Origin of the sequence: Curtobacterium sp. MMLR14_002, assembly GCF_001864975.1 — a bacterium.
Classification (GTDB): domain Bacteria; phylum Actinomycetota; class Actinomycetes; order Actinomycetales; family Microbacteriaceae; genus Curtobacterium; species Curtobacterium flaccumfaciens.
Genome location: NZ_MJGT01000094.1, coordinates 112,673 through 195,107, shown reverse-complemented (window position 1 = coordinate 195,107; position 82,435 = coordinate 112,673). Strand labels below are relative to the sequence as shown.

Below are 82,435 nucleotides of genomic sequence, written 5' to 3'. Positions count from 1 at the left end.
GCCTCCCGTCCGTCGTCAGTCGCGTTTGCGGACGCGAGACGCCGGCGTCAGCGCGAGACGCCTCCGAATCCGGCGGCGTCTCGCTGACTCGGCGGCGTCCTTCGAGGACGCCGGCGTCTCAGACCTCGGCGGCGAAGGACGCGGCCCGGACCTGCAGGTCCTCGATGCGCCGGAGGCGCGCGGCCTCGACGTCGTAGCCCTCGTAGGCGGGCGGCGGGAGCTTCCGGACGTTCCGCGAGCACTGGAAGTCCTGGCAGACAAGGGTGCCGACGGTGTTGCCGTTCCGTCCGGCCGGCCCGGACCGTTTCGCGCTGTAGAACGCGACGTCGTTCGGCAGCTTGACGTCCTGGCACCACGAGCACTGGGCACGGGAGCGGGGCGAGGCCTCGGCCTGCCGGAACAGGATGCCGATCAGGTCGCCGTCCAGGGTCGGCACGACGGCGTACGCACGCCGACCGATCTTCGGGTCGCGCCAGCCGAGGTAGTCGAGCGCGTCCCAGTCGAGCGTCTCGAAGTCGGCGGGCAGCGTGAGGTCGGACACCTCCTTGCGCGAGGCGTTGACGAAGGACGTGCGGAGGGTCTTCTCCACGATGGGGAGCATGGGTGATCGCTTTCGTACGGGCCCGGGGCGTGCGGACGCACACCGCACCGGGCGGAGGAGGTCAGGGTTCGACGAGGTCGGCCGCACCCGAGGGCACGACCGAGGGCCTCACGCCCTGATGCCGGCGATACGGGCGCCGACCACCTCCTGGAAGCTCACCCGACCAGCCTACGACCGGGTGTCAACCCCGGCCCGGTCCGCCCGCGGTCGGTTCGGCGTCGCCGTGACCAGGACGACCGAGCCCTCGTACGTCGGGCGGATCCGCAACGAGCCGTGCCGCCGGTCCCACTCCCCCGACTCCAGCGCGGTCCGGAGCGCGGCCACCGACCGCCGGACGGTGAACTCGTCGACCAGTCCCCATGCCGGGTCCGCCTGGCGCACGCCGGGGTCGAGCAGTCGCTCGGGGCGGGCGTAGTACGCCTCGGCGAACCCGTCGACGCACGTGAACGGGATCGGCAACGGGGTGGTCGTCACGGTGTCGTCGCCCAGTGCGTCGGCGATCCGCGGCAGTGCGGGGTGGCGACGGGCGTCGGCCGCCAGCACCTCGGGCGCGTACTCGGTGAGCCAGGAGCGCTCGATGCGGTCGGGGTCGAACGTCAGCACCACGATGGGGCCCCGGGTCACCCGACGCACCTCGGCGAGCCCGCGCTCGAGGTCGTCCCACTCGTGCAGCGAGAAGCTCGTCATCGCGGCGTCGAAGGTGTCGTCGGCGAAGGGCAGGTCTCCGGCGGGCTCCACGGCGGTCACGTCGCGATTGGTCGGCGCGTACGAACCGGCACCGGCACCAGCGCCGATGTCGAGCACGGTCCGGGCGTTTCCGAGTGCCTTCGCGACCGCACGGGCGAACGCGGGTTCGGGCCGGCGGTGCTGCCGGTGGTCCGCGTCCCCTGCTGAGCCGTCCGTGGTCCTCGTCACGTCCCCACCCTACGAACCCGCGCTGCTATGTTCGACGGATGCTCGCAGACAGTGGTCTCGGATTCGTCGTCGTCCTCTACGCCCTGTTCGTGCTGGCGCTCGCCGTGCTGGCCGTCGCCCTCATCGTGCTCGTGTTCGCCGCGATCCGTGTGCTGCGGTTGTCGGCGATGGAGCGTCAGCTGCGCATCGAGCGGATGCGCTCGCCGGAGCTGTTCGGCGGCGACGTGCCGCCCCAGGCGTGACGGTCCGACCGCGAGGCTGACGCTCCCGGCGGTCCGGGGGCCGGGTCAGTCGACCGACTCGGACTCGGACTCCGACTCGCGCAGGGCCGCGTACTGCTCTGCCCGCTCCGTCGCGGCCCAGCTGCCGAGCAGCGCGAGCGACCGCTCGGACTCGCTGCCCGGTTCGGCCGAGTACGAGAACAGCGTCAGTCCGGGGTCGGCGACCAGGTCGAGCGCCTCGTAGGACAGCCGCAGCTCCCCCACGATCGGGTGGTCGATGCGCTTCTTGCCGGTGCGCTGCATCCGGACGTCGTGGGCGGCCCACCAGCCGCGGAACTCCTCGCTCCGGGTGGAGAGCTCACCGACGAGCGTGATGAGCCCCGGCTCGCAGGGGTTCGACACCGCGGCGGTCCGGAGCACGGCCACGGCGTCCTTCGCGGTCTGCGCCCAGTCGGGGAAGAAGTCGCGGGCGGCCGGGTCGAGGAAGGTGAAGCGTGCGGTGTTCACCGGGCGTCCGGGGCCGGCGAAGAGTGGTGCGTAGAGCGCACGGCCGAGCTCGTTCGTCGCGACGACGTCCCCGCGCTCGTTCCGCACCCAGGCCGGTGCGCCGGTGATGGCGTCGAGCAGCCGCTGCACGCCGGGGCGCACGCGGGTCGGCACGTTCCGGTGCATGACCTTCGCGCCGGAGTTCGCCAGGCGCGTGAGGTCCCACAGGTGCGCACGCTCGTCCTCGTCGAGCTGCAGGGCGCTCGCCAGGCCCTCGAGCACGCTGTCCGAGACGCCCTTGAGCGAGCCGCGCTCGAGTCGCGTGTAGTAGTCGACGCTGACGCCGGCGAGCATGGCGACCTCGTGCCGACGCAGCCCGGGCACCCGTCGGACCCCTCCGCCGAACGACGGCATGCCGACCTGCTCGGGGGTGAGCCGCGCCCGCCTGGAGGACAGGAAGTCGCGAATCTCGTTGCGCACGTCGATACCCATGGGGAGAGCGTACGTGCCCGGGCCGTGCGTCCGGCAGGCACGGGCGGTACCCGTCAGCCGGTCAGGGCGCGGCGGGGCCGCCGGCCGTCGCTGACTGGTCACGACACGTCGCGTGCCGTGCGCCGTCCCGTCGCAACCTGTCGGCTGGTGGCGCCGCAGGCGACGGCCTGTGACCGCTCGTCGGTGTCTGGCGGGGTGTTGCGACCGCCCGGAGCAGACGGGAGGCGCGGGGCGGCCCCGCCACGCGCCTCCCGCTCGCCGTCTGGTCGCGTTCTGTTGCGTGACCGGCCGTGCCCGACCGCTCGCGACACGTCGCGTGCCGCCCGCCGGGTGGTCGCGACCTGTCGGCTGGTGGCGCCGTAGACGACGGCCTGTGACCGCTCGCCGGCGTCCCGCGGGGTGTTGCGACCGCCTGCGCCAGGGGCTTCCCCCCGCTCTGTCCCGCGGTCAGGGCGCGGCGTCGGGTCCGATGCGCACCCGCGCGACGCGGTGACCGTCCATGGCGGTCACCTCGAGGCGGTGGCCTCCGGCCAGGACCACGTCACCGACCTCGGGCACGCGGTCCAGCTGCACCTGCACGAGCCCACCCACGGTCTCGTAGTCGCCGTCCGGCAGGACGGGACCGCCGTCCGCAGCCAGGTCCTCGAGCACCGTGGCACCGTCGACGCCGTCGTGCGCCAGCACCGACTCGTCGTGCTCGGTGGAGTCCCACTCGTCGCGGATGCGGCCGACGAGGTCCTCGAGTAGCGCCTCGAGCGTGACCATGCCCGCGCTGCCGCCGTACTCGTCGACCACCAGGGCGATCTGGTGGCCGTCGGTGCGCATGTCCGCGATCGCACTCGACAGCGACTTCGTCTCGGGCAGGGCGAGCACCGGCCGGACGAGCGTGGCGACCGGTGCCGAAGGATCGACCGGACGCAGCAGGTCACGGAGGTGCACGAAGCCCCGGACCTCGTCGCGCCCGCCGGAGGTCACGAGGTACCGGGTGTGCCCGGCCGCGATGGCCTGGTCGGTGGCCTCGGCGACGGAGAGACCGGCATCCAGCGTCGAGACGTCGTACCAGGGGCGCATCGACTCGCGCAGGATGCGGTCACCGGCGTCCAGGGCGCTGCGGGCGATCCGGCGTCCCTGCTCGTCGACGCCGGTGTGCTCGTCGACCAGGCCGCGGAGCTCCTCGGTGCTCATCGACTCGCTGCGGGCGTCCGGGTCGCCGCCGAGCAGTCGCACGACGGTGTCGGTGGACTTCGAGAGCAGCCAGATCACCGGCCGCATCAGCACCGCGAAGCGCTCCAGGGTCGGTGCGACGGCCATCGAGAAGCCCTCGGCACGCTGCAGGGCGAGGCGCTTCGGCACGAGCTCGCCGAACACGAGCGACAGGTACGCGATGACGAGGGTCATCAGCACCAGCGCGACGGCTTCGGCCGTGCCCTGCTCGAGGCCGAGCCCCTGGAACAGCGGCGCGACGTCGGGTGCGATCGAGGACGCCCCGTACGCGGCGGAGAAGAACCCGGCGACGGTCACGCCGATCTGCACGGCGGACAGGAACCGGTTGGGGTCACGGCCGAGCTCGGCGACCCGCATCCCGCGGGGGCCGCGGCGTTCGAGCTGCTGCAGCTGGGATTCGCGGAGGGAGACGAGTGCGATCTCGGCGGCCGCGAAGACCCCGCCGACGAGCACGAAGAGGATGACGAGCCCGAAGGCGATCCAGGTGTCGGCACCCATCAGCGGGCAGCCGCCTCGGATCGACGACGGGCGGGCGGTCTGTGGGGATCGTCCATGCCTGTGAGTCTGCACAGGCCGACTGGGACATCACCGTGCTGCGGCTCGACAGCGGCTGTGGATCCGGCCTCGCGACGGGGAGCGGCCGGTGCGGGGAGCGGTCGCTACAGCGTGAGCGAGCGACCGATGCGGGCTTCGAGCCACGCCTTCGGGTCGATCGGCGTGACGCCGTCCATCAGGACCTCGAGGTGCAGGTGGGCACCGGTCGAGACGCCGGACGACCCGACGAGCCCGATGAACTGCCCGGCCGCGACGGTGTCGCCGACCTTGAGCGGCGAGGAGCCGGGGATCATGTGGCCGTAGAGCGTGGACACCTGACGCCCGTCGACCACGTGGTCGATGATGACCGCGTTGCCGTACGAGAAGTAGGTGCCCGAGACCCGGACCTTGCCCGCGGCGACGGCGCCGATCGGCGTGCCCATGCCCGGGGTGAAGTCGAGGCCCTGGTGCAGCGACGAGCACGCGCCGCACGGTGCCGAGCGGTACCCGAAGCCGGAGCTCATCTGCACCGGGCCGGGGAACGGCGAGCGGACCGCGCCGCCGAACGACACGGCGCCACCCGCGGTCGCCGCGGTGTCGGCGGAACCAGCCGTCTTCGTGGTGACGGTCGAGCCGCCGCCGACGGTGAACCCGTCACGGTCGAACCCGGCGGCCGTGACCGCCTGGGTCACGGCGTAGTCCTGGGTGCGCACGATCGGTGCGATGGTCGAGGTGGCCATCGAGGTGCCGGCGCTCGCGTGGGCGGGCATCGCCGAGGCGGCGAACATCGCGATGGCGGCCGCGGCGCTGGTGAGGGTGATCCGTCCGGCGCGGGCCGACCGGGAGGCCCGGGGTGCGCTGGCGACGCGGGTCACCCTGGGTGCGGGGCGACGGACGACCCGCTGGATGCGGTCGTCGACGTGCTCGGTGGTGGCGCGTGCGGCTGCGGAGCGGCGGCCGGCCGGCTCGGCCGAGGACGCGGTCGCGGTCGCGAGGACGACGGCCTGCACGGGCTTGGCGACCTTCGCAGCCTTCGACGCCTTGGCCGGTTTCGCGGCCTTCGCCGGCTTGGCGACCTTCGCGGCCTTGGCCGGCTTCTCGGGCTTGGCGGCCTTCGCGACCGGCGCCGTCTTGCTGCGACGCTGCGGTCCGCGGGCTGCTGCACGCTCGGCCTCGAGGGCGGCGCGACGGGACAGGTGCACCACCGGGGTCTCCGGGTGCTGGTCGAGTTCGGGTGCAGTCGTCATGGCCGCCCACCATTCTGCACGACTCTGTCGCTTTGTACAGGCCCTTTCGTGATCTTTTCGTTACCGAGTGCGCTGGGAGCCCCCTGATCACCACGGGCGGAAACGGCCCCCGGGCCCTCCGCATCGGTACGGTCAGGGGAAAGCGACGGAAGGACCCGCACCATGGCCCGATCGCCGCGTGAGCGGTACGGAACGGTCGACCTGGCGTCGGCCGACGTCGTGCTGGCCGGTACCCAGGAACTCCTGCCCGTGCTCCGAGCCGCGGCCGTGCGCGCCGGGATCGACGCCGCGCGGATGCGGGTCATCGGGGTCGACGACCTGCCGGACCCCGAGGAGACGTGGGACGCGGCGTTGGCCGTCATCGCGATCCGTCGACCCGGTGACGACCCCGCGTTCCACCGGGCGCAGGCGGCCGCCGAGCTCATCGCGCCGATGCTCGCGCCGCACGCCGTCCGCATCGTCGTCACGGTGTCCGGGGTGACCCGCCTGGCGCCGAAGCTCGAGCGCACCCTGACATCCGAGGTCCTGCACCAGATCGATGCCGCGTCGGCGTCGTCCGGGTTCCGCCGGCCCTTCCGGCCGCTGCGCATGCGGCTCGGGCTCGCCGGGCTCCGTGCCGCCGGTGTCCGGGTGTTCCGCGTCTCGATCGGCGACTGAGCGGACGCCGAGCAGGTCACCGGGTCGGCGCGCCCCGTAGTTCGAGGGCGATCTGCTCGGCGTCCAGGTTCTGCAGCATCGACTCGAGCACCTCGGCGTCGAACGTGCCGTCGTCGCGGGCGTCGAGGATCGCGGAGCGCTGCGCCTGGAGGACCGCGAGGCGTCGCGCCTTCTCGCGCCCCATCCAGGCGCGGAGCTCGGCTGGGTCCGCCGCCTCGAGTTCTCCGCGCGAGGCCGGGGGCTGTTCACCGGTGCGCGGTACCTGTTCGGCCGCGCTGCGCATGAGCTCGAGCAGACGCTGTCGTTCCTCGGTGTCCTTTGCAGCGGTGTCCGATGTGGGGGCGGCGATGCGTCGGAGCAGGGGACCGATCGTGCCGCCCTGGACCACCAGGGACAGCAGTGCGACCGCGAAGGCGACGAACACCAAGAGCGATCGCTGCGGGGTGCCCTCCGGCAGGGTCTGCGCAGCTGCGACGGTCACGGCCCCGCGCATCCCCGCCCAGACCACGGCGGTGCCCTCGCGCCAGCCCAGCGGCGCCTTCGTGTAGTACGCGATGTCCGCCAGGGTGCGGCGGACCCGGGTCGTGAACCGGTCGAGCTCTCGTTCCGAGGGCGCGCGGTTGCCCGGTCGGTGCTCGCGGATCACCTCGCTCATCGCGTCGCGGTCACCGGCGTGCATCTCGGCGAAGCGCCCCTGCATCCGCTCGCCGCGCTTGGCGCTCGCCGACAGCGCGAGCAGCAGCGGGACGACGTACGCGGCCCGCACGAGCACGGTGAGCACGAGGGCCCCGACGGCGATGAGGAGTGCCGGTCCGACGCCCGTGTGCTCGTCCTGCACGTCGCCGAGGATGGTCGCGAGTTCGAGTCCCATCGTGAGGAACACCGCGCCCTCGAGCACGAGTTCGATGGTCTGCCAGTTCTGGGCGTCCGACAGCCGGTGCCCCGGAGGGAGCTTTCGCGGCCCGACGATGCCGGTGAACAGGCCCGCGACGACGGCGGCCACGAGTCCGGACCCGCCGAAGTGCTCGGTGGGGACCGCCGCGACGAACGGCACCGCGAAGGACAGCGCGGTGTTCACCGCGGCACTCGGCACGCGCGCGCGGACGAAGACGTTCAGCCAGCCGACGAACCACCCGACGACGACGGCGATGGCCACGGCGCCCGCGAAGTCGCCGAGGGCGCCCCAGAACGAGAACGAGGCGGCCGCTGCGACGATGGCGGTGCGCAGGAGCACGAGCGCGGTGGCGTCGTTGAGCAGCGATTCACCGTCGAGGATCGAGATCGCCCGGCGTGACACCGAGGTCTGCTTGACGATCGAGGTGGCGACCGCGTCGGTCGGGCTGACGATCGCGCCGAGGGCGATGCCCCACCAGAAACCAAGGCCCGGGATCACCCAGGCGAAGAACAGCCCGAGCACCAGGCTCGACGCGACGACGAGCAGGACCGACAGGCCGCTGATCGCGCCGAACTCGCGCCGGAAGTTCATCGACGGCATCGACACCGCCGACGAGTACAACAGCGGCGGCAGGACCCCGGCGAGGATCCACTCCGGTTCGATCTCCGCGTGGGGGATGAACGGCATCAGGCTCGCGACGATCCCGACGACGACGAGCACGAGCGGTGCCGCGATCCCGATGCGGGGGCCGAGCACGGCGGCGCCCGCGATGGCGATCAGGGCGATGACACCCACGACGAGGAGTTCGGTCACGGGTCCAGGGTGTCACCACCGGCCGGATCAGGCTCCGTCGGGTCCGGGGCCCTGCGCGGCGCTCGCCTGCACCGACGGGTGCGGAGGAGCGGCGTGCGTGACGACGGAGACACTGCCGACGGCGAGCACGAGTGCCAGCGCTCCGGCGGTGCAGGCCGTCCCGATCCGCCGCAACCGCGACCGGCTGCCACGCTGACGCGGTGCGAACCGCTTGGCACTCGGTCGGGGTTCGGGGCCGACGAGCCAGGGACCGGAGCCGTCGGGGTCGTACGAGAACGGGCCGGAGCCGTCCGGCGCGTAGCGGTAGGGACCGCTGCCGTCCGAGGCGTAGGCGGACCGCAGGTCCTCCGCGGTCCAGCCGAAGTCGTCCGGGGTCTGCCGTGTGGTGGTCATGCGCGCTCTCCCTCGCTCTGGTGCTGCGGAAGACCAGTCCACGCACCGTTCCTATGTGTCGACAGTGCGCCTCCAGGGTGTCGGCCGAGCATCTGCCGCGCGGAAGCGGGGGCCATGTATCTTGATGTCGAGACATCCTGAGCCACGAGTACCGTGGACGTACCGACGGTCGAACAAGGGAGTACCCGCCAGCATGGCCAAGATCATCTACACCCTCACGGACGAGGCGCCGTTCCTCGCCACCCACTCCTTCCTCCCGGTCATCCAGGCCTTCGCCGGCACCGCGGGTGTCGACGTCGAGACCCGCGACATCTCGCTCGCCGGCCGGATCATCGCCCAGTTCCCGGAGCGGCTCACCGACGAGCAGCGCCTGGACGACGCCCTCGCCGAGCTCGGCGACCTGGCGAAGACCCCCGAGGCGAACATCATCAAGCTGCCGAACATCTCGGCGTCGATCCCCCAGCTCAAGGTCGCGATCAAGGAACTGCAGGCGCAGGGCTACGACCTGCCCGACTACCCGGACGAGGCCACGACCGACGAGCAGCGCGACGTCCGCGCCCGCTACGGCCGCGTCCAGGGCAGCGCCGTCAACCCGGTGCTGCGCGAGGGCAACTCCGACCGCCGCGCACCCCTGTCCGTCAAGAACTACGCCCGCAAGCACCCGCACCGCATGGGCGCCTGGTCGCGTGACTCGAAGACGAACGTCACCACCATGGGCGTCGACGACTTCCGGTCGAACGAGAAGTCCTGGATCGCCCCCGCCGACGACGTCCTGACGATCACCTTCGTGGCCGAGGACGGCAGCGAGCAGGTCCTCAAGCAGTCGATCCCCGTCCTGCAGGGCGAGGTCGTGGACGGCACCGTGCTGCACGTGGCCGCTCTCGAGTCGTTCCTGCGCAAGCAGATCGAGCGCGCCGCCGCCGAGGACGTCCTGTTCTCCGTGCACCTTAAGGCCACGATGATGAAGATCTCCGACCCGATCATCTTCGGCCACGTCATCAAGGCGTTCTTCCCGTCGGTGTTCGAGCGCTACGGCGACGACCTCGCCGCCGCGGGCCTGACCCCGAACGACGGCCTCGGTTCGATCCTCGCCGGCCTCGCTGCGCTGCCGAACGGCGCCGAGATCGAGCGTGCCTTCAAGCAGGGCATCGCCGACGGCCCCGAGCTCGCCATGGTCGACTCGGACAAGGGCATCACGAACCTGCACGTGCCGAGCGACGTCATCGTCGACGCGTCGATGCCGGCGATGATCCGCACCTCGGGGCACATGTGGGGCCCGGACGGCGACGAGCACGACACCCTCGCCGTCATCCCCGACTCGAGCTACGCCGGCATCTACCAGGCCGTGCTCGACGACTGCCGCGCCCACGGCGCCTTCGACCCGTCGACGATGGGCTCCGTGCCCAACGTCGGCCTGATGGCGCAGAAGGCCGAGGAGTACGGCTCGCACGACAAGACGTTCGAGCTCCCCGGCGCCGGTGTGGTCCGCGTCACGACCGCCTCGGGCGACGTCGTCATCGAGCACGACGTCGAGCCCGGTGACATCTGGCGCGCCTGCCAGACCAAGGACGTCGCCATCCGCGACTGGGTGAAGCTCGCCGTCACCCGCGCGCGTGCCTCCGCGACGCCGGCCGTGTTCTGGCTCGACGAGACCCGCGCGCACGACGCGAACCTCATCGGGCTCGTTCGCAAGTACCTCGGCGAGCACGACACCGAGGGCCTGCAGATCGAGATCCTCGCGCCCGAGGACGCCATGCGCTTCTCGCTCGAGCGCATCCGCCGCGGCGAGGACACGATCTCGGTCACCGGCAACGTCCTGCGCGACTACCTGACCGACCTGTTCCCGATCATGGAGCTCGGCACCTCGGCGAAGATGCTCTCCGTCGTCCCGCTGCTGGGCGGTGGCGGCCTGTTCGAGACCGGTGCCGGTGGTTCCGCGCCGAAGCACGTGCAGCAGCTCGTGCAGCAGAACTACCTGCGCTGGGACAGCCTGGGCGAGTTCCTCGCACTGGCGGTCAGCCTCGAGCACCTCGCCGGTGTGACGGGCAACGAGCGGGCGAAGATCCTGGGCGAGACCCTCGACCGTGCCACCGGGACGTTCCTGGAGCAGGACAAGTCCCCGGGTCGGAAGCTCGGCTCGATCGACAACCGCGGCAGCCACTTCTACCTGGCGAAGTACTGGGCCGAGGAACTCGCGGCGCAGACCCAGGACACCGAGCTCGCGGCGTCGTTCGCGGACCTCGCGGCGAAGCTCGGTGAGCAGGAGCACACCATCGTCGACGAGCTCGTCTCGGTGCAGGGTCACCCGGCCGACATCGGCGGCTACTACCGCCCCGACGACGCCAAGACGAGCGCGGTCATGCGTCCGTCCGCCACGTTGAACGCGGCGCTGGCAGCGCTCTAGCAGCGACCAGCCGACGGACGGGAGGCCCGGTGCCAGCTGGCACCGTCCCTCCCGTCCGTCCGTCCGTGGTCGCGACCACGGCCGCGCTTCGTGAGCAGCAATGGTCGCGTCCGCACGACGAACCCGACCATTGCTGCTCACGAAGTGACGCGTGGGCGCTCGTCGCGTCAGCCGCGGGACGGCACGGGCGGGCCGGCGGCGAGCAGCCCGGTGAACACCAGGGCGACGGCCACGACCCCGATGCCCGCGGCCACGGCGGGCCGACGCACCACGAAGAACAGCAGACGGTCCCAGAAGCCCGAGTGGGCGTCCGGCGAGCGGCGCCAGGAGCCCTCGAGCATGCCGCGGCGGGCGACCGCGACCTCGAACGGCACCGTGGCGTACGGCACGACGGCACTGGCCCAGCCGAGCACGAGCGCCCCGAACGACCACCGCTGGTTCACCGCCACGACCGTCGTGACCACCAGGTACGCCAGGAACACGAAGCCGTGCACCCCACCGCCGATGCGGACGCCCCAGTCGCCGGCGTCCAGGCCGTACTTGAGCACCATCCCGAGGATGAGCAGGGTCCAGGTCACGAGTTCGGCGACCGCAGCGGCGCGGAACAGGGAGCGCGGAGTCATGCCGTCAATCGTGGCGGACCCGGTTGACAGACAGCAGAACGCCCCGGATCGTCCGACCCGGGGCGCGCTGCAGGTCCGCTCAGTGCCGCACGACCACCGTCTGCCCGAGGCGGTTCACACCTGCGCTCGCGTCCCACGTGCCGGTGTTCGCCGTCTGGATCGCGAAGGCCGGGTTCGCCGCCACCGAGGCCTCCGGCGCGGGCAGGGCGAGTGCGACGCTCCAGCGCCCGTTCGGCACGTCGGCCAGCGACGCCCGGACGGTCACGGTCCGTCCCGGCTGCCAGGACGACGCGTCGGCGACCACGGGCACGGTCACCCGGCGATCGCCGTCGGTCAGGACGAGCTGCACCGGGCGGCTGTTGTACGGCGCCGCCCAGCCGTCGTTCCGGATCGACACCGCCACCGACGGCTTCGCGCCAGAGGTGGCGGTGCTCGACGTCATCGTGAAGCGGTAGCCGAGCTTCTTCGCGGCGTCGGTCATGCCCTCCGCACCCCAGGTCGCCAGGACGTCCTTGTTGTAGTCGAGGTTGAGGTAGCTGTAGTGGTACTTCGCCATCTCGGCCGAGGCGGACGGGTACTCGGACCGCGGCGCGTTCACGGCGCAGGTCTCACCACCGACGGGGACGTACCGCGACTCCGCCGCCAGGTAGTCCTGGTCGAGCGACAGCGGGTTGCTCAGGAACGTGCCGAAGTCGTCCGGCGAGGCGAGGAAGCAGTCGTTGTGGTGCCCGATGCGCGACGCTGCCGACCCGTCGTGCGCCTGCGCCGGGGTGAGCGCCCCGGCCGTGCCGGACGGCGTGCGGAGTGCGTCCTGCTTCATCTGCATCGTGCGGACCTGGACCGAGCGGCTGGACGGCAGGGCCGCGAGTTCGGCCTGCAGGACCTGTCGTCGGGCGTCCTTGTCGGCCTCGGTCAGCACACCCGGGTTCGCCGGGTCGCTCGCGAAGTGGTCGGTGTAGTAGCCCTCGCCCCAGAGCCCGATGAATCCCCCCTGCAGGGTCGGGATGACGTCGGCGTTCCGGCGGAGCGTCGGGGTGAGCTGCTCGATGTGCGCGAGCACGGTCGGCAGGTCGGCGTCACCGTAGGGCGCCGAGTACGGGTACGAGCCACCCTGGACGTACGCGAACCGGGTGATCACACCCACGCCGGCTGCGCGCGCGGTGTCGTAGTCGTGCTGCACGAGCGCGAGCCAGGCCGGACTGAGTTGCCGCTGCTGGACGAACGCCTCCATGTAGAACACCCGGACGACCTGCGTGACGCCCTCGGCCCGGTAGCCCCGGAGCGTCGCGGCGTCGAGCGGCGTGTACCCGGTGCCGTCGGCGCGGTAGTGCGTCTCGGTGGTGTGGTCGAACCCGCGCGAGGGGTTCGGGATGACCGCGTCGCTCGCCGTGTAGGTCACGGTCGAGGTGGTCGCGGTGCGTTTCGAGTGGTGACCGGTGGGTGACGCCCACGCGGTGGTCGGTACGGCGAGTGCGAGCACCGCCGCGAGTGCGACGGTGGTGATGGTGCGGTGCTGCATCGGACGAGCCCCTGTCCTCGGCGCGGGCGGTGACCGGCACCCCCTGGCACCGTCGCCTGCGCGATTGTGATCTGAAGGTAGGCCAAACGATCAGAAAACGCCAGGACCTGCGCAAAGCGATCACGGGTAGCGTGGGTCCCATGTCGCCGTCGACCGAGAACCGTCCCCTGAACATCGTCGTCTGGAACGAGAACGTGCACGAGACCCGCGGTGACGCGACGGTCATCGGGCACTACCCCGACGGCATGCACGCCGTGATCGCCGAGGCGCTCCGGCAGCTGCATCCCGGGGCCGACGTCTCCACCGCCACCCTGCAGGAACCCGACCACGGCATCACCGCCGAACGGCTCGCCGCCACGGACGTGCTGTTCTGGTGGGGCCACGCCGCCCACGACGAGGTGAGCGACGCCGTCGTCGACCTGGTCGTCGACGCCGTGCACGCCGGCATGGGCCTGGTGGTGCTGCACTCCGGCCACTACTCCAAGCCGTTCAAGCGCCTGATGGGCACGACCTGCTCGCTGAAGTGGCGGAACGACGGCGAGCGCGAACTCGTCTGGACTGTGGCGCCCGAGCACCCGATCGCCGCCGGGGTCCCGCACCCGATCGTCATCGACCGGCAGGAGATGTACGGCGAGTACTTCGACATCCCGCGCCCCGACGAAGAGGTGTTCCTGTCGACCTTCGCGGGCGGCGAGGTCTTCCGCTCCGGCGTCGCGTACCGCCGGGGGCTCGGCAAGGTCTTCTACTTCTCGCCCGGCGACCAGGAGTACCCCGTCTACCACCACCCGGACATCCAGCGCGTGCTGTCGAACGCCGCCGCCTGGGCCGCCCCGGTGTCCGAGCGCCGCGAGTTGACGGCTGACCCCCACCCACGGGACTGGTTCCTGTCGGACGATGGGGGTAGACAGGCCGGGTGACCAACCATCTCGACGGTGCGGACAAGCGCACCGCGGTGATCGAGGCGCTCGCCATCTTGGGATCAGGACCCGAGGAGCGCTTCGACCGCATCACCCGCATGGCCCACGAGGCGTTCGACGTCCCGTTGACCTTCCTCAACCTCGTCCACCACGACCTCGTCACCACGCAGTCGACCTTCGGCTGGCACCAGGGATCGAGTGTCCCCGCCAGCGAGCAGTTCTGCGCGTCGACGGTGCTCACCCGCGAACCGATGGTGATCCCGGACGCGTCCCTCGACGCCCGGTTCGCCCACACCGCGGCGGTGGCGGAGCACGGCATCCGGTTCTACGCGGGCGCACCGTTGACCATGGTCGACGGCACCCGGGTGGGCACGCTGTGCTTGATGGACGCTGTTCCGCGCACGTTCTCACCGGACGACGTCGCCCTGCTGGGCGACCTGGCCCGGTGGGCGGAGCGCGAGCTCGGCGTCGCCATCGACCGCGGGCGGGTCCGTCGGGTGCTCGACGGCCTGGTGCCGGACCCGGTCGCGGTGCCGGGGTACGACCTCGACGTCCTGGTGGCCCAGCACGACGACGGCGGGGGTGACGTCGCCGACTGGCGCGTCGCACCGGACTCTGCCCTGCACGTCACCGTCGGCCGGGTGAGCGCGGCCGGCCCGGCGTCGGGCCTGCTCGCCGCGGCGGTCCGCGGTGCCGTGGCGGCACGGACCGGCACCGACATGTCGGACGCGATCGTCGGCCTGGAGGCGCAGGTCACCGCCGACCTGTCGGCTGCGGACGCCGTCGGCTCGCTATTCCACCTGCGGCTCGACCCGACGTCGGGTCACGTCGACTTCGGCGACGCCGGCCACGGCCTCGCCGTGCTCGTCCCCGCCGACGGTCCGGCTCGCGTCCTGCACCCGCTCGACCTGCCGCTCGGACTGCAGCCGGCATCGATCCCACGGTCGCCCGGAGCGCTCGACCTGGAACCCGGGGACCGGCTGGCGATCTGCACCCAGGGCGTCCTGTCGCTGGACGGGCTCCGGCACCTGGACGACCTCGCCGCGCTGGTGCGCTCGGCTCCGGACGGGGCCACCGTGGTCGAACGGGTGCGCACGGCCGTCCCCACCGACGCCGTGGTCGACGTCACGCTGGTGGTGCTCACGCGACACTGAGCGAGATCCGCCGCCCCGGTGCGTCAGGCGTCGCCCGGGGTGCGGACCGCCGCCCGCAGCGGATCAGGAGCGGAAGCGGTCCGACCGCGGGCGCGGGGTCCCGGTCAGTGAGACCACGAGCAGGGTCGCGAGCAGGGCGAACCCGGCCAGCTCGATGCCCAGGCCGGCGAGCTGCCAGTACGCGCTGCCGACGTGCTGCGGCTGCGTGATGGACTCCGGCCACCACGACTGGATGAGCGGGAACGAGCCCGGGAACGGGTCGAGGCCGAACACGACGAGCCCGCCGAGCAGCATCACCACGCCGAGGCCGGCCATCGCCCCACGGGACCGGCGGAGCATGTGCACCACGAGGGCCGCACCCATGCCGGCGAGTCCGACGACGGCGATCAGGAACGCGAGCACCACGATGGTCTGCGGCGCGAGCGCGACCCAGTCCAGCACCGCGATCGGCAGCAGCAGCCACCGACCCGTCCGTGCCCAGCGCGCAGGGTTCCGCCATCCGTCCATGGCGACCGACCGTAGGGCACCCGGCCGAACGCCTGCCGAATGCGGCCAGTGGACCTCGGCGGCAGCGTGCGCTGACTACGATCGGACCCCATGGCGCAGGACCGACCGACCCGGCAGCAGCGGTCGCTCGCGACCCGCACGGCGATCATCGAGGGCGCGGCCGCGGAGTTCGACGAGCGCGGGTACGTCGGTGCCTCGATGGACGGCATCGCCGAGCGCATCGGGATGACCAAGGGCGCGCTGTACTTCCACTTCACGTCGAAGGCCGACATGGCGGGTGCCGTGATCGCCGAGCAGCACGCGATCTCCCGCCGGTACGGCGAGGCGGCGGTGTCGAAGGGGACGACCCCGCTCGAGTGGATCCTGTGGTTGGCACAGGGGCTGGCCGTGCAGATGACGACCGAGGTGGTGGTCAGCGCCGGTGTCCGGCTGTCGACCGACGTGGCCGCGAGCGACGTCGACCGGCAGGACCCGTACACCGACTGGACCACGGTGGTCGCCGGGTTCGCGCGGCAGGCCGTCGACGCGGGCGAGATCGACCCGCGGTGGGATCCGGAGCTGGTCGGCCGGGTCGTCGTCCGCGCCTACACCGGCGTGCAGACCGTCTCGGACGTGATGACCCGCCGGGCCGACCTGTTCGCGGGCCTGCGGGAACTCTGGACGGTCCTGCTGGACGCGTTCGTCACCGAACGGCTGCGTCCGGAGATCCCGCGGCTCGTCGCGCTCATCGCTCCGGAGTGACGCGGGTCCCCCCAGGGAAACACCCACGTCACCTCGCCTCTGAGACTAGCGAGAAGGGTGTCGCGCCACCGGCCCCAGTTCGCGGGCGTGTGTCCGGCGGCCCACTAGCCTGACGCCGTGCCCACACCCGCTGCCGAGGTCGACGTCGACGTCCCGCTCGTCCGGTCCCTGCTGCGCGACCAGCACCCCGACCTGGCTGGCCTGCCGCTCGAGGTCGTCGCGAACGGCTGGGACAACGTCGTGCTGCGCCTGGGCGACGACCTGGCCGTCCGGGTCCCCCGTCGGGAGCTGGCCGCACGGCTCGTCGAACACGAACAGCGCTGGTTGCCGGACATCGCCGCCCGGGTCGGATCGGTCGTCCCGGTGCCGGCCCCGGTGCGCACCGGCCGCCCCGCCCTCGGGTACCCGTGGTCGTGGAGCATCGTGCCGTGGCTACCCGGCACGGCGATCGGTGAACGGGCGGCCGGGGTCCCCGTCGCCGAGGCGCTCGCCGCGTTCGTCGGGCTCCTGCACGTCCCCGCTCCGGACGACGCCCCGGTGAACCCGTTCCGTGCGGTGCCGCTCGCGTCGCGGAGCGACGCCGTGCTGACGCGACTCGACGAGCACGGCGTGCACCGGGCCGGAGAGCTGGCCATGCTGTGGCGGGCCGCAGCGGCCGTGCCCGCGCACACCGGGCCTCCCGTCTGGGTGCACGGCGACCTGCACCCCTTCAACCTGCTCGTCGACTCGTCGGACGGAGCCGACCGCCTGTCGGCCGTGGTCGACTTCGGGGACGTCACCGCGGGCGACCCGGCCGTCGACCTCGCGACCGCCTGGCTGACGCTGGACCGGCCGGGGCGTCGGGCGTTCCGGGCGCGCGTCGCGGCCCCGGATGCCACCTGGCTGCGCGCACGGGGGTGGGTGGTCGCGCTCGCGTCCGCGCTGGCGACTGCCGACGAACGCGCCTTCCGGAGCGTCGCGCGACGGAGCATCGACGCGGTGCTGGACGACTGAGTCCCCGCGGGGCTATCGTGACCGCACCATCCGTGCACAGCCGATCGGAGGGGCCACCATGACCCTCGAGCTCCGCGTCCAGCACGACGTCGCCACCGACGCCTCCCCCGCCCCCGTCCGACCCGAGCGACGCGGTCTGCGCGGCCTGCTCGACCGTCTGTCGGACCGCCGTGCCGCCGCCCGCGCGCGACGGGTCGACGACCGGGTGCGCGAACTCGGCGAACTCGTCCACCTGCTCTCCGATGCCCGCGCGGTCGTCGAACGCGGGTGGGTCCAGCACGCCTGGTTCACCTACCTCGACGAGCACGGCCGCGAGCGGAAGGCCTCCAGTGCCGCCGCGATGGACGTGCAGGGCCGGCCGCTCGTCGGCGCCTGCCTGGTCGGCGCGGTCGTGTCCGCCGCCGGCGGTCCGCACGCGGTGCACGCTCCCCGGGTGCAGCACGCGCTCGACGTCGTGTGGCACGCCCTCGCCCGCGACGAGGGCGAGCCCGTGCTGTGGTGCCCCGCGCCGGACATCCGGATGGGGCGGGTACGGGACCTGACGAGCTGGAACGACGCCCCGGCACGCACCGGCGCCGAGGTCGCCGGGCTGCTGCTGACCGCCGAACGGGTCGCCGTGCAGGAGTCGACGCGCCTGCAGGAGCTCCGGGTGGCACGATCGGGGGCATGAGCGACGTCGAAGCGGTCCCCGAGGTGCACCCCGCGAGCACCAGCACCCTGGCGGCGAGCGGCAACGCCCTGCTGTCGGACGAAGGGGCAGTGCGGAACCCCGACGGTGCGGCGGCCGCGGACGGCGCGGGCGCGGACGCCGCTGCCGCCGACGCCCCGGTGAAGCGGACGCTGCACCGGTACCTGCAGAAGCACCGTGCGGCCCTGCTGGCGAAGCTCGACGGGCTGGCCGAGCGGCAGGCCCGCTGGCCGGTGACGCCCACGGGCACGAACGTCCTCGGGCTGGTGAAGCACGTCGCCGGGGTGCAGGCCGGCTACTTCGGCGAGGTGTTCGGGCGGCCGTTGCCGGACCAGCCCGCCTGGCTCGAGTCGGAGGACGGCGAGGACATGTACGCCTCGCTCGACGAGACCATGGCCGACATCGTGGCCTTCCACCACCGGAGTGCCGCCCATGCCGACGCCACGATCGAGGCGCTCGACCTCACCGCCACCGGGACCGTGCCGTGGTGGCCGGAGGGGCACCGGGACGTCACCCTGCACCGGATCCTGGTGCACATGGCGTACGAGACCGCCCGGCACGCGGGTCACGCCGACATCGTGCGCGAGATGCTCGACGGCCTGGCCGGCGACGGTGACGGCAACCTGGCCGACAAGTCCCCGGAGGAATGGGTCCGGTGGCGTGAGCAGCTCGTCGACATCGCGGAGCGATCCGGGTTGCGCGACCTCGACGCATAGCCGAGCAGGCAGACCGATCGTTACCGTTCTCCCAGGCTCGCCCTGGTGAACCCCTGCTGACCAGGGGTTGTCCTCCTCGCAACCGCAAGGGAAACCGCCGTACAGGTGGGGTTGCGTTGTACAACCGGTCCAGCTGTTGCATAGCTTTGGCCGAGCTCGTGCCCCGATCTGTGGGCAGTTCAGCCGACCGGAAGGGGAGCGCCCACCCGTGTTCCAGTACGTCGTGGAGCGATGGAGCCAGATCTGGTTCGCATCGTGGCAGCACTTCTCACTGGTCGTCCAGTGCGTCGTCCTCGCCACGGTCATCGCCGTGGTGCTCGCCACACTCGTCTACCGCAGCCCGCGCCTGACCGCGTTCGCGAACGGGGTGTCGGCCATCGGCCTCACCCTGCCGTCGTTCGCCGTCATCGGCCTGCTCATCGTCCCGCTCGGCTTCGGCGTCCTGCCGTCGGTCGTGACGGTCGTCTTCTTCGCCGCGCTGCCGATCCTGCGCAACGCGGTCGTCGGTCTCGCCGAGATCCCGCCTGCCGTCGTCGAGTCGGCGCGCGGCATCGGCATGAGCCGGTTCCGCACCCTGCTGCAGGTCGAGCTGCCGATGGCGTGGCCGATCATCCTGAGCGGTGTCCGCGTGGCTGCGCAGATGGTGATGGGCATCGCCGCCATCGCCGCGTACGCGCTCGGCCCCGGGCTCGGCGGCTTCATCTTCTCCGGGCTGTCCCGCCTCGGCGGCGCCAACGCCCTGTTCTCCGTCGTGGTCGGGGTGGTCGGCGTCGTCCTGCTCGCCCTGGTCCTCGACCTGCTCCTCATCGGCCTCGGCCGCCTGACCATCTCGAGAGGTATCCGTGTCCAGCACTGACTCCGCCACCACCACCGCGCCCGACGGGGACGTCACCGGGCGCAGCATCCTGCTCGACGAGGTCACCAAGCGGTACCCCGGGCAGTCGAAGCCCGCCGTCGACGGCATCACGCTCGAGATCCCGGCCGGCAAGATCGTCATGCTCGTCGGCCCGTCCGGCTGCGGCAAGACGACGACCCTCAAGATGATCAACCGCCTGATCGAGCCCACGCAGGGCCGGATCGTCGTCGGCGACGACGACGTCACGGGCATCGACGGCGACGAGCTCCGTCGCCGCATGGGCTACGTGATCCAGGCCGGCGGGCTCTTCCCGCACATGACCGTCGCGGCGAACATCGCGATCGTGCCGAAGATGCTCGGCTGGTCGAAGGAGAAGATCGCGGCGCGCGTCGACGAGCTGCTCGACCTGGTCTCGCTCGACCCCGACACCTACCGCGACCGGTTCCCCCGCGAACTCTCCGGAGGCCAGCAGCAGCGCGTCGGCGTGGCCCGTGCGCTCGCGGCGGACCCGCCCGTCCTGCTCATGGACGAGCCGTTCGGTGCGGTCGACCCGATCACCCGCCAGCGTCTGCAGGACGAGCTCCTGCGCATCCAGGAGGAACTGCACAAGACGATCGTCATCGTCACGCACGACTTCGACGAGGCCGTGAAGCTCGGCGACTGGATCGTCATCTTCACCGAGGGTGCGCACATCGTGCAGTACGACACCCCGGAGCGGATCCTGGCCGAGCCCGCGAACGAGTTCGTCGAGAACTTCATCGGTTCCGGCGCCGGCCTGAAGCAGCTCACGCTGAACCGCGTGCGCGACGTCGAGGTCGAGTCGGCCGTGACCTGCTCGCCCGGCGAAGAGGTCAAGGCCGTGCTGCAGCGGATGAACGAGGCCGGTGGGCACCAGCACGCCGTCGTCGTCGACCACCGCCAGCGTCCGATCGGGTGGCCGTCGCGCCGCCAGCTCGAGCGCCTCGAGCGCATCCCCGACGGTGTCGAGCCCGGCCTGCCCGTCGTGGGCGAGGCCGCGACCCTCAACGACGCGCTCGACACCATGCTCGTCTCGAGCGCCGGCGCCGCACTCGTCACCGGTCGTCGTGACGCGTTCCGCGGCGTGATCACCGTCGAGACCGTGATGGAGGCGATCACCCGCTCCCGTGCGACCGCCGCCGGAGACCAGGCCTACACGCCGGTCGGCACGAACACGAACCCGATCGAGACCATGCCGTCGTCACCGGTGTCGGCGATGCCCACCGGAGAAGACCTGTGAGCACGGTCGCCGTCGCCGGCCCCGCCACCGGTGCACGCACCTCGTGGAAGGGCCTGCTGTTCCAGCCGATCGCGATCCTGGTCGTCCTGGCTGGCTTCGCGGTGTGGCTCGCGACGGCGGACCTGACCCCGACGGAGCGCACGACGCTCAACCCGGCGGACATCCTGGCCCTGACCGGCCAGCACCTCGTGCTGACCCTGCAGTCGACGGTCCTGGTGCTCGTGATCGGCATCCCGCTGGGCGTCGTCCTGACGCGCGGGCCGCTGCGCCGGGCGAGCCCGTACGTGCTCGCCGTCGCGAACTTCGGGCAGGCGGCCCCGGCCGTCGGCCTCATCGTGCTGCTCGCCGCCTGGCTCGGTCTGAACAGCTCGTCCGCCGTCATCGCGCTCGTGCTCTACGCGATCCTGCCGGTGCTCCGGAACACCATGATCGGCGTGCAGAGCGTCGACGACCGCCTGGTCGAGGCCGGTCGCGGCATGGGCATGAGCGCCTTCAGCGTGCTGATGCGCGTCGAACTGCCGCTCGCGGTGCCCGTGATGCTCTCGGGCATCCGGACCGCCCTCGTGCTGCTCGTCGGCACGGCGAGCCTGGCGACCTTCGTCGGTGCGGGCGGACTCGGTCTGCTCATCACCACGGGCGTGACGCTGTTCCTGCCGAAGGTGCTGGTCGCCGGGGCCCTGCTCGTCGCCCTGCTCGCCCTCTCCATCGACTGGCTCGGCCGCGTGGTCGAGACGGTCGCACGACCGAAGGGACTCCGATGACCCGCCGCACCCGCAGCACCCGCCGCACCCGCACCCGGGTCGGAGCAGCCGCGTTCGTCGCCGGTGCCACCGCCCTCGTCCTGACCGGGTGCGGCCTGCAGCCCGCCACGTCGTTCGTGCCCGAGGCCGGCGCCGGCTCCATCCAGCGCATCGACGACCTGCCGGCCGGCGCCCACATCACCGTGACGTCGAAGAACTTCACCGAGCAGCTCGTGCTCGGCAAGATCGCCGTGCTCGCCGCCAAGGCCGCAGGGTTCGACGTCACCGACGAGACGAACGTGCCCGGCAGCGTCGCAGTCCGTGAGCTGATGACCTCGCACGCGGCCGACTTCACGTACGAGTACACCGGCACCGCGTGGCTGACCTTCATGGGCCACACCAAGGGGATCCCGGACAAGACCGAGCAGTGGACGGCGGTGAAGAAGGAGGACGCCGGCAACGGGCTGACGTGGCTCGAACCCGCGCCGATGAACAACACCTACGCGTTCGCCGTCCGCAACGAGGCCGTCAAGGAGCTCGGGGACGTCAAGACGCTCTCCGACATCACGAAGCTGCCGGTCGACCAGCGCACGTTCTGCGTGGAGTCGGAGTTCAACTCCCGCGCCGACGGCTTCAAGCCGATGCTCAAGAAGTACGGTCTGGAGCTCGGCGGTTCGGGGTCGAACGGGGTGCCCAGCAGCAACGTCAGCATCCTCGACACCGGCACGGTCTACACGGCCACCGACCGCGGCAAATGCAACTTCGGTGAGGTCTTCACCACCGACGGCCGTATCAAGTCGCTCGGGCTGACGGTGCTCGAGGACGACAAGGGGTTCTTCCCGGCGTACAACGTGGCGCCCGTCATCGACTCGAAGACGCTCAAGGAGTACCCGCAGCTCGAGGGGATCTACGACCAGATCTCGCCGAAGCTCACGGACGCCGTGCTGCAGGAGCTCAACCGTCAGGTCGACGTCGAAGGGCGTGAGCCGGCGGACGTCGCCTTCGACTGGATGGTGAAGGAGGGCTTCATCACGAAGCCCTGACCGCCGCGGTCGACTTTCGGTCGCTTGGTGAGCAGAAATGGTCGGGTCGCCGAACGGGTCCCGACCATTTCTGCTCACCATGTGTCGGACGGGAGGCCCGGTGCCAGCTGGCACCCGGCCTCCGGGTCCGTCTGTGGTTGCGTCTCAGGCCGCGGCGATGCGCGCAGCCGTGTCGCGGATCGACGCGACCACCGCCGCCCGCACCTGCTCCGGGTCGGAACCCTCGTGCCGAGCGGCACTGCGGAGGCCCGTCATGCACATGCCGAGCAGCATCTCGGCCGCCTGCGGGGTCGCCGCCTCCGGCCCCCAGGCCGGGTCGCGTTCGAGGATCGTGCGCACCGCGCCGGTCATCGCCTCGGCGACCGTGGTCATCCGCGTGACCTGCCGACGCATCAGCTGCGGGAACCGCACGATGACGGCCTTGCGCTCGAGGCGCTCGTGCTCGTCGCCGAACGACGACCCGAACACCAGGAACGCCAGGTCCACGACGGCCTGCGCCGCCGGCTCCCCCGCGACGGCCGCCAGGTGCGCCTCGAGGGTGGCGGGTTCGAGGTCGAGCTCGGTGTGCCCGAGGACCGCGTCCTCCTTGCTCTCGAAGTAGTTGAAGAACGTCCGCGGGGAGACGTCGGCTCGTGCAGCGATCTGCTCGATCGTGGTGCCGTCGACGCCCTGCTCGAGGGCCAGGGACCGAGCCGCCTCGGCGATGCGGTTGCGGGTCTCGATGCGCTTGCGGTCACGGAGACCGAGTTCTGACGGCGTCGCGGAGTCGGGCATGGCCCGACTGTAACCGGAACGTCACATGATCTACAGCAAACGCAAACTTGCAGTCGTGCATCGGACACTACGGTGAACCCATGACCACTCCCGTGCTCGAGGCCCGTGACCTCGCCAGGACCTACGGCCGCGGCGCGACGCGGTTCGACGCGCTCAAGGGGGTGTCGCTGGCGGTGCACCAGGGCGAGAGCCTGGCGATCGTCGGCAAGTCCGGCTCCGGCAAGTCGACGCTGATGCACCTGCTCGCGCTGCTCGACAAGCCGTCGGCCGGACAGGTGCTGCTCGACGGCACCGACGCCGCGACGCTCGGTGCCCGCCAGGTCAACCGCACCCGGAACAGCACCTTCGGGTTCGTGTTCCAGCAGTTCTTCCTCACGCCGAAGACCTCGGTGCTCGACAACGTCGTGCTCCCGCTCAAGATCGCCGGTGTCTCCGGAGCCGAGCGGAAGCGACGGGGCATGGCGGCGCTCGACGCCCTCGGGCTGGCCGACAAGGCCAAGAACGACGCCAACGACCTGTCCGGCGGCCAGAAGCAACGCGTCGTCATCGCCCGGGCGCTGGTCGGCGAGCCGAGCGTGATCTTCGCCGACGAGCCGACCGGCAACCTCGACACGAACACTGGACAGGTGGTCGAGGACATGCTGTTCGGGCTGCAGCGCGAGCGGGGGATCACGCTCGTCGTGGTCACGCACGACGAAGAGCTCGCCGCGCGCTGCGACCGCAGCGTGAACGTCCGCGACGGCCTGATCGTCGGCGGACCCGACGACGCGGGCGACGCGTCTGCCACGCACGGAAGGCACTCCGCATGAACTTCCTCGACCTCCTGCGCACCGCGGTCTCGAACACCTTCCGCTCGAAGCTGCGCACGACCCTGACCGTCATCGCGATCTTCATCGGCGCCTTCACGATCACGCTCACCTCGGCCATCGGCACGGGCGTCAGCAACTACATCGACAGCCAGGTCTCCTCGATCGGCGACACCGGTTCGCTGACCATCACGAAGGCGGTCGACAGCACCTCGACCGACAGCGGCCCCGCGAAGTACGACCCCGACGCGTCCGGTCAGAGCGTCGACCGCGGCCCCGCGTCGTTCTCGTACCTGTCGCAGTCCGACGTCGACGCGATCGAGAAGACGGACGGCATCAAGAGCCTCCGCCCCGCGATCGCCCTCGCACCGAAGTACGCCGAGTACGGCGACCAGGGCAAGTACGTCGTGTCGCTCACCGCCAACGCCGGCGAGCTCGACGCCGACCTGGCGAGCGGCAAGCAGCTCGACGACGAGACCGACGCCAACCAGGTGATGCTGCCGACCGACTACCTGAAGAACATGGGTCTCGGCAGCGCCTCGGCCGCCGTCGGCAAGGAGCTCACGATCGCCGTCGACGACTACCAGGGCAAGGAGCACACGCTCACCGCCACCGTCGTCGGGGTGCAGAACGAGTCGCTGTTCGGCAGCGGTGCCGGGGCGAACGCCGCACTGACCGACGCCATGCAGGCCGCGCAGGAGATCGGCAAGCCCGACTCGATCGCGACGTCGTACGCCAGCGCCACCGCGACGCTCGACGCCGACGCCTCCGTCACCACGGTCAAGAAGTCCCTGGCCGACGACGGGTTCCTCGGCCAGACCATCCAGGACCAGCTCGGCCAGTTCCAGACCGTCATCAGCGGCATCGTGGGGGTCCTGAACGCCTTCGCCGTGATCGCGCTCGTCGCCGCCGGCTTCGGCATCATCAACACCCTGCTCATGAGCGTGCAGGAGCGCACCCGCGAGATCGGCCTGATGAAGGCGATGGGCATGGGTGGCGGCAAGGTCTACACGCTGTTCTCGCTCGAGGCGGTGTTCATCGGGTTCCTCGGCAGCGCCATCGGTGCCGGGGTCGCGATCCTGCTCGGCACCGGGATCTCGAACGTCCTGGCCGGCACGCTCCTCAAGGACCTGCCGGGGCTGCAGATCATGCAGTTCGCGCCGGGGTCCGTCGCCACGATCATCCTCGTCGTGATGTTCATCGCGTTCCTGGCGGGCACCCTGCCGGCACGACGAGCCGCACGGCAGAACCCGATCGAGGCGCTCCGGTACGAGTGACAGGCAGGGCTGCCTAGTGTCGGAACGGTGACGACGTTCGGACGCGACCTCGGTGACGGCTACACGCTGACGCTGCGCGACCTGACGACGGTCGACCAGGTGCTCGCACTCGTGCACGCCAACACCGACCGTCTGCGCGCCGCCGAGCCCTGGGCCTGGGACCCCCAGACCCGCGAGGCCATCGCCCTGCACACGGAGCGCCTGCTCGGCCAGTTCGCGATGGACCGCGCGCTGCCCTGCGTCATCCGCACGGACGACCGCATCGTCGGGGTGGCTTCGCTGACGTTCGACCCGTACCTGGGCCAGGCATCGCTCGGCTACTGGGTGGACGCCGGACAGGAGGGCCGTGGTGTCGTCCGGCGGGCCGCCACCGTGCTGATCGGGGTCGCCCGGGCGCGCGGGTGCGCACGGATGGAGATCCGGACGGCGGTCGACAACGCGCGGAGCCGGGGGCTCGCCGAGCGGCTCGGCTTCGTGCACGAGGGCACCCTGCGTGGCGCGCTGCCCCTCGGGTCCGAGCGTGTCGACGTCGCGGTGTACGGCCTGCTGCTCTGACGCCCGTCGCCGTCGTGCAGGCCGACCGACACCGGTCGCCGGTATCGTCGGAGCATGGCCTTGTTCGGACGACGCAACCCCGACGTGCGCGATCGACCCATCAGCCAGGTCGAACTGAAGCGGGCGGTCGACGAGGGCTTCCTCATCGCGAAGGCCGCCGTCACCATCGCGGTGGCCAACCGCATCATCACGAACGCCCTGCGTGACCAGGGGTACTTCGACCACGCGCTCATCGCCGAGGCCACGCGCGAGGAACTCCACCGCATGGCCGAGGAACAGCGGGGCGACGCCGCACGCATGCGGGAGATCCGCTCCACCTCGAGCAAGCAGAAGGGCCGTTCCCGCCACCAGCACGACTACCGGCGGGGCGACGACCTGAAGCTCCGGATGCGCGAGGCCACGTACGAGCAGCTCGCCACCATGCTCGACAAGCGGCGCGACGACCAGCACTTCGTCGACGGCATCGTGCTCGCCGCGCGGGCCCGCGCCTGGGACGACATCGGCACCACCGTCGTCGGACGCCTCGGTTGGGCGCAGCGCCCGGCGGACGACTACGAGATCGGCCGTGACGACCGGCTGCAGCAGATGCTCGACGAGGACTTCGCCGAGTTGCTCGCTGAGCACCCCGTCGGATCGACCCCGGTCGACGCCGACGAGCCCGACGACGCCGACGGTGACCAGGACGAGTCGGACCCGGCTGATCCCGACACCTCGCGCACCTGACCGGTACTTGATATACCGGGGCATCTTCGATACGCTCATCGAGTAACGCCCCAGGACCATTCGGCTCGCCGGACTCCTGGGGCGATTGCTGTCTCAGAGGGGTGCGACGAGGGGCGCGATGATCGATCCAGCCACGCTGCAGGCGCTCCCGAGGCTGCTCAGCGCAGCGCGCTTCGACCGGTACGCGGCCCGCTACGACGGCCGTACCGACCTCGCCGCGCGGCTCTACGCCTGGAACTCAGAGATCGCGTCAGCGTTCTGGGGTCCCGTCGGTTGCCTCGAAGTGTTCGTCCGGAATGCTCTCCACGACGAGCTCCGCCGGGTCCGTCGTGACGACTGGTGGAACGACGCCGCTGTCCACCTGCTGGACCGCGAACGCCGGGCGGTCGACGACGCAACTCGAACCCTGCGACGACGGGGCTTCACCGATCCCGAACCGGATCAGGTGGTCGCCGCGACGAGCTTCGGCTTCTGGGTCGGCCTCACCGATGCGGGGATCCCCCGAAACCCGATCTGGAGCTACGAGACGACGCTCTGGCAGCCGCGGCTCGTGCACGCGTTCCCCGGCCTGGGGACGGTCCGACGCAAGCAGCTGCACCGACGACTCGATGCCGTGCGGAGATTCCGGAACCGGCTCGCCCACCACGAACCCATCCACAACGCGCCGTTGGCGGCCATCCGCGACGACATCGTCGCGATCGCCGGAGCGATCGACCCCGACGCAGCAGCGTTCATCGCCGGTGCGCACCGCATCGACGACGTCCTGGCTCGGAAGCGGGTGGCGGTGTCGACAGGCGCCTCGGTGATCTGACCGACACCACACGCAGTCACGAGTCCCTAGGCTCGGTGCATGGTTGATGCGGTGGTCGTCGGAGCGGGACCGAACGGGCTCGCGGCAGCGGTGACGCTCGCACGCGCCGGACTGTCGGTCGAGGTCGTCGAACGGAACGACACGATCGGCGGCGGCGCCCGGACGGCCGAGCTCACCCTGCCCGGCTTCCTGCACGACGTCTGCTCCGCCGTGCACCCGATGGCCCTGCAGTCCGAGTTCTTCCGGCTGTTCCGCATGGAGGAGCGCATCGAGCTCCGCCTGCCCGAGGTGCAGTACGGCCACCCGCTCGACGGCGGCCGCGCCGGCATCGCCTACCAGGACCTCGACCGCACCGCCGCCGAGCTCGGGGTGGACGGGCCGGCCTTCAAGCAGTTGATGGCCCCGCTGGCGGAGAACGCCGACCAGGTCGCCGACTTCGCGACCGACGCGCTGCTGCACGTGCCGCGGCACCCCCTGACCGTCCTGCGCTTCGGTCTGCGGGCGCTCGAGCAGGGCACCGCCGCGTGGAACCTGCGCTTCCGCGGCGAGGCCGCCCCGGCGATGGTGTCCGGCGTCGCGGCGCACTCGATCCAGCACCTGCCGTCCCTGTCCACCGCGGCGGCGGCACTGTCGCTCGGCTCGTACGCGCACGCCCGCGGGTGGCCGGTGCCGATCGGTGGCAGCCAGGCGATCGTCGACGCGCTCGCCGCGGACCTCGTCGCGCACGGCGGCCGCATCGTCACCGGGCAGGAGGTCCGGTCGCTCGGTGACCTCACCCCGGCGAAGGCGGTGCTGTTCGACACGAGTGTGCCGGGCATGCTCCGGATCGCGGGCAAGCAGATCCCGACCCCGAAGCGCGGTGCACTGCGGCGCTTCCGGTTCGGCAACGCGGCGGCGAAGGTCGACTTCGCGCTGTCCGACCCGGTGCCGTGGACCAACGAGTCGCTGCGGAAGGCCGGGACCGTGCACATCGGCGGGACCCGGCAGGAGATCGCGGAGGCCGAACGTGCCGTGGCGCACGGCCAGCACGCCGAGCGCCCGTACGTGCTGGGCGCGGAGCCGACCGTGGTGGACCCGACCCGCGCCCCGAAGGGCAAGCACGTCTTCTGGGCCTACGCGCACGTCCCCGCGGGGTCGGACGTCGACCCGACCGAGGCCGTCACCCGTCAGATCGAGCGGTTCGCGCCGGGGTTCCGCGACACGATCCTGTCGTCGAGCTCCCGCACCGCCGTGCAGATGGGCGAGTACAACCCGAACTACGTCGGTGGCGACATCGCCGCCGGTGCCGCGAGCTTCTGGCAGCTCGTCAAGCGCCCCGTCCTGTCCAGCGACCCGTGGCGGATGGGTGGCGGCATGTACCTGTGCTCCGAGTCCTCCGCGCCCGGCCCCGGCGTGCACGGCATGGCTGGGTGGCACGCGGCGAAGAGCGCACTCCGGCACACCTTCGGCCTGCCGGAGGACGTCGACCTCACCCCGGAAGGCTGATCACCATGGCGAAGAACGTCCGCATCCTGCACTGCCGTCCCGAAGCCGTCTTCGACGTGCTCGGCGACGGGTGGCTCTACACGACCTGGGTGGTCGGGGCCTCGCGCATGCGCAAGGAGGAGTCCGGTTGGCCGCAGGTCGGTACCCACCTGCACCACTCGTTCGGCGCGTGGCCGATCGTCATCAACGACGTCACGACGTCGCTGGTGTGGGAGCCGCCGCACCGCATGGTCATCCAGCCGAAGGGCTGGCCCATCGGCGAGGCCCGCGTCGAGCTGACGGTCGAACCGCACCGGCACGGCTGCAAGGTCACGATCACCGAGAACGCGGTGGCCGGGCCGGGTTCGTACGTGCCCGACTTACTCATGCAGCCGCTCATCTGGATCCGCAACCGCGAGACGCTCCGCCGCCTCGAGTGGGTGGCCGTCGGGCGCGCGGCGAACGCCTGAGACGTCCCCACGAACGGACGGGAGGCCCGTGGCGGCACCGCCACGGGCCTCCCGTCCGCCCTGTGGGCGCGTCGACTACTCGGCGCGCGAGAACTCGCTGGCCCGCGCCACCTGGTCGTCGGTCAGGGCGACACCCGTGTACCGCTCGAACTGACGGGCCGCCTGCAGGGCGATGACCTCGGCGCCGGTGATGACGTGCTTGCCGGCGTCGCGGCCCGCCCGCACGAGCGGGGTCTCCGACGGGAACGCGACCACGTCGAAGACGGTGTGCGCCGCCTCGATCCGTTCCGGCGCGAAGGCGAGTGCGTCCTGCTGGTCGCCGCGCATGCCGAGCGGGGTGACGTTGACGACCAGGTCGGTCTCCCCCGCCTCGCGCTCGTCGGCGACCCACTCGTAGCCGGACTGCGACGCCAGGGCCGGGCCGGTCTGCTCGTTGCGGGCGACGACCGTCAACCGGTCGAAGCCGGCGCCGCGGAACGCCGCCGTGACGGCCTTGGCCATGCCGCCCGAGCCGCGGAGCAGCACCCGCGAAGCCGGGTCGACCTGGTGCGACCCGAGCAGGGCGGCGATCGCCTCGTAGTCGGTGTTCGACGCGGTGAGCACGCCGTCGTCGTTCACGACCGTGTTGACCGACTGGATCGCGGCGGCGGAGTCCTCGATGTGGTCGACCAGCGGGATGATCGCCTCCTTGAAGGGCATCGACACCGAGCAGCCGCGGATCCCGAGCGCGCGGATGCCGGCGACGGCGCCGGGCAGATTGGTCGTGGTGAACGCCTTGTACAGGAAGTTGAGGCCGAGCTCGTCGTACAGGAAGTTGTGGAACCGGGTGCCGATGTTGCTCGGTCGCGCGGCCAGCGACATGCAGACCTGCATGTCCTTGTTCAGGATGGGCATGCCCCCAGTCTCGCACCCTCTCCCTTTCGCGTCCTCGCAGGGATGGAGCGGTCCACACAGACCGGGTGCCGCGCTCCGGGGTAGCGTCGGTTCCGATGACTGAGATCCCGGAGACCATGCGCGCTGTCCGCTTCGACGAGTGGGGTGACCGATCGGTCCTGCACGTCGCCGAGGTGCCCGTTCCCGAGGTGACGCCCGGGCGGGTGCTCGTCCGCGTCCGCGCCGCGGGCATCAACCCCGGTGAGTCGGCCATCCGCCAGGGGGCGTTCGGCGGCGACCTGCCGTCCGGGCAGGGCACCGACTTCGCCGGCATCGTGGTGGCCGTCGGGGCCGAGGTGGACGGCGTCGACGAGGGCGAAGAGGTCATCGGCTGGTCGTGGGACCGCGCCAGCCAGGCCGAGTACGTCTCCGTGCCGGCCGTCCAGGTCGTCCAGAAGCCACGCCTGCTCGACTGGACCGTGGCGGGTGGCCTCGACGTCATCGCGACCACCGCGGCCGCAGCCGTGCGTGCGGTCGACCCGCGTCCAGGCGAGACCGTCGTGGTGTCCGGCGCCGCTGGCGGGGTCGGCGGCTTCGTCACCCAGCTGCTCGCGAACGAGGGCATCGACGTCATCGCCGTCGCCTCCGAGGCGAACCACGAGTGGCTCCGTTCCAAGCGTGCACGGCCGGTCGCGTACGGCGACGGCCTGCAGGAGCGCATCACCGAACTCGCGACGAACGGCATCGACGCCGTGATCGACACCCACGGCGCCGAGTACGTCCGGCTCGGCATCGCCCTCGGGGTGCCGGTCGACCGCATCGAGACGATCATCGCGTTCGACGAGGCCGCCGAGGTCGGCGCGAAGGCCTCGGGCAGCGCGGACACCGCCGACCCGGAGATCCTCGGGGCGCTCGCACTGGAGGTCGCGAACGGCGCCATCGAGGTGCCGATCGCCGCGACCTACCCGCTCGACCGTGTGCAGGACGCCTTCGAGGAGCTCGAGCAGGGCCACACCCGCGGCAAGATCGTCCTCATCCCCTGATCCCAGGGCCGGTCAGGGCCGGTCCGGGGGTTTCCCCCACCACGCTCGGGGTGCGTCCCGGATGCGCTCGACCGGCGGCGTTGCGTAGCGTCGTCGGTATGAGCACACTCTCCCGTCCCCGCAACGGTCGTCTGCTGGCCGGCGTCTGCGCCGGTCTCGCCGATCGCTTCAACCTGTCCCGCACCCTGGTCCGGGTGGTCTGGGTCATCCTGAGCTTCTTCCCCGGGCCGCTGTGGATCGCGTACGTCGTGCTGTGGTTCGTGATGCCGCCCGAGGGTGGTCGGCGGCGCTGAGCACCGGTCCGTCCGGACGGGTTAGTGTGGCGGCGTGCCGGTCTCCGTCTTCGATCTGTTCAGCGTCGGTGTCGGCCCCTCGAGCTCGCACACCGTCGGGCCGATGCGGGCCGGTGCCGAGTTCGCCACCCTCGTCCGTGGCCTGCCCGTCGCGTCCGTGGTGGTCGACCTGTACGGGTCCCTCGCGTCGACCGGGCAGGGTCACGGCACCCTCGGTGCCGTCGTCGCCGGGCTCATGGGGTCGCACCCGGAGACCGTCGACCCCGATGCCATGGTCCTCGCGCTCGACGCCGTGGAGCGCGACGCTGTCCTGCGGCTCGACGGCGGTGCGAGCGTGCCGTTCCGCCTCACCGACATCGTCCTGCACCCCCTGACGATGCTGCCCCGGCACCCGAACGCCATGCGGCTGCGCGCCCGTGACGCCGCCGGTGCCGACCTGGCGGACGAGACCTACTACTCGATCGGTGGTGGGTTCATCGCACGGGACGAGGCGGCGGAGCCCGCGGCCGACGCATCCGCTGCCGTCGCCGGTGCCGCGATCCCGGTCGACGACGCCGTGCCGTACCCGTTCTCGAGCGGCGCCGAGCTGCTCGCCGCGTGTGCCGGTTCCGGCCTGCCGATCAGCGGCGTCGCCCTGGCGAACGAGGCCGTCACCCGGACGGACGCCGAGATCCGGTCCGGATTGCTGGGCATCCACGGCGTGATGGAGTCGTGCGTCGACCGATCCGTCCGCCGGGGCGGGTGCCTGCCCGGGGGACTCGACGTCCGCCGCCGCGCCGCCACCTGGCACGAGCAGCTCACCCGCGAGGACCCCGACCACGACCCGCTGTTCGCGATGGAGTGGGTGAACCTCGTCGCCATGGCGGTCAACGAGGAGAACGCCACCGGAGGCCGCGTCGTCACCGCCCCGACGAACGGCGCAGCCGGCATCATCCCCGCGGTCCTGTACTACGCGCTCACCTACGTGCTCACGGTCGCCGACGCCCCCGCCGCTGAACGGGACGACGCCGTCGTGCGGTTCCTGCTCACCGCCGGGGCGATCGGGTCGATCTACAAGGAACGGGCGTCGATCTCCGGTGCCGAGGTCGGCTGCCAGGGCGAGGTCGGTTCGGCGGCGTCGATGGCGGCTGCAGGGCTCGCCGAGGTCCTCGGGGGCACGCCGGAGCAGGTCGAGAACGCCGCCGAGATCGCGATGGAGCACAACCTCGGGCTGACCTGCGACCCGATCGGCGGCCTGGTGCAGATCCCGTGCATCGAGCGGAACGCGATCGCGGCGAACAAGGCGATCAACGCCGCCCGGATGGCCCTGCGCGGGGACGGAGTGCACCACGTGTCGCTCGACCAGGTCGTCGAGACGATGCGGCAGACCGGGGCGGACATGTCGTCGAAGTACAAGGAGACCGCGATGGGCGGGCTGGCGGTGAACGTCCCGCTCTGCTGAGCGCCAGCTCGCGCCCGTTTGCGCCCGCTCGCGCGTCAGGCGTGCAGGAGCGTCAGCAGCCGTGCCGTCTCGGTGGCGATGGCGTCCCGGCCCGCCGACACGTACTTGCGCGGGTCGACGACGTCCGGCCGCTCGTCGAGCACGGTACGGAGCGCACGGGTGAACAGGCCGTTCAGGTGCGTCGAGATGTTGATCTTCGTCATCCCCGCGTGTACGGCGCCACGGAGTTCACCGTCGGACAGGCCCGAGGACCCGTGCAGCACGAGCGGCACCGGCACCGCGGCACGGAGGCGCTCGACCAGGTCGCGGTCCACCGAGGCCTCGCGGGTCTGCATTGCGTGCGAGGTCCCCACCGCGACCGCCAGGGCATCGACCCCGGTGTCAGACACGAACGCGGCGGCGTCGGTCGGATCGGTGCGGACGCCCGGGGCGTGCACGCCGTCCTTGCCGCCGACCTCGCCGAGCTCGGCCTCGATCGCGACGCCCGCGGCGTGACACCGAGCGGCGAGCTCGCGGGTCGCTGCCACGTTGGCGGCGAAGTCCAGGTGTGAACCGTCGTACATGACCGAGTCGACGCCCAGGTCGACGCCGGCCGCCACCAGCTCCGGGTCCTCGATGTGGTCGAGGTGCACGAGGACCTCGACGTCGGCGGCACGAGCGACCGCCTGGGTCGCGGTCGTGATCGGTGCGAGGCCGCCGTGGTACCGGACGCAGTTCTCGCTGATCTGCAGGATCACCGGCAGCCCGGCCAGCTCGGCGCCGGAGACGATCGCCTCGGCGTGCTCGAGCAGCACCACGTTGAACGCACCGACCCCGCGGCGTGCCGTGCGGGCGGTGTCGAGCAGGCCGGTGAGGGCGAGGTCGGTGATCATGCGGTGGTCCTCGTTCGGTCGTGGGCGGGAGCAGGCGGGGTGGACAGGAAGCGGTGGACGTCTGCCGGGTCGACCGCGCCAGCCACCGGTTGGAGGACGGCGGCCGCCCCGTGTGCGGCGGCGGACCGCAGGGCTCGGAGCAGGGTGGCGTCGTCGGGGGCCGGGACGCTGCCGTCGGGCGCGGAGAGGCCAGCACCGACGAGGACATCGACCAGGACACTGACGAGTCCGGCGGTGGCTGCGTCGCCGGCGCCGGTCGGGTTGCCCGAGACCCCGGCGACCGCCGGCACCTCGAGCACGTGCTCGGTGGTGTGGGCGGCGATGCCGTCGGATCCGCGAGAGACCACGACGACCGTCGCGCCGAGTCCGAGGAGCCGGAGTGCCCCCGAGCGCTCGTCGTCGGCGCCCGTGGCCTCGAGCAGTTCCTCGCGGTTGGGCTTGCAGACCGTCGCGCCGGCCGACGCGGCAGCCAGCAGCGCGGTGCCTGAGCAGTCGACCACGGAGAGCACACCGCGGCGGCGGGCGGCGGTGACCCAGCGGGCGACGACCGCGGGGTCGGTGTCGCGGGGCAGGGAGCCCGACACGACCAGGGCAGCGGCGGGCGGGGCATCGGCGGCACCGCGGGTACTGGCGGCACCGGTGGCATCGCTGGCATCGCCGCCGAGCAGTGTCTCGACCGCGGCGGTGACCGTGTCCCACTCGTCGGGGCTGAGCACGGGTCCGGGCTCGCCGAACATCGTCGGGTGGGCGAGGTCGTCCACCACCGTCACGGTCGTGCGGGTCTCGCCACGGACGGCGACGTCGGTGTGGATGAGCCCGAGGCCGTCGAGGGCGTGGGCGATCCAGCGTCCGCCGTCGCCGCCGAGGGGCAGCACGGCGTGGGTCGGTATGCCGGTGGCGGCGAGGACCCGCCCGACGTTCAGGCCCTTGCCGCCGGGGCACCGCTGGACCTCGAGCACGCGCTGGGTCTCGCCGATGCACTGTTCGGCGACCCGGTAGGTCACGTCGACGGCCGGGTTCGGGGTGACGACGAGGATCATGCGACCACCGCCGTCGGCAGGGCTCGGATGCTGCCGTGGTCCGGGTCGAGCACGACCAGGTCGGCGGGGGCGCCCACGCTGAGCGGTGCCGGGGCCCCGAGCAGGCGTGCCGCACGCCCCGCGGACGCCGCGACGACCTCGGGCAGGTCGGTCCCGGCGTCGAGCAGGCGGCGGACGGCGTCGGCGACCGTGATCGTGCTGCCCGCCAGCGACGAACCGTCGGCGAGCACGGCGAGCCCGTCGCGGACGGTCACCGCCGATCCGGCCACCGAGTACGTGCCGTCGGGGCAGCCGGTCGCAGCCATGGCGTCGGAGACCAGGACCATCCGGCCCGGAGCACTGCGCTGCACGAGGGCGACCGTCACGGGATCGAGGTGGTGGCCGTCGACGATGCACTCGAGCAGCACACGGTCGTCGGAGAGCGCGACCCCGACCGGCCCTGGCGCACGGTGGTGCAGCGGGGGCATCCCGTTGAACAGGTGGGTGACGAGCGAGGCCCCGGCGTCGACCGCGCGGCGGGTCTGCTCGGCGGTGGCGTCGGTGTGGCCGATGGCGACGACGACCCCGGCGTCGACGAAGCGGGCGACGGCGTCGAGTGCACCCGGAAGCTCCGGCGCGAGCGTGACGATCCGCAGGGCGCCACCCGCGGCGTCGCAGTAGGCGTCGACCTCGGCGGGGTCCGGGGCGTGCAGCAGGTCGACGCGGTGCGCCCCGCGACGGGCGGGCGCGAGCCACGGCCCCTCCAGGTGCAGTCCGGCGAGCGTGCCGTCGGCGACGAGCGGCCGGAGCCGGGTGAGGGCCGCCACGGTGTCCGCGCGCTCGCCCGTGGCGATGGACCCGACCAGGGTGGTCGTGCCCCGTGACCGGTGGTGCCCAGCGGCGGCACGGGCGTCCTCGGCGGAGCACCCGGCGAAGTCGTGCCCGAGCGCGCCGTGGGCGTGCAGGTCGACGAAACCGGGCACGACTGCGCCGTCGACGGTGACGGCGGTGTCCGTGCGCATCGGGGACCCGGTGCCGGTCGCCAGCACGGTGTCGTCGTCACCGATGACGAGCCAGCCGTCGTGCAGGTCTGCCTGGGCCGTGACGATGCGATGGGCCCGGACGAGGGTGGTCACAGCAGGACCCCGGTCTCGGTCTCGAGCAGCGCGCGTGCGAGGATCCCCGCTCCGATGGCGCCGGCTGCGTCGCCGTGCCGGGCGGGGACGACGACGGGGACACGGACGCCCTGCAGGCGCTCCGTGACGGCGTCGCGCAGCGGGTCGAGCAGCAGCGGCCCCGACTCGGCGAGTCCCCCGCCGACGATGATGGTGTGGACCCCGGCGACCGCGGTCGTCCAGGCGAGCGCGTCGGCCAGGACCGCGACGCAGTCGTCCCAGACCGCACGGGCTGCGGGGTCGCCCTGGCGGACCAGGAGCATGGCGGCGTGAGCGGACGGCGCGCCGGAACGACGTGCGACTCCCCCGGCGGACGCGATCTCCTCGACGCGGTGGCCCGCGTGCGGACCGGTCTGGATGCGGACCTGCCCGATCTCCCCCGCCCAGCCACCGCCGGACACGACGACGCCGTCGACCACCAGGGCGCTCGCGAGCCCGGTGCCGACCGGCACGAACGAGACCGACCCCCGCGAGAGCGCCGGGTCACCGGCCCGGACCTCGGCCAGGGCGCCGGCGCGGACGTCGTGGCCGAAGGCGAGCGGCACGTCGATCCCGTGACGCAGGAGCTCGGCACGGACGAGGTCACGCACCGGGACGTCGCGCCACCCGAGGTTGACGGACAGGTCCACGGTGCCGCGGGTCTCGTCGACGACGCCGGGGGTCACCACCCCGATGGCTCCGAGCGGCGCCCGTCGGGTGGCCTGTGCGGCCAGTTCGGCGACGACGGCGGCGAGGCGCTCGGCGCCCGGGTCGTCGCGCGGCGTCGGTACCCGAGTCTCGTCGAGGACGAGTCCGTCGGCCGTCGTCAGCCGGGTCTTGATGCCCGTGCCGCCGACGTCGACCCCGAGCACCGCGCCTGCGCCACCCATCAGGTGAGGATGACCGACCGGGTGAGCGACCGGGGGTTGTCCGGGTCGAGCCCGCGTCCCTCGGCCAGGGCGACGGCGAACCGGTGCACCACGACGAGTCCGGCGATCGGGTCGAGGTCGTGCTGGACGAAGCGGGCGCCGGTGGCGGCGACCTCGTCGGCCAGGCCCTCGGGTGCCGTGCCGAGCGACCAGACGAGCCGGCCGGGCTGGGCGATCGCGATGGGACCGTGCCGGTAGTCCATCGCCGGGTAGGACTCGGCCCAGAACTGCGCGGCCTCACGCGTCTTGAGCGCGGCTTCGAACGTCAGGCCGACTGCGGCCCCACGACCGACGAACGAGACCTGCTCGGCGTCGAGCAGGTCGTCGATCGGCACCGTCAGCGCGGTCTCGGCCTGGGCTGCGAGCGCGTCGACGTCGTCACCGATGGACGCCCGCAGCAGTGCGAGCGTCGTGGTGGCGAAGCGGGTCTGGACGACCGAGCGCTCGTCGGCGAAGGGCAGGGCGACCACCTGGTCGGCGACGGCCGCGGCAGGGCTGTCGGCGACGGCCGTGATCAGGACGGTCCGCTGCGACGGCAGGGCCTGCAGCAGGTCGACGATCTCGGTCGTCGTGCCCGAGCGGCTGATCATGAGCACGCGGTCGTACTCGCGGGACGCGGGGTACTCGGATCCGGCGAAGGCATCGGTCACACCGAGGCCCGCCTGCTCACGGGCGACGGCGTAGCTCATGGCGATGAACCAGCTCGTGCCGCAGCCGATCACGGCCACGCGTTCGCCCGGCTGGGGGAGCGCGTCGGCGAAGGTCGGCAGGAGCGCGGCGGCTGCACGCCAGGTCTCCGGTTGCGAGGCCAGTTCAGCGCTCACGAAGGTGTCGGTCATGGGAGCCTTCCGGGTCCGGATCGATCCGGGTGATCGATGATCAGGAAGCGTAGCGATCGATCGTGCGCAAGGGAAGGGGAAAACGTCATTTTCGATCACCGGGCGACGGTGGCGACGCCGTAGGATGACCGTCATGACCCCCCAACAGCGGCTGAACGCCCTGCTCGAACTGGTGAGCGAACGCGGCAACGTGTCGATCGCCGAGATCGGGGAGCTGCTCGGGATCTCCGCCGCGACGGCCCGCCGTGACCTCGCGACCCTCGCCGACCAGCGGCTCGTCACGCGCACGCACGGGGGCGCGGCAGCACTCGGCGCCGGGTACGAGCTCCCGCTGCAGTACAAGATCGCCCGGCAGGCCGAGGCGAAGACGGCGATCGCCCGCGCGGCCGCCCGTTTGGTGCAGCCGGGGGAGACCGTCGGGCTCAACGGCGGGACGACCACGACCGAGGTCGCGCGTGAACTCGGCAAGAGCGAGCGGTTCATCCGCGCCGACGGCGAGTTCGGCATCACGATCGTGACGAACGCCCTGAACGTCGGGTACGAGCTGTCCGTCCGCGCCAACGTGAAGATCGTGGTCACCGGTGGTGTGGCGCGGCGGCAGTCCTACGAGCTCGTCGGGCCGCTCGTCCGGGACACGCTCGACGAGTTCGCCCTCGACCTCGTGGTGCTCGGTGTCGACGGCCTGACCGGCCAGTACGGCGCGACGACCATGCACGAGGGCGAGGCCGAGGTCAGCCGCCACTTCGCCTCGGTCGGACGACGGGTCGTCGTGGTCGCCGACTCGACCAAGATCGAACGGTCGACCTTCGCCCGGATCTGCCCGCTCGACCGCATCGACGTCCTGGTCACCGACCAGCCGGTGCCGGCCTCGTTCGCTGCTGACCTCGCCAGCGCCGGCGTGGAGCTCGTCGTCGCCGACTGAGCGCCCTCTGCGGCCACCCCGGAGCGGTCCGGACGTTTCGATCGTGTAAAACCCTCCCCGGCACGGATGCGTGAGCGATCCGTGAGCGCCTATTGTGCATTCATGATCGATTCGGCATCATGGGCGTCACATTCACGCAAGGGAGCGATGAGCATGGGCGCTGACAACGCAGGACTCCGCGTCGCGGTGATCGGGATGGGCCAGCGGTCCGCCATCGCCCGCCACGTGGCCGAGGCAACCGCGGACGACCCGTCGCTGCAGGCCCGGGTCGTGGCCGTCGCGGACGTCACCGCGGCCGGCCGGGACCGCGGGCACGACGAGTACCCGGACGCCCTGGTGGTCGAACACCACCGTGACCTCACCGGCCACGTCGACGCGGCCATCGTGACCACGCCGGACTGGACCCATGCGGAGATCGCGATCGACCTGCTCCGCGCGGGCATCGCCGTCTACCTCGAGAAGCCGCTGGCCATCACGGTCGAGGACGCCGACGCCGTCCTGAACACCGCGGCGGAGACCGGGACGCCGCTGTACGTCGGGCACAACTTCCGGCACGCCGCCGTCGTCCGCCTGATGCGCGAGATCGTGGCTCGCGGCGAGATCGGCCAGGTCAAGGCCGTCTGGTGCCGGCACTTCGTCGGCAACGGTGGCGACTACTACTTCAAGGACTGGCACGCCGACCGCAGCAAGGTGAACTCCCTGCTCCTGCAGAAGGCGAGCCACGACCTCGACGTCATCCACGCGCTCGGCGGGGGTGACACCGCCCGGGTCGTCGGGATGGGCTCGCTGTCGGTCTACGGCGACGTCACCGACCGGCGCGACCGCAGCGGCGAGCTCATGGGGGACTGGTTCTCCCACGACAACTGGCCGCCGCTCGCCCAGACCGGGCTGAACCCCGTCGTCGACGTCGAGGACGTCTCGATGGTGATGATGACGCTCGACAACGGCGTGCAGGCCAGTTACGAGCAGTGCCACTTCACCCCGGACTACTGGCGGAACTACACCGTCATCGGCACCGAGGGACGCCTCGAGAACATCGGCGACACCGGTGGTGGCGTCGTGAAGGTCTGGACGCACCGCCGGGGCTGGGACACCGCGGGGGACCGCGAGTACCCGATCGACGGCGTCGAGGACGGGCACGCCGACGCCGACCTGCTCACCATGACCGAGTTCCTGCGGTCCGTCGCGTTCGGCGAACCGTCGGAGCTGTCCCCGATCGCGGCCCGTGCCGCGGTCGCCGCGGGCGCGCTGGCCACGCGCTCGCTCCGCAACGGGTCCGTCCCCATCGACGTCCCGCCCCTGCCGGCCGAGACCATCGCGCACTTCACGTCGAACCCCCCGCACTCCACCCCCTCCACCCCGCATCCCGCCCAGACCGTCGGCTCCTGACGGCCGTGCGAAAGGACACCCCGATGACCGCACACATCCCCACCCGAGGAACCGGCGTGCGCCGCGTCCTCCTCGGCGCCGTCGCCGCACTCGGCGCGGCAGCGCTCCTGGCCGGCTGCTCCTCGTCGTCCGGAGCGTCCGGCTCCGGCGGCGACTACGAGGCCGCGCCGAAGGACACCAAGGCGTCCCTGACCTACGCCGTCTGGGACGAGAACCAGGTCAAGGCCATCAAGGCCAACCTGAAGGGCTTCAACGAGGAGTACCCGGACATCAAGGTGAGCGTCGACGTCACGCCGTTCGCCAACTACTGGACGAAGCTGCAGACCCAGGGCTCGAGCAACACCCTGCCCGACCTGTTCTGGATGAACGGCCCGAACTTCCAGCTGTACGCGGCCAACGGCAAGCTCGCGCCGATCACCGGCGAGGTCGAGTCGGGTGACATCGACGCGTCGAAGTACTCGAGCGCACTCAACGACCTGTACACGTACGACGACACCCAGTACGGCGTGCCGAAGGACTTCGACACCATCGGCGTCTGGGTGAACAAGTCGCTGTTCGAGCAGGCCGGCATGGACCTGCCGTCCAAGGACTGGACCTGGGACGACTTCCAGCAGACCGGCGCCGAGCTGTCCGAGAAGCTGCAGGCGAAGGGCGCCTACGGGGCAGCCGGCGGCATGGACGGCCAGACGACGTACTACAACACGATCCTGCAGGCCGGGGGATCGGTCGTGAACGCGGACGGCACCGAGTCCGAGTACGCCACGAAGGCCTCCGAGGACGGCCTGCAGTTCTGGACCGACCTGATCGACTCGGGGGCATCGCCCTCGATCAAGCAGCTCACCGACACCACGGCCGACCAGTGGTTCACCTCGGGCAAGCTCGCGATGTACCAGGGCGGCAGTTGGTTCCGCTCCGCGCTGACCGGCACCGAGCTCGAGAAGGACGTCGTCGCCTACCCGCTGCCCAAGGGCAAGGAGCAGGCGACCGTCATCCACGGGGTCTCGAACGTCGTGTCCGAGGCGAGCAAGGACAAGGCAGCCGCCCAGGCGCTGCAGGTCTACCTCGCGGGCAAGACGGCCCAGCAGCAGCAGGGCGACATGGGCGCGGTCATCCCGGCGTACGAGGGCACGCAGAGCGCCTTCACGAAGACGATGCCCGACGCCGACCTGCAGGTGTTCCTCGACGCGGTGGACTACGCGAAGCCGCTGCCGGTGTCGAAGAACACCGCGGCCTGGAACACCCTCGAGACCACCCTGCTGCCGAGTGCCTTCGACGGATCGAAGCCCGTCGACCAGGTGGCAGAGGACCTCGCACAGAAGATGGACGCCGCCCTCGCCAAGGAAAAGTAGGACCCGCGCGTGACGATCAACACCGAGCGGCCCCCGGCCGCAGCCACCCCCGCCCGGACGACACGTTCGTCCGGGCGGGGTGCCCCCGCTCCGCGAGCCGACGGCGGCCGAGCGCCACGACGGACCGACGGCTGGTGGCCGTGGCTCTTCGTGCTCCCGTTGCTCGTCGGCGTCGGCACCTTCTACATCTGGCCGATCATCCAGACGTTCTGGTACTCGTTCACCAGCTGGGGCGTCTTCGGGGGCGCCACGTTCACCGGCGTCGCCAACTACGTCCGGCTCGTCGGTGACCCGCAGCTCTACCAGTCGCTGCTGAACACGGTGATCTACACCGTGATCGTCCTCGCCGGGATCCCGATCGCGGTGTGGCTCGCCAGTCTGCTGAACACCCCGGGGCTGCGGTTCGCCCAGTTCTACCGGGTGCTCTTCTTCCTGCCGTACGTCGCCATGCCCGCGGCGATCGCCCTGGTCTGGCGCATCATGTACAACGGCGACTACGGCATCGTGAACTGGTTCCTCGGGAACTTCGGCATCGACGGCCCGTACTGGATCTCGACCCCCGGCTTCGCGCTGATCGCGGTGAGCCTGGTCGGCCTCTGGTCCTCCCTCGGGTTCTCGATGATCATCCTCGGCGCCGGGCTCAAGGACATCCCGCCGGAGCTCTACGAGGCCGCGGAGCTCGACGGCGCGAGCCGGTGGCGGCAGTTCCGGTCGGTGACCGTGCCGTTGCTCAGCCCGAGCATCTTCTTCGTGGTGATCGTCACGACGATCTCGAGCTTCCAGCTGTTCGACCTGCTGTACGCGATCCTCGGCAGCACCAACCCGGTGATCCCGAAGACGATGTCGCTCGTCTTCTACTTCTACAGCGCCGGGTTCATCGACAACGACAAGGGCTTCGCGGCCGCGATCGCGATGGTGATCTTCCTGCTCATCGGCATCGTCACGCTCGTGCAGTTCCGCGTCCAACGGAAGTGGGTGCAGGGATGACCGCCACCGTCACACCGCCTCGGGCCGCACGCCGACCCGGCCGTCGCGGCGGCAGCCACTGGTGGATCCACGTCGTGCTCGGCATCGGCGGGTTCGCGATGGCCTTCCCGTTCCTGTGGCAGATCATCATGTCGCTCTCCACGAACGCGCAGGTGCAGTCCGTCACGCCGGTCTTCTGGCCGGGGGAGCTGCAGTGGCAGAACTACGCGCAGGTCTTCGAACGCCTGCCGTTCCTCAGCCAGCTCGGCACGTCGGTGTACGTCACGATCATCCGCACGATCGCGCAGATCGTCCTGTGCACGCTCGCCGGGTACGCCTTCGCCCGGATGCGGTTCCGCGGCCGGGCGGCACTGCTCGCGATCGTGCTGTCGATCCTGCTCGTGCCCTCGCAGGTCTACCTGATCTCGCAGTACCAGATCGTGCAGGGGCTCGGCTGGCTCGACACCCTGATGGGGATCGTCGCACCCGGGCTGTTCAGCGCCTTCGGTACGTTCCTGATGCGGACCGCGTTCCTGAACATGCCGCCCGAGCTCGAAGAGGCAGCGCGGATGGACGGCGCGAACCCGTTCCAGACGTTCTGGCGGATCATGCTGCCCCTGGCCCGTCCCTCGATCAGCGTGCTCGCGATCACGACGGTGCTGTGGTCGTGGAACGAGCTGCTCTGGCCGCTCGTGGTCTCCACCCGCGCCGAGGACATGCCGCTCGCAGCCGGCCTCGCGACGCTGTCGAGTGACCGCACGATCGACTACCCGGTGCTGATGGCCGCCAGCCTGATGGCGATGGCGCCGGTGCTCATCATGTTCGTCGTGCTGCAGCGTCGGGTGATGGACGGGCTCGCGTCGTCCGGTCTGAAGTGACCACCGCGACCCCCGGCCTGGAGGCCCGCCCCGCGTCCGTCGCGGTCCTCGCCGCCGCCGTGGGGTCACCGGACGACTCCGCGACGGTGGCGGCCGCACTGGCCGCCACCGTCGCCGACGCCGGGCCCGCGGAGCGGGACGCGCTGTTGGTGGCGGGGCTCCGCGCCGCGGTGCCGGACAGCGCCGACGCGCTCGCGGAGCGGGGCCTCCCGCGCGCGCTCGCCGAGGCCTCCGTCGCCGACGTCGACCGCAAGCTCGCACGCTACGGTCTGCACGGCACCGGGGTGGAGTGGCTCGTCGCCGTGGTGACCGGGCGCGTGGTGGCCGTGGGGCGCCTCCAGTTCGAACTCGGCGACCACCTGGCGGACGGCACGCCGGCCTGGGGCGTGCACGTGCCGGAGACCGGGCCGCTCGACCCGGTGGCCTGCGACCGCTCGTTCGCCCGCGCACCCGAGGTCCTGCGCGGCCTCGCACCGCAGCTCGCTGCCGACCGGTGGCAGTGCCGCTCCTGGATGCTCGACCCGGGGCTGCCCGCCGCGCTCGGTCGCGATGCCAACCTCGTGCACTTCGCCCGGCGCTTCCGTCTCGTCCCGCCGGGGGAGCACGACGCGACCGAGGGGGACTCCAGTGTCGCGAAGTTCGTCTTCGGGGTGCCGCTGGCGACCGCACGGTCCGCGGCGCCGTCCGGTCGGTTGCGCGCGGCCGTGCTCGACCGGTGGGCGAGCGGTGGGCACTGGACCGAGCGGACCGGCACGGCGCCGGTCGCGTGACCGCCCGCAGCCGCGGCCGCGTACCGTGCACGGCATGACGAAGCCCGACCACGACCACCTCGACGACGGCGTCGACATGACGTTCGAGGAACGCCGACAGGACACGTTCCGCCGCATGTCCGGATCTGACGAGCACGACGCCGATCCGCGGGTCGAGGTCTCCCGTGCCGAGGACGGCGACGTCCGCATCGACGTCGCCGACACCGCGGCGGTCCGACCCGGCGAGTGACACCCGTTCCGGCCCTGGTCCGCCGGGGTCGGTGGGGCACGGCATGATCGTGTCGTGCACCTCGTCCTCCGCCGCGTCGACGGCGGCGTCCTCGCGACGCCCCTGACCGACGCGGGGACCGCCGGGGGCGAGCCGATCCGCCTGGACGAGCCGGGCCTCCCGGCCTTCGTCGCGGACCACGACGCACCGGGCGTGCGCTGGGTGTGGGACGACACCGCGCGCTGGTACCCGGCCGTGCTCGCTGCAGGTGGGCGAGTCGGACGCTGCGTCGACCTGCGCCTCGGTCGTCGTGTCCTGCGGGCCGCGCTCGCGGCACGGGGATCCGCGCTCGCCGCTGCGCCGGCAGATGCCTTGGACGCCCCGGTCGCGGAAGCCCGCGTGGTCCGGCCGACGCAGGCCCAGCTCTTCGACGACGCCCTGTTCACCGCCGCTGCGCCCGACGACGAGGTCGACCCGGTGGCGGAGTTCCGCTCCCAGCTCGCCGCGGTGGCGGGGTCGAGCGCTCCCGGTGCCCTCCGTCTGCTGCTCACCGCGGAGTCGGCCGGTGCGCTCGTGGCGGCCGAGATGCTGCTCGCCGGGCTGCCGTGGCGTGCCGACGTGCACGAGCGGCTGCTCGAGGACGCCCTCGGGCCGCGCGTGCCCTACGGGGTGCGGCCGCGACGCCTCGAGGAGATCGCCGCCGTCGTGCGCGAGCGCCTCGACGACCCCGGTCTCAACCCGGACTCGCCCGCCGACGTCCTGAAGTCGCTGCGCCGGGCCGGCCTGATGGTCACGAGCACGCGGAAGTGGGAGCTGCAGGAGATCGAGCACCCCGTCATCGAGCCGCTGCTCGAGTACAAGCGCCTGGCGCGACTGCTCACCGCCAACGGCTGGACCTGGCTCGACGACTGGATCCGCGACGGCCGGTTCCACCCGAAGTACGTCGTCGGCGGTGTCGTCACCGGTCGTTGGGCGGCCGACGGCGGGGGAGCGATGCAGTTGCCGAAGGGCATCCGCGGGGCGGTCATCGCCGACCCCGGGTGGAAGCTCGTCGTGGCGGACGCCGCACAGCTGGAGCCCCGGGTGCTCGCCGCGATGTCCGGCGACCGGGCGATGGCCGCGGCCGGCGACGGGCGCGACCTGTACGACGGCGTGGTGGCGTCGGGGGCGGTCGAGACCCGGCAGCAGGCGAAGGTGGCGATGCTCGGTGCGATGTACGGGGCGACCCAGGGCGAGGGCGGTCGGCTCGTGCCACGCCTGGTCCGGGCGTTCCCGCAGGCGCTCGACATGGTGGAACGGGCGGCCCGTGCGGGGGAGCGCGGCGAACCCGTGACGACGCTGCTCGGGCGGACGTCACCGGTGCCCGAGGACTCGTGGTTCGAGGCCCGGAACCAGGCCTACACGGTCGAGGGGACCCCGGCGATGCAGCGTGCGGTCGAGTCGCGCGCCCGGAGCTGGGGGCGGTTCACCCGGAACTTCGTGGTGCAGGGGACGGCGGCGGAGTGGGCGCTCGCGTGGATGGGGTCCCTGCGCTCGCGGCTGATCGCGCGCTTCCCCGGAGCCGTGACGGACGGGCCGCACCTGGTGTTCTTCGTGCACGACGAGATCGTGGTGCACGCCCCGGCGGAGCACGCTGAGTGGGTGGCGCAGCAGATCCGGGAGGCCGCCGTCGATGCCGGACGGTTGTTGTTCCAGGACTTCCCGGTGACGTTCCCGCTGTCGGTCGGGGTGGTGGGGGCGTACTCGGAGGCGAAGGACTGAGGCGGCCGGGACGGCTCCCGGCGGCTTCGGGCAGTGTGGACGGATGCAGACCGAACGCGGGGACGCCGCCGACCGCACCGTTGGCGAAGTCGACCTGACCCGTTGGCGCTCCCGTGCCGGCCGCAGCGTCGCCGAGGCGTGGACCGCGCTCGGCAAGCGCTTCGGCGCCATGCCCGTCCTGCTGCTGACCCTCGCCATCGGCCTGGGCGTCGCCGTCCTCGCCACGTGGATCGCCTCCGAGGTCTACGACGCCGTGCGGGAAGCCGACGACGTCGCGGTGCTCGACCGCCCCGTCCTCGACTGGGCGCTCACACTCCGATCACCCACGGCGGACACGCTCGTCACCTGGTGGACCGACATCGCCGGCACGATCGGGATGCCGATCGTCGCGCTCGGATTCCTGGTCGGCTTCACGATCCAGCGCCGTGCGTGGACGCCACTGGTGCTCCTGGTCGCCGCGAGCGGTGGTTCGTTGCTCATGACGATCGCGGGCAAGGACCTGATCGGCCGTGCACGTCCGCCGCTGTCCGACGCGGTGCCGCCGTACGAGACGTCGCCGTCGTTCCCGTCGGGGCACACGCTCAACTCCACGGTGATCGTGGGCACCATCGTGTACCTCCTGCTCCTGCGGCAGTCGCGCGTCGTCACCCGGGTGTGGACGATCGTCGTGGGCACCCTGTTCGTGCTGTCGGTGGGGGCGTCGCGGGTGTTCCTCGGGCACCACTGGCTGACCGACGTGCTGGCGGCGTGGGCGCTCGGACTCGCCTGGCTCGCCCTCGTGATCACGGCGCACCGGTTGTACCTGACGGCGCTCCACCACGGTGCCGAGCCCGCGCCGGACGTCGACCGCATCACTTCGTGAGCAGAAGACGTCGGGTCGCTCGCCCGCACCCGACATCTTCTGCTCACGAAGTCGCCGGGCCCCGCCCCGCCGCGCGCCAAGCGCCCCGAACGGCAGAGCGCCGTCAGCCGCGACCGGTAGGTTGCCGGGCATGGAAGAACGGGTCTTCGGCGGCAGGTACCGCGTCACGGGCACGCTCGGACACGGTGGCATGGCGTCCGTGTACCGGGCGGTCGACGAGCAACTCGGTCGCGAGGTCGCGGTCAAGGTGTTCCGCATCGGCCCCGTCGACCGCGGTGAGCGCGCCCGCGCCGAGGCGGAGATCCAGACCCTCGCGACGCTGCGCGCCCCCGAGCTCGTCACGCTCTTCGACGCCGCACTCGACGACGTCGACGGTGACTCGTACCTCGTCATGGAACTCGTGCCGGGCAGTGACCTGGCGACCCGTCTGCGCGAGGGCCCGCTCGACCCCGCGACCGCTGCCCGCCTGGGTGCGCAGGTCGCCGACGGCCTGGCCGCCGTGCACGCGCAGGGGATCGTCCACCGTGACGTGAAGCCCGCGAACGTCCTGCTCGAGAGCGACGGCCGGCACGTCAAGCTCGCCGACTTCGGGATCGCCCTGCTCCGTGACGCCTCACGCGTGACGGGGACGGGGACCGTGATGGGGACGGCGGCGTACCTGGCCCCGGAGCAGGTCCTGGCGAAGGAGATCACCGGCAAGGCCGACGTCTACTCGCTCGGGCTCGTGCTGCTCGAGTGCATGACCGGCCGCCAGCCGTTCCCGGGCAGCGCGGTCGAGTCGGCTACCGCCCGGCTCACCCGTTCGCCCGAGATCGACCGGCAGCTGCCCACGGCCTGGCGCACCTTGCTGCACGTGATGACCGCGCAGGACCCGGCGGAGCGACCGACGGCTGCCGAGGCGGCCGAGCGCCTGCGTGCGCTGGGCCGCGACGAGCCGACGAACGCCACGCAGCTGCTGCCCGGCACGCCCGGTGCGGTGACGTCCGCGGCCGCCGGTGCGGCTGGTGCCGCGGTCGGCGCCGGTGCCGCCGCAGCGGCGAACGCCGACGACCGGACGCAGGCGATGCCGGCGAGCGAACTGCCGAACGGCGGCGCGCGTCCGGGCGACGACGCCACCCGCGTCCTCGACACCCAGCGTCCGAACCCCGCCGACGACGTCTCGACGACCGTCCTCGGCGCCCAGGCAGCCGACCGCGGCGCATCGGGCCCGAGCGGTCCGACACCGCCACCGGTCACGCCCCGACCGGTCCGGGGCGACCAGCCGGAGGACCAGCCGGAGAAGAAGAAGCGCGGACCGCTCATCGCCGCGATCATCGTGATCGTCCTGGTGCTCATCGGCATCGGGGTCGCGGTGTTCGCCCTGAACGGCGACGACGACGGCACCCCGGCCCCGACGGACACCACGTCGACCGCGCCGACCGAGCAGCAGCCGTCCGAGGACCCGGGCGAGGAACAGCAGCCGAGCGAACCCGCCGAGCAGCAGCCCTCGCAGGAGCAGCAGCAGCCGTCGCAGCCCGCCGAGGAACCGAGCGAGCAGCCGAGCGAACCGACCGAGCCGGAGCAGCCCACGCAGGACCCGCCCGTCGGCCCGGAGCCGAGCACCCCGGCCTCGAACCCGGTGCAGGAGCCGCAGGACGGTACGGGCGCGGCTGACACGGGCGCGGCCGACACCGGCGCGGTCAACACCACGTCGGGCACCGCCCCCGGCAAGTCCGGTAGCGCACCGGGACACAACAAGGACTGACGACGAGCACTGACGACGAGCACTGACGACGAGCACTGACACGCCGGGGTTTTCGTCCAGTCCCTGGAGCAAATAGGCTCGTTCCGTGCGAGAACTGCAACGGAGCGGTGGCCCGACGACGGCCGTGGCCGCTCGGAACGGTGTCGGCTTCGGTTCGGCAGAGGCCTGGTTCGTCGAGCGACCAGCGGGAGCGTCCGTGGCCGAGGCGATCGTCCCCGGTTTCACCGGACGCACCATCGCCACCGGCGACGAGCTCTCCTGGGTCTGGTTCCCCGAACGGACCCTGCCCGACGGGGCGTCGGAACCGACGGAAGCAGACCTGCCGCACTTCTGGGACGCCACGGCCTTCGCCGTCGACGTCGTCTTCACCGACGGCTCGCGGCTGCGTGACCACCCCGGGGTCCGCGACCAGTACGGCGACGCGGTCACCCCGGACGCGCAGGATGCGGCCCGCAAGCAGTGGGTGGACCAGTGGAACCGCCGCGCGGTCGACCTCGCGCCGTTCGCGGGGCTGGTCGTCGACCGCCTGGAGGCCCGGCTCGGCTCCGACACGTCGGCGGCGGCCACCGACGGCGAACGTCCCGCACTACGCGGCTGGCTCGACGCCGTCCGGATCGGTCCTGCGCGTCCGACCCCGACGACCCCGCTCGGCCACGTCCGGACGACCCGGGGTACCCAGGCGTCCTCCCGGTTCTCCCGCGGCAACAACGCCCCGCTCGTCGGCGTCCCGCACGGCGGGGTGTTCGGCCTGCCGATGACGGACGCCTCGAGCAACCGCTGGCCGTACGCGTACCAGGAGCACGACCGGCTCGACGACCAGGGGCGACTCCGTCCGGCGATCCAGGCCTTCGCGACGAGTCACATCCCGTCGCCGTGGATGGGTGACCGCGGGGTGTTCCAGGTGATGCCCTCGCCACTCGACACCCCCGATGTCGACCGGTCCGCTCGCGCGCTCGGGTTCGACCACGAGGACGAGCAGGACGGCCCGCACCGCTACCGGGTCGCCCTCGAGCACGGTGTGACGGCCGAGCTGACCGCGGGGGAGTTCGCCCTCGGGTTCCGGTTCACCGGCACCCGCAGCGTCGTGCTCGACCACCACGGCCGGGTGTCCGACGTCTCCGTGACGATCACCGACGGCACCGCCGTGGTCGAGGCCGTCCTCGACGACCGCCCCGGCACCCCGCCGCACCACGTGCACCTGCGGGTCGCGGGGGTCACCGCCGACCACACGACGATCGGCGAGCACGAGCTGCGCGGCTGGCTGTCCGTGGGAGAGGCCAGCGGCACGGCCGGCCGGGTCGACGTCCTGCTCGGCATCTCGACCGTCTCGATCGAGGACGCCCGCGCGAACCTCGACGACGCCGGCTCGTTCGACGCCATGCGGTCCCGTGCCGAGGCGCTGTGGACCGAGAAGCTCGCGACGCTGTCCTTCGACGGCGCGAGCCCCGACCAGCTGACGAGCCTGTACTCCGGCCTGTACCGGCTGTTCCTCTACCCGAACCGCGCCGGGGAGGCTGCCCTGACCGGTACCCCGCGGCACCGCTCCCCGTACGGCGACGTGCTGGCGGACCCGATCCGCGACGAGCCCGGGCCGGAGATCGTCGAGGGCCCGTTCACCACCACGAACGGCTTCTGGGACACCTACCGCACGGCCTGGCCGCTCCTCGGACTCCTGACCCCCGAGACCGCTGGCGAGCTCGCGCAGGGCTTCGTCGAGCACCACCACGACGGCGGGTGGACGCCCCGCTGGAGTGCCCCCGGTGCCGAGGACTGCATGACCGGCACCACGAGCGACACCGTCTTCGCCGACCTCGCGGTGAAGGGCGTGCGCGGCTTCGACCTGGCCGAGGCGTACCGGAGCGCGGTGCGGAACGCGACCGTCCCGCCGCGTGACGAGCGCGTCGGACGCAAGGGGAGCCTCCCGGGCGCCTTCCGCGGCCACGTCGACACGGCGACCCACGAGGGGATGTCGTGGACCCTGGACGCGGCCATCAACGACTGGGGTCTGGCCGTCATGGCGGGCCTGCTCGCGTCACGGGCGCGGACGCCCGCCGACCTGTCCCGTTACGAGGCCGAGGCCGAGTGGTTCGCCCGCCGGTCCCTGCAGTACCGGCACGTCTTCGACTCCGAGCGCGGGTTCTTCATCGGCCGCGACCCGGACGGCTCGTGGCGGGTCGGCACCGAGTTCGACCCGCGCGACTGGGGCGACGACTACACGGAGACGAACGCGTGGGGCACCGCGTTCACGGCGCCGCACGACGGCGCCGGCGTCGTCGACCTGCACGGCGGGCCGGAGCGCTTCGACGCCGCTCTCGACGCGTTCTTCGCGACCCCCGAGACCGGCGCGTTGGCGCGGTCCGGCTCGTACGGGTTCCCGATCCACGAGATGACCGAGGCCCGCGATGTCCGGATGGGCATGCTCGGGCTGTCGAACCAGCCCGCGCACCACATCCCCTTCTTCCCGATGTTCACCGGGCGCCACGACGACGCGCACCGCATCGTCCGCGAGTCGCTCGAGCGGCTGTTCGTCGGGTCCGACCTCGGCCAGGGCTACCCGGGTGACGAGGACAACGGTGAGATGAGCGCCTGGTACGTCTTCGCGACCATCGGCCTGTACCCCCTGGCGCCGTCGACCGGCACCTACGTGCTCGTACCGCCGTCGGTCCGCAGGACGGTGCTGCGACAGCCGGGAGGATCGCCCACCGTCATCGAGATCGCCGCCGGCTCCGCAGGCCGGTACGTCGCGTCGGTGACGGTCGACGGCTCGCCCTGGACCTCGGTCACCATCCCGCACAGCGTGGTCGTCGCCGCGTCGCGGATCGAGTTCACCCTGTCCGACGAACCGCAGGGATGGGCGTCGGACACCCGCCCCGTCTCGGCCTCCGACGTGCACGGCTACCGGGACGTCCCGGTGGACGTCCTGCCCGTCGGTGCCTCGGCGCTCACCGACGACACCGGCCGCACCGTCACGGTGCTCGCCGCGGGGGGGTCCGTGTCCTTCGACGTGTCGTGCCCCGCCGCCTCGTTGTACACCGTGACGGTGGCATCGCCGGGGTCCTACTCGTGGCAGGTCGGCCTCGACGACGCCGTCACCGCGGTCGACGGTGCCGAGTTCTCGTGGGCCGGCCAGACCCGGGTGTTCCGCATCCTCGGCGGCGGTTCGTCGTTCACGTTCACCGCCGGCACCGACCTGACGCTGACGCAGCTCGAGCTCATCGCGGCCGACGGACAGCGTTGACCCGGCGTTCACCGAGCGGGAGCATGCTCGCCCCATGTCGATGAGCGCACCGTTCGATCCCGAACAGCAGGGCCGGTCCATCCCCGTGGACGGCAGTGACGAGTCCGAGCTCGAGATGGAGGAGGACCGCGGCGCCGACGTCGGCGACGACTCCGCTGACCCGAGCGTCTCGCCCGTCAGTCACCACGACGAGGACGAGGCCGGCGGCGGCCCGGTGTTCCGGCGTCCGCACGCCGGTGAGCGGCTCCACCCGGACGACCTCTGACCGTTCCGGGGGTCCTCCGGGCTTTCTTGGGCGATTGCCAAGCGGCTCGGGCATGCTCGTGCGCATGTCGATCGCGAACTCGTGGGACCCGTCCGGTGGCCGTGCAATCCCGGAGGACCAGGTCCGTCAGGACGGGCTCGAACTCGACGAGGACCCGGCGATGCTGGGGATCTCGTTCGACGTCGTGGGTGGTGCCTCCGCCGACCCCGCCGGGGTGTCCCCGGTCGACGTGAACGTGCCGACGCCGAGGTCTGCGGGTTCCGCCTCCGACGACTAGCGCGCCTGGTCGAATCGGGCGTACCTGGTCGAATCGGGCATACCTGGTCGGAACTTTTCACCAGGTACGCCCGAAAGCACCTTGCATCGCACGCGTTCTGGGAAAGAACGTCAGCGCGCGGAAGGGTCGGGGACCCGGTACTTGAACCCGACGTGCGAGCCGGTGAAGCCGAGGCGCTCGTAGAACCGGTGCGCATCGGTCCGTGCGGCGTCGGAGGTGAGCTGCACGAGCGGGGTCCCGAGGGCCGGTGCCGCCACGTCGGTCACCCAGCGCATCAGCGCGGTCCCGATGCCGCCGGAGCGCAGCGCACTGCTGACCCGCACCGCCTCGACGAGCAGTCGGGTGGCACCACGACGAGCCATCCCGGGGATCCGGGTGAGTTGCAGCGTCCCGACGAGCCGCCCGTCGGCGTCCTCGGCGACGAGCAACGCGTTCGCCGGGTCGTCCACGATCGACCGGAGGGCCTCGGCGTACTGCGGGCGGTCCTCCGGCGCGGCGACGTCACCCCGTGCGGCGCTGATCGGGTCGTCGGACAACAGCGCCATGAGCGCATCGAGGTCCTCGTCCACCGCGTCCCGCAGCGTCAGTTCGCCGGAGCGTGTGGTCAGGCGGACGGGCAGGGCGAGGTCGTGGAGCACGACCCCACCCTGCCCGACCCCACCCTGCCCGACCCCACGGGGCGGTCCCGGTTCAGGGAACGGTGTGTCCGGCCGCGGTGAAGATCCGGTACCACTCCTCGCGCGACAGCTCGACGTCCGAGCCGGCTGCCGAGTCCCGCACGCGCTGCGGGTTCGTGGTGCCGAGGACGACCTGGAAGTGCGCGGGGTGGCGGGTGATCCACGCGACCGCGATGCCGGTCGGGGTGACACCGTGTGCGGCGGCGACCTCCTCGAGCACGTCGTTCAGCTCGGCGTACTGCTCACGGTCGCCCAGGAAGACGCCGTCGAAGAAGCCCTTCTGGAACGGCGACCAGGCCTGCAGCGTGACGTCGTTGATGCGCGAGTAGTTGAGGATGTCGTTGTCGCGGTCCACGGACTGCTCGAGGCCGCCCATGTTCGCGGTCAGGCCCTGCGAGATGACGTTGGCGTGGGTGATGCTCAGCTGCACCTGGTTGAACGCGAGCGGCTGGCGGACGTGCTTCTTGAGCAGGTCGACCTGGCCGGGGGTGTGGTTCGAGACGCCGAAGTGGTGCACCTTGCCGGCGGCGTGCAGCTCGTCGAAGGCCTTCGCGACCTCTTCCGGCTCGACGAGGGCGTCGGGGCGGTGCAGCAGCAGGACGTCGACGTACTCGGTCTGCAGTGCCTCGAGCGACTCGTGCACGGACTCGAGGATGTGCTCGTACGAGAAGTCGAAGTACGCGCCCTTCGGCGTCGGCCGGATGCCGACCTTGGTCTGCAGCACGATCTCGGCGCGTTCCGCGGGCGTCAGCGTGACGGCGGCGCCGAACCGCTCCTCGCAGCCGTGCCACTCGCCGTAGACCGCGGCGTGGTCGAACATGTTCACGCCCGCATCGCGCGAGGCGCTGTAGAGCGAACGGATGTCCTCATCGCTCATGTCGTTGATCCGCATCAGTCCGACGACGACGTCGGAGGCGGTGAGGTCTGTCTGTGGCAACTCCAGTGTCTTCACGCCGTCGATCCTGCCAGCCGGTCCCCGGCACAGGCAGGCCCTGCCAGTACCTCAGGCGCGTTCGGGCAGCAGGACGGCGAGCACCTCGGAGCCGTCCGTCCACGTCCCGGTCAGCGTCTCGCCCTCGGGCAGGGCCGTACCGACGACCCGAGCGATGACGATCGTGCCGTGGTCGGTCGCGATCGACGTCACCGCACCCGTCGTCGTCGCGTGCACCGAGGTGACTGTAGGGGAGTCCGGCGCGGAACCGCTGCCGCTGGCCCAGGCGTCCTTCGGCCGCTGTCCGGCACCGTTGGCCAACTCGAGCTCCGCTTCGTGCCCGCCGGTGACGATCGCCCGGCGCAGGACATCAGCGTGGACCGGATCACCCACGGCGTCGTACACCCACCGTCGCCCGAGCACGGAGTGGTCCATCTCGGTGACCAGGAACGCGTCGGCACCCGGCAGTGGTGCGTCCCGGTAGGTCAGTGGCGCCTGCAGGACCCGGCCGTCGTCGGTGCGGACGAGGAGCACCTCGACGCCGACCTCGCCAGCGGGGTCGTCGAACCGGAACTGCCCGATGACCTCGAGCGGCGCTCCTGCGACGACGCCGCTCCACGCCTGGTCGGGGAGCCAGGCGGCGAGCGCCTCGGCCTTGGAGGGGCGGAGCGTTGCCTGCTCGATGACTGCCATGTCCTGACCGTACTGCCGCGCAGGCAGCGACATCCGGTCAGGGGGAGCCAGCCCCGTACGCTGGGCCGGTGCGTGACGACCTGCTGCCGATGCTCGCCTGCCCCGTGTGCGCCGAGCCCCTCGGCCGCGTCGACGGCGGCCAGGTCGGCTGCCCGAACGGTCACCGGTTCGACGAGGCGAAGCAGGGCCACCTGACGCTCCTGCCCGCGAAGCGGCGCGCACTCACCGCGGACACCCCGGAGATGGTGGACGCGCGGCTGCGGTTCCTGGGGCGCGGCCACTACGCGCCCGTCGAGCGGGCGCTCGCCGCGATCGTCGCGGACGCCACCGCGCCCGGCATCGTGCTCGACGTCGGTTCCGGCCCAGGGACCTACCTGGCGCATGCGCTGCGCGCGGCGGGCGGGAGGCTCGGGGTCGCGTTGGACTTGTCGGCCGTCGCGATCCGGCGTGCGGCACGCGCCCACGAGCGCGCGGGGGCCGTCGTCGGGGACGTGACCGAGCGCCTCCCGGTCGTCAACGGCGCTGCCGCCGTCCTGCTCGACGTCTTCGCGCCCCGCAACCAGACCGAGTACGCCCGCGTCCTGCACGCCGACGGCGTGCTCGCGGTGGTGACCCCGCGGGCCGGCCACCTGGCGGAACTCGCCGAAGCGACGATCAGCGTGGACCCGGAGAAGGAGCGCCGGCTGCACGACTCCCTGACGCCGTCGTTCGCGCTGCGGTCCTCCGAGGACCTGACCTGGTCCATGGAGCTGTCGGCGGAGGACGTCCACGACGTCGTGCACATGGGGCCGAGCCACCACCACGTCGCGGCGGACACCGTGTTCGAGCCGGCGACGGTGACGGCCGCGGTCACCGTGTCGACGTGGACGCCGACGCGCTGACCGCGACCGTCAGGACGGATCAGTCGCCAGCCGGGGCGACGTCGAGCTGCCAGACCACGCCGAAGCGGTCGCGCAGCTGCCCGGCCAACGGTGCCCAGGCCGAGGGTTCCAGGGGCTGCCGGATGTCGGCGCCGTCGGACAGTGCGGCCCAGTACCGCTGGATCTCGGCCGTGTCGTCGCCGTGCACGAACACGTAGAAGGCATTCGATCCCTGGTCGTAGGGCTGTCCGGGCCAGACGTCGAAGGCCATGACGCGGAAGCCGGCGGCCGTGGAGACCTGCCCGAAGACGATGCGGTCCGCCCAGGCCGGGTCGTCCAGGGCGCCCATCTGGCCGTAGGTGGCGGCGGTGACCTCGCCGCCGAAGACCGATGCGTAGAAGTCGAGCGCCGCGCGGGCGTCGCCGTCGAAGTTGAGGTGGGTTGTCGTCTCGATGCTCATGGGACGAGGATGACGGGCAATGCGGTCAGATCGTGTCCGCTTCTCGGACGAAGATGGACGCCATGGCCGGACCCTCCGCACGGATGCTCGCGCTGCTCTCCCTGCTCCAGGTGCACCGCGACTGGCCGGGAGACGAGCTCGCCGGTCGGCTCGACGTCAGTCCGCGCACCGTCCGCCGCGACGTCGATCGTCTCCGCGGGCTCGGGTACCGGGTGGAGGCACTCCGTGGCCCGGCCGGCGGCTACCGGCTCGAGGCCGGCTCCGACCTGCCCCCGCTGCTCTTCGACGACGACCAGGCGGTGGCGATCGCCCTGGCGCTCGCCGTGGCACCGGCATCCGGGGCGGACGTCGCCGAGTCGGCGGCCCGCGCCCTGGCGACCGTTCGGCAGGTGATGCCCGCGCGGCTGCGGTCCCGGGTCGACACGGTACAGGCCGTGACCGCGACGAGCAGGACCACCACCGACCCGGAGGTCCTGGTGGCGGTGAGCGAGGCCGTCCACCTGCAGGAGGTCTTCCGCTTCGGGTACGGCGACGACGAGACCCCGCACCGGGTGGAACCGCACGCCGTCGTCGCCCGGAACGGTCGCTGGTACCTGCTCGACTGGGATGCCGATCGCGACGACTGGCGCACGCACCGCATCGACCGGATCACGCCCCGGATGCGCACGCGCGTCCCCTTCACGCCACGTCCGATCCCCGGTGGCGATGCGGCCGCGTTCGTGTCCGCGCGGTTCAAGGGGTCGCGGTCGACGACGTGTGGCCGTGCACCGGTTCGGTGACCACGACGGCGGGCGATGCGCGGCGGATCGCGCCGTACCTGCCCGAGGACGCCGTGGTCGAGCAGCTCGAGGACGACCGGGCCCGCGTCACCCTCGGGTCGTGGTCGTGGGACGGCCTCGCCGGAGTCGTCGCCGGGCTGGCCGTGCCGATCCGGGTCGAGGGGCCGGAGGCGCTGCGTGGCGCAGTCCGCGACCTGTCGACTCGACTTGCGACCGCGGCCGACTGAGCCGCCTCGGTCCGCGCGTTAGGAGCGTGCATGCGTCCGCCAGGGCGGCGTCAGGGATCCGTTAGGAGTGGCCTGGAGGCGCGGCGCAGGATCCAGCATCGGTTCGGCACCACTCGTGGTGCCGGTCCGCGTCACCCGGCGCGGACACCGCAGATCTTCTGGAGTCCCTCGTGTTCGACGTGTTCGTCGTCGCCGGTGTCCTCGCCGTGTTCGGCGTGGTGGCACTGATCGCCAAGGGGGTGGAACGGCTGTGATCGGCATCACCATCGCGGCCGCCGTCCTCGGCATCGCCGCAGTCGTGTACCTCGTCTGGGCGCTCGTGCGTCCGGAGCGCTTCTAGTGGGCGCCGCGGACGTCTGGGCGGGCATCGCCCAGGTCGCCACCCTCGTCCTGCTGCTCGTCGTCGCGTACCGCCCGCTCGGTGACTGGATGGCGAAGGTCTTCACGCCCGTCCGCCACAACCGGGTCGAGCGCGGGGTCTACCGGCTGATCGGGGTCGACCCGGACGCCGAGCAGTCCTGGCCCGTGTACCTGCGCGGCGTGCTGCTCTTCAGCGTCGCCGGGCTCCTGCTCGTCTACCTGCTGCAGCGCATCCAGGTCGTCCTGCCCGGTGACCTCGGGCTGCCCGGCGTCGGACCGTCGCTCGCGTTCAACACCGCGGCGTCGTTCGTGTCGAACACGAACTGGCAGTCGTACTCGCCCGAGGTCACCCTCGGCTACACGGTGCAGATGGCCGGCCTGGCGGTGCAGAACTTCCTGTCCGCGGCCGTCGGCCTCTCGGTCGCCGTGGCCCTGGTGCGTGGGTTCGCCCGTCGCAAGTCCGGCACGCTCGGCAACGTGTGGGTGGACATCGTGCGCGGCCTCGGCCGTCTGCTGCTGCCCGGCGCGTTCGTCTTCGCGATCGTCCTCGTCGCCGGCGGGGTCGTCCAGTCGTGGGGGAGCGGCACCGACGTCACCACGCTCATCGGTGGCACGCAGCACATCCCGGACGGGTTCGTCGCGTCGCAGGAGGCGATCAAGGAGCTCGGCACGAACGGTGGTGGCTACTTCAACGCGAACTCGGCGCACCCGTTCGAGAACCCGCAGGCGTGGACGAACCTCGTCGAGATCTTCCTGATGCTCGTCATCCCGTTCTCGCTCCCGCGCACGTTCGGGCGCCTGGTCGGCGACGACCGCCAGGGGTACGCGATCCTCGCCGTGATGGGCGCGATCTTCCTCGTGTCGCTGTCGGTCATGTCGATCGCCGAACTCGGCGGCGGCGGTGTCGCCACACACGCTGCCGGTGCCGCGATGGAGGGCAAGGAGAGCCGCTTCGGCATCCTCGGTTCGACGCTCTTCTCGACCGCGACCACCTCGACGTCCACCGGTGCGGTCAACGCGATGCACGACAGCTACACCCCGATCGGCGGGATGATGGCGCTCGTCAACATGATGCTCGGCGAGGTCACCCCCGGCGGCGTCGGATCCGGCCTGTACGGCATGCTCGTGCTCGCCGTCATCACGGTGTTCATCGGTGGCCTGCTCGTCGGTCGCACCCCGGAGTACCTCGGCAAGAAGATCCGCGCCAAGGAGATGACCTTCGCGGCGCTGTACATCCTCGTCACGCCGACGCTCGTGCTCCTGGCCACCGGGCTCTCGCTCGTGATCCCCGGGGTCCGGGAACAGGTGCTCGGGACGTCGATCTTCAACCCCGGCAACCACGGGCTGACCGAGCTGCTCTACGCCTTCACGTCGGGTGCGAACAACAACGGTTCGGCCTTCGGCGGGCTCACCGCGAACACCACGTGGATGAACTCCTCGCTCGGCGTCGTGATGCTGCTCGGCCGCTTCGTGCCGATGGTGTTCGTCCTGGCGCTCGCCGGGTCCCTCGCCGCGCAGGACCGGGTGCCGGAGACCGCCGGCACGCTGCCCACTCACCGCCCGCTGTTCATCGGGCTGCTCGGCGGCGTCGCCGTCATCGTCACCGCACTCACCTACTTCCCGGTGCTCGCACTGGGTCCGCTCGCAGAAGGACTGTCATGACCACCCCCGTGACCACGGAGTCGGAACCGCGCACCGCCGTGGAACCGGCCACCCGCTCGTCCGCATTCGGACCCCGCCAACTGGTGGCGGGCCTCCCGGGCGCCCTGCGGAAACTCGATCCGCGACTCATGTGGCGGAACCCCGTCATGTTCATCGTCGAGGTCGGCGCGGCGCTGACGACGGTGGCCGCCGTCGTCGAGCCGTCCGCGTTCACCATCGCGATCGCCGTGTGGCTCTGGCTCACCGTCGTCTTCGCCAACCTGGCGGAGTCGGTGGCGGAGGGCCGTGGCAAGGCGCAGGCCGACACCCTGCGGAAGACCCGCTCGACCACGAGCGCCCGCCGGGTGCTCGGGTACGCGACGACCGACGCGGCCGCGACCGGCAACGAGACCGAGGAGGTCGCGTCCGTCGACCTGGCCAAGGGCGACGTGGTCGTGGTCGTCGCCGGCGAGGTCATCCCGGGCGACGGCGACGTCATCGACGGCATCGCGTCGGTCGACGAGTCGGCCGTCACGGGTGAGTCCGCACCGGTCATCCGCGAGTCCGGCGGTGACCGCAGTGCCGTCACCGGCGGCACCCGGGTGCTGTCGGACCGGATCGTGGTGCGCATCACCTCGACGCCGGGCGAGACCTTCATCGACCGGATGATCCGCCTGGTCGAGGGTGCGGCACGGCAGAAGACACCGAACGAGATCGCGCTGAACATCCTGCTCGCCTCGTTGTCGATCGTCTTCGTGATCGTCTGCCTGACGATGCAGCCCATCGCGGGACTCGTCGGTGCGACGGTCAGCGTGCCGGTGCTCATCGCCCTGCTCGTCTGCCTCATCCCGACCACCATCGGAGCCCTGCTCTCCGCGATCGGCATCGCCGGCATGGACCGGCTCGTGCAGCACAACGTGCTGGCGATGTCGGGCCGCGCGGTCGAGGCCGCCGGCGACATCACGACGCTGCTGCTCGACAAGACCGGCACGATCACCTACGGCAACCGTCGGGCATCCCGCGTGGTGCCGGTGCCGGGCGTGAGCGAGGCTTCGCTGATGGAAGCGGCAGCCCTGTCGAGCGCTGCGGACTCGACCCCTGAGGGACGTTCGATCGTCGACCTGGCGCGCGAGGACGGCGCCGCGGTCGGCCTGCCGGACGGCGCCGTCGAGGTGCCGTTCACGGCGCAGACGCGCATGTCCGGTCTCGACCTGCCGGACGGGTCGCAGATCCGGACGGGCGCTGCTGCGGCAGTGCTCGCCTGGGCGGACACCACCGAAGCCGGTGTGGTGTCGGCCATCGACGCGACTGTTGCGGAGATCTCCGACCAGGGCGGCACCCCGCTCGTCGTCGGCCGCCGCTCCTCCGACGGCGCGGTCGCCCTGCTCGGCGTCGTGCACCTGAAGGACGTCGTGAAGGACGGCATGGCGTCGCGGTTCGCCGAGCTCCGGTCGATGGGCATCCGCACGGTGATGATCACCGGGGACAACCCCCGCACCGCGGCCGCCATCGCCCACGAGGCCGGCGTCGACGACTTCCTCGCCGAGGCCACCCCGGAGGACAAGCTCGCCTACATCAAGCGCGAGCAGGAGGGCGGCAACCTCGTCGCCATGACCGGTGACGGCACCAACGACGCCCCTGCCCTGGCCCAGGCGGACGTCGGCGTCGCGATGAACACCGGCACGACGGCAGCGAAGGAGGCGGGCAACATGGTCGACCTCGACTCCGACCCGACCAAGCTCATCGACGTCGTCCGCATCGGCAAGCAGCTGCTCATCACCCGCGGTGCCCTGACCACCTTCTCCATCGCCAACGACGTCGCGAAGTACTTCGCGATCATCCCGGCGATGTTCCAGGCGGCGTTCCCCGGGCTCGCGGCGCTCAACATCATGGGGCTGCACAGCCCGTCGTCCGCGATCCTGTCGGCTGTCATCTTCAACGCGCTCGTCATCGTGGCGCTCATCCCGCTGTCCCTGCGTGGCGTCAAGTACCGCGCGGCCGCAGCGTCGTCGATCCTCGGCCGCAACCTGCTCGTCTACGGGCTGGGCGGCGTGGTCGTCCCCTTCATCGGCATCAAACTGATCGACCTCGTGGTCGGTCTCATCCCGGGGTTCTAGTCATGGCATCTGCACGTTCCACCTTCCGTTCCGCCGGTGTGGCCATCCGCCTCACCCTCGTCGCCACCGTCGTCCTGGGCGTCGGCTACCCGCTCGCCGTCTGGGGCGTCGGCCAGGCGGCGTTCCACGACCAGGCCAACGGTTCGATGGTCACGGACTCGTCCGGCAAGGTCGTCGGTTCCTCGTTGATCGGGCAGTCGTTCACCGGCAAGCAGGCCGACCGCTGGTTCCAGTCGCGGCCGTCCGCCGCCGGGGACGGCTACGACGCGGGGGCGTCCTCCGGCTCGAACCTCGGGCCGAACAACGCCGACCTGCTCAAGGCCGTCGAGGAGCGTCGTGCGGCGCTGGCGAAGGCCGACGGGGTCCCCGCCGCGCAGGTGCCTGCCGACGCCGTGACCGCGTCCGGTTCGGGGCTCGACCCGGACATCAGCCCCGCCTATGCGTCCCAGCAGGTGGCTCGAGTGGCCTCGGCGCGAGGCCTGTCGGTTGCTGACGTGCGGGCGCTCGTGGCCGAGCACACCGAGTCGCGGCAGCTCGGGTTCCTCGGCGAGCCCGTCGTGAACGTGTTGTCGCTGAACCTGGCCCTGGCGAAGTCCTCCTGACCGTGGGTGGCCCCTCCGCAAGACACCGGTGCTCGCGCGTCGAACACCCGCAATCCGCGGTGCGACAGGTGAACACCGGTGTTTTGCGGAGACCGACCCCCCGACGCGAGAGGATGAGCACGTGAAGCGCGGGAAGCTGCGGGTCCTGCTCGGTGCGGCGCCCGGTGTCGGCAAGACCTACACGATGCTCGAAGAGGGGCGTCGGCTGCTCGACGAGGGTCGCGACGTGGTCGTCGCCGTCGTCGAGACGCACGAGCGCGCCGCCACCGCGGCACTGGTGAACGGGCTCGAGGTCGTGCCCCGCCGCACCGTCTCGCACCGGGGCGTCGACCTCGACGACCTCGACCTCGACGCCGTCATCGCCCGGGCACCCGAGGTCGCGCTGGTCGACGAACTCGCGCACACGAACGCCCCGGGGAGCCCGAACGAGAAGCGCTGGCAGGACGTGGAGGCACTGCGGGACGCCGGCATCGACGTCATCTCGACCGTCAACGTGCAGCACATGCAGTCCCTCGGCGACGTGGTCCGCGAGATCACCGGCACCGTGCAGCGCGAGACCGTCCCCGACGCCGTGGTGCGCGCGGCCGACCAGATCGAGGTCGTCGACCTGGCCCCGGCAGCGCTGCGCGAGCGGCTCTCCGACGGGCTCGTGTACCCGGCGGCCCGGATCGACGCCGCGCTGTCGAACTACTTCCGCCTCGGCAACCTCACCGCGCTGCGCGAGATCGCCCTGCTCTGGCTCGCCGACGAGGTCGACGACGCGCTCAAGGCCTACCGCGCCGAGCACGGCATCGAGCACCGGTGGGAGACCCGGGAGCGTGTGCTCGTCGCCCTGACCGGCGGCCCCGAGGGCGAGACCCTGCTGCGCCGCGGCGCCCGCATCGCCGCACGCAGTGCCGGTGGCGAGCTCGCCGCCGTGCACGTGACGACGAACGACGGCCTGCGCGTCCGGCACCCCGGTGCGCTCGGCAAGCAGCGGACCCTGCTCGAGCAACTCGGTGGCACGTACCACCAGGTCGTCGGCGACGACGTGCCGAGCACGCTGGTGCGGTTCGCGCGGTCGATCGACGCCACCCAGATCGTGATCGGGGTCAGCCGCCGCAGCCGACTCGCTGCCGCGATGACCGGCCCGGGGATCGGCAACACCGTGATCCGCGAGTCCGGCGACATCGACGTGCACGTCGTCACGCACGAGCGCGCCGGCGGCGGGATCACCCTGCCGAAGCTCGGCGGCAGCCTGTCCCGCGGCCGGGTGGTCGCCGCGTTCGTCCTGTCGGTCCTGGTCGGGCCGCTGCTCACGTGGGTGCTGTCGATCGGCAGCGATCCGGACGCCATCACGGTGGACGTACTGGCGTACCAGCTGCTCGTCCTCGTCGTGGCGCTCGTGGGCGGGATGTGGCCGGCGGTGTTCACGGCCGTGCTGTCCGGGCTGAGCCTCGACTACTTCTTCGTGCAACCCCTCTACATGGTCACCGTCCAGCAGCCGTGGCACCTGTTCGCCCTAGTCATGTACGTGATCAGTGCGGTCCTGGTCAGCTTCGTGGTCGACCGGTCCGCGCGGCGGTCGCGCGCTGCCCGTCGGGCCTCGGCCGAGTCCGGGCTCCTGATGGGCATCGCCGGCAGCGTGCTCCGCGGCGACGACGCCCTGCAGGCACTGCTCGACCGCACGCGAGAGGCGTTCGGCTTCGCCGGCGTCCGGATCCGCCAGGGTGACGAGGTGCCGGCGACCTCCGGCGAGTTCGGTGCGACGCCGGACGCGTCGACGACGCTGGCGTCCGGTGCCGTGCTCGAGTTCGCCGGTGCGCCCGACGACCCGACCCAGCGCCGACTGCTGCGGGTCGTCGAGCAGCAGCTCGACGCCGCCGTCGAGCACCGGGAGCTGACCCGCACCGCCGTCGGCGCCGAGCGCATCGCCGCCGCCGACCGGGTCCGGAGCGCGCTGCTCGCGGCCGTCGGCCACGACGTGCGCCGACCCATCGCCGCGGCCTCCGCCGCCGTGCAGACGCTGCGTGCGTCCGACATCGACCTGTCCGGGGCCGACCGGGAGGCGCTGCTCGCGACCGCCGACGAGAGCCTCGGTCAGCTGGCGGTGCTGTTGGCAGACCTGTTGGACGTCAGCCGCGTGCAGGCCGGAGTCCTCGCGGTCACCCCGGCGGCGATCGCGCTCGAGACGGTGGTCGCCCCCGCACTCGACGAGCTGGAGCTCGGCCCCGACGACGTCGACCTCGACCTGCCCGCGGACCTGCCGCCGGTGCTCGCCGACCCGGTCCTGCTGCAGCGCGTCGTCGTGAACCTGCTCGCCAACGCCGCCCGGTACGCGCCGGACGGCACCCACGTCCGGGTCGCCGCCAGCGCCTTCGCCGGCGGGGTCGAACTCCGCGTCGCCGACCACGGCCCCGGCATCCCCGAGGACCGCCGCGACGAGGTGTTCCAGCCGTTCCAGCGACTCGGCGACACCGACAACGAGACCGGGCTCGGGCTCGGGCTGGCCCTGGCGCGCGGGTTCACCGAGGGCATGGGCGGGACGATCGAGGTCGACGACACCCCGGGCGGTGGGCTCACCGTCGTGGTGCGGCTGCCGATCGCCGGGCACGTGGGAGTGGAGATCCGATGAAGGTCCTGATCGCTGACGACGACGCACAGCTCGTCCGCGCGCTGTCGGTGACGCTCTCGGCGCGCGGGTACGACGTCGTCACGGCTCGGGACGGGCGCGAGGCGATCGACGCCGTCATCACCGAGCGCCCCGACCTGGTGCTGCTCGACCTCGGCATGCCCCGGCTCGACGGCATCGGGGTGCTCGAGGGCGTCCGGGCTTGGTCGCAGGTGCCGGTCCTCGTGCTCTCCGGCCGGACCGACTCGTCCGACAAGGTCGACGCGCTCGACGCCGGTGCGGACGACTACGTGACGAAGCCGTTCCAGATGGACGAGCTCCTCGCCCGGCTGCGGGCACTCGGACGGCGGCGGGTGGTGGCGTCCGAGGAGACCCCGACGATCGCGATCGGACCGCTGCTCGTGGACCTCGTCGCGAAGCAGGTCACGCCGGCCGAGGGTCCGGCGATCCGCCTGACGCCCACCGAGTGGCGCCTGCTCGAGGTCCTGGTCACGAACCCCGACCGGCTGATGACCCGCGAGATGCTGTTGACCGAGGTCTGGGGGCCGACGCACGGCAACGACTCCGGGTACCTGCGGCTGTACATGGCCCAGCTGCGGCGGAAGCTCGAGCCCGACCCCGCGCACCCGCGCTACCTGGTGACGGAGTCCGGCATGGGCTACCGCTTCGCCCCCGGAGCGTAGGGGACCGCCGCCGCGGACACCCTGGCGGGTCGCTGTCGGGGAACTGTCGTGTCGGTGGCGGGTCCCTGTCGTGGTGCGGCGTTCCGCGGTTCCCTACTGTTCAGGACATGAACGAGATGCGGATCGGTGAACTCCGACGACTGCGGGGCTGGACCCAGGAACGACTGGCCGAGACGAGCGGCATCGCCGTGCGGACGGTGCAACGGATGGAGAGCGGCAACGACGCGAGCCTCGAGTCGCTGTCCGCGGTGGCCACGGCCCTCGAGGTCCCCGTGCGCGACCTGTTCGCCACCGAGGAGCCGGCCTCGCTCGACCCGGGGGTGCGCGGGCTCGACGAGCGCGCCGAGCGGGAGCAGGCGCAGCGCGACGAAGCTTCGCGCGGTTGGCAGTACCTGTACTCCGGCGTCGGCATCGTCGTGACGCTCGGCACCCTGGCACTGATCGGTTCGCGCATCTGGCCGGGGGCCGCGATCTTCGTCATCCCCATCTACTGGGCGGGTGGACGGCTGCTCTCGCAGTTCTTGATGGCGACCGTCGTCGAGCCCGCGCTCGACCGTCGGTACCCGTTGTCGCGGTCCCGTCGGGACGCCTCGTCGCGGTCCCGTCGGTTCACGCCCGGGAACTGAACGCCGCGAGCTCGGCCCGGGTCCGGGCGCCGTGCTTCCGGAGCAGGTTCGCCACGTGGTACTTCACGGTGTTGACGCTGATGCCGAGTCCCTCGGCGATCTCCCGGTTGCCCACACCGGTCGCCACGAGCCGCAGCACGTCGCGCTCCCGCGGGGTCAGGTCGCCGTCGTCGACCGCGTCCACCTCGGTCGGCCGCGGGTCGAGCGGCAGTGAGATGTCGAGCACCGATCCCCAGCCGGGCGTGCTCGCGACCTGCACCCGGCCGTCGAGCGTGACGACCCGCTCCGCGATCGGCCGCATGGCGTCGTCGTGCACGTCGAGCGTGCCGGAGCCGTCGTCGCGGAGCTGCATGAGCAGGTTCCGGCCGTCGCAGTCCCACTGGATGCGCACCCGCTTCGCCGCACCGTCGTCGACCAGGGCGAGCACCGCGGTCCGCACGATCGCCCGGGCCGCGTGGGCGACGTCGCCCGGCAACGCACGACCGGTGGCCGGCGGTTCGACGAACTGCACGTCGAGGTCCCCGAAGCGCACGAGCGGCCGCAGGTCGGCGCGCAACCGCGAGAACGCGCCGGTGACGGGTTCGAGCAGGGTGCTCCGCTGCTGATCGGTCACGGTGCGCAGGTCGACGAGGGCGGCCGAGGCGATCTCGACGGCCTCCGCCCGGGCAGCCGCGTCGGTGACCCGCGACGACCGGAGCACGGCGAGGACGGACTCGAGGGTCAGCGCGTGCCGGTCCGCCTGCTCGGCGACGGTCCGGGCGTGCTCGGCGGCCGCGAGCCGGATGGCGGAGCCGCCCCGAGCCTCCAGGGTGTCGACCGATGCGTCCATGGACGCGACGGTACCCGTCCCACCCGAGCGGACGGGCCCACCCGATGGGATGGGGTCCCTGCCGGGGCGGGTAGCGGCGTGCCGAGGCGCGCGACGGAAGGATCGAGGGCATGGCAGCAACCACCGTCTCCGCAGCGCTCGACCTGGTCGTCCGCGAGGTCGGCGACCTGGCGGCCCGCCTCGACGACGCCCCGGCCCAGCGCGCACTCGACCTGATCGAGGGCGCCGACCGGGTGTTCGTCCACGGCGCCGGTCGCTCCGGCCTCGCCCTCCGCATGACCGCGATGCGCCTCATGCACCTCGGGCTCGACGCCCACGTCGTCGGCGAGGTCACCACTCCGGCCATCCGTCCGGGTGACCTGCTCCTCGTCGCGAGCGGCTCCGGTACGACCACCGGCATCGTGCAGGCCGCGCGCACCGCGCACGAGGTCGGCGCATCCGTCGTGGCGCTCTCGACCACCGACGACTCCCCGCTCTCCGAGCTGGCGGACGTCACGATCGTGCTGCCCGCCGCGACGAAGACCGACCGCTCCGGCACCGCCTCGGCCCAGTACGCCGGTGGCCTCTTCGAACAGGCGGTCGCCCTGGTGGGCGACGCCGTGTTCCACGCCCTGTGGACCCGAGGCGGGCAGTCTGCCGACGACCTCTGGCCCCGTCACGCCAACCTCGAATGAAAGGCACACCCATGCAGCTCCAGTTCGCCATGGACACCCTGACCACCGAAGCCGCCCTCGAGCTCGCCGCCGCGGCCGCGCCGCACGTCGACGTCCTCGAGCTCGGCACGCCCCTGATCAAGAGCGCCGGCCTGTCCGCCGTCACCGCGATCAAGGAAGCACACCCCGACAAGATTGTGTTCGCCGACCTCAAGACCATGGACGCTGGTGAGCTCGAGGCCGACATCGCCTTCTCGGCCGGTGCCGACCTGGTCACCGTCCTCGGTGTCGCTGGCGACTCGACGATCGTCGGCGCCGTCAAGGCCGCCAAGAAGCACGGCAAGGGCATCGTCGTCGACCTGATCGGCGTCTCCGACAAGGCCGCCCGTGCCCGCGAGGTCGTCGCGCTCGGCGCCGAGTTCGTCGAGGTCCACGCCGGGCTCGACGAGCAGGCGGAAGAGGGCTTCACGTTCTCGACCCTGCTCGACGCCGGCAAGGACTCGGGCGTCCCGTTCTCGATCGCGGGCGGCGTGAACGCGTCCTCGGTCGCCTCGGTGCAGGAGGCCGGTGCCCGCATCGCCGTCGCCGGCAGCGCGATCTACAGCGCTTCGGACGTCGGCGCAGCAGCCGCCGAGATCCGCGCCGCCATCAAGTAGCGCGTCCCGGTCGCCCTTCCCGGGCGACATCGTGAGCAGGAATGGTCGGGTGTGCACGTCGCACCCGACCATTCCTGCTCACGAAGCGAACGCCGCCGGGCCCGGATGCGCCGTACGGTGGCCACATGAACCGAGCGCTGCGCTGGACCACCTGGATCGTCGCCGTCGTCGTGCTGATCGCGGTGGTGTTCCTCGTCTGGGCGCACATCGTGATGCAGGGCACCCGCAGCGCTGCCCTGCAGGTCTGGCGCGACGACCGGATCGCGGTCCGGGACGCCGGTGACTCGGTGGTGATGACCCCGACCGGCCAGGCCGACGGGGTCGGGATCGTCTTCATCCCCGGCGCGAAGGTCGATCCGTACGCCTACATGGCCACGTTCCGGCAGGTGGTCGCCAACGGCACGACGGTGGTCATCACGAAGCCGACGCTGAACCTCGCGTTCTTCGACACCCGGCCACTCGCCACGTTCGAGGCCCACGCACCCTCCGTCGCCCGCTGGGCGGTCGGCGGGCACTCCCTCGGCGGGGTCCGCGCGTGCCAGCTCGCCCAGGACGCCGACGGCCTGCTGCTGCTCGGCAGCTACTGCGCGAACGACATCAGCCGGTCGTACATCGACGTGCTGAGCGTCTCCGGTTCGCGTGACGGTCTGTCGACCCCGGCCAAGGTCGACGCCGCGCGGGACAAGCTGCCGTCGACCGCCACCATGACCGAGATCCAGGGGTCGAACCACGCCGACTTCGGTGCCTACGGCGACCAGCCGGGCGACCGCACGGCGACCATCAGCCGTGCTGATGCCCGCACCCAGATCTCGGACGCGATCGAGGCCTGGGTGCGCGACCTGCGCTGACCACGCGGGCGGAGCGGCGGACGCACCACGGGCCTCCAGACGGTCTGCCTGGAGGCCCGTGGGACGTGACGTCAGTGGATCACGCCCGCCTCGTGGTCGCGTCCGGAACGTCGCCCGGTGAACCGGGCGACGAAGTACAGGACCACGCCGACGGCGAGCAGGATCGCGGCGTAGATCCAGACCTGACCGCTCTGCTGCGTGAGCAGCAGGATGCACGACAGCACCCCGAGCACCGGGACGAACGTCCAGACCCGGAAGTGGTCGTGCTCGACGCGGTCGCGGCGGAGCACCAGGACGGCGACGTTCGTGCTGATGAACACGAAGAGCAGCAGGAGCACGACGGTCTCGGCCAGCACGCCCACGTCGCCCACCAGGGTCAGGAGCATCGCGACGATCGTGGTGGCGACGATGGCGGTCCACGGGGTCTTCCGGTTCGGCAGGACCTTCGCGAGCAGGGCGGGCAGGAGCCGCTGCTCGGCCATGCCGTAGGTCACGCGGCTCGACATGATCATCGTGAGCAGCGCGCCGTTCGCGACGGCGACCAGGGCGATGAGGCTGAAGACCCAGTCGGGGATCGGGACGCCGGTGGCGGAGACGACCGCGAGCAGCGGGCCGCTGGACTCGGACAACTCCGACGCGGGCAGGGCGATCGCGCTGGCGAGGGCGACGAGGACGTAGACGACGCCGGCCGTGGCGAGGGCGCCGAACAGGGCCTTCGGGTAGACGCGGCGGGGGTCGCGGACCTCCTCCGCGATGTTGGCGGACGTCTCGAAGCCGACGAACGAGTAGTAGGCGACGATCGCGGCGCTCAGGGTCGCGAGTGCCGGGTTCGCCTCGGACGGGAACGCGCCGATCCGGGAGACGTCACCGCCGCCACCGCCGAGCATCACGGCCACGACGACGATCACGATGACGAGACCGGAGACCTCGATGATCGTCATCACGACGTTGCTCTTGAGCGAGTCGGAGATGCCGCGGGCGTTCAGGCAGGCGATCAGGGCGAGGAAGACGATCGCGGTGGGCACGGGCGGCAGGTCGACGAAGGTGCCGAGGTAGTCGCCGGCGAAGGCGAGCGACAGGCCGGCGGCGCTCGTGACGCCGGCGGCGAGCATGCTGAACCCGACCAGGAACGAGACGATCGGCGCCTTGTAGGCGCGTTCGGCGAAGACCGCGGCACCGCCGGCCTTCGGGTACTTCGTCACGAGTTCGGCGTAGGAGCCCGCGGTGAGCAGGGCCAGCAGGAGCGCGAGCACCAGCGGTGCCCAGAGTGCGCCGCCGACGTCCTTCGCCAGCGTCCCCATCAGGGCGTAGATGCCGGCGCCGAGCACGTCGCCGAGGATGAAGAGGAACAGCAGCGGGCCGGTGATCGCCTGGCGGAGCTTCGACTGCGTGCCGTCGTGGGGTGCGGCCGTGGTGTCGCTGGTCATGGTGGTGCCTTTCGTCCGGGTCAGCGTGCCGGGGCGTGTCTCAGAGGCCTCACAGGTGCACCGTGGCGGGGGTCCTCCCTGCACGGCGGAGCGTCCGGTGAACTCGCTCCACAGGGTGCGGCGCGTCGGAACGTCCGGACTGGAGCGGTCCTAGACTCGTCGCGAGCCATTCGTCCACCACCAGTCCCCGGAGGACCGCAGATGACGACGCAGGACCAGCGCACGCCCGCGCGACTCAGTGACCAGCGCGCGCTCCTGTTCGACCTCGACGGCGTGCTCACCCCGACCGCCGACGTCCACATGCGCGCGTGGAGCCGACTGTTCACGCCGTACCTCGAAGCACACGGGGTCGCGCCGTACACCGAGCAGGACTACTTTACCTCCATCGACGGCAAGCCCCGCTACGACGGCGTGCGCTCGCTGCTCGAGTCGCGCGGCATCGACCTGCCGCAGGGCACCCCGGACGACGCGCCGGACACCGACACGGTGTGCGGGCTCGGCAACCGGAAGAACGCGGAGTTCACCGCCGAGCTCGACGAGCACGGCGTCGAGCCCTACCCGGGGTCGCTCCGGTTCCTGACCGCCGCGATCGCCGCAGGCATGTCCGTCGCGGTCGTCTCGAGCTCGGCGAACGCCACGTCGGTGCTCCGGACGGCGGGCATCCTCGACCGGTTCCCCGTCGTCGTCGACGGGCTCGTCGCGCGCCAGGACGGCCTGACCGGCAAGCCGGCGCCCGACACCTACCTCGACGCGGCGACCCGGTTCGGGCTCACCGCCGCCGAGTGCGTCGTGGTCGAGGACGCCACCAGCGGGGTCGAAGCCGGCCGCAACGGGTCGTTCGGTCTCGTCGTCGGTGTCGACCGCGGCGCCGGGGCGGACGCCCTGCGCGAGCACGGTGCCGACGTCGTCGTGTCCGACCTCGACGAACTCATCGACCAGCTGCCCGCACCGGCCACCAGCACGACGTAGGCCACCCGGCCGGACGCTCCCTGGCTGCCGGCCGCACCGACGCACCCATCTCCCTCCCTTCCCACGGAGCAGCATGAACCCCATCACCTCGGACCCCCTCGACCGCGTCCGCTACCCGATCGACGAGTGGGCCCTCGTCGAGACCGAGTACACCCCCGACGAGCAGGGCGTCGCCGAGACGAACTTCGCCGTCGGCAACGGGTACCTCGGCCTGCGCGGGAACCTCGACGAAGGCCGCGGCGGCGTGCAGTACGGCACGTACATCAACGGGTTCCACGAGACCTGGCCGATCCGGCACGCGGAAGACGCCTTCGGCTTCGCGAAGACCGGGCAGACGATCATCAACGCGCCGGACGCCAAGGTCATCCGCCTCTACGTCGACGACGAGCCGCTCGTGCTGGCCGAGGCCGACATCCTCCGGCACACCCGCCGGCTGGAGTTCCGCGGCGGGTACCTGTTCCGCGAGACCGAGTGGTCGACGCCGTCCGGCAAGCGGGTGCTCATCCGGGCACGTCGACTCGTGTCGTTCACCGACCGGCACCTCGCCGTCATCGACTACGAGGTCACCGTGCTCGACGCGGACGCCTCGATCCTGCTGTCCAGCCAGATCCTCAACCGCCAGGACGTGCAGGACGAGTACCACGCCGGCATGCGGGCCGCGGCGAACGCCTTCGACCCCCGCAAGGCCGAGTCGTTCACCGAGCGGGTGCTCGTGCCGAAGCTCAAGCGCAGCACCGGCGGCCGTTCGGTCCTCGGGTACCAGGCGTCCAGCTCCGGCATGACGATCTGCGTCGGCGTCGAGCACCACATCGAGACCGAGAACAGCTGGGACGAGTCGTCGTCGATCGAGGACGACCTGGCGAAGCACGTCTACCGGGTGCAGGCCCGCGCCGGTCAGCCCATCCGGCTCGTGAAGCACGTGGTCTACCACACCTCCCGCGGGGTGCCCGTGCGCGAGCTCGCCGACCGGTGCGACCGCACGCTCGACCGCGCGCACGCCGAGAACGTCGACGAGACCTTCGCGAAGCAGCGCGACTGGCTCGACGACTACTGGGCCCGCAGCGACGTCGAGATCGCCGGTCAGCCCGCGATCCAGCAGGCCGTCCGCTGGAACCTCTTCCAGCTCGCGCAGGCCACTGCCCGCACCGACGGCCACGGCATCGCCGCGAAGGGCGTCACCGGCTCCGGCTACGGCGGCCACTACTTCTGGGACATGGAGATCTACGTCCTGCCGTTCCTGTCGTACACGGCGCCGATCGTCGCCCGGAACGCCCTGCGCTTCCGCTACAACATGCTCGACGCGGCACGGGCGCGGGCGCGCGAGCTGAACCAGCGCGGTGCCCTGTTCCCGTGGCGGACGATCAACGGTGAAGAGTCCAGCGCGTACTACGCCGCCGGCACCGCGCAGTACCACATCGACGCCGACATCTCGCATGCGCTCATGCAGTACGTGCGGGCCTCGGGCGACCGCGAGTTCCTGAAGCGCGGCGCCATCGACGTGCTCGTCGAGACCGCGCGGCTCTGGGCTGACCTCGGGTTCTGGCGGTCCAACGGCGACAAGAAGTTCCACATCGACGGCGTCACCGGGCCGGACGAGTACACGACCGTCGTCGACGACAACCTCTACACGAACGTCATGGCGCGGGCGAACCTGTGGTTCGCCGTCAACGCCTGCCGCGAGCTCGCCGCCGACGACGCCGAAGAGTACGACCGCATGGTGCGCCGGACCGGTCTGCAGCCGGACGAGCTCGTCGAGTGGGAGCACGCCGCCGAGTCGATGGAGATCCCCTTCGACCCGCATCGCGGCATCCACCCGCAGGACGCCCAGTTCCTCGACAAGGAACTCTGGGACCTCGAGAACACCCCCGAGTCCAAGCGCCCGCTGCTGCTCCACTACCACCCGCTGGTGATCTACCGGTTCCAGGTGCTGAAGCAGGCCGACGTCGTGCTCGCGCTGTTCCTGCAGGGGCACGAGTTCACCGCGGCCGAGAAGCGTCGCGACTTCGACTACTACGACGCACTCACCACCGGTGACTCGACGCTGTCCGCGGTCGTGCAGTCGATCATGGCGGCCGAGGTCGGGTACCACGACCTCGCCGACCAGTACTTCCAGACCGCGCTCTACGTCGACCTGGCGGACCTGCACGGCAACACCTCGGACGGCGTGCACATCGCGTCGACCGGCGGTATCTGGGGCGCGCTCGTCAATGGCTTCGGCGGCATGCGCGACCACGGCGGCCGGATGAGCTTCAACCCGCGGCTGCCGAAGCACTGGGACCGTCTGTCCTACCGTCTGACGGTGCGCGGATCGCGGGTCCGGGTCGACCTCGAGCAGGAAGCCATGACGCTCACGGTCGAGACCGGTTCGGGCTTCACGGTGTGGGTGCACAACCAGCAGTGGGACATCGAGGCGGGGGAGCCCACCGTGGTGCCGCTGCCGCACCACGGGCCGCGCATGTCCGGGCACGCCCCGACCACGAGCGACATCCAGGGCACGCTGCGTGCGGACGGCTCGGTCATCACCGCGTCGATCCCGACGATCTCCCTGGAGCGCGACTTCGACCTCGACGACTCGACCGGCTGACACCAGTACTTGCCCTGCCCTGCGCTGCAGTCGCACGTCGCCCCGGTTCCGCCTCGCGGGGCCGGGGCGACCTTGTTCCCGGGACGTTGCCGGCGCCTCCGAACGCGTCCAGTCGGTCCGGGGCACCGTGGTCTGCCGTGCCCCTCGGGTCGATGGCGTCTCCCCGGGCACGGTTCGTGCAACGAGAGGAGACATCATGGGCAACCGGTTCGAGGGCAAGGTCGCGATCGTCACGGGAGCGGGGTCCGGCATCGGTGAGGCGACGGCGCGGGCGTTCATCGACGAGGGCGCGTCGGTCGTGCTGACCGACAGCGTCGAGGAGAAGGTCCGCGCGGTGGGTGACTCCCTGCCGACGCACCGGGTCGTCGCCCTGCACGCCGACGTGGCGAGCCCGGAGGACTGGGAGACCGTCGTCTCGGCGGCGATCGACCGCTTCGACCGGCTCGACGTCCTGGTGAACAACGCCGGGACCTTCAGCTCGGGCGACATCACCGACATCAGCACGGCCGAGTGGCGCCGGGTCATCGAGACCGACCTGTCCGGTGTGTTCTACGGCACCCGGGCGGCCCTGCCGTTCCTGCGCGAGACGAAGGGGTCGATCGTCAACACCTCGTCGGTCTCCGGTGAGGACGCCGACTGGCGGATGAGCCCCTACAACGCGGCGAAGGGTGGCGTGACGAACTTCACCAAGGCCGCTGCCCTCGACAACGGGCAGTTCGGCGTGCGCGTGAACGCCGTCGCTCCGGGACTCATCTGGACCGACCTGACCCAGGAGCAGGCGGAGGACGAGGCCCTGCAGTCGAAGTTCACCGAGCGCATCGCCCTCGGCCGCGGAGGTCGCTCTGCCGAGGTCGCCGAGGCGATCCTGTTCCTGGCCAGCGACGCTGCCTCGTTCATCACGGGTGCGGTCCTGCCGGTGGACGGCGGCACCATGGCGAGCAACGGGCAGCCGCCGCAGGCCTGAGCCACCCCGGCCCCGGCGGCACCTTCAGCTGGCGACGAGCTCGACCTTGAACCGCTCGGCGTCCTCGAAGAAGGCCGCGTGGTGCTCCGGACCACCGGCGAACGGGTGTCGGTCCTCGTACAGGCGTGCCCAGCCGTGACCGGGAGCCGCGGCCCAGAGTCGCTCCACCGTCTCGGCAGCACCGGCGTGGAACGCCAGGTGGCTGAGCCCCGGTCGGCGGCGGTCGTGATCGCCGTCCAGCGGTGCCGATTCGAGCACGACGTACAACGGGCCGAGCCGCCAGCTCCTGCCGCGGTCCCACTGCTGGAACGGCTCGTAGCCGAGTTCGCCGAGCAGCCAGCCCCACGCCCCGGCGGCGGTGTCGAGGTCGGCGGTGCGGAGCTCGACGTGGTGCAGCGTGCCGATCGTCACAGGAGCTTCCGCAGGGTGTTCGTGTTGCGGGTCGTCGTCGTGCGCTTGAAGCGTGCGGCGCCGGCCCGCTTGGCGAACACGGTGTCGGTGCTCGAGCCCTTCGGACACGACCAGTAGACGACCCCGTCGCCGCGGGCGACCTGCTCGACCGAGTCGTCGTGTTCGCGGTCCGCGACCAAGGCGTCGAGCGCATCGTCGTCGGACCCGAACACGACGTAGTCGTGCCGTTCGTCGGCACGCGCGAAGGGGAACCCGTCGACCACGGCCGCGAGGGCGTCGTGCCGGACGAGCACGATCCAGGCGTCGTAGCCGAACCGGTCGCGCAGCCCCTGCTCGATCGACGTCTTGAGCTGCTCGGCGGGCACGTCGGCGGAGAACACGACGTTGCCCGAGGCGAGCACGGTGCGGACGTCGTCGAACCCGAGCTCTCGGAAGAGCTCCGCGAGTTCAGCGCTCCGGATCGTGATGCCGTTCACGTTCACCCCGCGCAGCAGCGCCACCCACCTGTCCATGTCCGGACGGTAGCGGTCCGGGCCGCTCACGTCCACGTCCGGGCCACGCCCCAGCCGGCACCCTGCGGAACGATGTCGACCACCAGGGCCTCACCGTCGTCGTCGCTGGTCGCCTGGAACCGCCAGCCCACCGTGCGCTCGGGCGCATGGGTGATCGCGGTGGGCAGTTCGGCGCGCGTCACGGTCAGCCGGGTGGGGGTGTCGCTCACTCGCCAGCGCCGTCCGGCCCACACGAGCCGCGTCGGCGTGCCCTCGACCCACCACACCGTGGCGGCCGTGTCGGTGATCATCATCAGGTCTCCTCGTTCGAACGTGTGTTCGAATGGTAGGTGTCGACCTCCGACGTCGCAACCGACCGTTGCGTTCAGAACACGTTCTGAATAGGCTCGATCCATGACGCTCGTCGCTCCGCCCCGATCCCGACGGTCGGTGCAGTCCTCTGACCTCTCACGCCACGCCAAGCAGGTGTTCGCTGCCGCCGAGGAAGCCCCGCTCGAGGTCACCCGTCGCGACGGGAAGCCCCTCGTCCTCACCACGAAGGAACGATCCGACGACGACGACGCGGTCCTCGACATCGCGGCGCAGCTCATCGCCGCGGTGACGCTCAACGAGCAACTGCCACTCCACGATCGGCTGGCGATCCCGTACCCGTGGATCAAGCTCCTCGGCGCCGCAGACCAGCAGCGCTTCGCCCGGGAGATCGTCGACGTCGCCCGTGGCTCGTTCTCGCTCCGGCAGCCGCGCAGGCTCCTGCTCGAGATGCAGGCGTGGCGCAACAGTGCCGAGGCGATCGCCGCGGGCTGGGACACCGGAGAGCCGGAGATCCTCGCCGAGCCGATCCGCGTCCAGAAGCCCTGACGCGATGGCGGGCCGGCGCGGCGGGGTCCCCCGGCCGATCCGTTCGACGGGGTACACGATCGTCTTCGGGACGCGCGGCGCGGAACAGGGGTGGCGCGACGTGGTGGCGGTGCAGCGGAACGCAGTCGCTGCCGCGTGGGATCGGCTGACCACGGATCCGTTGACCGAGGACCTGTCCTGCCACGCCCTGCGCGGGGAACTCGGTGTGGTTCGACACTCCGGCCGGGAGTGGACGCGTCGTCAGTTCGAGCTGAAGCGCGGCGCCCGGATCTGGTTCACGGTCGACGTGGATGACCGGGTGGTGTGCATCACCGACGTGCACACCCACCACCCCAACCAGACGAAGTGACTGCGCTCGGCCTCGGCAGTCGTCGTGTAGACGGGACCCATGACGAACGACGCACAGGGCCCCGACGCGCAGCACCAGGTTCCCGAGGGGGTGTCCGAGGCCACGGTCGAGGCACTCGGCAGCCTGTCCGCCGCGGTCGAGGTCATCGAGCACGCCCGCGGTCTGCTCTACGGGTTCCACCGACTGACCGGCACCGCTGACCTGAACCTCGGTGAGGCGGTCGAGCAGCTGCGGAAGGCCGGGCACACCGAAATCGCCGAACGCATCGACACCGAACTCGTGGGCCGCAACGTCATCGCGGGCCGCTGGACGTTCCAGATCGTCGAGGACTACGACGACGGCTACTACGCCCTCGCCAAGGAGCTCGAGCGCACGGCGCGGGACGAGCTCGTGCAGGGCCGTCGCCACCTGTTCGAGGCGGGCATGAAGGAAGACCGTCGCACCCAGGACCAGCGCCACCACGAGGCGACGCCGAGCGACCTGCCGGACTGACCACGGGCCTCCAGGCCTGCGGAAGACGCCGGCGTCCTGCGGAAGACGCCCCGGAAACGTCGAGACGCCGCCGGAATCGGCGGCGTCTCGATGACACGACGGCGTCTTGCGCCAGGTCCAGCCAGACCCGGATCAGCAGGGCCCAGCAGCAAGCCTCAGCCGACGCCGAGCAGCGCCTCCAGCGGCCCCCGCGCGAAGTACAGCAGGAAGCCCGCGGCGACGACGTAGAGCAGCCACGAGACCTCACGGCCACGGCCGGACAGCAGCTTGATGAGCACCCAGCTGATGAAGCCGGCGCCGATGCCGTTCGCGATCGAGTAGGTCAGCGGCATGACGACGATCGTCAGGAACGCCGGCAGGGCCGAGCCGAAGTCCGACCACGAGATGTCCGCGACCTGCGCGACCATGAGCGCACCGACGACGACGAGCCCGGCGGCGGCGACCTCGAGCGGGACGACCTGGGTGAGCGGCGTGAGGAACATCGACGCCAGGAACAGCAGGCCGGTGACCACCGAGGCCATGCCGGTGCGGGCACCTTCGCCGATGCCGGAGGCCGAGTCGATGAAGACGGTGTTCGACGACACCGACGCGCCGCCACCGGCGATCGCGCCGACGCCCTCGACGACGAGCGCCGACTTCAGGCGGGGGAACGTGCCGTCCGGCTTCGCGACACCGGCGGCCTTGGCCAGACCGGTCATGGTTCCCATGGCGTCGAAGAAGTTCGTGAAGACGAGGGTGAAGACGAGCATCGACGCGGCGAGCGGGCCGATGCGGGTGAAGGCGCCGAAGACGTCGGCGTGGCCGACGAGCGACAGGTCCGGCACGGCGAACAGTGCGCTCGGCAGGCCGGGGGCGTTGAGGTTCCAGCCGGTCTTCGAGTCGACCGAGGTCGGCACCTGGAAGATCGCCTGCAGGATGATCGCGATGATCGTGGTCGCGACGATGCCGATGAGCAGCGCACCCTTGACCCGGCGGGCCATGAGCGTGCCGATGATGATCAGGCCGATCAGGAACACGATGGTCGGCAGGGCCCCGACGGAGCCGTCCTCGCCGAGCTGCAGCGGCGGCGACGCGAGCCCGGAGGACCGCACGAAGCCGGAGTCGACGAGCCCGATGAACGCGATGAACAGGCCGATGCCGACGGTGATCGCGGCCTTGAGCTGTGCGGGGACGGCGGTGAAGATCATCGTCCGGATGCCGGTCAGCGCGAGGATCACGATGATCACACCGTTGATGACGACCAGGCCCATCGCCTCGGCCCAGGTGACCTGGTGCACGACGCTGACGGCGAGGAACGAGTTGATCCCGAGCCCCGCGGCGATGCCGAACGGCAGGTTCGCGATGATGCCCATCGCAATGGTCATGACGCCGGCGACGAGACCGGTCGCCGCGGCCACCTGAGCGTTCTCGAGCCATCCGCCGCTGACGTCCTTGGCGGCCTGGTCGGCGCTGAACCCGCCGAGGATGAGGGGGTTCAGGATGACGATGTACGCCATCGTCACGAACGAGACGAGGCCACCGCGGACCTCGCGGGGGATCGACGATCCGCGTTGCGTGATGGAGAAGAATCGATCGAGGCCGGTCGCGAAGCGGTTCCGGGGCGTGGTGTCGGTCTGCGGGGCGCTCACCACGAGAGTTTAAAGGACGCTGGGTTTCGGGCGTGTCACACCCGTCTCACAGGTTGTGACGGCCGGGAGGCCCGTTCCACGCGGTTCGCGCACCTCGCGCTGGGCGTCTGCCCGCGTTCTCCGGCCATGGCTGGTGTTGGATGAGCGGGTGACGTCACCCATGGACCGCGCCCGTGTGGAGGCCGCCGTCCGCGAGCTGCTGCTCGCCATCGGCGAGGATCCCGACCGCCCGGAACTCACCCGCACCCCCGCCCGGGTCGCCGACTCGTACGCCGAGTTCTTCTCCGGGATCGGCACAGACGCGGTCGCCATCGCCCGGGACGGCACCGTGCACGCCGAGGACGGCGAACGCGGTCGGCTCGTCATCGTGCGGGACGTGAAGTTCCGCTCCGTCTGCGAACACCACCTGCTGCCGTTCCTCGGGGTCGCGCACCTGGCGTACGCGCCGGGCGACCGCCTCATCGGGCTCGGCACGCTGGCGCGGGTCCTCGACGCGGTGGCCTCCCGTCCGCAGCTGCAGGAGCGGCTCGGCGAACAGGTCGCCGCGACCATCGCCGAGGGGCTCGGCGCCGAGGGCGTCCTGGTGGTCCTCGACGCGCAGCACCAGTGCGTCACGACGCGTGGGGAGCGCCAGACCGGTTCGACGACCGTGACGGTGGCGGCGACCGGTTCGCTCGCCGACGCCGCGGGGCGGGCCGAGGCGATCGCGCTCATCGGTGCCGGGCCCGGGACCGAGGCCGGGCACGACGCGAGTGCCGGGGCGGACGCATGACGGGCCTCCCCGACGGCACGGCCGGCCCCGGCTGGGTCGTGCCGGACCTGCGCCACCCGGTCCGGACGTTCGGCCGCCGCACCATCGACTTCGACCACCGCATCGCCGTGATGGCGATCGTGAACCGCACCCCCGACTCGTTCCACGACCGCGGCGCCACCTTCGAGCTCGACCGGGCCGTCGCCGCCTCGGTCCGCGCAGCCGAGCAGGGCGCCGACTGGGTCGACATCGGCGGCGTGAAGTTCGCCCCCGGTCCGGAGCTGCCCGCCTCCGACGAGATCGACCGCGTCGTGCCCGTCGTCGAGCAGCTCGCCCAGCAGTCCGACGTCGTCATCAGCGTCGACACCTTCCGTCCCGAGGTCGCCGCGGCGGCCATTGCAGCCGGGGCGACCGTCGTCAACGACACCACCGGCCTGTCCGACCCCCGGATGGCCGCCGTGGTCGCCGACTCCGAGGCCACCGTCGTCATCACACACTCGCTCGCGGAACCCCGTCGTCCGCTGCCCGCACCCCCGCAGTACGGCGACATCGCGGGCGAGGTCGTCGCGTTCCTGCGCGAACGGGTCGACCGTGCGCTCGCCGCGGGCATCCCCGAGTCGCGGATCATCGTCGACCCGGGCCACGACCTGCACAAGAACACCGTGCACACGCTCGAGCTCACCCGTCGGCTGCCCGAGGTCGTCGCGCTCGGCTACCCGGTCCTCGCCGCGGTGTCGAACAAGGACTTCGTGGGGGAGTCGCTCGGGCGCCCCCGCGGAGAACGGCTCTCCGGATCGCTCGCCGTCGCGACCGTGAGCGCGATGCTCGGGGCCCGGATCGTCCGGATGCACGACGTCGCCGAGAGCGTCGACGCGATGCGCATGGTCGAGGCCACGCTCGGATGGCGCACCCCCGTGGAATCGAGGCACAACACGTGAACGTCCTGCCCCCGTCGATCGCGGACCTGTCCGACGACGACCTGCTCGAGCTCTACACCGCCGACGCCGCGGACCCCTGGCTCCGGGTGAACTTCGTCGCGACGCTGGACGGTTCGGCCTCGGCTGCCGGGGTGTCCGGGTCGCTCGGTGGCGACGACGACCTGCGCGTCTTCGACCTGCTCCGGCGGGTGGCCGACGTCGTGCTCGTCGCCGCCGGCACCGTCCGTGACGAGGGCTACGGGCCGATGGTCCTGCACGACGCCGACGTCGCCTGGCGGCGGGCGCACGGCAAGCCGGACCACCCCGTGTTCGCGATCGTCACCGGCTCGCTGTCGCTCGACGCGGGGTCTCGGGTGTTCACCGAGGCGCCGGTGCGCCCGATCGTCCTGACGTCGGCGACGGCGGCAGCGTCGTCGAAGGCCCAGGCGCTCGCCGAGGTCGCCGACGTCGTGCGCTGCAGCGCGGACGACGAGCCGGACTCGGTGGACGCCGGGCGGATCCGAGGCGTGTTGGCCGACCGTGGCCTCGGGATGATCCACTGCGAGGGCGGGCCGTCGTTCCTCGGAGCACTCATCGCCGCGGACGCCGTCGACGAGCTGACCCTGACGATCGACCCGTCGCTCGAGGGCGGGGAGGGGCCGCGCATCGCCCGCGGCTCGTCACCCGAGCTCCGGCGGATGCGACCGGCGCACGTGCTGCTCGGCGCCGACGGCGTGCTGCTCACCCGGTACGTCCGGGCGCGCTGACACCGCTCGACCGCGGACCGCGGGCGCGCTGACACCGCTCGCGCGCGGACCGCGGGACGGTCGGGCCCGTGGGCTAGGGTCGGGCGCGTGATCGACATCGTGGCGTCCGGGGTCCTCTTCGACATGGACGGGACCCTCGTCGACTCGACCGCGGTGGTCGAGGCGACCTGGACCCGGTTCGGCCACGCGAACGGCATCGACCCCGACGAGATCCTCGCGTTCTCGCACGGGCGGCAGGCGATCGACACCCTGCGGCGCTTCCTCCCCGATCTGCCCCTGGCCGAGCAGCAGCGGATCGCGGCCGAGCTCGTCGCCGAGGAGACCGCGAGCACCGAGGGCATCCTCGAGATCCCCGGCGCCGTCGCCTTCGTGCAGCGACTCGTCGAACTCGGCGTCCCGGTGGCCCTCGTCACGAGTGCCCCGCGTGACCTCGCCGCGGGCCGGATGGCCGCCGCCGGGTTCGCCGTGCCCGAGGCCTTCGTGCCCTCGGAGGACGTCGAGCACGGCAAGCCCCACCCCGACGGCTACCTGCGCGGAGCTGCCCTGCTCGGCCTCGACCCGACCGACTGCGTGGCGTTCGAGGACGCCCCGGCCGGACTCGAGTCCGCCATCGCCTCGGGCGCGACCACGGTCGTCGTCGGTCCGCTCGAGCACCCGGTGACGGCCGGCCTGCACCGGGTCCACGGGTACGACGGCCTGACCGTCGAGCGCGACGGCGAGGCCTTCCGCATCCGCGGCTGATCGCGGCGCCCGTCCTGCGCGGCTGGCGGTCTGCTGCCGGTCAGGACACCCCGCCTTGTCCGCGCCGAGTGGTCAGGAACCGTCGGCTGCGCCGCCGCCAGCCGACGCTTCGTGACCGCCCGGCGGACGTGAGCGGGGGGGGCGACCGCCCGGACGGCGGCCTGGAGGCCCGTGGCGGGCCCGCACCGTGCCTCCAGGCCGGC

The 82,435-nt window shown here is 71.7% G+C and carries 86 protein-coding genes; 59 read left to right on the top strand and 27 right to left on the bottom strand.

The genetic code is table 11. The features are described 5' to 3' along the window. Positions 1–118: 118 nt before the first annotated feature. Together BIU91_RS16125 and BIU91_RS16120 are read right to left on the bottom strand one after the other, a co-directional pair. Positions 119–601: an FBP domain-containing protein gene (locus BIU91_RS16125; RefSeq protein ID WP_071406263.1), complete on the bottom strand. Its 483-nt coding sequence runs from the start codon at positions 599–601 to the stop codon at positions 119–121. Between the two features lie 168 nt (positions 602–769). Then, positions 770–1,516 (bottom strand): methyltransferase domain-containing protein, encoded by a 747-nt coding sequence (locus BIU91_RS16120; RefSeq protein ID WP_071406262.1) that lies wholly within the window; start codon positions 1,514–1,516, stop codon positions 770–772. A 38-nt stretch (positions 1,517–1,554) separates the two neighbouring features. Between BIU91_RS16120 and BIU91_RS16115 the strand changes: the two genes are divergently transcribed. Next, positions 1,555–1,758: a hypothetical protein gene (locus BIU91_RS16115; protein WP_071406261.1), complete on the top strand. Its 204-nt coding sequence runs from the start codon at positions 1,555–1,557 to the stop codon at positions 1,756–1,758. Positions 1,759–1,803: 45 nt separating this feature from the next. On the opposite strand, the gene BIU91_RS16110 is transcribed toward BIU91_RS16115, so the two are convergent. The 3 genes from BIU91_RS16110 to BIU91_RS16100 all read right to left on the bottom strand — a co-directional run bounded on the left by BIU91_RS16110 (position 1,804) and on the right by BIU91_RS16100 (position 5,720). Beyond that, positions 1,804–2,715 (bottom strand): helix-turn-helix transcriptional regulator, encoded by a 912-nt coding sequence (locus tag BIU91_RS16110; RefSeq protein ID WP_071406260.1) that lies wholly within the window; start codon positions 2,713–2,715, stop codon positions 1,804–1,806. A gap of 447 nt (positions 2,716–3,162) precedes the next feature. Next, positions 3,163–4,437 carry a hemolysin family protein gene (locus BIU91_RS16105; protein ID WP_071406259.1) on the bottom strand — a complete coding sequence of 425 codons (1,275 nt, stop codon included), beginning with the start codon at positions 4,435–4,437 and terminating at the stop codon, positions 3,163–3,165. A gap of 161 nt (positions 4,438–4,598) precedes the next feature. Then, complete coding sequence (locus BIU91_RS16100; RefSeq protein ID WP_071406258.1) at positions 4,599–5,720, bottom strand: M23 family metallopeptidase; 1,122 nt, start codon at positions 5,718–5,720, stop codon at positions 4,599–4,601. Between the two features lie 162 nt (positions 5,721–5,882). Here BIU91_RS16100 and BIU91_RS16095 point away from each other — a divergent pair, with 162 nt between their 5' ends. Then, positions 5,883–6,377, top strand: coding sequence for a hypothetical protein (locus BIU91_RS16095; protein ID WP_071406257.1), 495 nt, complete (start codon positions 5,883–5,885; stop codon positions 6,375–6,377). Positions 6,378–6,393: 16 nt separating this feature from the next. Here BIU91_RS16095 and BIU91_RS16090 read toward each other — a convergent pair whose 3' ends face one another. After that, positions 6,394–8,085 carry a cation:proton antiporter gene (locus BIU91_RS16090; RefSeq protein ID WP_071406256.1) on the bottom strand — a complete coding sequence of 564 codons (1,692 nt, stop codon included), beginning with the start codon at positions 8,083–8,085 and terminating at the stop codon, positions 6,394–6,396. Positions 8,086–8,112: 27 nt separating this feature from the next. Beyond that, positions 8,113–8,478 carry a hypothetical protein gene (locus BIU91_RS16085; RefSeq protein WP_071406255.1) on the bottom strand — a complete coding sequence of 122 codons (366 nt, stop codon included), beginning with the start codon at positions 8,476–8,478 and terminating at the stop codon, positions 8,113–8,115. A gap of 193 nt (positions 8,479–8,671) precedes the next feature. Between BIU91_RS16085 and BIU91_RS16080 the strand changes: the two genes are divergently transcribed. Continuing rightward, on the top strand, positions 8,672–10,882 hold the full coding sequence (locus tag BIU91_RS16080; protein ID WP_071406254.1) for an NADP-dependent isocitrate dehydrogenase: 2,211 nt from the start codon (positions 8,672–8,674) through the stop codon (positions 10,880–10,882). Positions 10,883–11,049: 167 nt separating this feature from the next. On the opposite strand, the gene BIU91_RS16075 is transcribed toward BIU91_RS16080, so the two are convergent. Then, positions 11,050–11,505, bottom strand: a complete 456-nt coding sequence (locus BIU91_RS16075; RefSeq protein WP_035809287.1) for a DUF3817 domain-containing protein — start codon at positions 11,503–11,505, stop codon at positions 11,050–11,052. Between the two features lie 79 nt (positions 11,506–11,584). Next, positions 11,585–13,024 (bottom strand): DUF4832 domain-containing protein, encoded by a 1,440-nt coding sequence (locus BIU91_RS16070; RefSeq protein ID WP_071406253.1) that lies wholly within the window; start codon positions 13,022–13,024, stop codon positions 11,585–11,587. A 140-nt stretch (positions 13,025–13,164) separates the two neighbouring features. On the opposite strand from BIU91_RS16070, the gene BIU91_RS16065 reads away from it, so the two are divergent. After that, positions 13,165–13,941 (top strand): ThuA domain-containing protein, encoded by a 777-nt coding sequence (locus BIU91_RS16065; protein WP_253183784.1) that lies wholly within the window; start codon positions 13,165–13,167, stop codon positions 13,939–13,941. Then, positions 13,938–15,095 (top strand): GAF domain-containing protein, encoded by a 1,158-nt coding sequence (locus BIU91_RS16060; protein WP_071406252.1) that lies wholly within the window; start codon positions 13,938–13,940, stop codon positions 15,093–15,095. The genes BIU91_RS16065 and BIU91_RS16060 overlap by 4 nt, the downstream gene beginning before the upstream one ends. Positions 15,096–15,158: 63 nt before the next feature. Here BIU91_RS16060 and BIU91_RS16055 read toward each other — a convergent pair whose 3' ends face one another. After that, on the bottom strand, positions 15,159–15,602 hold the full coding sequence (locus BIU91_RS16055) for a disulfide bond formation protein B (protein ID WP_071406251.1): 444 nt from the start codon (positions 15,600–15,602) through the stop codon (positions 15,159–15,161). A 90-nt stretch (positions 15,603–15,692) separates the two neighbouring features. Between BIU91_RS16055 and BIU91_RS16050 the strand changes: the two genes are divergently transcribed. From BIU91_RS16050 to BIU91_RS16015, 8 genes are all read left to right on the top strand, one after another. After that, positions 15,693–16,343, top strand: coding sequence for a ScbR family autoregulator-binding transcription factor (locus tag BIU91_RS16050; RefSeq protein ID WP_071406250.1), 651 nt, complete (start codon positions 15,693–15,695; stop codon positions 16,341–16,343). A 117-nt stretch (positions 16,344–16,460) separates the two neighbouring features. Beyond that, a complete protein-coding gene (locus BIU91_RS16045; RefSeq protein ID WP_071406249.1) occupies positions 16,461–17,336 on the top strand; it encodes an aminoglycoside phosphotransferase family protein in 876 nt (291 codons plus the stop codon). A 58-nt stretch (positions 17,337–17,394) separates the two neighbouring features. Beyond that, on the top strand, positions 17,395–18,006 hold the full coding sequence (locus BIU91_RS16040; RefSeq protein ID WP_071406248.1) for a hypothetical protein: 612 nt from the start codon (positions 17,395–17,397) through the stop codon (positions 18,004–18,006). Next, positions 18,003–18,740, top strand: a complete 738-nt coding sequence (locus BIU91_RS16035; RefSeq protein ID WP_084741362.1) for a DinB family protein — start codon at positions 18,003–18,005, stop codon at positions 18,738–18,740. Before BIU91_RS16040 ends, BIU91_RS16035 begins: the two co-directional genes overlap by 4 nt. A 208-nt stretch (positions 18,741–18,948) precedes the next feature. Beyond that, positions 18,949–19,596, top strand: a complete 648-nt coding sequence (locus tag BIU91_RS16030; protein WP_027466835.1) for an ABC transporter permease — start codon at positions 18,949–18,951, stop codon at positions 19,594–19,596. Next, entirely contained in the window at positions 19,583–20,854 is a 1,272-nt protein-coding gene (locus BIU91_RS16025; RefSeq protein ID WP_071406247.1) for an ATP-binding cassette domain-containing protein, read from the top strand. The genes BIU91_RS16030 and BIU91_RS16025 overlap by 14 nt, the downstream gene beginning before the upstream one ends. After that, complete coding sequence (locus tag BIU91_RS16020) at positions 20,851–21,615, top strand: ABC transporter permease (protein ID WP_071406246.1); 765 nt, start codon at positions 20,851–20,853, stop codon at positions 21,613–21,615. Before BIU91_RS16025 ends, BIU91_RS16020 begins: the two co-directional genes overlap by 4 nt. Next, complete coding sequence (locus BIU91_RS16015) at positions 21,612–22,637, top strand: glycine betaine ABC transporter substrate-binding protein (protein WP_071406245.1); 1,026 nt, start codon at positions 21,612–21,614, stop codon at positions 22,635–22,637. Before BIU91_RS16020 ends, BIU91_RS16015 begins: the two co-directional genes overlap by 4 nt. A 144-nt stretch (positions 22,638–22,781) precedes the next feature. Here the strand turns inward: BIU91_RS16015 and BIU91_RS19195 are convergent, their stop codons facing one another. Further along, positions 22,782–23,411 (bottom strand): TetR/AcrR family transcriptional regulator, encoded by a 630-nt coding sequence (locus tag BIU91_RS19195; RefSeq protein ID WP_071406244.1) that lies wholly within the window; start codon positions 23,409–23,411, stop codon positions 22,782–22,784. A gap of 80 nt (positions 23,412–23,491) precedes the next feature. On the opposite strand from BIU91_RS19195, the gene BIU91_RS16005 reads away from it, so the two are divergent. From BIU91_RS16005 to BIU91_RS15975, 7 genes are all read left to right on the top strand, one after another. Further along, entirely contained in the window at positions 23,492–24,220 is a 729-nt protein-coding gene (locus BIU91_RS16005; RefSeq protein ID WP_071406279.1) for an ABC transporter ATP-binding protein, read from the top strand. After that, positions 24,217–25,494, top strand: coding sequence for an ABC transporter permease (locus BIU91_RS16000; RefSeq protein ID WP_071406243.1), 1,278 nt, complete (start codon positions 24,217–24,219; stop codon positions 25,492–25,494). The genes BIU91_RS16005 and BIU91_RS16000 overlap by 4 nt, the downstream gene beginning before the upstream one ends. A 27-nt stretch (positions 25,495–25,521) precedes the next feature. Beyond that, positions 25,522–26,049, top strand: coding sequence for a GNAT family protein (locus tag BIU91_RS15995; protein WP_071406242.1), 528 nt, complete (start codon positions 25,522–25,524; stop codon positions 26,047–26,049). Between the two features lie 54 nt (positions 26,050–26,103). Beyond that, positions 26,104–26,772, top strand: a complete 669-nt coding sequence (locus tag BIU91_RS15990) for a hypothetical protein (protein ID WP_027466829.1) — start codon at positions 26,104–26,106, stop codon at positions 26,770–26,772. Positions 26,773–26,890: 118 nt separating this feature from the next. Continuing rightward, the gene (locus BIU91_RS15985) at positions 26,891–27,583 is read left to right on the top strand and encodes a hypothetical protein (RefSeq protein WP_071406241.1); all 693 of its coding nucleotides are present in this window, start codon (positions 26,891–26,893) and stop codon (positions 27,581–27,583) included. A gap of 39 nt (positions 27,584–27,622) precedes the next feature. Beyond that, a complete protein-coding gene (locus tag BIU91_RS15980; RefSeq protein ID WP_071406240.1) occupies positions 27,623–29,068 on the top strand; it encodes an NAD(P)/FAD-dependent oxidoreductase in 1,446 nt (481 codons plus the stop codon). Positions 29,069–29,073: 5 nt separating this feature from the next. Beyond that, positions 29,074–29,517, top strand: a complete 444-nt coding sequence (locus BIU91_RS15975) for an SRPBCC family protein (RefSeq protein ID WP_071406239.1) — start codon at positions 29,074–29,076, stop codon at positions 29,515–29,517. A 75-nt stretch (positions 29,518–29,592) separates the two neighbouring features. Here BIU91_RS15975 and BIU91_RS15970 read toward each other — a convergent pair whose 3' ends face one another. Beyond that, on the bottom strand, positions 29,593–30,411 hold the full coding sequence (locus tag BIU91_RS15970) for a shikimate 5-dehydrogenase (protein ID WP_071406238.1): 819 nt from the start codon (positions 30,409–30,411) through the stop codon (positions 29,593–29,595). 95 nt (positions 30,412–30,506) lie between these two features. On the opposite strand from BIU91_RS15970, the gene BIU91_RS15965 reads away from it, so the two are divergent. From BIU91_RS15965 to BIU91_RS15955, 3 genes are all read left to right on the top strand, one after another. Beyond that, a complete protein-coding gene (locus BIU91_RS15965; RefSeq protein ID WP_071406237.1) occupies positions 30,507–31,433 on the top strand; it encodes an NADP-dependent oxidoreductase in 927 nt (308 codons plus the stop codon). 98 nt (positions 31,434–31,531) lie between these two features. Next, positions 31,532–31,726 carry a PspC domain-containing protein gene (locus BIU91_RS15960; RefSeq protein WP_027466823.1) on the top strand — a complete coding sequence of 65 codons (195 nt, stop codon included), beginning with the start codon at positions 31,532–31,534 and terminating at the stop codon, positions 31,724–31,726. Positions 31,727–31,760: 34 nt separating this feature from the next. After that, complete coding sequence (locus BIU91_RS15955) at positions 31,761–33,167, top strand: L-serine ammonia-lyase (RefSeq protein ID WP_071406236.1); 1,407 nt, start codon at positions 31,761–31,763, stop codon at positions 33,165–33,167. 35 nt (positions 33,168–33,202) lie between these two features. On the opposite strand, the gene BIU91_RS15950 is transcribed toward BIU91_RS15955, so the two are convergent. Genes BIU91_RS15950 through BIU91_RS15930 form a run of 5 tightly spaced genes read right to left on the bottom strand, consistent with a single transcriptional unit; the run spans position 33,203 to position 37,980 of the window. After that, positions 33,203–34,039, bottom strand: a complete 837-nt coding sequence (locus BIU91_RS15950) for a class II fructose-bisphosphate aldolase (protein ID WP_084741358.1) — start codon at positions 34,037–34,039, stop codon at positions 33,203–33,205. Further along, the gene (locus tag BIU91_RS15945; RefSeq protein WP_071406235.1) at positions 34,036–35,079 is read right to left on the bottom strand and encodes a PfkB family carbohydrate kinase; all 1,044 of its coding nucleotides are present in this window, start codon (positions 35,077–35,079) and stop codon (positions 34,036–34,038) included. Before BIU91_RS15945 ends, BIU91_RS15950 begins: the two co-directional genes overlap by 4 nt. After that, a complete protein-coding gene (gene nagA / locus BIU91_RS15940; RefSeq protein WP_071406234.1) occupies positions 35,076–36,194 on the bottom strand; it encodes an N-acetylglucosamine-6-phosphate deacetylase in 1,119 nt (372 codons plus the stop codon). Before nagA ends, BIU91_RS15945 begins: the two co-directional genes overlap by 4 nt. Further along, on the bottom strand, positions 36,191–37,102 hold the full coding sequence (locus BIU91_RS15935; protein ID WP_071406233.1) for an ROK family protein: 912 nt from the start codon (positions 37,100–37,102) through the stop codon (positions 36,191–36,193). Before BIU91_RS15935 ends, nagA begins: the two co-directional genes overlap by 4 nt. Next, positions 37,102–37,980, bottom strand: coding sequence for an SIS domain-containing protein (locus BIU91_RS15930; RefSeq protein ID WP_071406232.1), 879 nt, complete (start codon positions 37,978–37,980; stop codon positions 37,102–37,104). The genes BIU91_RS15935 and BIU91_RS15930 overlap by 1 nt, the downstream gene beginning before the upstream one ends. 133 nt (positions 37,981–38,113) lie before the next feature. Here BIU91_RS15930 and BIU91_RS15925 point away from each other — a divergent pair, with 133 nt between their 5' ends. From BIU91_RS15925 to BIU91_RS15865, 13 genes are all read left to right on the top strand, one after another. Then, the gene (locus tag BIU91_RS15925) at positions 38,114–38,902 is read left to right on the top strand and encodes a DeoR/GlpR family DNA-binding transcription regulator (RefSeq protein ID WP_027466817.1); all 789 of its coding nucleotides are present in this window, start codon (positions 38,114–38,116) and stop codon (positions 38,900–38,902) included. Between the two features lie 147 nt (positions 38,903–39,049). Beyond that, positions 39,050–40,291, top strand: coding sequence for a Gfo/Idh/MocA family oxidoreductase (locus tag BIU91_RS15920; protein ID WP_071406231.1), 1,242 nt, complete (start codon positions 39,050–39,052; stop codon positions 40,289–40,291). Between the two features lie 23 nt (positions 40,292–40,314). After that, complete coding sequence (locus BIU91_RS15915; protein WP_084741355.1) at positions 40,315–41,640, top strand: sugar ABC transporter substrate-binding protein; 1,326 nt, start codon at positions 40,315–40,317, stop codon at positions 41,638–41,640. 9 nt (positions 41,641–41,649) lie between these two features. Continuing rightward, positions 41,650–42,627, top strand: coding sequence for a carbohydrate ABC transporter permease (locus tag BIU91_RS15910; RefSeq protein WP_027466814.1), 978 nt, complete (start codon positions 41,650–41,652; stop codon positions 42,625–42,627). Next, positions 42,624–43,484 (top strand): carbohydrate ABC transporter permease, encoded by an 861-nt coding sequence (locus BIU91_RS15905; RefSeq protein ID WP_071406230.1) that lies wholly within the window; start codon positions 42,624–42,626, stop codon positions 43,482–43,484. The genes BIU91_RS15910 and BIU91_RS15905 overlap by 4 nt, the downstream gene beginning before the upstream one ends. Next, the gene (locus BIU91_RS15900) at positions 43,481–44,254 is read left to right on the top strand and encodes a hypothetical protein (protein ID WP_071406229.1); all 774 of its coding nucleotides are present in this window, start codon (positions 43,481–43,483) and stop codon (positions 44,252–44,254) included. Before BIU91_RS15905 ends, BIU91_RS15900 begins: the two co-directional genes overlap by 4 nt. A gap of 34 nt (positions 44,255–44,288) precedes the next feature. After that, positions 44,289–44,483: a hypothetical protein gene (locus tag BIU91_RS15895; protein ID WP_017887924.1), complete on the top strand. Its 195-nt coding sequence runs from the start codon at positions 44,289–44,291 to the stop codon at positions 44,481–44,483. A gap of 54 nt (positions 44,484–44,537) precedes the next feature. Further along, positions 44,538–46,223 carry a bifunctional 3'-5' exonuclease/DNA polymerase gene (locus BIU91_RS15890; protein ID WP_071406228.1) on the top strand — a complete coding sequence of 562 codons (1,686 nt, stop codon included), beginning with the start codon at positions 44,538–44,540 and terminating at the stop codon, positions 46,221–46,223. A gap of 43 nt (positions 46,224–46,266) precedes the next feature. Beyond that, positions 46,267–47,085: a phosphatase PAP2 family protein gene (locus tag BIU91_RS15885; RefSeq protein ID WP_071406227.1), complete on the top strand. Its 819-nt coding sequence runs from the start codon at positions 46,267–46,269 to the stop codon at positions 47,083–47,085. Positions 47,086–47,215: 130 nt separating this feature from the next. After that, a complete protein-coding gene (locus BIU91_RS15880; RefSeq protein ID WP_071406226.1) occupies positions 47,216–48,829 on the top strand; it encodes a serine/threonine-protein kinase in 1,614 nt (537 codons plus the stop codon). Between the two features lie 85 nt (positions 48,830–48,914). Further along, entirely contained in the window at positions 48,915–52,067 is a 3,153-nt protein-coding gene (locus BIU91_RS15875) for a GH92 family glycosyl hydrolase (protein ID WP_253183783.1), read from the top strand. 34 nt (positions 52,068–52,101) lie between these two features. Beyond that, entirely contained in the window at positions 52,102–52,332 is a 231-nt protein-coding gene (locus BIU91_RS15870) for a hypothetical protein (RefSeq protein WP_017887929.1), read from the top strand. Between the two features lie 64 nt (positions 52,333–52,396). Beyond that, positions 52,397–52,609 (top strand): hypothetical protein, encoded by a 213-nt coding sequence (locus tag BIU91_RS15865; protein ID WP_139179591.1) that lies wholly within the window; start codon positions 52,397–52,399, stop codon positions 52,607–52,609. A gap of 110 nt (positions 52,610–52,719) precedes the next feature. Here BIU91_RS15865 and BIU91_RS15860 read toward each other — a convergent pair whose 3' ends face one another. The 3 genes from BIU91_RS15860 to BIU91_RS15850 are packed head-to-tail and all read right to left on the bottom strand — an operon-like array spanning position 52,720 to position 54,910. Continuing rightward, positions 52,720–53,247: a GNAT family N-acetyltransferase gene (locus BIU91_RS15860; protein WP_071406224.1), complete on the bottom strand. Its 528-nt coding sequence runs from the start codon at positions 53,245–53,247 to the stop codon at positions 52,720–52,722. A 52-nt stretch (positions 53,248–53,299) separates the two neighbouring features. After that, positions 53,300–54,238 (bottom strand): aldo/keto reductase family oxidoreductase, encoded by a 939-nt coding sequence (locus tag BIU91_RS15855; RefSeq protein WP_139196610.1) that lies wholly within the window; start codon positions 54,236–54,238, stop codon positions 53,300–53,302. A gap of 51 nt (positions 54,239–54,289) precedes the next feature. Next, the gene (locus BIU91_RS15850; RefSeq protein WP_071406223.1) at positions 54,290–54,910 is read right to left on the bottom strand and encodes a hypothetical protein; all 621 of its coding nucleotides are present in this window, start codon (positions 54,908–54,910) and stop codon (positions 54,290–54,292) included. A gap of 68 nt (positions 54,911–54,978) precedes the next feature. Between BIU91_RS15850 and BIU91_RS15845 the strand changes: the two genes are divergently transcribed. Further along, complete coding sequence (locus BIU91_RS15845) at positions 54,979–55,791, top strand: putative RNA methyltransferase (protein WP_084741353.1); 813 nt, start codon at positions 54,979–54,981, stop codon at positions 55,789–55,791. Positions 55,792–55,810: 19 nt separating this feature from the next. On the opposite strand, the gene BIU91_RS15840 is transcribed toward BIU91_RS15845, so the two are convergent. Then, on the bottom strand, positions 55,811–56,230 hold the full coding sequence (locus BIU91_RS15840; RefSeq protein ID WP_071406222.1) for a VOC family protein: 420 nt from the start codon (positions 56,228–56,230) through the stop codon (positions 55,811–55,813). A gap of 62 nt (positions 56,231–56,292) precedes the next feature. Here BIU91_RS15840 and BIU91_RS15835 point away from each other — a divergent pair, with 62 nt between their 5' ends. The 9 genes from BIU91_RS15835 to BIU91_RS15800 all read left to right on the top strand — a co-directional run bounded on the left by BIU91_RS15835 (position 56,293) and on the right by BIU91_RS15800 (position 65,876). After that, the gene (locus BIU91_RS15835; RefSeq protein ID WP_366556903.1) at positions 56,293–57,009 is read left to right on the top strand and encodes a WYL domain-containing protein; all 717 of its coding nucleotides are present in this window, start codon (positions 56,293–56,295) and stop codon (positions 57,007–57,009) included. Then, positions 57,006–57,236 carry a WYL domain-containing protein gene (locus tag BIU91_RS19545; RefSeq protein ID WP_366556902.1) on the top strand — a complete coding sequence of 77 codons (231 nt, stop codon included), beginning with the start codon at positions 57,006–57,008 and terminating at the stop codon, positions 57,234–57,236. Before BIU91_RS15835 ends, BIU91_RS19545 begins: the two co-directional genes overlap by 4 nt. A gap of 250 nt (positions 57,237–57,486) precedes the next feature. Beyond that, on the top strand, positions 57,487–57,576 hold the full coding sequence (locus BIU91_RS15830; protein ID WP_017887940.1) for a potassium-transporting ATPase subunit F: 90 nt from the start codon (positions 57,487–57,489) through the stop codon (positions 57,574–57,576). Beyond that, complete coding sequence (gene kdpA / locus BIU91_RS15825; RefSeq protein ID WP_071406221.1) at positions 57,576–59,258, top strand: potassium-transporting ATPase subunit KdpA; 1,683 nt, start codon at positions 57,576–57,578, stop codon at positions 59,256–59,258. Before BIU91_RS15830 ends, kdpA begins: the two co-directional genes overlap by 1 nt. Then, on the top strand, positions 59,255–61,354 hold the full coding sequence (kdpB, locus tag BIU91_RS15820; RefSeq protein ID WP_071406220.1) for a potassium-transporting ATPase subunit KdpB: 2,100 nt from the start codon (positions 59,255–59,257) through the stop codon (positions 61,352–61,354). Before kdpA ends, kdpB begins: the two co-directional genes overlap by 4 nt. Positions 61,355–61,356: 2 nt before the next feature. Beyond that, positions 61,357–61,956: a K(+)-transporting ATPase subunit C gene (gene kdpC / locus BIU91_RS15815; RefSeq protein ID WP_071406219.1), complete on the top strand. Its 600-nt coding sequence runs from the start codon at positions 61,357–61,359 to the stop codon at positions 61,954–61,956. Positions 61,957–62,077: 121 nt separating this feature from the next. Further along, positions 62,078–64,570 (top strand): ATP-binding protein, encoded by a 2,493-nt coding sequence (locus BIU91_RS15810; protein WP_027466796.1) that lies wholly within the window; start codon positions 62,078–62,080, stop codon positions 64,568–64,570. Next, positions 64,567–65,250 (top strand): response regulator, encoded by a 684-nt coding sequence (locus BIU91_RS15805; protein ID WP_027466795.1) that lies wholly within the window; start codon positions 64,567–64,569, stop codon positions 65,248–65,250. The genes BIU91_RS15810 and BIU91_RS15805 overlap by 4 nt, the downstream gene beginning before the upstream one ends. A 107-nt stretch (positions 65,251–65,357) precedes the next feature. Further along, positions 65,358–65,876 (top strand): helix-turn-helix transcriptional regulator, encoded by a 519-nt coding sequence (locus BIU91_RS15800; protein ID WP_071406218.1) that lies wholly within the window; start codon positions 65,358–65,360, stop codon positions 65,874–65,876. Here BIU91_RS15800 and BIU91_RS15795 read toward each other — a convergent pair. Then, a complete protein-coding gene (locus BIU91_RS15795) occupies positions 65,860–66,705 on the bottom strand; it encodes a LuxR C-terminal-related transcriptional regulator (RefSeq protein ID WP_071406217.1) in 846 nt (281 codons plus the stop codon). The two genes, BIU91_RS15800 and BIU91_RS15795, sit on opposite strands and share 17 nt — an antisense overlap. Before the next feature lie 110 nt (positions 66,706–66,815). On the opposite strand from BIU91_RS15795, the gene hxlB reads away from it, so the two are divergent. The 3 genes from hxlB (at position 66,816) to BIU91_RS15780 (ending at position 68,862) form a co-directional block, all read left to right on the top strand. After that, on the top strand, positions 66,816–67,379 hold the full coding sequence (gene hxlB, locus BIU91_RS15790) for a 6-phospho-3-hexuloisomerase (protein WP_071406216.1): 564 nt from the start codon (positions 66,816–66,818) through the stop codon (positions 67,377–67,379). Positions 67,380–67,390: 11 nt separating this feature from the next. Beyond that, positions 67,391–68,014, top strand: coding sequence for a 3-hexulose-6-phosphate synthase (gene hxlA / locus BIU91_RS15785; RefSeq protein ID WP_071406215.1), 624 nt, complete (start codon positions 67,391–67,393; stop codon positions 68,012–68,014). Positions 68,015–68,139: 125 nt separating this feature from the next. Then, on the top strand, positions 68,140–68,862 hold the full coding sequence (locus tag BIU91_RS15780; protein WP_071406214.1) for an alpha/beta hydrolase: 723 nt from the start codon (positions 68,140–68,142) through the stop codon (positions 68,860–68,862). A 71-nt stretch (positions 68,863–68,933) separates the two neighbouring features. Here BIU91_RS15780 and BIU91_RS15775 read toward each other — a convergent pair whose 3' ends face one another. Further along, on the bottom strand, positions 68,934–70,289 hold the full coding sequence (locus tag BIU91_RS15775; protein WP_071406213.1) for an APC family permease: 1,356 nt from the start codon (positions 70,287–70,289) through the stop codon (positions 68,934–68,936). A gap of 201 nt (positions 70,290–70,490) precedes the next feature. On the opposite strand from BIU91_RS15775, the gene BIU91_RS15770 reads away from it, so the two are divergent. The 3 genes from BIU91_RS15770 (at position 70,491) to BIU91_RS15760 (ending at position 74,806) form a co-directional block, all read left to right on the top strand. Next, positions 70,491–71,258: an HAD family phosphatase gene (locus BIU91_RS15770; RefSeq protein ID WP_071406212.1), complete on the top strand. Its 768-nt coding sequence runs from the start codon at positions 70,491–70,493 to the stop codon at positions 71,256–71,258. Positions 71,259–71,331: 73 nt separating this feature from the next. Continuing rightward, a complete protein-coding gene (locus BIU91_RS15765) occupies positions 71,332–73,842 on the top strand; it encodes a glycosyl hydrolase family 65 protein (RefSeq protein WP_071406211.1) in 2,511 nt (836 codons plus the stop codon). A 196-nt stretch (positions 73,843–74,038) separates the two neighbouring features. After that, positions 74,039–74,806 (top strand): SDR family NAD(P)-dependent oxidoreductase, encoded by a 768-nt coding sequence (locus tag BIU91_RS15760; protein WP_071406210.1) that lies wholly within the window; start codon positions 74,039–74,041, stop codon positions 74,804–74,806. 24 nt (positions 74,807–74,830) lie between these two features. Here the strand turns inward: BIU91_RS15760 and BIU91_RS15755 are convergent, their stop codons facing one another. From BIU91_RS15755 to BIU91_RS15745, 3 genes are read right to left on the bottom strand one after another with little or no spacing between them, the layout of a single operon-like run. Continuing rightward, entirely contained in the window at positions 74,831–75,217 is a 387-nt protein-coding gene (locus BIU91_RS15755; RefSeq protein WP_071406209.1) for a VOC family protein, read from the bottom strand. Then, positions 75,214–75,729, bottom strand: a complete 516-nt coding sequence (locus BIU91_RS15750; protein ID WP_071406274.1) for a DUF1697 domain-containing protein — start codon at positions 75,727–75,729, stop codon at positions 75,214–75,216. Before BIU91_RS15750 ends, BIU91_RS15755 begins: the two co-directional genes overlap by 4 nt. 26 nt (positions 75,730–75,755) lie before the next feature. Continuing rightward, positions 75,756–76,019 (bottom strand): hypothetical protein, encoded by a 264-nt coding sequence (locus tag BIU91_RS15745; RefSeq protein WP_253183782.1) that lies wholly within the window; start codon positions 76,017–76,019, stop codon positions 75,756–75,758. 103 nt (positions 76,020–76,122) lie between these two features. On the opposite strand from BIU91_RS15745, the gene BIU91_RS15740 reads away from it, so the two are divergent. The 3 genes from BIU91_RS15740 (at position 76,123) to BIU91_RS15730 (ending at position 77,428) form a co-directional block, all read left to right on the top strand. Then, on the top strand, positions 76,123–76,587 hold the full coding sequence (locus BIU91_RS15740; protein ID WP_071406207.1) for a hypothetical protein: 465 nt from the start codon (positions 76,123–76,125) through the stop codon (positions 76,585–76,587). Positions 76,588–76,687: 100 nt separating this feature from the next. After that, positions 76,688–76,936 carry a hypothetical protein gene (locus BIU91_RS15735; RefSeq protein ID WP_220038343.1) on the top strand — a complete coding sequence of 83 codons (249 nt, stop codon included), beginning with the start codon at positions 76,688–76,690 and terminating at the stop codon, positions 76,934–76,936. 39 nt (positions 76,937–76,975) lie between these two features. Next, complete coding sequence (locus BIU91_RS15730; RefSeq protein WP_071406205.1) at positions 76,976–77,428, top strand: hypothetical protein; 453 nt, start codon at positions 76,976–76,978, stop codon at positions 77,426–77,428. A gap of 155 nt (positions 77,429–77,583) precedes the next feature. Here BIU91_RS15730 and BIU91_RS15725 read toward each other — a convergent pair whose 3' ends face one another. Then, positions 77,584–79,059, bottom strand: coding sequence for an NCS2 family permease (locus BIU91_RS15725; protein ID WP_027466783.1), 1,476 nt, complete (start codon positions 79,057–79,059; stop codon positions 77,584–77,586). Between the two features lie 157 nt (positions 79,060–79,216). On the opposite strand from BIU91_RS15725, the gene folE reads away from it, so the two are divergent. From folE to BIU91_RS15705, 4 genes are all read left to right on the top strand, one after another. Continuing rightward, entirely contained in the window at positions 79,217–79,828 is a 612-nt protein-coding gene (gene folE / locus BIU91_RS15720) for a GTP cyclohydrolase I (RefSeq protein WP_071406204.1), read from the top strand. After that, a complete protein-coding gene (folP, locus tag BIU91_RS15715) occupies positions 79,825–80,745 on the top strand; it encodes a dihydropteroate synthase (protein WP_071406203.1) in 921 nt (306 codons plus the stop codon). Before folE ends, folP begins: the two co-directional genes overlap by 4 nt. Further along, a complete protein-coding gene (locus BIU91_RS15710; RefSeq protein WP_253183781.1) occupies positions 80,742–81,491 on the top strand; it encodes a pyrimidine reductase family protein in 750 nt (249 codons plus the stop codon). The genes folP and BIU91_RS15710 overlap by 4 nt, the downstream gene beginning before the upstream one ends. Before the next feature lie 87 nt (positions 81,492–81,578). Beyond that, on the top strand, positions 81,579–82,232 hold the full coding sequence (locus BIU91_RS15705) for an HAD-IA family hydrolase (RefSeq protein WP_071406201.1): 654 nt from the start codon (positions 81,579–81,581) through the stop codon (positions 82,230–82,232). The last annotated feature ends 203 nt before the right edge of the window (positions 82,233–82,435 follow it).

Coding starts and splice junctions, on each gene's coding strand:
- BIU91_RS16125 (WP_071406263.1), bottom strand. CDS start 601: ATGCTCCCCATCGTGGAGAAGACCCTCCGCACGTCCTTCGTCAACGCC.
- BIU91_RS16115 (WP_071406261.1), top strand. CDS start 1,555: ATGCTCGCAGACAGTGGTCTCGGATTCGTCGTCGTCCTCTACGCCCTG.
- BIU91_RS16110 (WP_071406260.1), bottom strand. CDS start 2,715: ATGGGTATCGACGTGCGCAACGAGATTCGCGACTTCCTGTCCTCCAGG.
- BIU91_RS16105 (WP_071406259.1), bottom strand. CDS start 4,437: ATGGGTGCCGACACCTGGATCGCCTTCGGGCTCGTCATCCTCTTCGTG.
- BIU91_RS16100 (WP_071406258.1), bottom strand. CDS start 5,720: ATGACGACTGCACCCGAACTCGACCAGCACCCGGAGACCCCGGTGGTG.
- BIU91_RS16095 (WP_071406257.1), top strand. CDS start 5,883: ATGGCCCGATCGCCGCGTGAGCGGTACGGAACGGTCGACCTGGCGTCG.
- BIU91_RS16085 (WP_071406255.1), bottom strand. CDS start 8,478: ATGACCACCACACGGCAGACCCCGGACGACTTCGGCTGGACCGCGGAG.
- BIU91_RS16080 (WP_071406254.1), top strand. CDS start 8,672: ATGGCCAAGATCATCTACACCCTCACGGACGAGGCGCCGTTCCTCGCC.
- BIU91_RS16075 (WP_035809287.1), bottom strand. CDS start 11,505: ATGACTCCGCGCTCCCTGTTCCGCGCCGCTGCGGTCGCCGAACTCGTG.
- BIU91_RS16070 (WP_071406253.1), bottom strand. CDS start 13,024: ATGCAGCACCGCACCATCACCACCGTCGCACTCGCGGCGGTGCTCGCA.
- BIU91_RS16065 (WP_253183784.1), top strand. CDS start 13,165: ATGTCGCCGTCGACCGAGAACCGTCCCCTGAACATCGTCGTCTGGAAC.
- BIU91_RS16055 (WP_071406251.1), bottom strand. CDS start 15,602: ATGGACGGATGGCGGAACCCTGCGCGCTGGGCACGGACGGGTCGGTGG.
- BIU91_RS16050 (WP_071406250.1), top strand. CDS start 15,693: ATGGCGCAGGACCGACCGACCCGGCAGCAGCGGTCGCTCGCGACCCGC.
- BIU91_RS16040 (WP_071406248.1), top strand. CDS start 17,395: ATGACCCTCGAGCTCCGCGTCCAGCACGACGTCGCCACCGACGCCTCC.
- BIU91_RS16035 (WP_084741362.1), top strand. CDS start 18,003: ATGAGCGACGTCGAAGCGGTCCCCGAGGTGCACCCCGCGAGCACCAGC.
- BIU91_RS16015 (WP_071406245.1), top strand. CDS start 21,612: ATGACCCGCCGCACCCGCAGCACCCGCCGCACCCGCACCCGGGTCGGA.
- BIU91_RS19195 (WP_071406244.1), bottom strand. CDS start 23,411: ATGCCCGACTCCGCGACGCCGTCAGAACTCGGTCTCCGTGACCGCAAG.
- BIU91_RS16005 (WP_071406279.1), top strand. CDS start 23,492: ATGACCACTCCCGTGCTCGAGGCCCGTGACCTCGCCAGGACCTACGGC.
- BIU91_RS16000 (WP_071406243.1), top strand. CDS start 24,217: ATGAACTTCCTCGACCTCCTGCGCACCGCGGTCTCGAACACCTTCCGC.
- BIU91_RS15990 (WP_027466829.1), top strand. CDS start 26,104: ATGGCCTTGTTCGGACGACGCAACCCCGACGTGCGCGATCGACCCATC.
- BIU91_RS15985 (WP_071406241.1), top strand. CDS start 26,891: ATGATCGATCCAGCCACGCTGCAGGCGCTCCCGAGGCTGCTCAGCGCA.
- BIU91_RS15980 (WP_071406240.1), top strand. CDS start 27,623: ATGGTTGATGCGGTGGTCGTCGGAGCGGGACCGAACGGGCTCGCGGCA.
- BIU91_RS15975 (WP_071406239.1), top strand. CDS start 29,074: ATGGCGAAGAACGTCCGCATCCTGCACTGCCGTCCCGAAGCCGTCTTC.
- BIU91_RS15970 (WP_071406238.1), bottom strand. CDS start 30,411: ATGCCCATCCTGAACAAGGACATGCAGGTCTGCATGTCGCTGGCCGCG.
- BIU91_RS15965 (WP_071406237.1), top strand. CDS start 30,507: ATGACTGAGATCCCGGAGACCATGCGCGCTGTCCGCTTCGACGAGTGG.
- BIU91_RS15960 (WP_027466823.1), top strand. CDS start 31,532: ATGAGCACACTCTCCCGTCCCCGCAACGGTCGTCTGCTGGCCGGCGTC.
- BIU91_RS15950 (WP_084741358.1), bottom strand. CDS start 34,039: ATGATCACCGACCTCGCCCTCACCGGCCTGCTCGACACCGCCCGCACG.
- BIU91_RS15945 (WP_071406235.1), bottom strand. CDS start 35,079: ATGATCCTCGTCGTCACCCCGAACCCGGCCGTCGACGTGACCTACCGG.
- BIU91_RS15935 (WP_071406233.1), bottom strand. CDS start 37,102: ATGGGTGGCGCAGGCGCGGTGCTCGGGGTCGACGTCGGCGGCACGGGC.
- BIU91_RS15930 (WP_071406232.1), bottom strand. CDS start 37,980: ATGACCGACACCTTCGTGAGCGCTGAACTGGCCTCGCAACCGGAGACC.
- BIU91_RS15925 (WP_027466817.1), top strand. CDS start 38,114: ATGACCCCCCAACAGCGGCTGAACGCCCTGCTCGAACTGGTGAGCGAA.
- BIU91_RS15920 (WP_071406231.1), top strand. CDS start 39,050: ATGAGCATGGGCGCTGACAACGCAGGACTCCGCGTCGCGGTGATCGGG.
- BIU91_RS15915 (WP_084741355.1), top strand. CDS start 40,315: ATGACCGCACACATCCCCACCCGAGGAACCGGCGTGCGCCGCGTCCTC.
- BIU91_RS15905 (WP_071406230.1), top strand. CDS start 42,624: ATGACCGCCACCGTCACACCGCCTCGGGCCGCACGCCGACCCGGCCGT.
- BIU91_RS15895 (WP_017887924.1), top strand. CDS start 44,289: ATGACGAAGCCCGACCACGACCACCTCGACGACGGCGTCGACATGACG.
- BIU91_RS15885 (WP_071406227.1), top strand. CDS start 46,267: ATGCAGACCGAACGCGGGGACGCCGCCGACCGCACCGTTGGCGAAGTC.
- BIU91_RS15880 (WP_071406226.1), top strand. CDS start 47,216: ATGGAAGAACGGGTCTTCGGCGGCAGGTACCGCGTCACGGGCACGCTC.
- BIU91_RS15870 (WP_017887929.1), top strand. CDS start 52,102: ATGTCGATGAGCGCACCGTTCGATCCCGAACAGCAGGGCCGGTCCATC.
- BIU91_RS15865 (WP_139179591.1), top strand. CDS start 52,397: ATGTCGATCGCGAACTCGTGGGACCCGTCCGGTGGCCGTGCAATCCCG.
- BIU91_RS15850 (WP_071406223.1), bottom strand. CDS start 54,910: ATGGCAGTCATCGAGCAGGCAACGCTCCGCCCCTCCAAGGCCGAGGCG.
- BIU91_RS15840 (WP_071406222.1), bottom strand. CDS start 56,230: ATGAGCATCGAGACGACAACCCACCTCAACTTCGACGGCGACGCCCGC.
- BIU91_RS15835 (WP_366556903.1), top strand. CDS start 56,293: ATGGCCGGACCCTCCGCACGGATGCTCGCGCTGCTCTCCCTGCTCCAG.
- kdpB (WP_071406220.1), top strand. CDS start 59,255: ATGACCACCCCCGTGACCACGGAGTCGGAACCGCGCACCGCCGTGGAA.
- kdpC (WP_071406219.1), top strand. CDS start 61,357: ATGGCATCTGCACGTTCCACCTTCCGTTCCGCCGGTGTGGCCATCCGC.
- BIU91_RS15805 (WP_027466795.1), top strand. CDS start 64,567: ATGAAGGTCCTGATCGCTGACGACGACGCACAGCTCGTCCGCGCGCTG.
- BIU91_RS15800 (WP_071406218.1), top strand. CDS start 65,358: ATGAACGAGATGCGGATCGGTGAACTCCGACGACTGCGGGGCTGGACC.
- BIU91_RS15795 (WP_071406217.1), bottom strand. CDS start 66,705: ATGGACGCATCGGTCGACACCCTGGAGGCTCGGGGCGGCTCCGCCATC.
- hxlB (WP_071406216.1), top strand. CDS start 66,816: ATGGCAGCAACCACCGTCTCCGCAGCGCTCGACCTGGTCGTCCGCGAG.
- hxlA (WP_071406215.1), top strand. CDS start 67,391: ATGCAGCTCCAGTTCGCCATGGACACCCTGACCACCGAAGCCGCCCTC.
- BIU91_RS15780 (WP_071406214.1), top strand. CDS start 68,140: ATGAACCGAGCGCTGCGCTGGACCACCTGGATCGTCGCCGTCGTCGTG.
- BIU91_RS15775 (WP_071406213.1), bottom strand. CDS start 70,289: ATGACCAGCGACACCACGGCCGCACCCCACGACGGCACGCAGTCGAAG.
- BIU91_RS15770 (WP_071406212.1), top strand. CDS start 70,491: ATGACGACGCAGGACCAGCGCACGCCCGCGCGACTCAGTGACCAGCGC.
- BIU91_RS15765 (WP_071406211.1), top strand. CDS start 71,332: ATGAACCCCATCACCTCGGACCCCCTCGACCGCGTCCGCTACCCGATC.
- BIU91_RS15760 (WP_071406210.1), top strand. CDS start 74,039: ATGGGCAACCGGTTCGAGGGCAAGGTCGCGATCGTCACGGGAGCGGGG.
- BIU91_RS15750 (WP_071406274.1), bottom strand. CDS start 75,729: ATGGACAGGTGGGTGGCGCTGCTGCGCGGGGTGAACGTGAACGGCATC.
- BIU91_RS15745 (WP_253183782.1), bottom strand. CDS start 76,019: ATGATCACCGACACGGCCGCCACGGTGTGGTGGGTCGAGGGCACGCCG.
- BIU91_RS15740 (WP_071406207.1), top strand. CDS start 76,123: ATGACGCTCGTCGCTCCGCCCCGATCCCGACGGTCGGTGCAGTCCTCT.
- BIU91_RS15730 (WP_071406205.1), top strand. CDS start 76,976: ATGACGAACGACGCACAGGGCCCCGACGCGCAGCACCAGGTTCCCGAG.
- folE (WP_071406204.1), top strand. CDS start 79,217: ATGGACCGCGCCCGTGTGGAGGCCGCCGTCCGCGAGCTGCTGCTCGCC.
- folP (WP_071406203.1), top strand. CDS start 79,825: ATGACGGGCCTCCCCGACGGCACGGCCGGCCCCGGCTGGGTCGTGCCG.